Raw genomic sequence first — 99,994 nt, forward strand, 5'->3', positions numbered from 1 at the left:
CCATCTGGCAGAACCGCAGCGAAAAAACCATCGAGGGCTACCGCGATCACGTCGAACGAGTTCTTGTGGAATGGCTTGACACCACTCTCCATGAGCTCGCGACCGATCCAGCTCGGGTGCACATCATCGGGGACGGACGTGAGCAATTCGAGCGGCTGCATTAATGCGTGCACATCCTCAATCCGCTGGCCGATGACGTCATCAACCGGGGAACCGGGCACGTAGCGGGGATCGGGCCGGGCGAGGTCGTTGGGTGGTGGCACACAAGCGCCACGCGGAAGCGGCCACTCTACTTCAGGAGGGCCTCCTCACATTGGCTGTCGCAAGATTTTTCTTGATCTGCCGGTGCACACGTCGTGCACACGCCGCCTTCTAACGCATTGAAAAGCCTGACTCTCGCTCCAATCCATCATGGACAAGTTTAAGCTAGCTCCAGCAATCACTGTCCGATTGGAGCCAATCAGAGAAAGGTTCGTCCGTCACCCCTGTCCCATGATCCCACCGCATCGAAAAGCAGTGGGGCGGAGAGAGTGTCAGTCAATCCCGATTGAGACTGCGGCCATTGGAAAAAGACCTATGAAAAGAACGAGGGCCTATGGCCCTCGCAGTTTGGGAGAACCGACAAACGCAGTATCCGAGCGCCATCATGACATGGTCGGCATGACGAATTCGGCACCGGCCCGTATTCCGGTTGGCCAGCGGCTTGTCACTGTCTTCATTCGTGTATTGAAGCGAACACCTTCCGGTCCGTGCATGTGGTGGTCGCCGAAAATCGATGCTTTCCATCCTCCGAAGGAGTGAAAGGCCATCGGCACGGGAATCGGCACGTTGATGCCGACCATGCCGACCTTGATCTGGTGCGCAAATTCACGCGCAGCATCGCCATCACGTGTGAAGATCGACGTTCCGTTGCCGAATTCGTGCTCATTGATCAGCCGCGCGGCCGTCGCGTAATCCGGCGCTCGCACGACCGACAGCACTGGCCCGAAGATCTCCTCCTTGTAGATCTTCATGCTCGGCTTGACGTGATCGAACAGGGTTCCGCCCAGGAAGAAACCATTCTCATAACCCTGCATCCTGAATTTGCGTCCGTCCACGAGCAGCCTTGCGCCGTCCGCGACGCCCGCATCGATGTAGCTTCGGACCTTCTCCAGATGCTGCTTCGTGACAAGAGGACCCATCTCGGTCTCGGGATCGGTACCAGGCCCGACCTTCAGGCCTCGAACCTTGGGCTCGAGGGCGGAAATCAGCTTATCCGCAGTCTTCTCGCCGACCGGTACGGCAACAGAAATCGCCATGCAACGTTCGCCGGCGGAGCCGTAAGCGGCGCCCATCAGCGCATCGACCGCCTGATCCATGTCGGCATCGGGCATCACGATCATGTGGTTCTTGGCGCCACCAAGCGCCTGGCAACGCTTCCCGGTGTTCGCGGCGGTCGAATAGATGTACTGCGCGATGGGCGTGGACCCTACGAAGCTGATCGCCGATACGTCCGGATGATGCAGCAGCGCGTCGACGGCCTCTTTATCACCCTGCACCACATTGAAGACGCCATCCGGCAGGCCGGCTTCCTTGAGCCATTCCGCCATGACCAACGAGGCGGACGGGTCACGTTCCGACGGCTTCAGGATGAACGCGTTTCCGGAGGCGAGCGCGACCGGAAACATCCACATCGGGACCATGACCGGAAAATTGAAAGGCGTGATTCCTGCGACCACCCCGAGCGGCTGGCGCGTGGAATAGCTGTCGACGCGGGTCCCGACATTCTCAGTGAGTTCGCCCTTGAGCAGTTGCGGCGCAGCCGTCGCAAACTCGACCACTTCCATCCCGCGCTGAACTTCCCCGAGGGCGTCGGAATGAACCTTACCATGCTCCGATACGATCACGTCAGCGAGCTGCGTTGCGCGATCTTCAAGGATCCGCAGAAAGCGATTCAACACGCGAGCCCGTCGCAAGGGCGTCGTATCGGCCCAGCCCTGCGCCGCCCGGTTGGCCGTGGCCACTGCCTCAGCCACGACACTCGCATCGGCGGCGACGACGGACCCAGTCTGCTCGCCCGAGGCTGGGTTGAAGACAGGCAACCTGCGCTCCGTACCGCCTGGCACCCGCCTGCCATTGATGAAATGATTTATCTGCGTGACCACGAGCAGTCTCCTTGTAAGTTCCGATCCGATACGCGCCTTGAGTCAGGCCGCTTTCATTCCAGCCATGTATTTGCCGATCACGCGCTTGTCGGCGTCGTCGGCCGCGACCTCATGGACAATACGGCCCGCGCTCATGACGAGCACCCTGTCGACCAGGCCAAGCAGCTCGTCGAGGTCTTCCGAGATGAGCAGCACCGCGGCACCGCCATTCCGTGCCTCGACGATCCGGCGGTAGGTCTCTTCGCAAGCAACGAAATCAAGTCCGAACGTCGGATTGGACGCGATCAGCAATCGGACGTTTTGGGTGAGTTCTCGCGCCAGAACCGCCCGTTGCACGTTGCCTCCGGACAGCGCGCTCATGCTCGCCGTCAAGCCGGGGGCTTTGACACGAAATTGCTTCACGAGCTTCTCGGCCTGCTGCATGAGCGCTCCGTAGTTCATCGCAATACCGCGACAGAGTGGCGCCCGATCGAAGTTGCGCAGGGCAAGGTTCTCCGCCAGCGACATCCGATCAATACAGGCGTTCTTCAGCGGCTCCTGCGGCAACCCGTAGACGCCGAGGCGGGCAATTTCCCTTCGCGTACCGTTGAACGCGGCACCGGATACGGCGATCGTACCGCTGCGATCGCGCTGGCCCATCAAGGTCTCGACCAACTCCAATTGTCCGTTCCCGGACACGCCGGCAATTCCCACAATTTCACCTTCGCGAACCTCGAGCGAAAGGTCTTTCACGGCCGGTAAGCCATTATCCCCATTCACGCGGAGCTCCTTGATGGAGAGGACAATGTTGGGCTTCGGCGGTGATTTCGGCGCGTGCTGCACGGCCTTGCTGACGGGTTCTCCGATCATTGCTTCGGCCAGGGCATCGTCTGACAGATCCGCGACCGCTCCGGTTCGGACTGACGCGCCACGACGCAGCACCGTGACGTCGTCGGCGTATCGGCGTACTTCATGAAACTTGTGGCTGATCAGAACGGCGCTGAGATCGCCCGCCCGCGTCAGGCTGCGAACATAGCCGAGCACCTCATCTGCCTCGGCCGGCGTGAGCACCGAAGTCGGCTCGTCCAGAATGAGAAGCTTGCGCCCGAGATAGAGCTGCTTGACAATCTCGGCCTTCTGCTTCTCGCCCGCAGAGAGCTGCGAGACGCGCACGTCGAGGGGAACGTGAAAGGGCAGCTTCTTCGTGACGTCCGCCAGCCGCTTCAGCTCGCTTTGCCAGTTGACATAGGCCGGCAATCTCGCGCCGCTGATAACGAGATTCTGCGCCACCGTCATGGACGGAACCAGCGTGAAATGCTGGTACACCATACCGATGCCGAGCGCGTCGGCATCCTTCGGGGAGTTCAGCCGGTGCTCGCGCCCATCCACGTGGATGTGACCGTCGTCCGGATGGTAAAAGCCCACGAGGCATTTGACCAACGTGCTCTTCCCGGCTCCGTTCTCCCCAAGCAGCGCATGGACGGTGCCCGACCGGATCAGCAGCGACACGTTGTTCAGAGCGAGGTTCGCTCCGAAACGCTTCGTCATGTTCTTGAGTTCGACTTGCCGAGCGGTCATCAGACGATCCTCAGGGGATGTATTCCCGTCACAGCGTTTCTCATCGGTGCAGCTTGAGTTCGCCCGGCGCATCGGCGAACGGCGCCGCGCGCGACGTCGAGGCCACCATGATCGCCAGCGTCAGGATGTATGGCGCCGCATTGAACAGGTAATAGTAGCCGGTAACGCCGACACCCTGCAGCGCCGGCCCGAGAGCTCCTGCACCGCCGAACAGAAGTGATGCGCTGAGGGCGTTGACGGAACGCCAACGCGCAAAGATGACGAGCGCCACCGCCATGATGCCCTGCCCGCTGGACAGGCCCTCGCTCCAGCTCCCGGGATATGAAAGCGACAGGAAGCTGCCGCCGATGCCAGCGAGAAAGCCGCCCGCCATCGTCGCCAGGATGCGCACCCGCAATACGGGGAAACCAAGCGCGCGCGCCGCATCCTCGCTGTCTCCGACGGTGCGCAGCATCAGTCCCCAGCCGGTCCTGTTCAGGAAGACATAGACTGCAAAGGCCAATAGAATTCCGACAAAAAACAGCGCGTTCACGTCCAACGCTGCTCGCACTTGCGGCACACTGGACCAGAATCCGAGGGATATCGAAGGAAGCGCTGGCGCCTTGGGTTCGATCAAGGGTTTGCCGAAGAAGAACGCCAGGCCGGTGCCCAGCACGATGAGGCTGATGCCGATCGCCGTATCATTGACGCGCTTCACACTGCAAAGCAGCCCGTGCAGCAACCCAAACGCCGTTCCGGCAAGCCCCGCCGCAAGCACGCCGCCCCAGGGCGAGCCGGAGAGATACGAGATCCCGTATCCCGCCATCGCGCCCAGCATGAGCGTGCCCTCGAGACCTAGATTGATGCGCCCCGATTTTTCGGTGATGAGCTCACCGATGCTGACGAAGATGAAGGGGGTCGAAACACGGATCGCTCCGCCCAAGATCGCGAGTGGCAGTGCGAGCCAACCGATTGCCGTGGGATCCATGCTTACCTCCGTGCCTTTTCTCGCAATTGTTGTGCAATTGCATCCGCGACGAGGACGCAGACGAAGATCAAGCCCTGAAACACAAGCATTGTTGCATCGGGAAGCTCGAGGCGCCGTTGCAATAGGCTCGCGCTTGCCTGCATGCCGCCGATCAAAAGCGCGACTGCGACAATCGCGAGCGGTTGGTGGCGAGCCAGAAACGCGACGAGGATTCCGCTGTAACCATAGCCAACGATGAGTGAGGAGTTGGCCGTCCCCTGCACGGCTGCCACCTCGATCGCACCGGCAACTCCCGCCATTCCACCCGCCACAAACGTCGCACCGATGACCCAGCGATTCACGGCCAGGCCGACCATCCTCGCGACCCTGGCGCTACCGCCGACCACGCGCAGCGCAAAGCCCCATCGTGTGTAGCGCAGCACGACGTGGGCGATGATGGCCAGCGCCAGGCTGACCGCAAGCCCGGCATGAACGCCAACGCCCGGCAGCATGGGCAACATGTAGGACGGATCGATCGGATGGGTTGACGGCTTGTCGAGGCTCGCCGGATCCCGGAGCAGGCCTTCCGTCAGATGGTGAAAGATCGCGATCCCTATGTAGGACAGGAGCAGGCCCGAGATCGTTTCGTTGACGCCGCGGTATTGACGCAACGCTCCCGCCAGACCGAACCAGAGGCCTCCGACCAGAGCACCGGCCAGCAACATGAGCAGTTGCATCGGAAGTGCGTGCGCTCCCGCAAAGGGCAATGTCACCACGGCCCCAGCAAGTCCTCCGAGCACCAGAGCGCCCTCGCCGCCGATGATCACCAGTCCCGCCTGTGCGGGTATGGCAACGGCCAAGCCAACCAGAATCAACGGTGCGGCCCGCGACAAGGTATCCTGCCAAGCGAAGCTGCTGCCGAAGCCGCCTTGAACGATCAGGCCGAACACCGTGAAAGGGTTTTGCCCATACAAGGCGACGAAGGCCGCAAAGACCGCCGATGCAAGCAGCACCGCCAGGACGGGCAAGGCCACGCTGAGCTGGGCTGCGGTTCCCGGCGGGTTCGACGGCGCGGACTCGATTCCAGAGATCGAAGACAAGGTCGCCCCCTTAGACTTGGCCGATGATGCCTTCAACGAGGTAGTTGATACCGTCGAGCGCACGGTCGTTGCTGCTCTGCATGACGCCGGCAGGGATGACGACGTTGCCCTTATTGTCCTTAAGTGGACCGCTGTAGATCACGAGCGTGCCGCCGATAAGGTCTGCTCTTGCCTTCTCGGCCGCCGCGCGGGCCGCGGGCGTGACGAGCTTTCCAAAAGGACTGTTCTTGACGAAATGGTCGGAGATGCCGGCACGGAGATAGTGCTCGGGCTTTTTGCCACCCCGGACGCTGCCGGCATACACAAGATATGGCGTGATCCAGTTCCATTCGGCTCCCGTGAGATAGCCGTTGGGAGCGACATCCGCCTGGCTCGAATGGTAGCCGCACGACATGACGCCGCGCTTCTCGGCCGTCTCGATCACCACCTTCGGGCTGTCCACCTGGGCCGCGATGACGTCGGCGCCCTGGTCGACGAGCGTATTCGTCGCCTCTGCTTCGCGCACCGGAAGCACCCAATCGCCCGTGAAGATCACCTGCACCTGAATGGCGGGATCGACCGAACGGGCGCCGATCGCGAACGCGTTGATGCTTCGCAGAAGATTGGGCGTCGGCTTCGCAGCCACGAGGCCGAGCTTCTTGGTCTTCGTCATATGGCCCGCGATGATTCCCGAAATGTACTGCGCCTCGAAAATGTAGGCGTAGAACGTGCCGATGTTTTCAGGCAAGCCCGCCGTCCAGACGCCGCCGGTGTGAGCGAAGGTGACATCCGGATATTTGGCCGCCATCTCTAGAACGTGAGGCTTGAAGTAGCCGAAGGACGTCGCGAGGATGAGCTGAGCGCCATCCTGGCGGATCATCCCTTCCATGCTGCGCTGGGCGGCGATTGTTTCCGGAACGCGCTCCTCTTCGACCACCTTGATGCCGGGCTGCTTCTTCAGCGCGGCTGCGGCCTGCGCATGAGACTGGTTGAAGCCATAATCCTGTTTCGAACCGGAATAGAGGATCCCGACCGTGAGCGGCGTTTCTGCGTGCGCGGCCCCGATGTCGAGAACGAATGGTGCGGAGCCGGCAGCGGCCAGCACCTGAAGGAACGAGCGACGGTCGAAGGGTTTCAAGGTCATTTTTCTCTCCCTGGATGATCAGCAGGTCACGACAAGGTTCATTTGGCGGCAGAGAGCAGGCCTGGCGCCTCACATGCGACGAGGTCTGATTCCAGTTCTCTCCGTTCGGCGGTGGACAGGGGCGTGACGGGCGAGCGCACCGCGCCACCGGCAATGCCGATCAGATCGCACCAGTGCTTGACCGCCGCGTTCGGCATATGACCGCTCTTCAGCGGGTCCATGATCCACTTGTTGAAGACGACCCGTTGCGGTGCGAGTGACGCGCAAATGCGCGCCGCCTCTTCCGTTTGTCCGGACGCCAGCAGCGCCACGTAGTTCGCGATCGGCCGAAAGTCCCCGCGTTGGTACAGGTAGGGCTCAGGGTCGGCATACAGGATCGACTGACCTTCGCCCTGCATATTGACGAAGAAATTTTCTTCCAGAGGATCGGAGACGAGCACGCCATTGCGCGCGGCCTGGCGGAGAGCAGCGTTCTCGGCTGCATTGCCGGTCGTCTTCAGCAGCTTGAGATTGGGCAGCGAACAAAGCTGCGTGAAAACCGCAGGATCCAATGGGCTGCCTGCAGCGGTTCGGCCGTTGAAGATGACGATCGGCATCTCAAGACGCGTGCAGATGTGGTGCAGATACGCGAATTGCTGCGCGGGGGATCGCGGGCCGGAGGTTGGGACCATTAGCACGGCGTGACTGACGCCAAGCCGACGCGCGTGCTCGCCAAGCTCGATGGTCTCTTCAACCGAAGGACCCGAGATCACAACTGAGATCCCGAGACGGCCTCCGGCCTCATCGGCGATCACTTCGATAACGCGCTTCCTCTCCTGCAACGTGAGCGACCAGACCTCGCCGATCAGTCCATTGCAGAACACTCCCACGAGGCCAGCTGCGATGTAGTGGCGGACATTCCGGCGAACCCCGGCCTCGTCGATGGCCCCGGAGTTGTCGAAAGGCGTGTGAATAGCTGCCCAGATTTCAGGGATGTTTTGCCCGCTTACCATGCTCGTTTCCGCTTATTGACCGGTTCATTATATTTATCATGATAAACCGGATTTGCATGAATATGCCCGTTATGGGAGAAGTGTCAATCGACGAGTCGGTTCTTTTTCGCAGGCCCGCGCTGGATCCGCGGTGGGCACGTCAGGAACCCATTGATCGATCTGGAGAATTCGGATGGCGGTAGAACTGGAAAAAATGCCGAAGCAGCCCGGGCGGCTGAAAATTCAAAAGCGGGCCGATCTCGTTACCGAAGAGATCAAGCAGTTGATTACACAGAAGAACCTTCGCCCGGGCGCCAAGCTCCCGATGGAAAAGGAGCTTCAGCGGCTGTTTTCGGTCAGCAAGAGCACCATCCGCGAGGCGCTGAAGTCATTGGAGGTGCAGGGACTGATCACGGTCAGCACCGGTCCTGCCGGCGGGGCGACGATTATCGAGGTGCCGCTCGAGCGCACGTTCCAACTGCTGCAGAACTATCTGTTCTTCAAGGAGGTCAGCATGGAGGACATCTATGCGGCGCGGCGATTGCTGGAGCCGGAATTGGCCGCCGGCTCAGTTCCGTTTCTCTCCGACGAACAACTCGATGCTCTGGAACACAACATCGAAACCTGCCAGCCGACCTCTCATGAACCATCTCGTCTCGTTCGACAACGTCAGGCAGATCTTGATTTTCACGACATCCTGGCTGCCGCAAACCCCAATCCCTTTCTCCGCTTCGCGTGTGAGCTGATCAACGAAATGCTCCGCCGTCTGGTTGTCTTCAGCACGCAGACCCCTCCGGAAGAACACGCGAAATTCGGGTGCGCCAACGTCAAGTTTCACGCGGAGATCGCGAAGGCCGCGCGCGCGCGAGACAGCGAGCGCGTGCGTGCGCTCATGAAGGCGCACATGGAAGAGGCTTCCGAATACGTGAAGCGTCTGGACGGTCGACTCGATGGACGACTGATCCTCGATTCGGAGATGGCGCCGCGCCCGCGACCGCTCTCCTAACGAGTTTGCCGATCCAGCACCACCTGATGTGGTCGCGCTTTTGACACCTTGTCGAAGCTTTAGGCCCCCTGTCTTGGCCATGGCGACAAATGCGCCCCCCATACGTCGGCACTGTCGTTATCGCCGGGCGCCGGCGGATCTTTATGCTCGGCGGCGATCTCGATCTGTGCGCTGCGCTGCGCAAGCGCTTGACGAGGCGACCGCGACGTATGGTCGATAGCTATTAATCTGGTGATCGAGCGTTCAACCAGCATCGAACGGCGCTGAACATGACGGCCGATGGCTGCAACACTTAGTACGTACACGCATGCTCGGCATACGACGCGCGCAGGAGCTGTTCCTGTTCAACCGCCGCCTCACAGATAGAGCTCGGCGGGTAGAGTAAATCCGCACCTGTCTTGCTTCTGGCAGCCGCAGGCTAGACAGGTGAATGTAGCTCACCCATGCTTGCAAAGTTCTCATTTGTCGAAGAGTTCTGCGACAACGCAGACTAGCCCCAAAATCAGAGCTTAACAGCGTTTTGGGGAGGATGCGCGCTTCACGGAAGCCAAATCACGTTCATTCGGGAAGCCCAGTCTGGCTGATGCAAACCAGCCGAAAAACGCCTGTGTGCCCATTCTCACCATAGATGAATAGATTTGCCCGCGGCATCGGTGTTCGCGCCGCGGGGCGATGTCCGCACCTGCTGATCGGCCAAAAGTCACGTGGCGCTCCAAAGCCGCCTGGCGGTCTGCGGACGCCCAAGAGAGGAGGAAAAAGGAATGGGGTTCAGGACGTTTCTCAGCGCGACCGCTGTCCTAGCGCTCACTGGTGCCTCGGCGCCAGCCGCCGATAAGGATGCTGCCGACATCGCAGTCGAAGCCGCGAAGAAGTATGCGGGCACGACGATCAGCATCGTCTGGGAGGCCGGTCTCCAATCGCTCGACCCACTGAATTACTCGGGTCCCAAGTGGGAGAAGCTCACCGGTATCAAGGTGAAAGTGGTCGAGGTGCCGACCGATCAGATGTTCACCAAGATCATGCAGGATTTCAAATCGGGCGCCGGGGCCTACGACGCGTTGAACGTCATTCCGTCCTGGATGCCCGACCTTGCACGCGCCGGCGCGCTCGAGCCTCTCGACAAGTATGTCGACAAGTTCGGCTATCGCGACGAGTTGCAGGACATCGCGGCCGCGTACCGCGACAACCAGATGCAGTACGACGGGAAGATTTTCGGCTTTCCGGACGACGGCGACGTGATGCTGCTCTATTACCGCAAGGACATCTTCGAGGATCCGAAGATGAAGGAGGAGTTCAAGGCCAAGTTCGGCTACGAACTTGCACCGCCGAAGGACTGGAAGCAGTTCGACCAGATCGGCCAATTCATCACCGACAAGATGGCGCCCAAGGTTTACGGCGCCGGCTTCTTCCGCACCGCGCCCTATCCGCAATACATGTTCCAAGAGCGCTTCCGCATGGAGGGCGGCAAGTTCTTCAATGCGGACACCATGAAGGCGACGGTGAATGGCGACGTCGGCCTCAAGGTGTTCAAGGAAATGAAGGCGGAAAACAAGTTCATGCCGCCAGGCGTGGAGCAGTGGAATTTCGTCGACAACCTCGCGGCATTTCTTCAGGGCACAACCGCGATGACGATCTCGTGGCCGCCTTACGGACGTTGGGCCGCCGGCTACGGTTCGGGCGAGGAAGCGTTGAAGTGGGTTCCCAAATCCCAAGTCGCCGGCAAGGTCGGCTACGCGCTCACGCCTCTCGGCCGCCCCGAACTCGGCGTCGGCTTCGACTTGTCGGTGTCGGCCACCAGCAAGAACAAGGAGGCCGCTTATCTCTTCATCCAGTGGCTGAACAGCAAGAAGACCAGCCTCGAGCGCGTCCAGCTCCCCTATACGCTCCGCGATCCGTTCCGCCTGTCGCACTACGCGAGCGAGAAATACCGTGCGCTCTGGCCTGAGGCTCCTGCCTATCTCGATACGATCAAGACATCCGGTGAGAAGGGCCTGCTCGATCTCTCCCTGCTGCAGCAGGACAAATACGACGAGGCGATGACCAAGGCGATTTCGAGCCTCTGGGCTAGCGAAGATCCCAAGGCCATCCTCGACCGCATGGCGCAACAATTCGACGCCATCACCGAGAAGGTCGGCATCGAAAATCAAAAGGCCGTCTACAAGGTCTGGGCGGCCAAGCCCGGCGCCTATCCGCAATAGCTGCCCTGGACACCACACGGGAGGCGTCGCCCTCCCGTGCGGCGTCGTTTCCTGGACTGATGATGACGCTTTCCGCAAGTCTCAATGGTGCCGAGCAACGCCGCCCGAGCCGCCTCGGGCGCATGCTCGAGGACCGTCTCCCCTATCTCATCGTCGCACCGGCCATTCTGATCCTTCTCCTGGTCGGCTTGTTCCCCCTCATCTACTCGCTGATCGTGAGCTTCCAGCGCATCACGATGACCGAGAACGACACATCCTTTGTCGGCCTCTTGAACTATGCGGAGCTCTTCCGGGATGCTCGCCTCTGGGCTTCGCTCGGCCACACAGCCATCATCACGGCAATCGCCCTGCCGCCTGAGCTGCTGATCGGCTTCCTGATGGCGCAGCTCTTCATTGATCGTATGCCCGGTCGCCAGATCTTCGTCGCGCTGCTGGTCCTCCCCACGGTGATTTCTCCGATTGTCGCGGGAGCGACCTGGCGTCTGATGTTCGACGTCCGCTTCGGTCCGATCGGCGAGATCCTGAGCTTCATCGCCGGCGAGCCGGTCCGGATTTTGTGGACGGTCAATCCCGCCTACGTCTATCCCGCGATCATCATCTGCGAGGTCTGGCAGTGGTCGCCGTTCATGTTCCTGTTGCTGCTTGCAGCGCTGTCAAATGTCGACCAGTCGCAGCTCGAAGCTGCGGAGATCGACGGGGCGTCGTATCCGCGCGTGCTTAGCGCGATCGTTCTGCCGGCGATCGCCCCCGTTGTCGCCGTTGCCTGCCTGATCCGGGGCCTCGACCTCGTCCGCATCTTCGACATCATCTGGGCTCTTACCGAAGGCGGCCCCGGCTCGATGACCGAGACCATATCGCTCTACACCTATGTGCAGGGCTTCTCGCAATTCGAGACGAGCTATACGGCCGCAATCTCTTTCCTGGTGATTGCCCTGCTCACTGTCATCACCACTCTGGTCCTCAAGCGCATGGAGCTTGCGCGATGAGTGTCGCCAAGCTTCCGGCGAGAAAAGCCCGCATCCTGGTGCTTCGCTATCTCGGCGCCGGCGTCGTAACGCTGCTGTTCCTGTTTCCGGTCTACTGGCTGTTCATGATTTCGTTCAAGACGCCGGACGAGATCTATCATGTGCCGCCCTTGTGGATTCCCGGTCAGATTCAGTTCTCGAACTATTACGTGCTGTTCAAGGACGGTGACGTCCTTGTCATCCTGAACAGTCTGATCGTCGCCGGCGTCAGCTCCGGCTTTGCGATCGTTCTTGGGACGCTCTGCGCCTACAGCATCGCCCGGTTCGGCACCGGCGGCGAGAACCTCGCGATGTGGATCATTTCCCAGCGCATGATCCCGCCGATCGCGGTCGTCTTCCCGATCTTCCTGATCTACGTCTATTTTGGTCTCGTCGACGGCTACTTCGGGCTGATCCTGCTCTACACGGCGTTCAATCTCCCTTACGTCATCTGGATGATGCGCGGCTACATCGTCGACGTTCCACTGGAGCTCGAGGAAAGCGCGCTCGTCGACGGTCTGAATCGATGGGAAGTGATCTGGAAAGTCGTTTTCCCGATGGTGCGCCCGGGGCTCATGGCGACGTCGGTCTTCACCTTCGTATTCGCCTGGAATGACTTCCTCTTCGCGCTGGTGCTCACGCGTACCGAGGTCATCACCTTTCCCGTCATGCTGACGCACTACTTCGGCGGACAATCGAATTTTTGGGCAAAGATCGCGGCAATGTCGGTCCTTGGAACGTTGCCGATCTTCGTCGCGGTCTCGGTGATGCAGCGCTATCTCGTGCGCGGCATCTCCTTGGGCGCAGTCAAGGGTTAGGGAGAGCGGAGTGGCTGACGTCAAGCTGTCCGGGGTGCACAAATACTACGGCAATGTGCACGCGGTTCGGGGGGTGGATCTCACCATCGCCGATGGCGAATTCGCAGTGCTGGTAGGGCCGTCCGGCTGCGGCAAGAGCACGCTCTTAAGAACGATAGCCGGTCTTGAAGACCCGGACGACGGAACGATCACCATCGGTGGCGCGGTGGTCAACGATCTGCGCCCGCGCGAGCGCAACATCGCGATGGTGTTTCAAAATTACGCGCTCTACCCCTATTTGACCGTCAACGAGAACATCGCGTTCGGTCTGCGCGCCCGCAAGATTCCAGAGATGGAGATCAGGAAGCGGGTCAGCGAAGCCGCCGAAATGCTCGGCATCGGCAATCTTCTGCAGCGCTATCCTCGGCAGCTCTCCGGCGGACAGCGTCAGCGCGTCGCCATCGGTCGGGCCATCGTCCGCAAGGCGGACCTGTTCCTGTTCGACGAGCCGCTGTCGAATCTCGACGCTCAACTGCGCGACGAGATGCGGACCGAGATCAAGCGTCTGCATCACGAGATCACGACGACGATGATCTACGTCACCCACGATCAGGTCGAGGCGATGACGCTCGCCGACCGCATCGTGCTGCTCCGTGATGGAGAGATCGAGCAGCAAGGGGCCCCGCTTGAACTGTTCGAGCAGCCCCGTACGGGCTTTGTGGCCGGCTTCCTCGGGTCTCCGTCGATCAACCTCATCCCGGCGACCCTTAAGACGAGCGGCGGCAGCGCAGCAGTTCTATTTCAGCCTGGTGATTCGCTGACACTTCCGCCCGCAAAGGCCACATTACTCACCCGCGAGGATGGACGGGAGGTTCTCGTCGGCATTCGGCCTCAGCACGTCAGCCGGGCTGGCGGCGGACCTCTCCGCGACGGAGTGGTCTCTTATTCGGCCGTCGCCGATCTTATTCAGCCGACAGGGACCCGCACATTCACCACCATCAAGATCGGCGGAGTGGATGCGGTCGCGGAGCTGCAGGCTCATGACGTCGGCAGCCATGGCGAACGCATCGACCTCGCCATCGACCTCAATCGCGTGGTGCTGATCGATCCGGCCAGCGGCCTGGTCATCGCGTAACGAGAGCCAACAACATGGAAAAAGGGGAAGGAAAAATGGCGCCGAGACTGTTTGCAACCGGAATCGGAGCGCCCGAGGGCCCGGTGTGCCTGCCGGATGGATCGATGTATGTCACGGAGATGTCCGCATCGACTCTTTGCGTCACGCGGCTTGACCATCGCGGCAATCGCAGGGTGATCCGGACGACGGGCGGTCGTCCGAACGGGCTGACGACCGATGGCCACGGCCGGATCTGGATCGCGGAAGCAGGCCTCCGGGCGCTGATCTGCATCGACGAAGGCGGAAACGAGATCCGGCGCATGCAGGGCGAAGGTGCCGACCGCTTCCTGTTTCCGAACGATCTCTGCTTCGGTCCGACCGGATTGCTTTACATGACCGACTCCGGGATGGCGGCTGACGATTTCATCAACGGTCAGGCCTTCGTCGACGGCTATATGGACCTTGATTGGGACGGCCGTGTGTATGAGATCGATCCGGCGGCCATGAAGGTCGTACGCGTGCTCGATCGCAAGATCCGCTTCACCAACGGCATTGCTTTCGGTTCCGACAATCACCTCTATGCCAATGCATCCTTCACCGGCGAGATCTACCGATACGACGTGCTCGGCGAGGCCGCGCCGAAGCGCGTGGTCTTCGGCAACGTCCTGCAGCCTGATTCGAATCCCGACTTCAAAGGGCCGGACGGGATGGCTTTCGGGACGGATGGCCGCCTCTATTGCACGGTCTACAACCAGAAAAGCGTCACGGTGCTGGACCGTCGGGGTGAGGTCGCCGACCGTCTGATCCTGGACGGGGCGCAGCCGACGAATTGTGCTTTCACGCTCGAAGGCAAGAAGCTGCGCGTCACCGAAGTCGGCAAGGGGCAGGTCGAAGAGATCGATATGCCCTGCGAGGGCCTGCCGCTGCATCTGCCGAAATTCGCCTGACGAGGTGCCTCGCGGTTTGGTCCCGCGAGGCGTCCCGCCGATGCGTCAAAGGAAGCCGATCGATAGCCAGGGCACGGCCGCGACGATCAGTGTGCCGATCAAGAGCGCGATCATGTAGCCCACGATCGGCTTCATGCCATCGTCCGGGTTGATGCGGCTGATGGCGCAGGCCGCGTAGTAGCCGACGCCGAACGGCGGCGCGAACAGGCCGATGCCCATGGCGAGAACGACCACCATCGCATAGTGAACATCGTGCACCCCGACCTGCCGCGCGATCGGGAACAGGAGCGGGCCGAACAAGACGATGGCCGGGATCCCTTCCAGAACACTGCCCAGGATCACGAAGGTCGCGATCGTCACCGCCAGGAAGACAGGGACTCCGCCGGGAAGGCTGGTCATGAACTTTGCAAGAGAGGCAGAAAATCCCGACTGAGTCAGCGCCCAAGCCATGCCCGTCGCCGCGCCGATGATGAGCAGGATCGCCCCCGACAGCGAGGCCGTCTCGACCAGCATCGGATAGATGCGGCGCCAGTCGAACTTCCGATAGATGAACAGGCCCGCACAGGCCGAGTAAAGGATGCCGATGGTCGAGACTTCCGTTGCCGTCGCGACGCCTTCGACGACGGCGGTCCGGATCACGAATGGCAGCGCGATGGCCGGTATCGCGATCACGAAAGCGCGGCCAATCTGCCGCCCCGTCGCCCGTTTGACGTGAGACAAGTCCTCGCGGCGGTATCGCCACCACACCACGGCCGCGAGCATGACCGCGAGCACCACGCCCGGAAGCAACCCGCCGGTGAACAGCGCCGAGATCGACACACCGGTCACCGAGCCGATCGTGATCAGAACGAGTGACGGGGGAATCGTCTCGGTCTGCGCCCCCGTCGCGGCCAGGAGCGCAACGAGATCGCCGGGCTTGGCCCCACGCTGCCGCATCTCGGGAAACAGCACCGGAGCCACCGCAGCCATGTCCGCCGCCTTGGAGCCGGAGATGCCGGAAACCAGATACATCGCCCCGACAAGCACGTAGTGCAGTCCGCCGCGGACATGACCGAGAAGGCTCGCGAGGAAGCTGACCATGGCGCGCGCCATGCCCGTCATCTCGATCAGAAGGCCGAGAAAGACGAAGAGAGGTACGGCAAGCAGGATCAGGTGGCTCATGCCCTCGTCCATTCGTCCGATCATCACGACGTCGGGCGTGCTGGTTGTCAGGGCAAGATAGCCGACCGTGGCGAGGCCAAATGCAAACGCGATCGGCACGGCCGCAAAGACCATCGCGCCGACGACGAAGACGAAGAAGATCAGAAGGTTCAGATTGCCGAGCGGCTTCAAAACTGGAGCCAATAGAGCGAACGTCGCGATGACGCCCGCGACGATTGCCAGGGAGGCCAGCAAGCTGCGTAGGCTCGATATGCGAATGAGCCGGAGGGCGGCTGCGATCAGCATCAGCCCGATTCCGATCGGCAGCGCTGCCGCACGCCAGGTGTTGACGATCTCGAGCGCCGGGGTCGTGACGAATGCCTCGTCGGCCGCGAATTCATAGGCCGGCCAGACGACGAGCACGAGAAATGCGAGCGACGCCGCGGCCGCGACGACATCCAGGAACGCACGAACTTCCGCACTGAGAACGCCGACGATGGCGGTCATTCGCATGTGCTCGCCGCGCTGGAACGCAATCACGGACCCGAACATGGCGAGCCAGAGGAAAAGAATGCCGGCGAGCTCGTCGGACCAGACGATCGGCGAGCGGAACACGTATCGGCTCACGATGCCCGCGGACAGCACGGCGATCTCCGCCAGCACCAGCAACGCCGCCGGGACCGCGACAGCGTGGCCAAGCACCATGTTTGCTTTCACCACCCATCGGCGCGAATTCGCTTGAGATGTGCCGGCCGCGATCCCGGTATCCATATGCGACGTATGGCTTACGCTGGTCATGATAGCTGGCCCGCGGCTTTTTCGAGCTGTGACCATGCCTCCTCGCCAAACTTGCCCTTCCAGTCGGCGTAGAAGCTGGTCTTGGACAAGGCCTGGCGGAAGGCGGCACGATCGACGTCGATGAATTTGAGACCCTTGGCCGAAAGATCGGTCCGCAGGGACTGGCTGAGCTTCGCGATGTCGGCGCGCTGATCGACGGCAGAGCGATCGAGCTCGCGCATCACGATCTCCTGCACGTCCTTCGGCAGGCGCTCGAAGGCGCGCTTGTTGCCGAGGATCCAATAGCCGTCCCAGACGTGCCCGGTCAGGCTGCATGTGCTCTGCACTTCGTAGAGACGCGCAGTGGCGATGATCGGCAACGGATTTTCCTGGCCATCGACGACCTTGGTCTGCAACGCGGAATAGACCTCGTTGAAGTTGATCGGAGTCGGCCCGGCTCCAAGTGCTTTGAAAAGCGATGTCAGCAATGGTGCGGGTGGAACGCGGATCTGGAAGTTCTTCAGATCATCCGGCGTTCGCACCTCACGGCCGGACGAGGTCACCTGACGAAAGCCATTGTCCCAGGTCTTTGACACCGCCATGATCGGTGTCTTGGCGATCTGCGCCCGGATGTAGGTGCCGAGATCGCCATCCATCGCCTTCCAAACGCTGTCATAGTCGGCGAATGCGAAGCCGGTGTTCACGATGCCCGCACTTGGAACCAGGGTGGCAAGAATCGAGGACGATTGGTTGAAGAACTCGACGCCACCACTGCGAACCTGGGTCAGGAGCTCGGTGTCGGAGCCGAGTTGGTTGGCCGGAAACAGCCTGATCTCCAGGCGGCCACTTGTCGCTTCGCGAATGCGATCGATGGCCTCCTGGGCCCGGATATTTACCGGATGGGTTGGATCCTGTCCGGTCGCGAACTTGTAGACGAACTCGGCGGCAGACGCCGGGCGGGTGAGAATCCCGCTGAGAGGAACGGCCGTGGCGGCCATCAACAGCGAACGGCGACTGATGCTTCCGGGCTTCGATACTGTCATGTTTTCCTCCTGGTCCTTCATTGACGTTGCTGCCCGCTGCGTCAGCGCACGCTGGCGTGCAGCTTTCCGGGTTTTTCGCTTGCCGGCTCTCGACCACCGGCATTTGGGCGGGAGCGATCACTCGCCGCCGCAACATGCGACGGGCGTTAGCTCCTCACCTGGGCTTGGTTCGATTGGCGCTTAGCGCCGGTAGGCTAAAGCCACTGTTTGATCTGCCGTGCAACCTCTGCGGTTGAAATCCCGTAGCGGTCGTGCAGGGTAGGAAGTGCGCCGGCATCAAGAAATTCGTCGGGCAATGCGATCTGGCGGAAAGGCGGATGGACGCCGGAACGCATCAGAAGTGCGGCAACCGCCTCGCCGAGACCGCCAATCGTTGTGTGGTTCTCGGCAACGACGACAAGGCGGCCCGACTTGCCGGCTTCACGCAAGATCGTCTCGGTATCGAGCGGCTTAATGGTTGGAACATGTAGCACCGCAATATCGACGCTGTCGTCCTTCAAAGTCTGCGCGGCTTCGAGCGCGCGCATGGTCATGATGCCGGACGAGATGACCAGGGCGTCCTTCCCGTCACGGATCAGCTTGGCCTTGCCGAGCTCGAATTTGTAGTCATATTCGTCCAGCACGACCGGCACCTGGCCGCGCAGCAGGCGCATGTAGACCGGCCCGTGATGCGCCGCGATCGCAGGGACTAGTTGCTCGATCTCATGGGCATCGCAGGGATCGATGACCGTCATGTTCGGCATGGCACGAAACAGCGCGAGGTCCTCCGCGGCCTGATGACTCGGGCCGTAGCCCGAGGTCAGGCCTGGCAGCGCGCAGACGATCTTCACGTTGCGGTCTTCCTCCGCGATCGTCTGGTGTATGAAGTCGTATGCCCGCCGCGATGCGAACACGGCGTAAGTGGTCGCGAAAGGCATGAAGCCTTCGGCGGCAAGGCCGGAGGCGGCGCCGAACAGAAGCTGCTCGGCCATGCCCATCTGATAGTAGCGGTCCGGAAATTCCTTCGCAAAGATGTGCATGTCGGTGTACTTGCCGAGATCGGCCGTCATGCCGACCACATCGGGACGGCTGCGTGCGAGCTCGACGAGCGCGTGTCCAAAGGGCGCCGGTTTCGTCTTCTGTCCCTCGGCCGCGATCGAGGCGATCATGGCGGAGGTGGTCAGGCGCGGCTTGCCCGGCTGCGGTGCTGATCTGACGGTCTTCATGGCTGCCTCCCGGCTTCCAGCGCGGCAAGCGCGAGCTGCCATTCGTGCTGCTCGACGCGGATGAAATGGCTCTTCTCGCGCCGCTCCAGGAATGGAACACCCTTCCCCATCAGCGTGTCAGCGACGATCATCCGCGGCCTGGGTTCGGGATGGGACTTGGCCGCGTCGAAGGCGGCAACCACGGCATCGAGATCGTTGCCGTCGATGCGCTGCACGAACCAGCCAAAGGCCTGAAACTTGTCCACGAGCGGCTCGAAGGCCATGACCTGCGTCGAAGGACCGTCCGCCTGCTGATTGTTGACGTCGACGATTCCGATCAAATTGTCGAGCTTGTAGTGGCCGGCCGACTGGATCGCCTCCCAGACCGAGCCTTCGTCGAGCTCGCCATCAGAGAACAAGGTGTACACCCGCGCCTCTGATTTCTTGCGCTTAAGTCCTAAGCCCATGCCGACGGCAATGCTGAGCCCGAGCCCGAGCGAACCGCCCGACATTTCCATTCCGGGCGTGTAGGAGGCCATGCCCGACATGGGCAGGCGGCTCTCGTCGCTGCCATAGGTTTCGAGTTCTTCCTCGGGGACGATCCCCGCCTCGATCAAAGCAGCGTAGAGCGCGATGGCATAGTGCCCGTTCGAGAGAAGAAAGCGGTCGCGTCCTTCCCAGGACGGGTCCTCCGGACGATAGCGCATCGCGTGGAAATAGGCGACGGCGAGAACGTCGGAGATGTCGAGCGCCTGTGCGATATAGCCTTGGCCTTGGACTTCGCCCATGCGCAGGGCATTGCGGCGAATATTGTAGGCGCGGTCCGCCAGCTTGGGCGTGTTCGTAAGCGTCTTGGTCGAGGTTTCCATCGATCTGGCCCTAGTCTCGCTGGCTCAGTGGATGAGCATGCCGCCGTTGACGTCGATCACGGCGCCGGTCACGTAGGCGGAGAGATCCGAGGCCAGGAAGGTGTAGATGCCGGCGACGTCTTCCGCCGTGCCGAGACGATTGAGCGGAATGCCTTCCAAGATCTTCGCCCTCATCTCGTCGGTCAGCTTGCCCGCGGTGATATCGGTGCCGATCAGGCCGGGCGTGACGCAATTGACACGGATGCCGTCCGGGCCGAACTCACGGGCCATCGCCTTGGCGAGACCAAGCACGCCGGCCTTCGCGGCCGAATAGTGCGGGCCGCCAAAAATTCCACCGCCGCGCTGGGCCGAGACCGACGACATGCATGCGATCGATCCGGACTTCCGTGCGCGCATATGCGGGATCACCGCCTGGGAGAGAAACAGGATGCCCTTGAGATTGACGTCCTGAATGCGATCCCAATCGGCCGCCGAAATCTCCAGGAACTTCACCGGCTGGGTGATGCCCGCATTGTTGATCAAAACATCGATGCCGCCAAAGGATTCGATCGCGCGGGCGACCGCCTGCTCGCAGGACGGTTTGTTGGCGACGTCGCACCCTAGTCCGATGTGGGAGTTTCCAAGGGATGCCGCAGCATCCGCCGCGGCGCCTGCGTCGATATCGAGAATGGCGACCCGAGCGCCCTCGGCGGCGAACCGCCGGGCGGTGGCAAGCCCGATCCCGCGCGGCGAGGCCGCGCCCGAAATGATGGCCGTCTTACCGCTGAGCAGCATCAATTCCTCCCGCAAATTGTTCTTCCTTGGCGCTTAGGAATGACCCGCCGAGCACCAACGGACAAGCGCGCAGTTGTCACGGATCGATGAATCTGGTTCACTTATGAGATGCTATCAAATGTCCCCATATCGGCAATTCGTGCCTTTGAGGCCGCCGCCCGCACCGGTTCGTTTCGCGATGCGGCGAATGAGCTTCACCTGACGCCAAGTGCCGTCAGTCACGCCATCCGCAAGCTGGAAGGCACGCTTCGGACCGTTTTGTTCGAGCGCAGCGCCCGATCCGTGCGACTCACGCCGGCCGGCGAGAACCTGATGCGTCACACGGGAGCGGCATTCGATCAGCTCCGCCGTGGCCTCGAGGAAGTTGCCGCGCGCGGGCCACAATTGGTGCGCGTCCATTCCGCGCCCAGCTTTGCCGCGCAATGGCTGGCCCCTCGGCTTGCACAGTTTCTCGCTGCTTACCCGAAGCTCGAGGTTCGGCTGGCTGCAAGCACCGACTATGCGCGCTTCAGCAACGACGATTTCGATATCGACATCGTCTACGGTCCGCCCCGCGCGGAAGGTGTCGAAATTGTTCCTTTGCCGGAGGAGACGGTCACGCCACTCTGCTCGCCCTCGCTCGCAAAATCGATACGAAAGCCTGCCGATCTCCTCGATCAGACGCTCATCCGCTCCGACGTGAAGCGGGTGCAGTGGCACCAATGGTTCACCGCGAATGGGTTGGAAGCACCTGCGCTTCACGGCATGAGATTCGACCGGAGCTTTCTTGCGATTGCGACGGCTGCGGAGGGATTGGGCGTAGCGCTGGAATCAACCCTTCTGGCCGAACGCGAACTGGCGAGCGGGCGATTGGTAGCTCCATTGGCGGGACGGGCCAACGATATCCGCTACGTCGGTCACCGCCTGATCTACCCGCGCGCCAGCCGACAAAGATCGGCGGTACGAACCTTTGCAGATTGGCTCGTGGCGCAACTCGGCGGCGAAGGCGCTCGTTCCTCGGACTGAGACGCAAGTCTGGTCGTGCCTTATCGAAAGCATCTGAGCGCCCGCTATTCGCTAGGCGCTTGCGCCAATCTACGGCAGCGCTGCCCCACTTCAGAAACGCCTGCTCGCATTGGCTGTCATTAGATTTCTTGATCTCCCGGTGCACACGTCGTGCACATGAGGCCTTCTAACCAATTGAAAAAATTGAAATCTCGCTCCAATCCATCATTGGAGAAATCGCGTTCAGCGATCGCGGTACGCGCGAGCCGTCTCTGACAGCTAAACTCCCCTCACCGCAGAACGACCGTTTGAAAAATCAGATGCTCAAACGGTTCTGCCGGGTAAGTCATTAATATGGTGGGCGCACCAGGGCTCGAACCTGGGACCCGCTGATTAAGAGACAGCCACTGGATAAGAACAATCAATGACTTGCCGATCGCACACCTGGGCTTATCCGGTCGAAAATGGGCATTCGTCGCACAATCATGGTGCTTAATTGCGCTGCGCTTAGGCCCCAACCGATCGGTTAAACCCGACGTTGAAACGCTACACTGGACCTACTTCCTGATTTATTTCGAGCGCGGGGGAACCCGGTTTCCCGGCATCGCTCTCTGTTTCGTGGCAATGGCCGCGCTGCACCTTGGAAGCCAGGCGCGTTCTCGGTGAGCCCCAAAATCATATGATGGGGTTACCGCTACTGATTATCGCCGGCCACCAGCCGCCTGACACCTCGTCGAGCGAGCTGTCTTTCAGCGCATCCTTCTCTGGCGTTGACGAGACGTTGGTGTTCTGCGCGACGTCCTTGGGACTCTGGCCGGGTTCGGCCTGCGTCTTCGTATTGGTGTCCTGCCCGTTGGTCATATGCAATCTCCACTTTCATTAATGCTGATCGGGTCAATCGAGGCGCGGGAAAACGGATTCCCGAGCGGTTAGCCCCCCTGTATCCCCCCGGATGAAGGGCTGGTGGAGAGGTACGGCCAACTGCCGCCTGACACCTCGTCCAGCGAGCTGTCGCCGAGCGCATCCTTCTCTGGCGTTGACGAGACGTTGGTGTTCTGCGCGACGTCCTTGGGACTCTGGCCGGGTTCGGCCTGCGCCTTCGTATTGGTGTCCTGCCCGTTGGTCATATGCAATCTCCACCTTCATCAAGGCTGATCGGGTCAATCCGACGTTGCAGCCTTACCCTGAGGTCGTTTTTCTGATTAGAGGCGGGGAAAACGGTTTCGCTGCCTCGGCCTTTGTTTCGTCAGAAGTCTAAGGCGTCGTTGGCTCAGGTGCTTCTCGGTTAGCCCCCGGGCCGACGCCGCCGCGGGAGGCGACACTCGCTGTATTACTCATTGGCCAAAAGGCCGCCTGACACATCGTCCAGTGAGCTGTCGCTGAGCGCTTCAGAGGTCGTCGAGATCTGGGACGTTTTGTTCTCAGCGCCGTCCTTCAGGCTCTCGCCGGGTTCGGCTTGCGCCTTCGAATTCGTGTCCTGCACGTTGGTCATATTCAATCTCCACCTTCGTGAATGCTGATCGGTTAAACCCGACGTTGCAACTGTACGCTGAGGTCGTTTTCTGATCATTCCACGAGGCAGGGAAAATGGTTTCGCTGCCTCGGCCTTTGTTTCGTCGGACGTCGAAGCCGTCGTTGGCTCGGGCGTTTTCTCGGTCAGCCGGTCTTGCCATTGCTGATATAGCTGGCAGCCGCAACGTTGTTGAACGGCCAAGTGCCGCCTGACACTTTGTCCAGCGAGCGGTCGCTCAGCGCATCAGTCGCCGGCGAGATTTGGGAAGACGTGGTTTGAGCGCTGCCCTGGAGGCTCTCGCCGGGTCCGGCGTCCGCCGTGGAATTGGTATCCTGCTGATCGGTCATGCTCGATCTCCCGTTCTCATCAATGCCAAGCCCACGACCCGGGCGTCAGATCTTGTGGGTCGGAGGAATGCGGCCGCCGGACACATCGTCCAGGGAGCTGTCGCTGAGTGCATCCTTTTCAGAGGTCGAGATCTGGGATGCCTTGTTCTGAGCGGCATCCTTGCGGCTATCGAGGGATTCGCCTTCCGCCTTCGAATTGGTGTCCTGCCTATTGGTCATGCTCAATCTCCACTTAAAATGCCGATCTTCTAAACTCTGAGTTGCAGCGACGCTCAATGACGTCATTTCCCGAATATTCAAGGGCTTGGGAAAACGGCTTCTGTTCGTGCGCTTGAGGGTGAAGGTAACGCCGGATCGATTTGCGAGCGATACGGCGGATGCCGTATTTTCGCCGCCGGTCACGGGGACGTGTCGAAAGGCCCCCTTCGAAAGGCCGTGCCTTCGAAGGGATTTGCCTTCGATGTCAGGATCTGGCGCCTTTCATCGCGACCTCCTCCACAAGCTTGAGCAGGCGGTCGAATCGCTCGCCCGCGACCGACACCTGATCGAGTACGGCAGGATCGAGCTCGTCCTTCAAGCGCGTCGTCTCGTCACCGAGACCGCTGTCCTGTTCGCCGTAAGCCGGCGTTCTCCATTCGGCGCACAAACTCTTCGTCGGCCCCTACTGCGGCACTACCTTGCGTCGCCCGGATCGAACCGGAGCGGCACCTGACAGATGATTGCACCATCTTCCTGTCACCGTATTCCCAGCCTGTCACCATATTCCCCAACTATCGCGTCATCAGTCTTCCGCCATTGACCAGCACCGCGCCAGTAATCTCTTCAAGGGTCTCGTCGGTGAGTCCCCCGGACACATCCCCACCGCGAACGTCCTCGATATCCATCTCGGTGAATTCGAACCCCTTCGTTTTCGCAAGACCGATGATCTGCCTGGTGTCGCCACTGCGAATGACGGCTTCCGCGGATGCATCACCGGCGACGCTCATCAGAAATTTGGTCCATTGGTCGATTTTCATGATCCTCTCCGTGACTTTCGGTTCAATTTGACAAGGGCCCGCCTGGTTCTTGCAGGTCCTCCTCCAGCGCACCAAGATTGAATAGGTCTTCCAACGTGGCCGTGGTCGCTTCTCGCCTGACGCCGCACTCCCGATCGAGAAGGGTTCCAATGGCGCTTGCGTTGTGCCTTGCCGAAGCAATCAATTCTCCGAGCCGCGCCATTGACGGCATGTCGGACGTGTCTTCGAAACGTTGTCGCAAGCGCCGTCCGATCAGAGCGAATCCCGTATTGATCGATTCGTATCGCAGATGGTTCGGAAAGCGCAGAACGGGCAAATCGCTTGCTGTCCTCGTCATGTGACGAGACATCATATCTTCGACGATCCGCGCCACATCGCCGCCCGTCTCGAAGCTTGCCTCGTCGTAAACACGGTATCCCATCGGCCAGCGATCATCTGGCGCACACGGGCTGACCAGTCTAATGGTGCGCTCCGCCAGGTTGAACTTGAAGCCAGACTCGCAGGACGGCGTGCTGATCACGGGCCGCTCGGGCTGATACTTGCGATACTTGGCAACGTTGTCACGGGCCCGGCCCGCAAAATTCAAGGATCGAGCGTCCGTTGCTCCCTCGTTACGCAGGCCGAACAGAACGGGAAGTGTCTCCTCCGGCGAGAAGACGGCGTGAATCTTCGCGAGTGCGCCAACGCTCAGGACCGAAAAGCGCACCCGATAGGCCGGTGAGATCGCGAGCAGGCGCCGGGTGCGCTCGACATCTCGCGTTGGAATGGCCGTGCTCGTGAATGGCACGTCGCCAAAGGCAGAGACGAAATCGTCAACGAAGCGTTCGTAGTCGGGATTGTCGAAAGGATCCGTACCGCTATAGCAGATGGTCCTGCGGGCCGCGGGGCCGCTCACCCCACCGATCACTTCAAGGATTTCGCGCCAAAGCCGGGCATGCTCCGGCGTGTAACGAAATACATCGTCGAGCTTGGGCGGCGACAGTGAGCAAAACCAGCATCCGACGGAGCAACCGCGCGATAGCTCGAAGCTGGCAGGAATGTGCGGATTGGGCGTAAGTGACACGCCGATCTCCAAGTTCGCCCGGTAAATCTGGCGCTGACGCCAGCGAGCGAAGCGGGGATCGGCCGGCTGGCTCGCCGCGGTTGCGTCAAGGAGATGTTTGGTTCCTCGCCTTTGGAAGTCGCGGTAGCGAACCCAAACGGGCGGAGACTTAGATTCATCGTCGCCGGAATGCTCCGGGTCCCATATTGGGCGCACGAGTTCGGGATCGACCCGCAAATCGAATGTCGCGGCGACCCGATCCGGGTCCTGGATAAAGGCGGACCGGAACGTCGGGTCCGCATGCCACCGTTCCTCGAAACGCTTGATATCGCTGAACGGCGTGACGTCATCTGCCGCGGGAGGCTGCAGGCCGGCCAGTTCAAACAGATGCAGGGTCCGCTCGGACGTCTCGTCTGCCGCCTGAAAGTCATTTCGGATCAATGCGGTCGAAGATTTCATGAATGTCGTCCGCCGATAAGGAATTTCCGGACGGCGTTCAAATTCCCCGCCCAAAATGTAAAGGTACCGCTGGATTCATCTGCGAGCGATACGGCAGATGCCGTATTTCATCGTCGGTCGCGAGGAAGTGTCGAAAGGCCCTGCCTTCGATCTCAGGATCTGGCGCCTTTCATCGCGACCTGCTCGACAAGCTTGAGCAGACGGTCGAATCGCTCGCCCGCGACCGACACCTGGTCGAGCACGGCAGGATCAAGCTCGTCCTCCAACCGTGTCGCTTCGTCGCCGAGCCCGGTTTCCTGCTCACCATAGGCCATCCTGCGCTCGGTGGCGCGCAGGCGGTCCGACAGCAGGATGGCGAGAGCGCGATAAAAGCGGCCGGCAAAGGCGTGGTCTGCCGCGAGCTTTCGCAGCAGGACCTGCTTGTCCAGGAACAGGGCAACCGAATCGACCTTTGCCGCCACCGTGGCCGAGGGCGGCGCTGAATCGACCAGCGACATCTCACCGACGAAGTCGCCCGCCTCGAGCTGGGCAATCTCGCCGATGCCGGACACGCTCACGCCCATTCGTCCCTGCAACAGCAGGACGATCGACGGGATCGGCACGCCTTCATCGATCAGGACCTCCTGTCGCCCGATGCCGCGGCGGGAGCCTGTACGGGCCATCCAGTCGATGTCGGAGTCGTTCAGCACGCCGAATATGAAGAGGACCTTGCGCATATCGGTGACCCCTAGATCAATTGACGTTCCGCGAAATTCGCAAACAGGCCTGGCTGCGCCATCAACTCAGCAAAGCTGCCGGTCTGCACGATCTTGCCGCCGCCCATCACGACAATCCGGTCCGCCGACCGAACGGTGCTGAGCCGGTGCGCGATGACAATACGCGTCAGGTTGAGCCTTGATATCGAATCGCTGACGATGGCCTGGGACCGGTTGTCGAGCGCACTGGTGGCCTCATCCATCAGCAACAGCCGCGGCCGATGCGCCAGCGCCCGCGCGATCAGCAATCGCTGGCGCTGGCCACCAGAGAGCGTGTTGACGCCCTCTGCAACGAGGGTCTGCATACCCATGGGCATGGCCTCGAGATCACGGTCCAATCCTGCCAGCCGTGCGATCTCCCAGGCCTGGTCAATCGACAGACGGGCCGCGCCGCAGATGTTTTCATAGACGCTGCCGGAGGCGAGCCTGGAGTTCTGCAGCACGACCCCGGCGTCGCGGCGCAACAAGCCGACGTCGATCGTCTCGAGCGACTTGCCGCCGACAAAGATCACGCCGGATTCCGGCTTCTCGAAGCCGAGAAGCAATCGGAAGAGTGTCGACTTGCCGCTCCCCGACGGGCCGACAATGGCGAGATATTCTCCTGTCCTGACACTGAGGCTGACATCGTCGAGGATCAGCGGCCCGCTCTCGCCATAGCGGAACGACACGTTGGCAAACTCGATCGAGCCGCTGATCTCGCCGACCGACTTCCGCTCGTCGCTGATTTCGGCCGCCGTCGAGATGATCGGCTTGATCCGCTCGATCCTCGGAATTGCGACCAGCAGTTCTCCGATCGCCGACGCCCACTCGCCGACCGCGGCGAGCGACAGACCGAACGCCGCATAGAATGCCAGGAACGTACCGAGTTCGTGCACCGGCCTCGCGCCGGACGTGGTCTGGGCCAGGGCGAAGATGAGCAGCGTCGCCAGCGCAGGAAACGCCGCATCGAGGCTCTTCTGGAGGTTTGCCGCACGCTGCGACGCGATGAAATGGCGCTTCTGCCTGGAAAAGCGCTCGACCCAGATCGAGAGCGCCTGCATGGTCGCGTTCGCAATCCGCAGTTTTCCGACGCCGGTGAGGAGCTGCAGAACCAGCCCCTCCAGCCATCCCTGAAGATAAAGGCTCTCGCGCTCCTCCGACAGCCGGACCAGGCTGATCGCGACCACCATTGCGACGCGCAGCACGGCCAGCGCCGCGGCCAACAGGCCCAGTCTGACGTCGAGGGCGAACATCACGGCAAAACTGAAAACGCAGGACACAAGAGCCAGAAATCCGCGAATGCCGCGGCCGGTGACGATCGTGCGGACGGCTTCGACACCAAGCGTGCGGTCTGCGAGGTCGCCGACGGAGAAGTTGCGGAAGAAGGCGGTCGGCATCCGCAGCAGGCGGTCGACAATTGCCGCCTGCAACACGAAGTCCAGCCGGCTCTCAAGCCGGAGCATGGCGATGCCCTGCATCATCTGAAATCCGCCGGCCACCAGCGTCACGACAACGAGCGCGACGGCGCAGATCAGGAGTTGGTCGACTTCCGCGCGCGGGAGCACGGAATCGATCAGCAGCTTGGTCACCAGGGGCGTAGCCAGCGCGAGAAGGCCGAGGCACAGGGCCGCCAGCATGATCCGCAGGACATCGCCCCGGACCGTCGCGGCCCCGAACTTCAGGAGATCACGAACCATCAGGGCCCGCGACGGCAGCGGGCGATAGAACATCACCGCCTCGGGAGCCAGTTCGGCGGCGATTTCCCGCGTCAATTCACGGCGCGTGCCGGCGCCGGGGTCGACGATGATGTGGCGGCCACCTGCCTTGGGAAGGATCGCGACGGCCCGCCGGTCTTCGCCAAGGAACGCGACGAACGGACCGGCACTGTTGGTCTGCCAGTCCGCGCGCAGCAACAGGCGCCGTATTCGCACCCGCGACGCGTTCGCGATCCTCACGGCGCGCGTAAGATCATCATTGTCGAACGCCATATTGGCCGGCGCCTGGAGCGAAAGGCCCATGGCAGCTCCAACCTCCCGACAGGCGGCCAGCAGACGGCTGGCGCCGTCCGCGCCGGACTGCGATGCTTCCGACCCGGCCGTGATGATGCCGGCAAGGCGGCTGACAATGCTGGTCCTGCGCTGCCGGTTGAGACCGGAGCGCAGGCGCAGGCGGTCAGCCTCCGCGAGGGTATCCTCATCGATCCTGCGACACAGGCTTTCCATGACGCGTGCATGGAAGCGATCAAGCGCGGCCCATATCTCGGGAAGCGGGAACGCGGTGCTCTCCCGCACCACCAGCGTCGCGTCCTCGCGGGCGACGACCCAGGTTCCCGGCGACATCGGCGAGGGACACTCCCCAGAGCCATGGATCTCCGGCATCTCCATCACGCCGATGGTCCCATGCTCAATCCCGATCCAGCCGACCTGCCGGCCGGACAGCCGGAGAATGTCGCCGGATGCCAGTGCGTATCGCGAGCCGATCGCGGCCTGCTGCACGACCGCTCCTTGAGGAGACGCCGCGATGACTCCCGACACAAGCGCAGTCCAGGCGTCGATCGCGTCCCGATCCGCAAGACCGCTGCGATGATCGATCACGATTTCGGTCTCGAGACCGCCGACCGCAATCACGGCCATCGAATTCCCGTTGCCATCGCGGATAGCGGGCATGCCGAAAACGACCGCGCCTTGCTCGACCCGAAACAAATGATGCCGACGGCTCGGCTCGCCGCCGGCGCTCTGCCTGACTGCAAACAGGTCGACATAACCGCGCACGACGCGCAGCACGAGATCGAGATCATTGATCGGCAAAGGCTGATGGCTCTCGAGTGCGACCGGGCCTAGCGCCGCGCCTTCGCGCCAGGGCGGCGTTTCGAGGGAGGGAGGCTGGTACGCGCTGCTCATTCGCTCGACACCAGCTGGACATATTCACCGCCCTCGGCGAGCAGCTCCTGATGCGTCCCCCGCTGCACGATCCGCCCGTTGCTCATCACGAGGATCTCGTCACAGTCGCGTATCGTGCTGAGCCGGTGGGCGACGATGATGCAGGTGCAGCCCCTGCGCCGGAGATTGTCGTCGATCGCCTTTTCGACGATCGGATCCAGCGCCGAGGTGGCCTCGTCGAGGACGACCACGGAAGGATTGCTCGCCAGCGCGCGCGCAATCTCGAGCCGCTGTCGCTGGCCGCCGCTGAAATTCCTGCCATCCTCCGCCACGTGGCAATCGTAATTGCCGGCGCGGACGGCGACATCTTCATGGATCAGCGCATCCTTGAGCGCCCGCGACACGCTGGCCTCGGCCACGGTGTCGTCCCAGAGCGTGAGGTTGTTGCGGGCTGTCCCCTCGAACAGCAGGATCTCCTGATCGATATAGGCGACCGAATTGGTGAATATCTCCTGGGGAATCTCGGTCATCGACCAGCCGTCAATGCGGATGTCGCCGGACCACGGCCGGTAGAGGCCACTGACCAGCCGTCCAACGGTGGATTTGCCGCTGCCCGATGCGCCGACCAAGGCCACCCGGCAACCGGGCTCGACGACCAGCGAGAAATCCTCGATCAGCGCCGGCTCGAGCGCCGAATAGCCGAATGAAACGTCCTTCAACTCGACCCGGCCCGACAGCTTTGCGGGCATGCGGGCGGGCGCACGCTCGATCGGCACCAGGGGACGGGCGGGATAGTTGAAGACGTCTTCAATCCGGAACAGATTGCCCTTGATGGCCAGGAAGGCCGTGGTCTGCTGCACGAGCGCGTTGATCGGCTCGACCAAGCTGGTGAGCAGGGCCTGCAAGGCGACAAGGCCACCGATGGTCAATGCGCCGTCGACGATCCGCAAGCCACCCACGCCCAACACGATCGCGACGGTCAACCCGGTCAGGAAGATCGGACAGGTGTCGAGGAAGCTGGCGTAGACGCCGAGATCACGCTCGGCGTTCAGGACCTTGGCCTGAAATCCGGCCCAGCGCGCGAAGGCGTCGTCCTCCAGACCTCCGGCCTTGATCGTCTCGATCGTGCGAATGATCTCGATGGTGCTTCCATTGAGCTTGGCCCGTTCGATGGTCAGCTTGCGGTTGAGATCCTCGCGCTGGCGCGCGATCAGCCTGAGGACGAGGACATTGAGGAGAGCCATGGCGATGCTGATCGTCGCCAGGAGACCATCGTAGAACGCCATCGTGACGGCGATGAAGACGACCGAGATCAGGTTCAGGGCATTGGTAGCCACCCCGTTCGAAAGCAGTTGCGCAATCTGTTCGCTGGCAGCGATGCGGCTGGCGAGGTCACCCGAGTGCCGCTGGGTGAAGAACTCCATCGGAAGGGTCAGGACGTGCCATAGCAACTGGCTGACCATCGTCACCGTCAGCTTGGTCTGGATGCGCAGGAGCAGCGACTGTTGAAACGCCGTCATCAGCGCCCGCGCCAGGGCCGTCATCGCCATGCCGATCAGCAAGGGCGTGAACCAGCCCTCGACATGCTTGATCAGGACGTCATCGACGAAGATTTTCGCGAAGGTCGGAACCAGTATGGTGGGGACCACGAGCGCCATGCTGAGCGCGACCAGCAGCAGCACCGCCCCCAGCGAATTCGACAGTCGCCGCCTCAGCAGCGGAAAAAAATCGGGCTCGCGCCCGCCCGGCTTGAACTCGGGTCCTGGCTCCATCGCCAGGACGACGCCGGTGAAGGACGCATCGAACTCATCATGGCCGACCTTGCGACGCCCAACGGAGGGGTCGTTGACATAGGCGCAATCCGCATCCAGCCTTTCGAGCACCACGAAATGGTTGAAGTTCCAGTGGATGATCGATGGCATCGGCAGCTCATGCAGCGTTGCCGGCTCTTTCCTGAACCCCTTTGCCGTCAGTCCGAACTGCCGCGCGGCCTTCAGCACGTTGCTGGCCTTGCTGCCGTCCCGGGACACGCCGCATGCTTCGCGCAGCTTTTCCAGCGGCACCCAGAGACCGTGATAGGCCAGGACCATCGCGAGCGAGGCCGCACCGCATTCCAGCGCTTCCATCTGGAACACCGTCGGCGTGACCCAACGCCGCCGCATGCGCCTGATTCGGTTACCAAGGCGATCGAGCAAACCTCGATAGTCGCCGGTCGGGTGCGATGACGCGGTCATGCGCTGGCGGTCCTAACCGCCAATTCCGGTCAGCCGCTTCGTCAGCGGGATCACCAGATCGATCGGCCGCTGCTCGCGCGTCGTGACCTCGGCGCGGGTCAGCGTCCCGCTCGAGAGCAGGATCGGCGGCCCCTTGCCGGAGGTCCAGCGATACAGGCTGAAGGTCGACGGATCGCGCTCCAGGGCTACCTTGGCCGCATAAGGCGCGCCATCCCCGGTGAAGCGCTTGACCAGCGCGTCGTTGTGCAGGTCGGCCAGCATGCCCTGGGGCGTTACCGGGAAATCCGAAACCGCCACCACCTTGCCGACAATCGCGCCGTATTCCTCCCGCTTGATCGTGACCGGCTCGACACGAACCTCCATGCCCGGCCTGATGGTCTTGCCGCGGTCCGGCGGCATGTAGACGGTCGCCTCCAGGACCTGCCCCGCGATCTCGATTTCGATCACCGGCGTACCCATGACAAGCACCGCGCCGCTGGAGACCTTGACTTCGACGACACGACCGTCTGCGGGGCTGAGGATCCGCGATCCTCGCTCGAGCTCGGCCGCATGCTGCTCGACCGCCCGCTTCGCGTCATTGACCTTGAATTCCGACAGCAGGCGATCGCGCTCACGCTGGCTCTGCAGATCCAGCCGCTGCGCGTTGAGCTTGAGGATATCGTTCTTTGCGTCGGAGATGCGCTCACGCGCATTGTTGAGTTCGACGCGGCGGTCCTCAAGATACCTGCGGGTCACAGTTCCGTTCGCCGCCGCCGGCTCGAGCTTGGCTACCTCGTCCGTGAGATAGGTGGAGCGCTTCTCGGCAGCCGCGATCACGTTGGCCAGACCTGCCTCCTGCGCCGCATAGTTGGCAAGCTTGGCATCGATCTCCCGCGAAATCGCACCGGTGAGCTCGGCATGCTCGCGTTCGCGCTCGCGCAGGACATCCCTCGCCTGCTGAAGCCGCTGCTCGGTCTCGGTCTGGACGACGCGGGCGATCACCTGATCGCGGCGGACGGCATCGCCGATGCCGACATCGAGCGAGGCCAGCTTTCCGCTCACGGCGGATACGGCATCGACCAGGCGGCCGCCGCTGCTCAGCAAAATGCCATCACCGGATACGCGGGTCGGAATGCGGCCGAGCACGCTCCAGGCAATCAGCACGACCAGTCCCAGCGCCAGCGCCAGCGCGGCCATCCAATCGAACGGGCGCGTGACGCCGACAACATGGTCGAGCTGTTCGGGATTCGAAAGCCGCTCGATGGCCGCTTCCCGAAAGATTCGTTCCGTGCCCCGTTTCATGCACCCCCCGCCGTCTTCGGCCGGGCTTGATTTGGCCGGACTGCTCTCGCTTTTTCAAGCAGATATCGTCTGCCAGCGCGGATCGTACCTCGAAAACCGCCTGCTAGATCACAAGGCAAAGTCCCGAAAACAGCAACAAGCCCAGGACGATCCGTTTGAAGGCTGCTTCGTTGATCCGACCGAACAGGACGATCCCCACAGCCGTTCCGGCGGCCAGGGCGGGCAGGGCAATGCCAAAGTCGATCAAGACCTTCAGCGAGAGGCTGTGGTGCGAAAGCATGAGAGCGAGAGCAAAAAGCTGCATGACGCCGATGTAGGGCTGCACCAGGCCGCGCTGCTGAGTTTTCGGGAGACCATGGATGTCGCACCAGATCGCAGGAAGCGCGCCGGGCATCGCGGTCAAGCCGCCGACCAGCCCGCCGCCAAACCCTACCAGCGCGTTCCTGCTCCGGCTGTCCATCTGACGCAAATAGGCAGCCGTCGGCCGCACCAAGGCATATGCCGCGTAAAGCGATACGAGTGTTCCAAACCCCAGCCTGAAGATGCCTGTATCCACGTTCTGCAGGAGATAGATCGCGATCGGAATGCCTAATAGTCCACCAGCGATGAAAACCAGGCTGGTTTTCCATTGCATGCTCTTGCGTAGTGCAAACAGATTGGCCGCCTGTACGGTGATACTGCAAGCCATCATCAATGGCACGGCTTCCATCGGCGGAAAGACGTGGAGCAGGATAGCGCCGGCGACCGCAGAGAAAGCAAACCCGGAAAGGCCGGAAACGAACGCGCCGGCAAAAACCGCCGCACTCAGAACCAAATAAACCGCTATCTCCGACATGGCATCGCTTCCTGGAGAATGGTGATCGCAGTCAATAGCCGGACAGCATGGGGCGTCCGGACTCACGCAAGTGACACCAGCCAATCGATCTAGTCGCGGTCGATCGCGATTGCGGCCGTTTCGATGGGTCGGATGCTCGGCGCGTGATCCAGCATGAATCCTGCGACGAGGTGCAAAATGCCGAAGCCGGCCAGGACTGCGATTGTCCACGCCTTGAGAGGCGACGATGCTCGCCAAGCGCGAGATCTACCGATAAATGCCATATCCAAATGACTTTCTTGCACGCTGCCGTTCAAGCGCGTTCAGTTCGGGGCAATAGATATCGTCGGGCGCATTGGCGGGCGATACGGCAGATGCCGTATTTCGTCGTCGGCGAGGCGGCTAATGCCGAAAGGGGCAGCGCCACCGCGGGTGACCGCGCCGTGGAAGATCAGCGCCGGGACACGATCTCAACCGTGGCCGGGTGATCGCCGATGGCGGCAGCGACCCGTCCCTCTAGCAACCACTATCGACGGATTCCTTGCCGTCAACACAGGCGACAACGATCGCTTCGTGCAATTCCTCGCCGGAGATCGGCTTGTGCAGAATACGATGACCGCTGGCGGCGGCTTCCTTGATGCGCGAGGGCGAGGTATCGCCGGTCACGATCAGGGCAGGGACGGAGCGGCCGATATGGGCGCAAAGAGCCTCGATCGCCTCCAGGCCCGTCGCGCCATCTCCGAGGCGGTAGTCGGCGATGATCAGATCGACCGGTGCATCGCCGACCGCGACCGCTGCTGCATGTATCTGTTGCACCTCGGCGGCGGACCGGCCGGCATAAACGCGATGCCCCTGCAGCGTAAGCAACTGCACCATGACATCGAGAACATCGCCCTCGTCTTCCACGACCATGATGTTGACCGCGATGCCTGCCGGCGATGCCCTGTCGGCCGGCGCAAGAGTTTCCACGGCACTAGCTTGCGGAACCGTAACGGAAAACATCGAACCGCGGCCGACGACGGAGACCAGCTTCAGCGGATGTTGCAGTAGTGCGGCGGTGCGGCGAACGATGGCGAGGCCAAGGCCAAGGCCTTGCGTGCGCTCCCTCGCCGGGTTCTGCAACTGCACGAATTCCTCGAAGACCATTGCTTGCTCATCTGCGGGGATGCCGGGGCCGGTATCCCATATCTGGATTTCCACCGACGCGCCGCGCCTGCGGCAGCCAAGCAGAACGCCGCCGGATATCGTATAGCGAAAGGCGTTCGACAGCAGATTGCCCAGGACCCGTTTCAGCATCATGGGATCGCTGTCCACCTGGAGGCGGCTTTCAACAACACGCCAATCAAGGCCGCGCTCCTTCGCCACCGAAGCGAACTCGTTGCCGAGCTGGTCGAAAAGTTGGGAGAGATTCACCGTCTCCCGCGCAACAGTGACGACGCCGGCATCAAGCCGGGAGATGTCGAGCAGTCCGTTCAGAAGGGCGCTGAGATTTCCGACGATGGATATTGCCTTGCCGGCGAGATCGCGCGCATCGCCGGATTGGACGGCGCCGCGGCGACCCAGCGTCGCGAGCGTGGCGATCAGCAGACTCAAGGCATGGATCGGCTGGCGCAGGTCATGACTGGCAGCCGCGAGGAAACGCGTTTTCGCACGATCGGCGGCCTGCGCGCGGTCGCGTTCTTCCTCGAGGTGGCCGACCAGCTCGACATTTTCCAGGCGCAACCTGATGGTCTCACGCAGCATGCGGTGCGTTGTGCGGCAATAATAGAGGTTGATAGTCACAAGTCCCGTAAGCAGGGCGAGATATGCGCCGGAGGTATCACCTCCATTGATAAAGGCGCGCACCATGACCGGCAGCACCGTTGCGATGATCGAGCCGACGAGAGCCGGCGGAAAGGCCGAGAGCGACGGAACTGTGCCGCAGACCAGACCGGTCAAGGCAACAATGGTGAATAAAAAAGCAACGGGCTGTTCGGGAACGAACCCAACCCAGCCGAGCATTCCCCACAGCAGTCCCGACACGCAGGAAAACGCGGCCGCGAGCCACGCCCATCGCAACACAGACGCTGGTTCTCGATTCCGGCTGAAGAACCGGCGCGCCGCCAGGACGCGTATGGCGGTGAGCAGATACAGCGCACCGAGCCATCCGACCAACCAGCTCGCCGGTACGGTGCTCCTCAGGACGTATGCCGCCGCCAGGGAGATGAGGACGTTGGAGGCCACCACCCCATAGGAATTGCGATACAAAAGCTCGACCAGCGCTTCGCGTATCTTGTCTTCCTGCATCGAAACTTCCTGCATCGAAACCTCTCCGCGCGCCGGGAGGTGCGGCGGCTTCGTTCGCGAGTTGCCGGTGCGCCAGAGCCCCGTTCCGGTGGAATCGGAACGGGGCTCTGGATTCCTGTTTGGCGCGTTTTCTTGGCGCGAACCGTATCCGCTTCGCTCGAAAACGCGCTAGCCCGCCGGAAGGCCGAGACGAATGGCGTAGGCCGTCAATTCGGCACCACTGTGCAGATCAAGCTTCCGCATCAGATTCTCGCGATGTTTCCGGGCTGTCAGCGGGCTGATGCCGAGACGGTTGGCGATGTCGCGGCTAGTGGCGCCGTGGGGGATCATCGCCAGGATTTGCCGCTCGCGCCTTGTCAGTGTGACCGGAGATATGATCGCTGCCGAGGGCTCCGGGATTTCGCTCGGGCCGTCATGGTGGTCCACCGCAAAGCGAACCTCCTGCGCCACATAGGAGTTGCCTTTCCTGATGGCATCGATCGCAGCGATGAGTTCGGACGGATCGCCGCTCTTGGTCAAATAGCCGCTCGCGCCCGCGGAAAAAGCCGCCCGAACCGAACGCGGCTCGACATTGGCGGTCAGGACAAGAACCCGTAGCGCCGGCCAAGTGGTTCTCAGGTGAGCTATGAATTGAAAGCCGCTCACACCGGGCATGCCGAGATCGAGGACGAGAAGATCGGCGGAGTTTTCGTTCAGCAGCCGATGAACAGCCTCTGCGTCCGCCGCTTCTCCGCTGACAATAAGCCCGCCCACGGTCGACAGAAGCTGCTTCAGACCTTCCCGCATAATCGCGTGATCGTCAGCAATGATCGTCCGCACCGGTCCGCACCTGTGTTGCCCGTCAGCAACGGTATTAGGGTATCAATCAACTCCAATCAAGGATTGGGATCCACAAATCCATTTGCCGGATGTGGTCGCCTAGGCAATTTTGCGGTGGTCGTCCCGTTGCCGTGTTGCACGGCTGGCGGCAGTGGACGCTGATCCCGGTCGATTCACCGTCGGATTTGAATCTCTTTGGCCGCCGCTCGCGTTCCGGCTTTCCAAGAGCGGGCTCGTGACCACCTCCGGTTGTGCGCTCTGTGCGAGGCGTGGTCGCCGGATTACGCGACGAAGTAGCGGCGCTGCATCTTCGCAGCACAAGGGCCCGACAATGCGCCATGACGGCAATGGCTGTGACGCTGGCCTGCGCTAGGGCTGCGCGCCAGCGCAACGTGCGGGCTGAGGTCTGTGCGTCCGCTTCCATCTGGACCGCGGCGCCCTTCGCGTCATGGGGCATACTGTCCGTTTTGCTCGCCCCGATATCCTATTCTACGACGAGCAGGTAATTCGCCTGTATCATCGCGGCTGCGCGCTGTATCGAACGGGTGAAGATACAAGAACAAGGGAAAAATCGCACAACAGGCTCGCCGCGCGAGGTCCGACCGCTTAAGCGTCGCGCGAGACACGGTCTGTTCTGGTGTCTGGAATGAAAAAGCCCTGCATCAGCAGGGCCTTGGGATGGTGGGCGCACCAGGGCTCGAACCTGGGACCCGCTGATTAAGAGTCAGCTGCTCTTGAGCCGCTCGTTTCGGTTGGACTTAGGCCTTCCAAGGAATCGGCAGCCGAACAACGACAAAGCATCGCCGACACGGGGCTTCTGTTCCCTGCTCGATCTGACGACAACAAGATTGGGCGAATCCTTCGTGCCCTAGGCGAGCGAAAGAGAACCCATCGAGCCCGTCCTTTTTGCAGACACCCACCTTTCAGCAAGGATTCGATTACTATGGGATCAGGGATGCGTGCTACCGATTTGCTACGAGGCCGTTTGCGAGGTTTTGCCGCGCAGCCTAACTGCCTGATATTACGATCGAATCGTGGTAGCGGGGGAGGGACTCGAACCCCCGACCCCAGGATTATGATTCCCGGCCTGAATGGCACTCCCTGCGCGCGCCAAGCGTTACAAGACACCCCAGTTAGTCTGCACGTCGCTGGCGCACTAGCGAAGCGACGGCGCTTACCATCGCTTGCTCGACAGAGCTGCCGCCTGGCACGCACAACTGCGAAACGAGCTGCGGCTATTGGGTGCCGCTAAGGCGGCTAATTGTCAGCATAAGTGTTTGAAAATTCTTGCTGGGCGCTCCCTAGGGGAATCGAACCCCTGTTTCAGCCTTGAGAGGCTGAACAGCCAAGGGTGAGTTCGCTGCCGGCATTAGCGAGTCGTAGGACCACGCCCAAGCCGGTGGCCATTCACGCACAAGAAGAGCCACCTTGCGTGTTGCCGACCTGAATCGAGGCTTGAGGGGCTGGAAACTTTCGCAGTATTTGGTGACGCTTTCGCAGCTACTGCTAGACTGTCCAACAGCGCGCTCGGCGGCCTTGGCCACATCGGTATGAACTGGACGCTCTACGGCCACGCCGACCAGTGGGTCTTTGTCACCTGCGGCATCGCCATGCCGCGGGACGTCCCTGGGTCGATTTCATTGCTCCGTCGGTTGACGTGCTCAAGCCGATCCTGGCCAACGGGACGCTGAAGGCGCTGCCTGCTGGTGACACACGCCCACGAGGACCACATCGACGCGACATCCCGATCTGGAAGCAGATCGGTCGCCGCATCCCGCTCCACGCGACCCTGTTCGCCACCGAGGTCATCAAGCGCCGCCTGCCCGAAGCCAGTGTTCGCAGCACGTTGAAGACCTTCCGTCCCGGCGACGGATTTAATGTCGGAACTTTGAGCCCCGTCACGCGAGGCCCTGTGCTCGACCATAGCAAGCCGGTCGTCTGCGGCAGCCTTGGCGGCCGCCCGCAATTTCCTTAGCGCCAAGAAGCAAAGCGCAAATCAAAGGTCGGAGAGTTAAGCTAGGGCGTTGATTCGCCGGGTGCTTGAATTGCAAAAAGCGTGATCTTCCATGCTCGTTCGACTGTAAAAACAATGTGTCAAAGTAAAAACTCTATGTCTGAGTAAAAACTCTGTTGTCATTCGACAGCAGATGATCTGGTCGGAAGCTTAGACGGGCCGCGGCAACTGGCCAATCACAACTCGTTTGACTAGGATGCCGGCCTCCCCTCCACGTCGATGCGAGATCCTCCCGTGGCCAAAGCAAAAACCGTGTCCAAAAAATCCGGCAATATCTTCATCGGCATCGGCGGCTGGACCTTCGAGCCCTGGCGCGGCGTGTTCTATCCGGAGAAGCTGACGCAGGCGAAGGAGCTGTCCTATGCCGCCTCGAAGCTGACCTCGATCGAGATCAACGGCACCTATTACGGCTCGCAGAAGCCGGAGAGCTTTCGCAAATGGGCCAGCGAAGTGCCCGAGGGTTTTGTCTTCTCGGTGAAAGGGCCGCGCTTTGCCACCAACCGCCGCGTGCTCGCGGAAGCCGGCGATTCCATCAAGCGGTTCTATGATTCCGGCGTGCTGGAGCTCGGCGATCATCTCGGGCCGGCGCTGTGGCAGTTCGCGCCGACCAAGAAGTTCGACGGTGCCGATTTCGGCAAATTCCTCGAGCTGCTGCCGCGCAAGCTCGACGGACGCGCGCTGCGCCATGTCGTCGAGGTCCGCCACGACAGTTTCTGTACGCCGGATTTCGTTGCGCTGATCCGCGAGTTCGAGACACCGGTCGTGTTCGCCGAGCACGGCAAATATCCGGCGATCGCCGACGTCGCCGGCGATTTCGTCTATGCCAGGCTCCAGAAGGGCAATGACGAGATCAAGACCTGTTATCCGCCGAAGCAGCTCGATGCCTGGGCCAAGCGCTTTCAGGACTGGGCCGAGGGCGGCGAACCGGACGATTTGCCGAAGGTCGACAAGGCCAAGCCGAAGAAAGAACCGCGCGACGTGTTCGCCTACGTCATCCACGAAGGCAAGGTGCGCGCGCCGGCCGGCGCCATGGAATTGATTGCACGGGTGAGCTGAGCAGGCCGTGACCTATGTCGCTCGCAGTTGGGCGCAGCAAAGCCCCCACACGTCATGGCCGGGCACAGCCGTCCAAAGGACGGCGTCGCTTCCGCTCGCCTATGCCCGGGCATGACGACCTCTCATGTCGTGACCCGAGGTGTCCCATGGCAAAGGCGAAGAAGCTCTTCACCATCGGTTATGAACAGACGCCGCCCAAGGCGGTGCTGGACGAACTGGAGCAGGCCGGCGTCAAGCTCGTGGTCGACGTGCGCGCGGTGACCTCGTCGCGCCGGCCGGGCTTTTCCAAGAAGCAGCTCGCCGCAGGGCTCGATGAGCGCGGCATCGCCTATGTGCATCTCGCCGCGCTTGGCACGCCGAAGGAAGGCCGCCTTGCCGCGCGCAGCGGCCAGTACGACGTGCTGGAAAAGATCTATTCAAGGCACCTGAAGACGCCGCAGGCCAGGGAAGAGATGGATGAGCTCTCGGCACTGGTGAAGAAGGCGGGTCCTGTGTGCCTTCTCTGCTACGAGCGCGACCACACCCACTGCCACCGCCAGATGATCGCGGAGGTGATTGAAGAGCGGGATGGCGTGACGGTGAGGAATTTGGCGGGGCGGCAGATTTAGCTCTCCGTCATTCCGGGGCGCGACGAAGTCGCGAGCCCGGAATCCATTCCTCCACCATCTCTGCCGCCCGATGGATTCTCAGGTGCGCAATTGCGCACCGTAGTTCGCGCTGCGCGCGCCCCGGAATGACAAGGTGAGAGACCTCAGCCCTCCCCTGCCAGCCGGAACGTCCCTTCCATCATCTGCACGCAGCTGCCGCCAACATGGGCGGACATGATCTTGCCGTTCTGCTTGAGCACGCGCGTCAACAGGATGCTCGGACGGCCCATGTCGAACCCCTGGCCGACGGTGAGCTTCAACTCGCCATCGCGCGCGGGATCGAGATCGGCGAACAGCGCGGCGGCGGCGACCGTGGCGCTGCCGGTGGCGGGGTCCTCGATCAGGCCGCTGGCGCCGGGGAAGAACATCCGCGCCTGCCGCTCGCATGGAGCTTCCGCCGCCGGCACCTCGCGCGTGTAGAAATAGACCGAGAAGGCGCCATCGCGCGGCAACATCCGGCTGAACGCCGCAGCATCGGGCTTGGCCCGCCGCACAGCCTCGCGCGACCCCACTTCCGCCACCACGAAGGGCGTTCCAACGCCGACGACCTGCGGGGCATGGCGATCGACCTTGATATCCTCCGCGGTCAGGGAGATGCAGGCCGCGATCTCTTCGGCGGAACACGTCGCGAGGCGCGCCAGCGGCTGCGGCGCGGTGAGCTCGGTGCTGACCACCCTTCCCTGCTCCCGTACGATCTCGACCGGCACCAGCCCCGCCTTCTCCTCGAACAACAGGCGCGGCTTCGGCTCCTTCGCGAGGCTAGCCAGCACAAAGGCGGTGCCGACATTGGGATGACCGGCAAAGGGCAGCTCCCGCACCGGCGTGAAGATGCGCACCTCGGCGTCATTGGTCTTGTCGCGCGGCGGCAGCACGAAGGTCGTCTCGGAATAATTGAACTCGGTCGCGATCGCCTGCATCTGCGCCGTCGACAAGCCGCCGGCATCGAGCACCACGGCGAGCTGGTTGCCGCCGAAGGGGCGGTCGGTGAACACGTCGACGGTGATGTAGCGGCGCTGCATCTTTGCTTTCCTCACGCAAATCGCAGCCGCGACCGGCTGCATCGCCGGCAGTCTACAAGCCGGCGACATCGTCCGTCATGCCCCAAAATTCGGAGCAATCGGAGCAATCGCAGATGACGTATCAGAAGCGAAAGAGTGGTCGCGGCGATGCCAGCACTTGCGCGCGCTCACTCTGGTCAATGATCAGCGTATCGAGAAATTGCCGGTTCTTTTCGTAAGCCTGCGACGCCTCGAACTGCGTGTGCGGCCAGTCGCTGCCCCACAACAGGCGATCGAGACCGTAGGCGTTGCGCAGCAGCGGATAGGCCGCTTTCGCGAAATCTTCGCCCGACGCCCCGTTGCGATACGGCGCCGAGATCTTGACCCAGACGTTCCGCGTTGCGCCGAGCTTCAGCACCGACTGGAAGCCGGGATCGGCGACGCCAGGTTTTGGATCGGGCAGCGCGTAGTGATCGAGCACGACGGTGACACCGTGATCGAGCAACTGCGGCGCAAGCACGGCGAGATCGGCCGCGTTGCGCTGGACCTCGACCTGCCAGCCCATGGATTTCACGCCTGCGAGCAGCGTCTTCCATTCGCCGGCAGCGAGATCGGGCAAGGGCTGACCGACGAGATTGAGGCGAATGCCGACGATTCCGGCGCGATCGAGCCTGCGCAGCTCGTCCGCGGACACAGCGGGGTCGACGACGGCGATGCCGCGCAGGCGCCCGCGCGCCTCGTTCAGGCACGCGCTCAGATAAGAGTTGTCGGTGCCGAGAAAGCTCGGCTGCACCAGCACGCCATTGGTCATCCCGTTGCGGTCGAGCTGCTCCAGATAGAGCGACAGCGGCGCGTCGTAATCCGGCGCGTAGCGCCGGCCCGGCGCGAGCTTGAGGCCGCGATGAAAGACATGGGCGTGGGTATCGATCGTCGGCAAGGCCGCCTCACTGCTGGCTGTGGTCGCGGCCACCGTCACGAGCGACGCGAGGCCCGCGCCAAACTGGCGGCGCGTCAGGCCGCGCTGGGACGATGTCATGGCTGCTCCTCCCCATCCCGCGTCAGGCGCGCGTCGCGGCGGCTTGTTCAAACACCTTGCCGCGGGTTTCGGGCAGCAGCAGCACCGCGATCAGCACCAGCGAATAGGCGAAGGCCGCATCGATGCCGATCGCCGGCCCGAGCCCGATATGGTCGCTGAGAAAGCCGACCAGGAACGGGAAAGCGGCAGAGACGATGCGGCCGAAATTGTAGCAGAAGCCGACGCCGGTGCCGCGCACGCCGGCCGGATAGAGCTCGCTGAACAGCGCCGCCATGCTGGCGGGAATGCCGGCGGAGAAGAAGCCGAGCGGAAAGCCGAGCACCAGCATCTCGCCGTTGGTCAGCGGCGCGAAGATGTAGATCAGCACGGTGATGATGCAGGCGCTGGCGAACAATGCGACATTGATCCGGCGGCCGATGCGGTCGCTGATGATGCCGCTCACAACGCAGCCGCAGAAGAAGGCGACGATGATGACGGCGAGATAGCCGCTGGAGCCCAGCACGGACAGATGCCGCACTTCGCGCAAGTAAGTCGGCAGGAACGTCGTCAGCGCCGCGTAGCCGCCATGGGCGCCGATGCCGAACAGGCCGCCGATCAGCGTCGCGCGCAGCACGTCGCGATGGAAGATGCCCGAGAGCGTCGCGAAGAACGGCGTCTTCTCGCTGGCGACTGCGCGCGGCGGCTCCTTCAATCCGCGGCGGATGAAGATGATGAGGAGCGCGGGCAACAGCCCGAGCGCGAACAGCAGCCGCCAGGCGATGTCGGCGGGCGCATAGGTGAAGACCAGCGCCGACAGCAGCACGGCTGCGCCCCAGCCGACGGCCCAGGCGCTCTGCACCGAGCCGAGCGCCTTGCCGCGATGTTCGGGGCGGATGATCTCGGCCATCAGCACCGCGCCACAGGCCCATTCGGCGCCGAAACCGAGGCCCTGGATCGCCTTCAGGACCAGGAGCTGGGTGTAGGTCATCGCGAATGCGCAGGCGAAGGTCGCGAGCGCAAAGGTCAGAACCGTGATCTGGAGCGCCTTGACGCGGCCGAAGCGATCGCCGAGCGCGCCGCCAAGCCAGCCGCCGAACGCGCCGAAGAACAGCGTGATCGAGCCGAGCAGCCCCGCGTCGGCCTTGCTGATGCCGAACGCGGCGATCAGCGCGGGGATCGCGAGGCCGAACATCTGGACGTCGAGCGCATCCAGCGCCCAGCCGCCAAAGCTTGCCCAGAATGTGCGCCGCTCAAGCGGCGAGCTTTCGCTGTACCAGTTCGACATTTTTCCTACCCCTGTACTCGTTTATTGATTGGTGTCGTTGAAAAGCCGCTTCACCTGATCTCGACGTGATAGCGGAAGCGATCGGCCGGCCCGCGCGAGCGGCGCCATTCGATCGGCCGCCGTTCGAGGTCGAGCGCGAGGCGCTCGACGACGATCAGAGGCGCATGCGCCTCGAGCCGCAGCAGGCGCGCCTGCATCTCGTTGGCGGTCTCGACCGTCAAGATTTCCTCGGCGGAGACCACGACCTCGCCGCAGCGCTCCTCGTAGAGCGGGTACAGCAGGTCGCCGAATTCGGCGGTGTCGATGTCGAGGATCGGCGCAAAGCGCGATTGCTGCAGCCAGATCTCTTCGGCGAGCAGCGGGACATCGTCGATCAGGCGCAGGCGCGACAGGCTGATCACGGGCTCGCCGACGGGGATGCGGAGTGCGGATGCGACCGCCGATGTCGCCGGCACGCTCTTGCGCCTGATGATGCGGCTCTTCGGCACGCGCCGTTCGCCGCTCTCGGACTGGAAGCGGAAGAAGCGGAACAGCGAGGAGTTGAAGCGCGCGCGGCGCACGAAGGTGCCGCGGCCCTGTTGCCGTTCCAGCACGGCATCGGCGACGAGCTGGTCGATCGCCTTGCGCACGGTGCCGATCGCAACGCCGTAATGCGCGCCGAGTTCGGCCTCCGACGGGATCGGCTCGCCCGGCCGCCACTCATTGCGGTTGATCCGCGCGGCGAGGTCGTCGCGCAGGCGCTGGTAGCGTGGCAGGCGGTCGTCGAGCGGCGCTGAATTCATATAGTCATATAGATGACTAGATGAGAAGCGAGTCAAGCGCTACTAAAATACCGCCAACGACCGGGGCAGCCATGAACTGCCGCGACGCCGGGCCGGCGGACTTCACCAGCCCGGCGTCGTCTGCCGTGATCGTTAGTACATCGTCGCCGTGTTGGGCAGGCAAGGCGGCTGCTTGTAGGGCGCCGTGGCATACGCGCCCTCTGCGGGAGCCCTGACGCAGTGGTCGGCCGTCGCCTCGGTTGTCGCGCGCGGTGGGGCGACGTGGCGCGCGGATGCGGCCTGGGTTTGGGTGACGGCGGCGGCGATCAGGGCGGCCGCAACAAGGGTCAGTCGGGTCATGAGCTTTCTCCGGGTGACAAGCGGAAGCCGAGTTGTTTCGGCTTCCACTGTGCAAGACCCGAAAGCTAGCAGAGATATTTCATCACGCGCCTTCAACGGAACGCGACTCCGCTTCAACCAAACGCGACTCACATTTGAACGCGCGCTATCCCAGTCGAAACACCGCCACCTTCTGCTCGTAGCCGCGCACCTCGACTTCGCCGAGCGGCACGGCATCCTCGCCGTCATCGCCGAGCGCCTCGCGCACGGACGCCGAGATCAGGAGCTGCGAGCCGAAATCCTTGTTCAGCGCCTCCAGCCGCGAGGCGAAGTTCACGGTGTCGCCGATCACGGTGTATTCCTTGCGCCGGGGCGAGCCGATATTGCCGGCGACGACCTCGCCGAAATGGATGCCGATGCCGATCCGCAGCGGCCAGCTCGTCTGCGCGTTGATGCGGTCCATCGCGGTCAGCATCTCGCGGCCTGCGGCGACCGCGCGGTGCGCGGCGTCGGAGGCCTCCAGCGGCGCGCCGAACAGCGCGAGAAAGCCGTCGCCGAGAAACTTGTTCACGATGCCGCCCTGGCGATCGAGGATGTCGATCAGCACGGCAAAGGCGCCGTCGAGCCGGTCGACCACCTCCTGCGGGGTGCGCGACTGCGCCCCGGCGGTGAAGCCGCGGAAATCGACGAACATCACGGCGACGCGGCGGAGGTCGCCGGCGGCGCTCGTCCCCTCCGCCATCAGCCGCTCCACCACCTGCGGCGAGACGTGCTGGCCGAACAGATTGGTGACCCGGTCGCGCGCGGTGGCCGCCGCGATGCTCGCGGCAAATTGCCGCCGCAGCCGCACACCGACGGAGCCGGCAAGCACGCCGCAGATCAAAATGATCGTGCTGCGCACCGAGTGAAAGTAGATCAGGGGTTCACCGGTCTCGCTGGCCGAGTTGTAATACAGCGCGACGGCCAAGAGTTCGGCTGCAGCCACAAATCCCGTGAAGGTGGACAGCCAGAAATCGAGCCGCAGCGTCGAAAGAATAATGAAGATGAAATAGGCCAGCGGCAACACGAAACCGAGCGCCTGGCTCGCGCCCATGCTGCGAATCTGCAGGATCAGGATGATCGTCGGCAGCGACGTTTCGATGAGGGCGCCGATATAGCGCCTGATCACCGGCAGGTCGCGATCGAGCTTGAGGTTTCGTCTGATCTGGCTGTGGACCCAGACCTCAAAGAGGATGAAGCCCGCCAAGAGAATGTATTCGCGGACCAGGCCCTCCGTCCCGCGCCAGACCCGGTTCACGAGGGCCGGGTCGATCAGGTAGGTTGCGGTGAGGAACAGGACCATGACGCAGCCCGTCGTGATCAGCGCCCGCACCCGCAACAGCTCGGTGCGCAGCACCTCCCGCGTCAGCTCGCGCTCGAAATCCTCCGACAAGGCGGCGTGCTGCCGCGCCTTCCTGCTCGCAAACCTGACCATTCCACCCCCTAGTCATTCCGGGACGCACCGCAGTCGCGACCCCGGAATCTCGAGATTCCGGGGTCACGCTACGCGTGCCCCGGAATGGCATCAAAGGACAGTTTGCCTCAATCCAGCGTGCGGCGGAAGCGCGTCACGGCGATGGTCATGGCGATCAGCATCAGGGCCGCCAGCGCCAGCGTGTCGAAGTGCAGATTCTGCATGCTCGCGCCCTTCAGCATGATGGCCCGGACGATGCGCAGATAATGGGTCAGCGGCAGGCATTCGCCGACATATTGCGCCCAGGCCGGCATGCCGGCGAACGGGAACATGAAGCCGGAGAGCAGAATGCTCGGCAGGAAGAACATCATCGACATCTGCATGGCCTGGAGCTGGTTCTGCACCACCGTCGAGATCGTGTAGCCGATCGACAGGTTGGTGGTGATGAACAAGGTCGAGAGCAGCGCGAGCAGGAACAGATTGCCGAGCACGGGCACGCCGAACAGGCCGACGCCGATGCTGATGATCAGGAAGGCCTGAACGAAGCCGACCAGCACGTAAGGAATGATCTTGCCGAACATCACCTCGACCGGCTTGATCGGCATCGACAGCAGGCTCTCCATGGTGCCGCGCTCGACCTCGCGCGTGACCGAGAGCGCGGTGAAGATCAGCATGGTCATGGTGAGGATGGTGCCGACCAGCCCCGGCACGATGTTGAGGCTTGACGCTGCGGCCGGATTGTAGCGCGCATGCGCGCGGATCTCGAACGGCATCTCCGGGGGATCGCCGATATAGAGATCGTGCTTGAGCGCGGTCTGCACGACCATGCCAAGCGAGCCGATCGCCGCGCTCGCCGCAACGGGATCGGTGGCGTCGGCCGCGACCAGCAGCGCCGGCTTGTCGCCACGCCGCACCGCGCGCTCGAAGCCGCGCGGGATCTCGACGCCGAACAGCACCTTGCCCGATTTCAGCAGATTGTCGAAATCGTCGACGTCGTGCACCTCGTAGAGGAAGCGGAAATAGGCGGTGTTCTCCAGCGCCTTCAGGATCGAGCGGGCGAGATCGGAGTCCTCCTGGAGCAGCACGGCGCTCGGCAGAAGGTGCGGCGTTGTGTTGATGGCATAGCCGAACAGCATGAGCTGCATCACCGGCAGCATCACGATCATCGCGAACGAGACGCGATCGCGCTTGAGCTGGATGAACTCCTTGACCAGCATCGCGTAGGAGCGCCGCAGGAAGCCGAAGCGCTCGCGGATTTCGTGGGGTGGTGCGAGATGATCGATTGCGCTCATTGGAAATTGTCCTTGGAGCGGCTCATCAGTTCGATGAACACGTCTTCCAGCGAGGGATGCGACTTCTGCCAGTGCAGGCCGCTCCGCTCGCGCCACGGTGCGATGCTGGCTTCGAGCGCGGCAACGTCGCGCCCCGAGACGTGCAGCGAGGTGCCGAACGGTGCCACCATGTCCACGCCGGGCTTGCCGGTGAGCGCAGCCGCGAGCTCGTTGAGGTCCTCGCCGGTCACAGTGTAGGTCGAGAGCGCAGATTTCGCGATCACCTCCTCCACCGTGCCGTGCGCAAGCAGATGGCCGTAGGCGATGTAGGCGATCTCGTGACAGCGTTCGGCTTCGTCCATGTAGTGGGTCGAGACCAGCACGGTGAGGCCGTCGGCGGCGAGCGCATGGATCTCGTTCCAGAAATCGCGCCGCGCCTTGGGATCGACGCCCGCCGTCGGCTCGTCGAGCAGCAGCAGCTTCGGGCTGGGCAGCGTGCAGGCACCGAGCGCGAGCCGCTGCTTCCAGCCGCCGGAGAGCTCGCCGGCAAGCTGCTCTTCGCGACCCGAGAGTCCGAGCCGCTTGACCATGTCAGCCGCCGCGCCGCGTGCATCGGCAAGGCCATAGAGCCGCGCGACGAATTCGAGGTTCTCGCGCACCGACAGGTCCTGGTAGAGGCTGAAGCGCTGGGTCATGTAGCCGACCTGGCGCTTGATCTTTTCGGCATCGCGCCGGATGTCGTAGCCGAGGCAGGTGCCCTCGCCGCTGTCGGGCGTCAGCAGGCCGCAGAGGATGCGGATGGTGGTAGTCTTGCCCGAGCCGTTGGGACCGAGGAAGCCATAGATCGAGCCGCGCTTCACCTGCATCGACAGATCGTGCACGACCTCGCGGCCGCCGAACGACTTCGTCAGGCCCTTGACGTCGATTGCGATGCCGTTGCCGCCGTTCATCGCTTGTCCGCCATTGGAGTTTTTGGATTGAGATAGACGTCGATCGGCTGCCCGACGCGCAAGGCATCGGGGCGCGAGGGCCGCGCCTGGATCAGGTAAACGAGCTTGTTGCGCTCATCGAGGCTGTAGATCACCGGCGGGGTGTATTCGGCCGAGGTCGCGATGAAATAGATCTTGGCGGTCAGGTCGGCGGCGCAATTGTCGCAGCCGATCCGGACCGTGTCGCCGATCGCAAGCTTGGGCAGCTCGGTCTCCGGCACGAAGAAGCGCAGCTTCATGTTGCCGGGCGGCATGATCGAGAGCACCGGCCGCTGCGCCGCCACCATCTCGCCCTCGCGGAAATAGATCTGCTGGATGGTGCCGGCGACCGGCGCAAAGCCCCTGCGCCGCGCCATCCGCGTCTCCGACGTCGCCACCCGCGCTTCCGCCACGCGCAAGGCGGACACGGCGGAATCAAGATTGGCCTGCGTGCCCGAACCGGTCTTGTTCAACGAGGCCGCACGGTCATAGGTCTGCTGCGCGTTGGCGAGCGTCGCCTTGTTCTGGTTGAGATCGGCAAGCTGGAGATCGTCGTCGACGGAATAGAGGGCGTCGCCGACCTTGACCTCGTCACCCTCGCGGACGCTCAGCTTCGTTACCCGGCCCGCCTCGTCCGGGCTGACGAAGATCATGTCGGCCTCGACCCAGCCCTGGAAGCCGGGTTCGCGCTTCTCGTTGCAAGCCGCCAGCGCGGTCGCGAGCAGGACTGCCAATGCAAATCTGAAAATTGCTTGCGACGACCTCATGTCGTCCTCCGTTCGCCAAAAATCAAATCGAGATGGACGCGCAGCATGTCCCGCGCGTCGAGCGGCGCGTGACGCTCAAACAGGCTTTGCCAGATCACCGCGATCATCGCAGGCGCGATCAGGATCTGCGGATAGCGCGCAAGGTCCTTCTCGCGGATCTCGCCGCGGGCGATGCCGAGCTCGATCAGCGCGCGCATGGCGGCGACCCCGCGCGAGACCACCTCGCGATAGTAGAAGTCGGCGACGGAGGGAAAGCGCGGCCCCTCCGCCACGATCAGGCGCACGAGATCGCCGCGCCTGGTGCCGATCACCTCCTTGAGGAAGTTGCCGGCGAAGGCTTCGATGAGGTCGCGCACCGAGCCCACCGGCGGCGGCAACGTCGTCAGCCGCGCCACCACAGGCACGATCACGACGCGTACCAGCTCCTCGAACATCGATTCCTTGTCCTTGAAGTGCAGGTAGATCGTGCCCTTCGCGACTCCGGCCCGCTTCGCAATGTCGTCGAGCCGCGTCGCGGCAAAGCCGCGCGCAATGAACTCCTCCATCGCCGCCTCGACGATCGCCGCACGCCGCTCCGCCGCGCGTGTGGCACGGTTCGAGGCGGGCGCGGCTTCGGGCATGCGGCTCCCAGCCTGGGCCGCAGATGCCGCAGCGAGTTTGGCGGGCTTCTTCATGGTTCAATTATGACTGACTGGTCAGTCATAGTCAATCAATGAAGTAGAGCCCCGCGACGGAATTGAATTAGTCTTGACTAATGAATTAGCGCTCGCTAATTTATCGGCATGATCGAAGCCGCCCCAAACCCCGTCACCACTGTGATGCGCGCCCTCGCCGATCCGACCCGCCGCGCCGTGTTCGAGCGCGTCTTCGAGAGCAAGGAGATCAGCGTCGCCGAGCTGACGCGCGGCAGTGGCGTGACGCAAGGTGCGATCTCGCAGCACCTGAAGTCGCTGAAACAGGCCGGCCTCGTTGCCGAGCGCGCGGAGGGCCGCAACGTCTACTACCGCGCTGCGCCTGAAGGACTCGAGCCGCTGGTGACCTGGATGGATCATTACGGCGTCTTCTGGCGCGAGCGCTTCCAGAACCTGCGCGACCTCTTGAAGGAGATCGATCCGTGAGTGCTGCCGCGTTGAAAGCTGAAACAAAGGACATCGTCATCGACGAGGTCTTCCCTCACACGGCCGAGACGATCTGGAAGGCGCTGACCAGCGCGCAGCTGATCGCGCGCTGGCTGATGCAGCCGACCGGCTTCGAGGCCGTCGAAGGCAAGGCCTTCACGTTCCAGACCAAACCGGGTGGCGACTGGGACGGCGTGATCCATTGCCAAGTTCTCGAGGTCGTGCCGAACCGCCGCCTCGTCTACGCCTGGAAGGGCGGCGACGAGCGCAACACCGGCTATGGCGCACCGCTCGACACCGTCGTGACCTGGTCCCTCACCCCGGTCGAGGCCGGCACGCGGATCCAGCTGGTGCATGCGGGCTTCGTGCTGCCCAGGAACGAGAGTGCCTACACCATCATGAGCGGCGGCTGGAAGAAGGTCGTCCGACAGCTCGACGAGATCAGCGGCGAAGACAGGTAAGGAGTCATCACGATGGACAAGCCCTATACCGGCGGCTGCGCCTGCGGCGCGATCCGCTATTCGATTCTCGGTGAGCCCCTGTTCAGCAATCATTGCCAGTGCCGGGACTGCCAGCGGGAAAGCGGCAGCGGCCACGGCTCCTACGCGACCTTCGCGCGCGCCGGCGTCACCGTAACCGGCGAGGCGAAGCACTGGGACATGGTCGGCGACAGCGGCAACGTGAAGACGCGTGGCTTCTGCGCCGTCTGCGGCTTGCCGGTTTACCTGACCTTCGCAGCAATGCCCGACATCTTCACCATCCGCGCCGCAAGCCTCGACGAGCCCGCCCGCTACAAGCCGCAGGTGGTGACTTACGCTGCGCGCGGGCATGACTGGGATCGTCTCGATCCGGACCTGCCGAAGTTCGAGACCATGCCGCCGCCGTGAGGCGCCGGCACTAGCCAAAATCCAGCACCATGCGGCCGTCGATCTTGCCGGCCTTCATCCGGTCGAAGACGTCGTTGATCTCAGCGAGCGGCACCTTCGTCACCTCGGCCTTGACCTTGCCGTCGGCGGCGAATGCGATGGCTTCGTCGAGATCGCGACGGGTGCCGACGATGGAGCCGCGCACGGTGATGCGCTTGAGCACGACATCGAAGATCGGCGTCGGGAATTCGCCCGGCGGCAGGCCGACGAGGCTGACGGTACCCTTCCGGCGCACCATCTTCAGTGCCTGGGCAAACGCCGCGGTCGAGACCGCCGTCACCAGCACGCCGTGGGCCCCTCCTCCGGTTGCCGCCAACACCTTGTCGACGGCATCGGCCGCGAGCGCGTTGACGGCGAGGTCGGCGCCGGCCTCGCGTGCGAGCTTGAGCTTGTCCTCGGCGATATCGACGGCCACGACCTTGAGCCCCATCGCCTTGGCATACTGGATCGCGACATGGCCGAGCCCGCCGACACCGGAGATCACGACCCACTCGCCGGGCTTTGCCTCCGTCTCCTTCAAGCCCTTGTAGGTGGTGACGCCGGCGCACAGGATCGGCGCGACGCCCGCAAAATCGATCGTCGCCGGCAGCTTGGCGGCGAACGCGGCCGAGGCGATGACATATTCGGCGAATCCGCCGTTCACGCTATAGCCGGTGTTGTGCTGGTGCTCGCACAGCGTCTCCCAGCCGGTCTCGCAATATTCGCAGGACATGCAGGCGTCATGCAGCCAGGCGACGCCGACGGCATCGCCCACTTTCAGATTTTTCACGCCGGGTCCGAGTGCGGCGACGATGCCGGCAACCTCATGGCCCGGGATGAAGGGCGGAACCGGCTTCACCGGCCAGTCGCCGGAGGCGGCGTGCAGGTCGGTGTGGCAGACGCCGCAAGCCTTCACCTTGACCAGAACCTCGCCGGGACCGGGCTGCGGCACCGGCACGTCCTCGATCACCAGCGGCTTGCCGAATTGTCTGACGATTGCGGCTTTCATGGTCGGCATCGGTCTGCTCCTTTGCATTACGCGGAGCAGACTAGCGAGGCCGCAAGGCTCCCCCTTGATTGGAATCAAACCGCACAAAGTTTGCGCAAGCGCTCGCGTCATCGTGACATCACGATGACGACGCGGCGCGAAGCGCGGGGACGTGTCAGCTATGGAACTTGAGGCCGTCGACGATCTTGTCGATCACCTTGCGCTCGGCGCGAACAGCGATACCGACGAGGTTGAGATCGGCACGCACCACCGCCCTCACCACCTCGCGATTGGCGGCATCATGCGTGGTCTTGAACATGTCCTCGGTATAGACCGCCGGCACCACGTTGCGGGTGAGCGCACGATCGAGCGCGCGCGACAGCGCCGGACCGTCGGCGCCGTAGATCAGGATCGGCTGGCCGATCAGCGCGTGATATGTCGTGCCCGAGGCATCCTCATAGGGCTCACCGATGCATTCGGAAAAAGCCGCGGCGATGCCGCTGGTGAGGAAAGCCGCCACATTGAGCTTCTGCCAGGCCTGAAGATCGGAGCGGATCACGACGGCGATCTTGGTGTCGAACTGCATGCATGTCTCCAAAAAATCGTCATTCCGGGATGCGCCGTCAGGCGCAGACCCGGAATCTGGAGATTATCGCACGAGATTCCGGGTTCGTCGCTACGCGACGCCCCGGAATGACGGAGGAGAATTCAACCCTTCGCGTCGCAGGCCCAGGCGCGGATCACGCATTCCTTGCCGCCGTACTTGTAGCATTCGCGCGTGGCGGCATTGAGCGAAGCGGAGATCTTCGGCTTCACGGCATAACCATACGCGCCGCAGGGGTTCTTGAGATCGACCGACATCGCCGCGCAGGCGCGCTTCATCGTCACCGTCGTGCAATCGCCCTTGCACTGCTTCTGCGCCGCGGCGCGCGCCTCGTGCTCGGCGACGTAATCGAAAGCCTGGCCATAGGCGCCGCACTTGCCGACCGCAAATGCGCCGGCGGCATGTGCATCCGTGATGTGGCGAGCGCCCGCGACACAAACAGACAACGCAAAGAAAAACATCGCGCAACGGCGCGCGACGACATTCGAAGCCATGGAAAAACCCCTCCCCCCAAGGCAGGTGGAGCGGACTCTAAGCCGCGGTCGTTTCCAGATGGTGAACGGGTGGTTGAAATCGAAGCCTTGGGAGGTGCCGTAGGGTGGATTAGCGAAGCGTAATCCACCAACTTCGTTCCGCTATCGCTGAAGCATGGTGGGTTACGCTGCGCTAACCCACCCTACAAGGGAGTCACTATCCCCGCCGTGCCGCTTCCAGCGCCTGCGGCGTGTCGATGTCGAGGAAGGCGCTCTCGCCGTCGACGGGCACTTCGGCGACCGCTTCGGTGTGCTTGGCGATCAGGTGACGCGCGCCGACGTCGCCGTCGAGGGTCATCAATTCCCTGAAGAAGCGGCGCGACCACAGCACGGGATTGCCGCGGCGGCCTTCGCTGACGGGTACGACGATCAGATTGCCGCGGTCCGGCGCGAAGCTGTCGATGAGACGGTCGATCAGGCCGGCATCGATCAGCGGCATATCGCCGAGGCAAACCACGGCGCCGTCGCAAGCTTCAGACACGGCCGCGATGCCGGCCTTGACCGAGCTCGCGATGCCGCCGGCGAAATCCGGATTCCTGACGAACCTCACCTTCAGGCCTTGCAGCGCCTGCTCGACCAGCTCGGTCTGGTGGCCGGTGACGACGATCACCTCGGATGCCTTGGAGGCCAGCGCCTGCTCGGTCGCGATCCGCACCAGCTTCTTGCCGTCGAGCTCGGCGAGCAGCTTGTTCGGCCCGCCCATGCGGGTCGAGCGTCCCGCCGCGAGCACGATGGCGGCGACCTGGCTGTTGCCCTCGATCTCGGGCGTTGCGCGCGGCTGCGGCCGCGTCACGATCTCCATCAGGAGCCCGCCGACGCCCATGCCCATCAGCTCGGCGCGCGTCACCTTGATGCCGGCAAGCAGCCGCATCAGCACCCAGTCGAATCCGTTTTCGACCGGCGAGCGTGCGCAGCCCGGCGCGCCCAGCACCGGCACCCCGCCGGCCCGCGCGATCAGCAGCAGATTGCCGGGATCGACCGGCATACCGAAATGCTCGATCTCACCGCCAATTCCCGTGACGGCCGCCGGGATCACGTCGCGGCGGTCGGCGATCGCGGAGGCGCCGAACACGATGACCAGCTCCGCGCCGAGCGCGAGCAACTCCTTGATCGCGGCCGACAGCGCATGCTCGTCATGCTGGACGCGCCGCTCGGCGATGATGCTGGCGCCGGCCGGCGCCAGCCGCTCGGCGGTGACGCGCAGCGTCTTGTCGATCACCTTGGAGGACAGGCCCGGCAGCAGCGTCGAGACCACGCCGACGCGCTGGATGACGTAGGGGGCGATCTTCAGGACGTCCCTGCCGGCGGCCTTCACCGCGGCATCGCGCAAGGCGCCCTCGACGCCGAACGGAATGATCTTGACGGTGCCGACCATCTCGCCCTCGACCACCGGCTTGTAGGCGGACAGCGTCGCAAAGGTGATGGCCTCGTCGATATTGTTGATGCGGTCAACGGCGGCACGGTCGATCACCAGCACGCCCGGGCGCGCGGCGAACAGGTTGGCGCGGCCGGTGAAGGCGCGCTCGACATGGATGCCCTCGCCGCCGACCGCAAGCGCGATGCTGGCGGCCGCGACGTCCTCGGAGACGTCGCCCTGCTCCATCCGCACCACCACGACGTCCTTGATGCCGGCGCGCTCCAGCGCCTCGACCTCGGCAGGGCCGATCGTCGTGCCTTTCTTCAGCACCAGCGGACCCTGGCGCAGGGTGTGGACGGTCACCCCGCCGATCGCATCCCTGGGGCTCGCCGGGCCGAACTTCATGCCGCTTCTTCTTTTTCTTTGGGTGGCAGCCGGAGCACTGCTGTGATCTCGGCCATGATCGACACCGCGATCTCGGACGGCGAGACCGCGCCGATCGCAAGGCCAATGGGCGCGTGGATGCGCGCGATGTCCGAGTCCTTGGCGCCCTGCGCCCGCAGCCGATCGCCGCGCTTGGCGTGCGTCTTCCGCGAGCCCAGCGCGCCGATATAGAAGCAGCCGCGCTCGAAGGCGTGCAGCAGCGCGGGATCGTCGATCTTCGGATCATGCGTCACCGCGACGAACGCCGTGTAGGCATCGACGTTGAGCGGCGGCAGCGCGGTGTCGGGCCATTCGGCCACCAGCGGAATGTCGGGGAAGCGCTCGGCGCTTGCAAAGGCCGTGCGCGGATCGACGACAGTGACGTCGTAGCCGAGCGAGCGCGCCAGCGGCGCCAGCGCCTGACTGATATGGACCGCGCCGACGATGACGAGCTTTGCGGTCGGCGCGTAGACGTTGAGGAAGAGCTTCTTGCCGCCGACCTCGACATTGGCGCTCTTGCCCATGCGAAGCTGTTTTTCGAGCTCGCCGCGCAGCGGGTCCTTGGCAAAATCATTCGCCTTGACCAGGCGCTGCTCGCCGCTCTCGGTGTCCGTCACCAAGATCGCGGGACGGCGCGCGGCGCGCTCGGCATTGAGTTCGTGCAAAATCGCGAGCTTCACGGCTAGCCGACCTTCTCGACGAAGACACGGATGGTGCCGCCGCAGGACAGCCCGACATTCCAGGCGGTCTCGTCGGCGACGCCGAACTCCAGCATTTTGGGCTTGCCGCTCTCGATCACGTCCATGGCCTCGGTGACCACGGCGCCCTCGACGCAGCCGCCGGAGACGGAGCCTAAGAACGTGCCCTCGTCGTTGATGACGAGGCTTGAGCCCGCCGGGCGCGGCGCCGAGCCCCAGGTCTCCACCACGGTGGCGAGCGCGACGCCACGGCCGGCCTTCTGCCAGTCCTCCGCCGCCCTCAGAATGTCCTCGTCGCGATCGAGCATGGGGTAACCTCTCAAGCTGCGGAACGGATCAGGCTGCGGTGATGCGGCGGCAGCGGCCGGGAGAGCGTCGTGATCAGCTCCTGGATCGAACTCAAATTATGTACCGGGCGGAATTCGTCAACGTGCGGGAGCATCATTTTGATGCCCTGCGCCTTGGCCTCGAAGCCGCCGAAGCGCAACAGCGGGTTGAGCCAGATCAGCCGCCGGCAGGAGCGGTGCAGCCGGTCCATCTCGAAGGCGAGCCTGGAATCGGCCTCCCGCTCCAGCCCGTCGGAGATCAGGAGCACGATGGCGCCCTGGCTCAGGACGCGGCGCGCCCACAATTTGTTGAAGTTGTGCAGCGAGGCCGAGATCCGCGTGCCGCCGGCCCAGTCCTCGACCGAGGCCGAGCAGCTCGCCAGCGCCTCGTCGGGATCGCGCTGGCGCAGCGCGCGGGTGACGTTGGTGAGGCGGGTGCCGAACAGGAACACCGAGACGCGCTTGCGCGCATCGCCGATCGCATGGAGGAAATGCAGGAACAGGCGGGTGTACTCGTTCATCGAGCCCGAGATGTCGAGCAGCGCGACGATCGGCGCCGGCTTCTCGATCCGCCCGAGCCGATGGATGTCGATGATGTCGCCACCGGTGCGCAACGACGCGCGCAGCGTGCGGCGCAGGTCGAGGCGCAGGCCTCGGGAATCGGGCCGGTGCCGGCGCGTCAGCAGTTCGGCCTGCGGCAGCCGCATCCGCTCGACGGCGTGCAAGGCCTCGGTGATCTCCGCTGCGCTCATCTGCGCAAAATCCTTCTTCTGAAGGATTTCCTTGTCGGACACCGACAGGCGCAGGTCCTGCTCCTGGTGCTGCGGCGTCTCCGTCATGCGCGGCTGCGACATCGCTTCCTGCACGCGCCGCGCGCCGGCCTGCGGCTTCTTCTTGGCCTGATCCGGCAGCGGCACCGAATCCAGCATGTGCTTCCACTCCTCCGAGGCGCGGAAGAACAGGTTGAAGGCCTGCTTGAAGATCAGCGCATGCTCGTGGCGCTTGACGAAGATCGCCTCCAGCGTGGTGAACACGTCGGCCCGGTTGCCGATGTCGATCACCTCAAGCGCGTTCATGGCATCGATCACCGCGCCCGGCCCGACCGGCATGCCCGCCGCGCGCAACGCGCGGGCGAAGCCGACGATGTTGTCGGCGAACTGCTCGGTCTGCTCGGGTGCCAGGTGGTTGATGGCCATGGGTCCACACTCTCAGCCGTTCATTCCGGGGCGCGACGAAGTCGCGAGCTATGATGCGCAATTGCGCATCTGAGAATCCATTTATCCACTAACTCTGCGGCCCGATGGATTCCGGGCTCGCGCTGACGCGCGCCCCGGAATGACGAGCTAACTTTGACGCGAGCGTCAATCCTCGCTCGTCGCTTCCTTCAGCACCTTCTGCAAGGCGTCGCCCTGCATGCGGGTGATGTCGTCCTGGTACTTGAGCAGCGCGCCCAGCGTGTCGCCGACCACCTGCGGGGTCAGCGAGCGGGCGTCGAGCTCGGACAGCGCGGTGGCCCAGTCAATGGTCTCGGCGACGCCCGGAGACTTGTAGAAGTCCTGGTTGCGCAGCGCCTGGACGAAGCGCACCACCTGCTGCGACAGCTTTGCCGAGATGCCGGGCACGCGCGTCTTGACGATCGCGAGCTCGCGCTCGGCGGCGGGATAATCCACCCAGTGATAGAGGCAGCGCCGCTTCAGCGCGTCGTGGATCTCGCGGGTGCGGTTGGAGGTGATGATGACGATCGGCGGATGCGGTGCCTTCACGGTGCCGAATTCGGGGATCGTCACCTGGAAGTCGCTGAGGATTTCCAGGAGATAGGCCTCGAACGCCTCGTCGGCGCGGTCGAGCTCGTCGATCAGGAGCACCGGCGGGCCGGCAACGTCGGGCTCCAGCGCCTGGAGCAGCGGCCGCTTGATCATGTAGCGGTCGGCGAAGATGTCGCTCGACAATTGATCGCGATCGGTGTCGCCGGCGGCTTCCGCCATCCGGATCGCGATCATCTGCGCGGCGCTGTTCCACTCGTAGACCGCGGAGGAAACATCGAGGCCTTCGTAGCACTGCAGGCGGATCAGCTTCCGCCCCAGCGCCGCCGACAGCACTTTTGCGATCTCGGTCTTGCCGACGCCGGCCTCGCCTTCGAGAAACAGCGGCCGGCCCATGCGCAGCGACAGGTAGGTCACCGTCGCCAGCGATCGCTCGGCGAGATAGCCGCGCGACGTGAGGAGTTCGAGCATCGCATCGACAGATGCCGGCAGGGCCGCTGAAATCATGAAAGGGCCAGTCTCGTTTACGCCCTCACCGGGGCAAGTCGTCGGGCCAGTTGGTGAGGCCCATCATTCCTTGGCATTGGCGGCGTCGACGGCCCGCCGCGTCAGCACCCCGATGAGGTGCGCGCGGTATTCGGCACTGCCGTGGATGTCGCTGTTGAGACCCTCGGCCGGCACCTCGATGCCATCAAGCGCCTTCGCCGAGAAGCGCTTCTTCAGGGCTTCCTCGAACGCGGTGACGCGGAACACGCCTTCGGAGCCGGCGCCGGTGACGGCAACACGGACGTCCGACGGACGCCGCGCCACGAACACGCCGACCAGCGCGTAACGCGAGGCCTGGTTGCGGAATTTGATGTAGGCGGCCTTCTTCGGCAGCGGGAACATCACCTTGGTGATGATCTCGTCGGCCTCGAGCGCCGTCGTGAACAGCCCCTGGAAATACTCTTCGGCCTTGAGGCGGCGCTTGTTGGTGACGATGGTCGCCCCTAACGCTAGCACCGCGGCCGGATAGTCCGCGGTCGGATCGTTGTTGGCGAGCGAGCCGCCGATCGTGCCCTTGTGGCGCACGGCGGGATCGCCGATTCCGCCGGCAAGGCTCGCGAGCGCCGGGATCGCTTCGCCCACGATGGCGGAGGTCGCGACCTCAGCGTGCCTGGCGGTGGCGCCGATCACCAGCGAGCGGCCCTTCATCTCGATCGTGTTGAGCCCCTCGATATGGGAGAGGTCGACCAGATGCGGCGGGCTGGCGAGGCGCTGCTTCATGACGGGAATCAGCGTGTGACCGCCGGCGATCACCTTGGCGTCTTCGTTCTTCACCAGGAGGTTGGCGGCCTGCCGAACGGTCCCGGGGCGATGATATTTGAATTCGTACATCTGAATGTCCTGATCGCGGGATGCGCGCGTGTCGATTTAGGCGAGGTCGGATTTCGCCATCGCCTTGGCGCCGGCGGAGATCGAGGCGACGATGTTCTGGTAGCCGGTGCAGCGGCAGAGATTGCCTTCCAGCTCCTCGCGGATGGTGTGATCGTCGAGCTCGTGACCCTTGCGATGGACGATGTCGATCGCGGTCATGATCATGCCGGGCGTGCAGAAGCCGCACTGCAGGCCATGGTGCTCGCGGAAGGCTTCCTGCATCGGATGCAGCGGCGCGCCGTCGGCAGCCAGCCCCTCGATCGTCTTGACCTCGTGGCCGTCGGCCATCACGGCAAGCGTGGTGCAGGACTTCACGGCCTTGCCGTCGAGATGCACGACGCAGGCGCCGCACTGCGAGGTGTCGCAGCCGACATGGGTGCCGGTCAGCCGCAGATTCTCGCGCAGGAACTGCACCAGAAGCGTGCGGGGATCGACGTTGGCCGTCACAGGATTGCCGTTCACGATGAGGGAGATTTTTGCCATAAGCACTCTCTATCAGCGCCCCGACGGGTCCCGTCGAAGCGGTTCTTATAATTATTCCAACCCATCATATGGGCCATTATGGCCCGGGGCAACATCGCCCCGGACGCAAGGCGCCATGCCGAAAGCGATAGCCTTCAGCCCTGTACCGCCTTGGCGAAGTTCGCGAAAAACTCGTCGGCCAGCTTCTTGGCGGCGCCGTTGATGAGGCGCTGTCCGAGCTGCGCCAACTTGCCGCCGATCTGCGCCTCGACGTCGTAGGAGAGCAGCGTGCCGCCGTCCTTCTCCGCGAGGTTGACCACGGCGCCGCCCTTGGCGAAGCCGGCCACCCCGCCCTCGCCTTCGCCGGAGATCTTGTAGCCGTTCGGCGGATCGAGATCGGAGAGCGTCACCTTGCCCTTGAAGCGCGCCGACACCGGGCCGACCTTCATTTTCGCTGTGGCGCGGAAGCCGCCGTCGTCGGTCTTCTCCAGCTCCTCGCAGCCGGGGATGCAGGCCTTCAGCACCTCGGGATCGTTGAGCTTGGCCCACACAGCCTCGCGCGGCGCCGCAAGCTGGACTTCGCCGTTCATCGTCATGGCCATGGGGTGCCTCCCTGGATCGTGCAACTATAATGCTGCTCAAGTAACGCACGCAGGCCGCAAAGGAAAGGGCGGCCTCCGGTCACGTGCAATGCATATTCGCAACTGCAAAAAATCTTGTGCGGTCGGTTTGGGATTGGCACAGGCGAGCCATGATGGTTAGGTCCCGCGCAACATGAGCACAGCCCTCTCCCCCCTGCTCGCGCCGATGCTGTCGAGCGCCGCCATGCGCGCCGTCTGCGACGACCGCTCCACCCTCCAGAACATGCTCGATTTCGAGGCAGCCCTGGCCCGGGCCGAGGCCGCCACCGGCGTAATTCCCGCGGCCGCCGTGGGCCCGATCGAAGCCGCATGTCAGGCGGCGTCCTTCGACCCTGCTGCCCTGGCAGAGGCGGCGACACGATCGGGCAATTTGGCCATTCCTCTGGTCAAGACGCTGACCGCCAATGTCGCCAAGGCGGATGCGGAAGCTGCCCGCTACGTGCATTGGGGCGCAACCAGCCAGGACGTCATCGACACCGCGACCATGCTCACACTGCGTGCCGGCATCGATGCACTCGACGCCGACCTCAGCCGTGCCATCAAGGGCTTTGCCGCACTGGCGCGCAATCATCGCAACACCGCCATGGTGGCGCGGACCTGGCTCCAGCATGCGCTGCCGATGCCGTTCGGGCTCAAGGCCGCCGAATATGCCGCAAGCCTTGCCCGCGCCCGCTGCCGCCTCAGGCGGCTCTCCCGCGAGGGCCTCGCGCTGCAATTCGGCGGCGCGGCCGGCACGCTCGCGGCCCTCGGCGACAAGGGGCTCGTCGTTGCGGAGCGACTGGCGCAGGAGCTCAACCTGCCGCTGCCGGAAGCGCCTTGGCACACCCATCGCGACCGCATCGCGGAAGCCGCATCGGCTCTTGCGATTCTCGCCGGAAGCTGCGGCAAGATCGCGCGCGACGTCTCGCTGATGATGCAGACCGATGTCGCCGAGGCGTTCGAGCCAGCCGGCGAAGGCCGCGGCGGCTCCTCGACCATGCCGCACAAGCGCAACCCGGTCGCAGCCGCAAGCGCGCTCGGATGTGCGACCATGGCCCCGCAGCTCGCCGCGACGATTTTTGCCGCGCAGGTGCAGGACCACGAGCGCAGCGCCGGCCCCTGGCACGCGGAATGGCCGACGCTGCCGCAACTGATGCTGGTCACCTCGGGCGCGCTCGCCGCCATCGTCGACATCGCCGAGGGCCTCGACGTCGATGCCGCGCGCATGCGCAGCAATCTCGATGCGACGCACGGGCTGATCATGGCCGAGGCGGTCACCTTCGCGCTGGCCGAGACCATCGGCAAGAGCGATGCGCATCATCTCATCGAAGCCGCGAGCAAGCGCGCAGTCGCCGAGAAGAAGCATCTGCGCGAGGTGCTATCAGGCGATTCGCAGGTCACCGCGCATCTTTCGCCGGAAAAAATTGCGGCATTGTTCGAGCCGATGGCCTATCAAGGGGCTTCCCAAGCCCTGATCGACCGGCTGCTCGACAGCCTCGAGCGAGATTGATTGTTTGAGCATGATCTTTTCGGAAAAACGCTCCACACTTTTCCGGATCATGCTCCAGAACGGAGACGCCGCATGCCCATGATCGATGCCGACGGTTGCCTGATCAACGTCTCCGTCGAGGGCCGCGACGGCGGGCCGACCCTGATGCTGTCCAATTCGCTCGGCTGCACGCTTCAGATGTGGGAGCCGCAGATGAAGGCGCTGACGCAGGTGTTCCGCGTCATCCGCTATGACCGCCGCGGCCACGGCAAGTCGAACGTTCCCCCCGGCCCCTATACGATGGAGCGCTTCGGCCGCGACGTGCTGGCCATCCTCGACGATCTCAACATCGAGAAGGTGCATTGGTGCGGCCTGTCGATGGGCGGCATGGTCGGGCAATGGCTGGGCGCGAATGCGCCGGAGCGCTTCGGCAAGCTGATCCTCGCCAACACCTCCTGCTACTACGCCGAGCCGACCAAATGGCTGGAACGCATCGATGCCGTGAAGAAGGGCGGCATCGCGGCGGTGGCCGATGCCGTGATCGCGGGCTGGCTCACCCAGGATTTCCGCGAGCGCGAGCCAGACATCACCGCCCGGATGAAGGCGATGCTGCTCGCCTCCCCCGTCGAGGGCTATCTCGCCTGCTGCGAGGCGCTGTCGACGCTCGACCAGCGCGAGCTGCTGCCAAAGATCAAGAGCCCGACATTGGTGATCGCCGGCCGCAACGACATGGCGACGCCGATATCCGCGGGCGAGCTGATCCGCTCAAAAATTCCCGGCGCGAGCATGACCATCATCGACGCCGCTCATATTTCCAATGTCGAGCAGCCCCACGCGTTCACCGATGCGGTGGTGGGGTTCCTGACGCAACGCTGATCTCACAGCTCGTCATTGCGAGCGGAGCGAAGCAATCCAGACTGTCTCCGCGGAAAGATTCTGGATTGCTTCGCTGCGCTCGCAATGACGGAGAGGAGGATACGATGGACGACCAGAAGCGCCGCGATGCCGGCATGAACGTGCGCCGCAAAGTGTTGGGCAATGCCTGGGTCGACAAGTCGATCGCGGGTCGCAATGCCTTCAACACCGATTTCCAGGACCTGATCACCCGCTACGCCTGGGGCGAGATCTGGACGCGGCCGCATTTCGACGAGCGCACCCGGCGGGTGCTTGTGATCGGCACCATGGTCGCGCTCGGACAGTGGGACGAATTTCGCCTGCATGTGCGCGCGGCACTCGCCGAAGGCGGCTTCACCCCCGACGACATCAAGGAAATCTTGCTCCAGCAGGCGATCTATTGCGGCGTGCCGGCGGCGAACCACGCCGTCAAGGAAGCCTCAGCGATTGTGCAGGAGCTCGGCCTGCTCAAGACCTAGCGGCGCGGCGGCCTCGGCGGTCTTGGGTGCCGCCACAGGCCGCTCGATCACCATCACGATCGCAGCCCCCAGCAGCAGCAAGAGCTCGGTGGCGTGCAGCCGGAGCGCGGCCATCTCGCCGACCTTCGAGGCCATGACCATGCTCGCAAACGAGATCAGGCTGCCGATCGCCAGCGCAATGCCGAGCGCCTCGTCACTGCCGCCAGTCCTGCGGACGCGGGGAATGCACAGCAGCGCGAGGTAGATCGCGAAGAACGCCACCACGGTCAGCCGTCCCAGTGCCAGCAGCCAGGCCGCGCGCACCGTGTCCATCCCCGCCATCTGGAGATGGTCGCTGAGGAACAGCGCCACGGCGACGCTCGGCCGCTCGTAGAGGCCGTGCACCGGTGCCACCATGATGTTGAAGGCAACCAGCGTCCAGGCCGGGATGAAATAGGCCGCCAGCAGCGCGCCGTTGACCGAGTCGATCCGCCAATTCCTGAACATGCCGCTTCCCGCTTCGCCTGCCACGCAGCCTTCAATGGGAAGGCTTTGCCGGGAGCTAACTCGCATCAGACTGTGGCGGCAATTTAAACCCTTTGTTTACCTTAACCGCCAGGCGGCCGGCGCCCCAAACGAAAAGAGCCCCGCCTTTCGGCGGGGCCCGTGCTCACTCACTCCTGCTCACTCGCAACTGCTCACTCCCGGGCTCCCAGACTAGTTGTCCTGACCGTGCTGGCCACCCTGCTGGCCGGGCCGGTTACCCTGACGCATCGGGTCATTCTGCTGCTGCTGTCCGGGCTTCTGCCCGCCGCCCTGCTGCTGCCCTGGCTGCTGACTTGGCTGCTGACTTGGCTGCTGACTTGGGCGCTGCTGACCGGGGTTCTGAGTCTGCTGACCCGGATTCTGGTTCTGCTGCTTCGTCATCGGGGGGAACTCCCTTGTTGGACGTCAGAGGGAAAGTAACAACGAGCCCTGGATTTGGTTGCTGTGCGGAACCCGGTTCCTCGCAGCTGCGGAACCGGGGATGACGTCCGTCACCACCGGGGGACGACGTCCGTCACCAAATGAGTTCTGTACAAGCCCTTATGCTAAGGCCTGCACAGTTGCGGCCGCCAGTTCCCTCCTGTTACAAAACGAGAAGAATGCTCAAGGGCTGCCGGGGCCCGAGAAGAAACTCAATCACTCTCTCTCGAAGAGCTCCCTTTGAGCCGCCTCAGGTTTGGTAAACGGCAGCCTATGGATTATTTCGCCCAGCAGCTCATTAACGGCCTCGTGCTCGGCTCCATCTACGGCCTGATCGCGATCGGCTACACGATGGTCTACGGCATCGTCGGCATGATCAACTTCGCCCATGGCGACGTCTTCATGATCGGCGGCTTCATCGCCCTGATCACCTTCCTGATCCTGATCTCGCTCGGCCTGACCGCGATCCCGGTGATCCTGCTCGTCGTGCTGCTGGTCGCTATGGCGATCACGGCGCTTTATGGCTGGACCATCGAGCGCATCGCCTACCGGCCGCTGCGGCATTCCTTCCGCCTCGCCCCGATGCTGTCGGCGATCGGCATGTCGTTCGTGCTGACCAACTATTCGCAGGTGGCGCAAGGCGCCCGCGTCAAGCCGATCCCGCCCTTCATCACCGGCGGCTACACGCTGCATGAGAGCGCGGACGGCTTCGTCATCCAGCTCTCCAACATCCAGATCATGGTGGTCATCACCACCATCGTGCTGCTGGCGATCTTCACCTGGCTGGTGTCGCGCACGCGGCTCGGGCGCGACATGCGCGCCTGCGAGCAGGACCAGACCATGGCGGCCCTGCTGGGCGTCGACGTCGACCGCACCATCTCCATGACCTTCGTGATCGGCGCCGCGCTCGCCGCAGTCGCGGGTTTCATGTACCTGCTCTATTACGGTCTGGTCGACTTCTTCATGGGCTTCGTTGCCGGCATCAAGGCCTTCACGGCGGCCGTGCTCGGCGGCATCGGCTCGCTGCCCGGCGCCATGCTCGGCGGTCTTGCGATCGGCCTGATCGAGACGTTCTGGTCGGCCTATTTCTCGGTCGAATACAAGGACGTCGCGGCATTCTCGATCCTGATCGTCGTGCTGATCTTCATGCCGACCGGCCTGCTCGGCCGTCCCGAAGTCGAAAAAGTCTGACGGACCGCCGCGTGACACCCATCCCGCACAAGACCACGCACGCAAGCCGCACCGCCGGCATGACCTATATCCTGAAAAAATCCCTGCTCAGTGCGCTGGTCGCGCTGGTGCTGTTCTCACTGATGGTCGGCGTCCGAACCGAGGCCGGCTCCGACGGCCAGCTCACCTATTGGACGCGTTTCGGCGAGGTCGCAGCGCTTGTCGCCGCCGTGTTCGGAGGCTCCATCGTCATCGAGTTGCTCCGGCAATGGATCGGCCCGGCCGGCGCCGAGAAGCTGGTGCCGCCTGCAGTGCAGAGCGGGATGTCGTTCGTCGGCCGCTACCTCGCGCCCGCGCTTTTGATCTTCACGCTGCTGGTGCCTGTGATCTTCTATAACCAGCGCTACATCCTCGACCTCGCGATCCTCGTGCTCACCTATGTCATGCTGGGCTGGGGATTGAACGTGGTGGTCGGCCTCGCCGGCCTGCTCGATCTCGGCTACGTCGCCTTCTATGCGGTGGGCGCCTATTCCTACGCGCTGCTTGCCACCAATTTCGGCTGGTCGTTCTGGGTCTGCCTGCCGCTCGCCGGCATCCTCGCCGCGTTCTGGGGCGTGCTGCTCGGCTTCCCGGTGCTGCGCCTGCGCGGCGACTATCTCGCCATCGTGACGCTCGCCTTTGGCGAGATCATCCGCCTCGTCATCATCAACTGGCAAAGCCTGACCGGCGGCCCCAACGGCGTCCCCGGCATTCCCCGCCCCTCCTTCTTCGGCATCCCGCTCGACAACAGCGACGACGGGCTCGCCGCCAAGCTCGGCATCGAGTACTCGCCGACCCATCGCATCGTCTTCCTGTTCTATCTGATCCTGGCGCTCGCGCTGCTCACCAACTGGGTGACGATCCGCCTGCGCCGTCTGCCGATCGGCCGCGCCTGGGAGGCCTTGCGCGAGGACGAGGTCGCCTGCCGCGCGCTCGGCATCAACACCACGACCACCAAGCTGACCGCGTTCGCGACCGGCGCGATGTTCGGCGGCTTTGCCGGTGCGTTCTTCGCCACCCGCCAGGGCTTCATCAGCCCGGAATCGTTCACCTTCCAGGAATCGGCGCTGGTGCTGGCCATCGTCGTGCTCGGCGGCATGGGCTCGCAACTCGGCGTGGCCCTTGCCGCGCTGGCCATGATCGGCGGCTTCGAGCTGTTCCGCGGCCTCGAGACCTACCGCATGCTGGTGTTCGGCATGGCCATGGTGCTGATCATGATCTGGCGGCCGCGCGGCCTGATCGGCCATCGCGCGCCGACCGTGTATCTGACCAAGGCGCAGGCGATCTCCTCCGACCTCGTCAAGGAAGGGCACGGATGAGCGGCGACACGATTCTCAGCGTCGACCAGCTGACCATGCGCTTCGGCGGCATCGTGGCCGTGCAGGACCTGTCGTTCTCGGCCGAGCGCAAGAAGATCACCGCGCTGATCGGGCCGAACGGCGCCGGCAAGACCACCGTTTTCAACTGCATCACCGGCTTCTACAAGCCGAGCGGCGGTTCCATCCGCCTCGCCCACGACGACGGCAAGGTCATCGCGCTGGAGCGGCTGAACGATTTCCGCATCGCCAAGCAGGCCAAGGTGGCGCGCACCTTCCAGAATATCCGCCTGTTTCCCGGCATGACCGCGCTGGAAAACCTGATGGTGGCGCAGCACAACGCCTTGATGCGGGCCTCCGGCCTCACCTTCCTCGGCCTGATCGGTGCGCCCGGCTATCGCGATGCCGAGAAGCGCGCGATCGATCTGGCCACCGACTGGCTCAGGCGGGTCAACCTGCTCGACCGCGCCGACGATGCCGCCGGCAATTTCGCCTATGGCGACCAGCGACGGCTCGAAATCGCGCGGGCGATGTGCACCGAGCCCGCGCTTCTGTGCCTGGACGAGCCCGCAGCCGGCCTCAACGCGCGCGAGAGCGCCGCCTTGAGCGAGCTCCTGCTCTCGATCCGCAACGAGCTCGGCACCTCGATCCTCCTGATCGAGCACGACATGTCGGTGGTGATGGAGATCTCCGACCACATCGTGGTGATGGACCACGGCGTGAAGATCGCGCAAGGCACGCCGCGCGAGGTCCGTGACGATCCCAAGGTGATCGCCGCCTATCTCGGCGCCGACGAGGAAGAGGCGGTCGCCGTGATGGAGGGCGGGTCGTGACTTCGGCGCCCACTCCCCTGCTCGCGATCCGCGGCCTGCGCGCCGCCTACGGCAAGATCGAGGCGCTGAAGGGCGTCGACGTCGAGATCAATGCCGGCGAGATCGTCGCGCTGATCGGCGCCAACGGCGCCGGCAAGTCGACGCTGATGATGACGATCTTCGGCAAGCCGCGGGCCCGCGCCGGCCAGATCGTGTACGAAGGCCGCGACATCACCGACGTGCCCACCCACGAAATCGCGCATTTGCGCATCGCGCAATCGCCGGAGGGACGGCGCATCTTCCCGCGCATGAGCGTGGCGGAAAACCTCCAGATGGGGGCCGACGCCACCGGATGCACCGATTCCGAACGCGACGCGACGCTGGCACGCGTCTTCACGCTGTTTCCGCGGCTGAAGGAGCGCTACGCCCAGCGCGGCGGAACCCTGTCCGGCGGCGAGCAGCAGATGCTGGCGATCGGCCGCGCCTTGATGAGCCGTCCCCGCCTGCTCCTGCTCGACGAGCCCTCGCTCGGGCTCGCGCCGCTGATCGCGCGCCAGATTTTCGATGCCATCCGCACCCTGAACCGGCAGGACGGCCTGACCGTCCTGATCGTCGAGCAGAACGCCAACCATGCGCTCAAGCTCGCCCATCGCGGCTATGTCATGGTCAATGGCCTGATCACGCTGGCCGGGACCGGCGCCGAGTTGTTGCAGCGCCCCGAGATTCGCGCCGCCTATCTGGAAGGCGGCCGACACGGCTGAGGCGGGCCGCGTGCGGCCTAATATGGCGAGATATCTCCGCCGATGCCCGTATTTTGCCGGTGACTTCTCCTCGAATTCGTTCAAGAATGGTGCCGGTTTGGACCGGGCATGCCCGGCAACTTCCACAGGCGACCACCCGCGAGGTATCTCATGAAATCACTGAAGCTCATCGGTCTGGCATTCGGCGCGTCGATTGCGTTGTCGAGCGCGGCATTCGCGCAGGATGTCAGCATCGCAGTCGCAGGTCCAATGACCGGCGGCGAGTCCGCCTTCGGCCGCCAGATGAAGAACGGCGCCGAGATGGCCGTGGCCGATATCAACGCCGCCGGCGGCGTCAACGGCAAGAAGCTCGCGCTCTCCATCGAGGACGATGCCTGCGATCCGAAACAGGCGCGCTCGGTCGCCGAGAAGATCGCCGGCGCGAAGATGCCGTTCGTCGCCGGGCACTATTGCTCGTCGTCGTCGATCCCCGCCTCCGAAGCCTATGCCGACGGCAACGTGCTCCAGATCACCCCGGCCTCGACCAATCCTCTGTTCACCGAGCGCAAGCTCTGGAACGTGGCGCGCGTCTGCGGCCGTGACGATCAGCAGGGCCTGATCGCGGCGCAGTACATCGCCAAGAACTTCAAGGGCAAGAACATTGCGATCCTCAACGACAAGACCACCTACGGCAAGGGTCTTGCGGACGAGACCAAGAAGGCGCTCAACAAGGCCGGCGTCACCGAGAAGATGTACGAGTCCTACAACAAGGGCGACAAGGACTTCAACGCGATCGTCTCGCGCCTGAAGCGCGACAACATCGATCTCGTCTATGTCGGCGGCTACCATCAGGAGAGCGGCCTGATCCTGCGCCAGATGCGCGACCAGGGTCTCAAGACGGTGCTGATGGCCGGCGACGCACTCGCCGACAAGGAGTACGCCTCCATCACCGGCCCGGCCGGCGAAGGCACCCTGTTCACCTTCGGCCCCGATCCGCGCAACAAGCCGACCGCCAAGAAGATCGTCGATGCCTTCAAGGCCAAGAACATCGACCCCGAAGGCTATACGCTCTACACCTATGCGGCGATGCAGGTCTGGTCGCAGGCGGCCAAGAAGGCCGGCACCACCGATGCCAAGAAGGTCATGGAGGCGATGAAGGCCGGCAAGTGGGACACCGTGATCGGCCCGATCGAGTATGACGCCAAGGGCGACATCAAGCAGATCGACTACGTCGTCTACAAATGGGATGCCAAGGGCGGCTACACCGAGATCAAAGGCAGCGGCACCTAACGCGTGGCCTCAGGGCCGCCATCCAAACGTCATCACGCCCCGGCTCGCCCGGGGCGTTCTTCTTTTGGGCAAGGGTTTTTGGGCAAGGGTCAGACGGCTGCGGGCAGTTCGCCGCCCGCAGCGGCCTGGGCCTTCCGCAGCGCTTGCAGGAGATCGTTCGGCCGAAACGGTTTTTGCAGGCAGACCACGTTGGCAAGGTGAGGCGATTGTTCCATGAAATCCAGCGCCGTCATCCCGGACACCGCGATGATCGGGAGTCCCGGCGCGCGCTCGCGCAGCCTCGCGATGACTTCGACGCCGCTGGTGTCGCCAAGGAAGATATCGACGATCGCCGCGTCAAACGGACCTTCCGCGAAGGCGTTCAGCCCGGCCGCGCCGCTTTCGGCCTCCACGACCTCGAAACGATGGACCCGAAGCACGATCCCGACCATCGCGCGGACGTCCTTCTGGTCGTCGATGACGAGAACGCGGGGCATGGGGAACACCTCCCGGATATTGGGATCAAAATCGACGATTCAGACCTGGAACCCACTACGGCGGCAGGGCATTATGGCACCGTCCAGTAAAGCGCATCTTACCCGATCCCTATTCCGTGGTCCCACCAGAATTAAGTAATCTGTAACTTTCGGTTGAGTCGCGGCCGCAACAGTTCAGCATGTGCGCCCGTAACCCGCTACCATAACGCTGGCCTGCGGGGATTTGAATGACGTCGATGAAGATGGCGAAGACCGGTCTGCGAGAGGTGGACGTGCCCGCAACGATCGACCGAAGCACGTTCCTTTCGACCCTGCCGGCCACCTCGACCGACCGCACCGCTGCATTGGCGGTCGTCGGCATATCCGCGATCCTGTTCGCATTGGCAGTCCCCTTCGCGGGTACCCCGCTCCTGCCCGTCCCGGCCTTTGTCGCGAGCTATCAAGCGGCCCTCGCCGTGAGCGACGTCGTGACCGCCGTGCTGCTGCTGTCGCAGTTTTCGGTCCTGCGGACCCGCGCGCTGCTGTGGCTTGCGAGCGGCTATCTGTTCACCGCCGCGGCGGCGCTGGTTCATGCCCTCACCTTCCCCGGACTGTTCACCCCGACCGGACTTTTCGGCGCGGGCCGGCAAACCACGGTCTGGCTCTACATGATCTGGCACGGCGGCTTCCCGATATTCGTGCTGGGTTATGCCTGGCTGAAGGAGGCCGACGGCGGCGCCAGGATCCGCGGCACGACGACCAGGGCGATCTACGCCATCGTGTTCGGCGTCGTCGCCGCCATGGCCGTCTTCGCCTGGATCGTCACTGCCCAGCACGATCTGCTCCCGGTCCTGCTGCGCGACGGCCACTACACGCCGACCATGATCGGCGTCGTGTCCTTCGTGTGGTCGCTCAGCTTTGCCGCCCTCGTCTCGCTCTGGTTCCGCAGGCCGTATTCGGTGATCGACGTCTGGCTCATGGTCGTGATGTGCGCCTGGCTGTTCGACATCGCGCTTTCGGCGATCGTGAACGTCGCGCGCTTCGACCTCGGCTTCTACGCCGGCCGCCTCTACGGCCTCTGCGCGGCGACCTTCGTGCTCGCGGTGCTCCTGGTCGAGAATGTCCGCCTCCAGGCGCAGACCGCGAGCATGGTCGGCGCGCTGAAACGCCGATCGGACGCCGAGCGCGACTATCACGCCGAGCGCGAGCGGCTGTTCACCGCCGTCGTCGAATCCTCCAACGACGCCATCATCACCAAGTCGCTCGACGGCACCATCACGACCTGGAACAGCGCGGCCGAGCGCGTCTTCGGCTACTCCGCCAACGAGGCGGTCGGCCGTTCCATCGACATCATCATGCCGGACGATCAACGTGACGACGTCGCCGAGAATCTGGCTCGCACCCGCAACGGCGAGGTCATCGACCAGCAGGAGACCGTACGGCTGCACAAGAGCGGTCAACCTATCGACGTGGTACTGAGCCAGGTCCCGCTGCGATCGACCGAGGGCAAGATCATCGGCGCGTCCAAGGTGGCCCGCGACGTCACCGAGCGGAAGCGGGCGGAGGTGGCGCTCAATCGGGAGATCGAGGAGCGCCAGCGCATTTTCGAGACCTCGCAGGACCTGATCCTGGTCACCGACGGTTTCGGCAATTTCATCCAGGTCAGCCCCAGTGTGAAGGACATCCTCGGCTTCAGCCCGGACGACATGGTCGGGCACAGTGCGATCGAGTTCATCCACCCTGATGACCTCGAGAGCACGCGCAGCGAGATGCGCGCGGCGCGGCGCGGCGCGGTCAAGCGCAGCTTCGAGGCGCGCTACTATCACTACGACGGCCACGAGGTCACGCTGAACTGGATGGGCACCTGGTCCGAGCCGGTGAAACGCCATTTCTTCATCGGCCGCGACCTCACCGAGAAGCAGGCCGCCGAGGCCCAGCTGCGGCAGGTCCAGAAGATGGATTCGATCGGCCAGTTGACCGGCGGCGTCGCCCACGACTTCAACAACGTGCTGACCGTCATCACCGGCACGATCGGCATTCTGTCGGATGCGGTCGCCGACCGTCCCGAGCTCGCCGCCATCACCAAGCTGATCGACGACGCCGCCGAGCGCGGCGCGCAGCTGACCAAGCACCTGCTCGCCTTCGCCCGCAAGCAGCCGCTCCAGCCGCGCGAGATCGACGTCAATGCGCTGACGCTCGAGGCCGCCAAGCTGCTGCATCCGACGCTGGGCGAGCAGATCACCATCATGCCCCAGCTCACCGAGGATGCCTGGCCGACGCTGGTCGATCCCGGCCAGCTCTCCACGGCCATCCTCAACCTCGCGCTGAACGCGCGCGATGCCATGCCCGACGGCGGCACCCTGGTGCTCGAGACCCGCAACGTCTTCCTCGACGACGGCTATGCCAGCATGAATCCCGACGTCGTTGCCGGCAATTACGTGATGATCGCGGTCAGCGACACCGGCACCGGAATTCCGGCCGATCTGATCGAGCGGGTGTTCGATCCGTTCTTCACGACCAAGGAGGTCGGCAAGGGCACCGGCCTCGGGCTCAGCATGGTGTTCGGCTTCGTCAAGCAGTCCGGCGGCCACATCAAGATCTACAGCGAGGAAGGTCACGGCACGAGCGTGAAGATCTACCTGCCGCGCTCCACCGGCGTGCAGGAAACCGAGTTCGAGGCGCTCCAGAACGCGCCCGTCGCCGGCGGCAGCGAGAAGATCCTGATCGTCGAGGACGACGCGCTGGTACGGCAATATGTCGTGACCCAGATCAAGAGCCTCGGCTATGCCGCGCTCGAAGCCGGCAACGCGGCCGAAGCCCTCACCATCATCGACGCCGACAAGGACATCGACCTGCTCTTCACCGACGTCATCATGCCGGGCGCCATGAACGGCCGTCAGCTCGCCGATGAAGCGGCCCGCCGCCGCCCCGACCTGAAGACGCTGTTCACCTCGGGCTACACCGAGAACGCCATCGTCCATCACGGCCGGCTCGACTCCGGCGTGCTGCTGCTGGCCAAGCCCTACCGCAAGTCCGAGCTGGCCAAGATGCTCAGGACCGCGCTGGCGAGTTGAGCCTGCGGCGTCTCTGCGCTATCGCAGAAACGGACTCCTTATCAGCGCGCGAGGCCACCTTGAAAAACCTTCTCACCGACATCGCCGGCGTCCGCGTCGGCCATGCCGAGGATGCCAAAGTCGCTTCCGGCACGACCGCGATCATCTTCGATTCCCCCGCGGTCGCGGCGATCGACGTCCGCGGCGGCGGTCCCGGCACGCGCGAGGACGCACTGCTCGATCTCGCCAATACCGTCGAACGCATCGACGCGATCGCGCTGTCGGGCGGCTCCGCCTTTGGCCTCGACACCGGCGGCGGCGTGCAGGCCTGGCTCGCCGAGCAGGGCCGCGGCCACCGGGTTCGCGAAGCGCTGATCCCGATCGTGCCGGGCGCGATCCTGTTCGATCTCCTCAATGGCGGCGACAAGGCCTGGGGACGCTTTTCGCCCTATCGCGACCTCGGCTACGCCGCGGCAGCCGCCGCCGGCACGGACTTCGCGCTCGGCAGCGTCGGCGCAGGCCTCGGTGCCACCACCGCGACGTTCAAGGGCGGGCTCGGCTCAGCCTCGGACGTGACCCCTGATGGCGTCAAGGTCGCGGCGATCGTCGCCGTCAACGCGGTCGGCAGTGTCACCGTCGGCGACGGGCCGTGGTTCTGGGCGGCGCCGTTCGAGGTGGGCGGCGAATACGGTGGACGGGGGCTGCCCGACAAGTTCACCGACGACATGCTCCGCATGCGCATCAAAGGCGGTCCCGCGGCGAGCGCACGCGAAAATACCACCATCGGGGCCGTCGTCACCGACGCGGTGCTGACCAAACCCCAGGCCAAGCGGCTGGCGATGATCGCCCACACCGGCTTTGCCCGCGCCATCTATCCGGTGCATGCACCGACCGACGGCGACGTGCTGTTTGCGGCTGCGACCTGCGAGAAGCCGATCGAGCCGCTGGTCGGCCTCACCGAGCTCGGCACCGTCGCCGCCAACGTGGTCGCGCGCGCGATCGCACGCGGCGTGTATTGCGCGACGGCGCTGCCGTTCGGCGGCGCGCAGCAGGCGTGGCAGGACCGGTTTGGCTAGCGCCTCACATCAGGTGTCATCGCCCGGCGAAGACCGGGCGATCCGGTATTCCAGAGACGGTTGTGATTGAACCGAGAGGCCGCGGCGTACTGCATGCCCCGGTCGGGGCATGACAGCAAACAAGCTCACACGCTCATCGACATCGAGGAAGCGGTGGACCCGGATGCGGCCTGCGCCTGGCGCTGCATCATCTGTCCGAACCAGTCGTAGGGCGAGTTACCGCCGCCGCTCGCATTTGAGGAGCTGGACGCGCCCGGGACCGTCGTCGACATCTTGAAGCCGTCGGCATAGGTGACGGTGGTTGTGCTCGAGCCGTCGGCATTGGTCGTCGTGGTCGAGGTCGATCCGCCGCTCGACGACGAGGAGGAGGAATCCGAGCCGCTGCCGGAGGCATCGCCCGATCCGCCGGCACCCTGGGCTTGGTGGTGACCGCGATGGCCGCTCTTCAGCGCTTTCGACATCTCGTCGAGGTTGACGCTGCCGTCGGCATTCGAATCCAGCTTCGAGAACACGTCATCGGCCTGCGTCAGGTTGGTGCCGCCGGCTCCCAGCGCGTTCTCGAATTCGGACTTGGTGATCTTGCCGTCGCCGTCCGCATCGATCTGCGAGAACAGGTCCTTCAGCGCAGCGTCCCGGCTGGTCGACGTCGAGGACGACGAACTCGACGAGGTCGAGGTCGCCGCGCTGCTGCTGCCGTCCGACGACTGGCTTTGCGCGGCAATCAGCGCGCTCATCGTCTCCGGTGCGATCTGCGCACAATTGCCCGAGTTGACCGACGAGGTCGCGCCGCTGCTCGTGCTGTTGCTGCCGCTGTCGATCGCGAACGGATTGGTCGACGCGCCCTGCGATGATCCCGTCTTGTGGGTCGAGGATGACGATTTCGAATTTGTCAGCGACTGGATCGCATCGAGCGCACTCGAGACGGCGCCAAGGGCAAACAACATTGCACAACTCCAACCGATGCGGCATGCCGCGGTCAATGTTCCGGGGAGGAAGTCAGCAAGCGCCGTGCCAGCGCGAAAAGCTCAATGAATTCCGCTTGCAGCGCACCCGGCGCGGCCCGGCAATATCGGCAATTCGTGCCGGAGACGGCAGAAATTTCCGCCCACAGGAAGCGCGCCCCTGCTGCATTGCCCGCCACGGAGGCCCATGTTAGGCGAGGCCCATTCCTCTTTCGGCCGCCTCGGGAAACAGCGTCATGACCCAAGCCTTCACCCCCCGCCCCCTGGCAATCGCCCCCTCGATCCTGGCCTCGGATTTCTCCAGGCTCGGCGAAGAGGTTCGCGCGGTGGACGCCGCCGGCGCCGACTGGATCCATCTCGACGTGATGGACGGACACTTCGTTCCGAACATTTCCTATGGCCCCGACATCATCAAGGCGATGCGTCCGCACACCAGGAAGGTGTTCGATGCGCACCTGATGATCTCGCCTTGCGATCCCTATCTCGAGGCCTTCGCGAAAGCCGGCTGCGACCACATCACGGTCCATGCGGAAGCGGGTCCCCATCTGCACCGCTCGCTCCAGGCGATCCGCGCGTTCGGCAAGAAGGCCGGCGTCTCGCTCAATCCGGGCACGCCCATCAGCGCGCTCGAATACGTCCTCGACCTGGTCGATCTCGTGCTGGTGATGTCGGTCAATCCCGGCTTCGGCGGCCAGGCTTTCATCCCCTCCGCGATCGGCAAGATCCGCGACATCCGCGCGATGACGGCGGGTCGTCCGATCGACATCGAGGTCGACGGCGGGGTCGGGCCCGACGTCGCGGGCGCGCTCGCCGCGGCCGGCGCCAACGCCTTCGTCGCCGGCACCTCCGTGTTCAGGGGCGGCACGCAGGAGGCCTACAAGAACAATATTGCCGCGATCCGCACCGCGGCGGCAACGGCGCGCGGCGAGGCCATCTGACGGCCATTCGTGGTCCGAACCGGCCTTGCGGCCGCTGCGACCAATGGGAATGGATGAAATCCGCGCCACTCCGTTTTCCGCAGGCCTGCGGAGTCTGCGCATCGAGGCCCTGCAGGACGGGGAGCAGGTGGTCTGGCAGGGTCAGCCCGACGGCGTCGCCCGCATGATCATGTGGCGATTTCTCTGGTGGACCGGATTCCCCTGGCTGTTGCTGACCGTCATCGCCATCAGAAACGATTGGATCGACCAGGCGGCCCAACCCCTCGTGATGCTCGGAGTTGCAATGGTTGCAGCCCCGCTGGTGATGCTGCTGCAAGACCTGCAGACGCTCTATCTGATCACCGATCGCCGCGCGCTGATCCTGCGAACGGCCTGGGGCAGACGGACGGTCAGCCAGACACCGTTCCAGGCGATGGACGCGGACTTCGAAATCCTCGCCATCGGCGGTGGAGCCGGTCACCTCAACTTCGCGTCAGGGCGATCGACCCGTTCGCCCGATACCGACTACACCGGCCGTTACGGGTTTCGCTTTGTTCGAGACGCTCCGCGCGTCCGGGATATCCTCGAAGGCGCGCGCACAGGCAAGACGCGGCGGCTGCACACGCAAAAACCCGCGGCTTTTACGGGCGCCGCAGCGCGCGATGCCTAAAATTGTCCCTGCGACCCGTACTCATCCGGGCTTCACTGATTCGCGCAAATCACCGCTACTGGCTCCTGCCTGCTTTTGACGGGAGCACATCATGACGACGACCCTGGTTTGGACTGGCGTGGCGTTGTGGCTTGGTTTCAGTGGATTTGTTGTGTTCGGCCCATCGGTCGGACCGGCGAAGGTTGCGGCACGTTCCGCCCGCATCAATCACCTTCGTCGCCGGGGCTGACGTCCATGCAGATCGCGCTCGTAAGACGTCAGCCGAAGCGCAGGTGCCGGATTCCGCGTCGCCCGCATCCGAGCCTCGATTATTTCTTCGGCCGCCTCGAGCGCGCCGACGGCGCGATGGTCGACGATGCCGGGCTCGACAATTCGGAGCTCGACCATGCGTTTCCCTCGCAGCGCCGACACTGAGAACCTTCTTTCCGGATCGAATCCATGAAACCGCATTGCCCGAACTGCCTGAAGGAAATGACCAAGGCATCCGCGTCGCGTAACCTGTTCAATTGCGAGCCCTGCCGCGAGATCATCCAGTATTTCGGCGGCAGCGCGGATCATTGCGAGCCCGGTCCGCAATTCTCCTGGCCCATCCGCCGCCAGCGCGCCGGCCACACCGCCCACGCGGCCTGATCTCACCCTCGAAACGCCAGGCGCAACCTATCCCGCCGCCTCACCGGCGCCTGCCTCGTCCGCATCCGCAGCCATCCGCGGCGGCCGCACCACGGTGACGGTGCAGGCCGCTTCCGCGGCCACCTTGGCCGAGACGCTGCCGAGCAGCGTGCGCCTGAACGAGCCCTGCCGCGCACCGATGATGACGTGGTCGACGTGGTTGATCTCGGCGAATTCCAGGATCGCCGCGGCGGGATCGACCGCCTCCAGCACATGAGCCGACATCCGGCTCTCGTCCAGTTTCAGCGGCGTGGCCCAATGCCGGAGCGCCACCAGCCGGTCGATATGCTTGTTGGAGCCCTGCTCATCCAGCGTGCGGTCGATCGCGATGCGGTTGAGCTTCAGGACGTTGAGGCAGGCAAGCCGCGCCGAGGGCAGCGTGGCGAGAATGCGCTCGGTGGTGACGCGCAGCGCCTCGTTGAGCTCGGGCGCGCCCTCCGCCGTGTCGAGCGCGACCGCGAGGATCGGGCTCGATGCGATCTGGGCCGCGACATCCGATTTCGCACGCGGCTGCATGACGCCCTGGTTGAAGCGGCGCCGCCAGGCGACGCTGAGGGGGTCGCGCCTCATCCGTTCCGAGCGTGTCGTGAGCCTGACCTGGTCCGGATGGGTCAGATCGAAGGCGAGCTGGGAGGCGGTCGGATAGCGCCGCACCGGCTCGATCTCGAGACACCGCAGCACCACCTCCTGGAGCCAGGGCGGATAGTCGGCGCGAAGTGCGCGCGGCGGATGCGGATCGCGCCACAGCCGGCGCCGCATCGCGCGCAGCGTCTCGCCCTCGCCGAACGGCCGCTCGCCGGTCGTGAAGAAATACAGCAGCACACCGAGCGAGAACAGGTCGCTGCGCGGATCGTCGCGCACGCCCAGGAGCCGCTCCGGCGCCATGTAGGGCGCGGTGCCGTAAGGCAGGCGGAATTCCTCCTGCAAGAGATCGGGCAGATGGTTGTGGTGCGACAGGCCGTAGTCGATCAGCACCGCCTCGCCGGACTCGCGGAACATGATGCTGCTCGGCTTGATGTCGTGATGGATCACGTTCTGCCGGTGCAGATCGGCGAGCGCGGTCGCGATCTTCGCGACCAGCAGCCGCGCTTCCTCGTATGGCAGCGGCAGGTCGGCCAGCCGCTTGTAGAGCGTGGTCCCGGCGATGCGCTCGATCACGACATAGGCCTGGTGGGCGAAATCGCCGGTGCCGAAACACGAGGGCACGTGCGGGCCCGCGAGCCGCGGCAGGATCATCATCTCCATCTCGAAGGAGACGATCGCGGCGGGGTCCTCGCCCTCCGACACCCGCGGAATCTTCATCAGCAGCGGGACGTCGATGCCGGGATGGATGACCGTCCACAGCGTCGCCATGCCGCCAGCATGAACGCATTCGCCGATGGTGTAGCCGTCGATCTCCGCGCCTGATTTGACCAGGGGTTTCGGCATCGGCCTCTAGCGTCCCTGCGACAGCCGGTCGGCGAGCCAGGGCGGCAGGCCGTTCTCGCGGATCTTGTTCGCCGCGCTCGCGATGTCATAGGGCACGCGGCAATAGGTGATCTGGCACGAGACCGTGTCGAACAGCACGAAAGATGCGGACGGATCGCTATCGCGGGGCTGGCCGACCGAGCCGAGCACGGCGAGCCATTGCCGTCCGCGCAGGAGCTGCACCGCGACGTCGGTCTTCGGCACGAAGCTCGTCATCTTCGCCGTCACCGACATCGAATAGAGCGCCGGACGATGAATGTGGCCGCAGAAGGTGACATGGGCGGACGTCGATATCAGGCTCTTGGCCGCATCCGCCGTCGAGCGGACGTAGTGCCAGCGCTGCGGACTGGAGGCTTCCGAATGCACGAACAGCCGGTCGCTGTCCTCCACCAGCATCGGCAATTCGGCCAGGAACCGGCGCTGTGCGGCGTCAAGCCGGCCGCGGGTCCATTCGATCGCGATCTGCGCCTCGGCATTCATGGTCTCGGCCGAGGAATTGACAGCCTGGTCGTGATTGCCGCGCACCGCCACGGCGCCCCCGGCGACGAGCTCCATCGCGGTATCCACGACCCATTCCGGATCGGCGCCATAGCCGACGAAGTCGCCGAGCAGGATAAACCGCTCCGCGCCCTTCGCACGGGCAACCTTCAGGCAGGCTTCGAACGCCTGTCGGTTGCCGTGGATATCCGATAAGACAGCGAGAAGCACGCACCCTCCACCCTCAGGTTCTTATCGAAAGCCGATAAGGCCAAATTGAGGGACGTCAACAGGATGCGCCAGCGCGGGGCCGTTTTCCAGCGCGCCGCTGACGGATGGTGAAGGGCCTATTGCTCGTCCTTCGGCGGCATCCGGGGCGGCGGAATCGGGGTGAACACCGCGCCCTGCGCGCCGGCCGGCGGTGCCATGAATTCGCCGGTCGAGGAATCGCCGCCGGTGGTCTCCAAAATGGTCTTCGGCGTCACATATTCCCGAACCATGTCGATGAGACTACCGTCGCCGCCGCCGAAATCGGCGGCACGGCCGCCTTGCGGGTGTCCCAACGCGATCTCGTTCTCCGCCGCATGGGTCTTGTCGGCCAGCCTGTCATTGTAGGGCACACGAAAAGCGCGCGGGATGCCGCTCGGGCGATTGTCCTCATCCAGTTGCTCCACCCAGAGGTAGATCGAGCCGGGATCGCCCTCCAGCGAATGCGGCTCGACGATGCGGGCCTTGAGCAGCTTGAAGGTAGCAGGCAGCCGATCGGCACTGGCCCAGCCGAGCAGCCCGCGCATTTCCGTGAAGCTGACGACATAGAACGCGCTGGTCACGACCACCGCGACCGCCTTCAACGACCAGTGCAGCCGCGCATAGACCAGCACGACCAGCAGCAGCGCCCCGATGACGGCGTAGGCGACCGAGAGCGTCAGAATGACCGTCTGCAGGCTAGTCACGGCGCACCCTCGCAGCGTTCTTGCTCACACCGGTCCTCGCGTCGAGATCGGCGCCGTTGCGCCAAGTGCTGCGGAACGTCTCGAGCAGCGATTTCGGCCGCTGGTCGACGTTGACGACCTTGCCTTCCGCATCGAGCCGGAACCGCACCGCGGTCTTCTCGTCGCCGGTGTGATCGAGCGTGAACTTGTTGTCGAAGACCACCTGTGCGGTCGGATTGAGCTTCTGTACCTTCACATTGGCCGTGACGGGCTCGCCGGTCGTCGCCACGAAATGCGAGACGTTGACGGTGTATTCGCCGGCGACGATGCCGCGTATCGTGACGATCTCCTCGCGGATGGGCGAGGCGATCTTCTTGCCGGCGACCATGATGAAATCGTTGGCCCCGCCGCGATCGTCGCGGTCGAGCGTGAGGAAGCCGGCCTCGCGGTGGCGATACCAGGCGATGTTGCCCACGGGATCCTGCACGAACAGGTCGAGATCGTCGGGGTGGTTATCCGGCCAGTCCAGCGTGATCATGAACTCGGCCTTGGAGTCGATCTTGCCGTCCTTGGCGTCGGGAGAGACCGCGAGCAGCGCCAGGAAGAACAGGAACGCGATCACCTGGAGCGCCTTGAACAGCATCACGCCGAGCGGATCGAACGGCTCCTCGCGCGGATAGAGACCGAAATCATCCATCATGACGGGATTCCGGCGCCCTTGCGCTCCAGCACCGGCGTCACATAGGTCTCGGTCAGCACCACCGCATCCGAGAACACACGCTGGGTCGCGGCATCCAGCATGTAGTACTGGATGCGGACCAGGATCGAGCCGACGAGACCCGCCAGCGTCGTGTACATGGCCACCGCCATACCGTCGCTCATCAGCCCCATCGAGGAGCGCATCGCGACCTTGTCGGCGGCGTCCAACCCCGCGATCGGCGCCAGCATGATGATGAAGCCGATGATGGTGCCGAGCAGGCCGAGCTTCATCAGGGTGTCCGAGACGAAGGCGCCGAAACCGTTGGAGCCGCGCAGCCGGTCGGCCAGCGTCCGCAGCAGCAGCGTCTGGTTGACCGGGCGGTAGTCCTGCGCCGCGGCCTTGGTGACCAGGCTGTCGATATGATCCCGCACCAACCCGCGCGGCAGTGCGGCCGCGCTCGCATCAAGCACCTTGCTGCCGTCGGACGCCGCGAGTACCACCCGGCAGCGTCTCGCCGCCGCCCCCTCCCGCGCGATCGCCCGCGTGCGCAGGAAGCAATGGCCGCAGGTGACGACATAGAGCAGCGCGATCACGCTGGAAATGTAGGTCCGGTCCGAGGTCAGCATCAGGTGGATCAGGCCGAAGCGCCACAACAGCACGACGGCGAAGATCGAAAGCCCGGTAAAGATCATCCAGAACAGCAGTGCGCTGCGCTCGGAGGGGTCGGCGGCAGCGCCGGCGATCGGCCCAATCGTCATCGAACTCATGCTGCACCGCTCCTGGCCTGATTCCTCACCGATTAGATCAAAGCCGCCGCGCCCGGTCCAAAGAGCCATGCCCAATCCGGCTTGGGAAATTTGCCCGAGCTGCGATCCTGCCGTTCCCTGCGATTGGCAAGGCGCGGCGGCGTTGTTAGGCTGACCTTACCAAACTTTGGGGTGATCGCATGCGCCTCGTGCTTCAGCTTGTCGCCCGTCTGCTGCTCATCGTGGCGCTCTGCCTGGGCGCTGCGACCGTATGGGCCACGTTCGACGCCTATCGCAGCGTCGACCGGGCGACCGCGGCCTCGGCGCAGCGGGTCGCGCAGGCGCTTCAGGCGCTGTACTGGCGCGAGCTGTTGTTGCGCAGCAGCAGAGCGCGCGAACATCTGCTGCCGGTTCCGGAGTGGCGTACGCTGGACACGATGAAGCAGATCTCGCCCGGCGTCTGCGTCGAGTTCCAGCCGGCCGCGGCATTCGAAAAGCCGCTCTGCGGCCAGAGCGAGGGGCTAGGCAAGACACCGCCGCGCTGGTTCGCATCGATCGTGCCGACCTTCCTCGGCAGCCACGCCGAGGTGGTGCGGCCCGTCAGTCCGCGCGCCGCGGCGGCCGGCACGGTCGTCGCGACGCCCGATGCCGCGGCCGCGATCTCGCTCGCCTGGGACTACATCCTCAACGTCATCGACGTTGCGCTGCTGATGGCGGCGGCGATTGCGCTACTGGCATCGCTTGCGATCGCACATACGCTGGCGCCGGCACGCACGATCGTCACCGCACTCCAGCGCATGGCGCGCGGCCATTATCGGACAAAACTGCCGCGCTTCCGCTCGATGGAGCTTGCGATGATCGGGGGCGCCGTCGGCGAGCTCGGTACCCGGCTGGAAGAAGCCACCGAACAGCGCGCAGCGCTGACGCGTCGGCTGATCGAGATTCGCGACGACGAACGCCGTGCGCTAGCCCGCGAGCTGCACGACGAGTTCGGCCAAAACCTCGCGGCCATCCTCGCTTTCGCCAACACCATCGAGACGAGCGCGAAGCAGAAAAGCGACAACGTGGTTGCGCAGGATGCGCGGATGATCTCGCAGGCCACCCATCATTTGATGGCCTCGCTGCGCGATGCGCTGAAGCGGCTGCGCAATCCCCTGCCCGAGGAGCTTGGACTGGAGGCAAGCCTCGTCAATCTCGTCGACAGCTGGCGCTCGCAGAGCGCGGCGCGGCCGACCATCCAGCTCGACCTCAGGGGCGATCTCACCGACATCAGCGGCCCGGCCGCCACCACCGCCTATCGCGTCGCCCAGGAATGCCTGACCAACGCGCTGCGCCACAGTTCGGCACGCGAGATCTCCTTGCGCGTCGAGCGGCGCGCCGGCGAGGACGACGCCCTGCTGATCCGCGTCGAGGACGACGGCGGCGGCGATGCGGAACGCGTCGCGCAGTCGGCCGGCTTCGGCCTCACCGGCATCCGCGAGCGCGTCGCAGCCGCCGGCGGGTCGCTGTCGATCCTGCCGGCCAGAGGCGGCCTCAGCGTCGCCGCCACCATCCCGCTCGCCGCGTGAGGCCGAGATGAGCGAGGTTGCAGCAACAGGCATCTCCGTGCTGCTGGTCGACGACCACCCCATCGTCCGGCAAGGCTACCGGCGCGTGCTGGAAAGCCAGGGCGATCTGCATGTCGTGGCGGAAGCCGACAACGCGGCGGATGCCTACGGCGCCTTCAAGGCGCACGACCCTGACGTCGTCGTGCTCGATATCTCGATGCCCGGCGCCAGCGGGCTGGAGGCGATCCGCAACATCCGCGCGCGCAGCCCGCGGGCGCGCATCCTGGTCTTCACCATGCACAACGAGGCCGTGCTGGTGAAGGCCGCCTTCGGCGCCGGCGCCTCTGGCTTCGTCACCAAGAGCAGCGAGCCGTCCGCGGTCGTGAATGCGATCCGCAGCGTCGCCCGCGGCGAGCGCGCCATGAGCGACGACATCGCGCATATCCTGGCCGAGGACAGCCTGTCGCCGACCGGTTCAGCGCTGGATCAACTGGGCGAACGCGAGATCGAGATCCTGCGCCAGTTCGCCGGCGGCGCCACCACCGAGCAGATCGCCTCACACCTCAATCTCAGCGTGAAGACGGTGCAGAACTATCACTATCTGATCAAGACCAAGACCGGCGCACGCACGGATGCGCAACTCGTGCGGCTGGCTGCGACGTGCGGGCTGACGAAGATCTAGCAGTGGGGCTGCCGGATTCCTCAGGCGACGTGTTGCTGTTGAATCTGCCGAGCGGGATGGAACGGAGGCCATCCAGCTCCGGTTAGTAGTAGAGTGGAGGAATCGCCATGAGTAAGGCTCATAACAAGGCAGTCGACCATCCCCCGATCATCACCGTAGGCGAGCTCATCGACGAACTTTGCCGCTTGCCCGATACGGCCGTCGTCCACTTCCGCTGCCCGATGCTCGAACAGGACCTGACATTCTACCGCCTTCGAAAGCGGTCCAAGGATATCGTCGAAATCGCGGTCAATGCATATCCGGAGAGCCCTCCGGTCGTACCGGCAGCCAACGGCGCGTTTGACCCGCGCAGACACGCAACTGCCTCGCCCTCCGTTCGCGAGGACGCGCTTCTTCACAAGGCAAGAGGGTGAGTTAGGCGCCGCGGCCTCACGCCGCCTTCAACCCGCGCAGCAGCAACGCGAGCGTCGCATCGACGCGTGCGGGCAGATCGGCGTCCTTCCACTCGTCAGCATGGGCCGGATGGTGGAAGCGGACGGTGGCATCGAAGATCGCGCGCGCAGTCGCCTTGACGTCGTCCACAGCGAATACGCCCTGTTTCACGCCGTCGGACAGGATCGCCCCGATCTGGTCGATCATGGTGTCCTTGTGACACTTCACGGCCGCGCAGGCCTCGCGCGCCAGGGTCAGATAGGTCTCGAACATCTCGGGGTCGTCGAGCACACGCGAACGCTTGGCGGCGAACAGCGTGCGCAGCCAGCGGTCGAGCCGCACCGGCGCGGGCCCTTCCTCCTTCGCGATCTGGAGCAACGGCGCGTCGATACGGTCAAGCCAGCGTTTGGCAACGGCCTCGCGCAGCGAGGCCTTGCTCGGGAAATGGCGATAGACGCTGCCGTGGCTCACGTCGAGCGCACGGGCAACGTCGACCACGGTGGCTTTGGCAAGTCCGTAGCGCCGCAAAACGTCCTCGGTGACATCGAGGATCCGCTCCGGCGTCAAGACAACGGCTTCATTCATGCCAGCACCATGTTCCCGCTCGGGGTTCATTTATCCGGCGATGGCGCTGCTTCCGAAGCGCCCTGCCGGTCGTTCGGAAAGCTCTCGCCTCAATGAGGCAGTTTTGCAGCCTGCGCCGCGATCTGGCGCGCCACCAGTAAATTGAGCCAATGCCCAATCGTCCCGGTCAAATTGATGATTTCGGTCGTCATTGTCGTAAGTCTCCATTCGTCCACGGTCCCCTCTCTTCAATTTCATCCCTCGATCCGCATTTGTTTCGGACGTCGGGGCTTCCGGGGGTGGCCGCGGGATGCCCAATCGGAGCATCCGAGAACGGATATACACGTCCCGCTGACAGATTTCAATATCTGTCAGTCAATGATCCGTGATTGACAGTTACTTTTTGACCCGCTGGCCAGGCGGGCCGGCCCAGTGGTCATCCCCCGTTACCTTGCCTCCACCGTTTGTTTCGCCCTCCCCGCTCTGTTAAATCACGGCGTAAAAAACATTTTGGCCGGTGCCGCCCCCTGGGGCCGCCCGCCCACCTCCTTGGAGCTGTCAGATGATCCCCCGCTATACCCGCCCGGAAATGGCCTCGATCTGGGAGCCGCAGACCCGGTTCAAGATCTGGTTCGAGATCGAGGCGCATGCGGCGGACGCCCTGGCCGAGCTCGGGACGATCCCGAAACAGGCCGCCAAGACGGTCTGGGACAAAGCCCGTAACGCCACCTTCGATGTCGCCCGCATCGACGAGATCGAGCGCGAGACCAAGCACGACGTCATCGCTTTCCTCACCCACCTCGCCGAGATCGTCGGCCCCGAGGCGCGCTTCGTGCACCAGGGCATGACCTCCTCCGACGTGCTCGACACCTGCCTCAACGTCCAGCTCACCCGCGCCGCCGACCTGCTGCTCGCCGACCTCGACAAGGTGCTGGCGGCGCTGAAGAAGCGTGCCTTCGAGCACAAGATGACGCCGACCATCGGCCGTAGCCACGGCATCCATGCCGAGCCGGTGACCTTCGGCCTCAAGCTCGCCTATGCCTATGCCGAATTCTCGCGTGCCAAGGAGCGCCTGATCGCGGCGCGGAAGGAAGTCGCGACCTGCGCGATCTCCGGCGCCGTCGGCACCTTTGCGCAGATCGATCCGCGCGTCGAAGAGCACGTTGCAAAAGCCATGGGCCTCGTGCCCGAGCCGATCTCGACCCAGGTGATCCCGCGCGACCGCCACGCGATGTATTTCTCAACGCTGGGCGTGATCGCATCCTCGGTCGAGCGCATCGCGGTCGAGATCCGCCACATGCAGCGCACCGAGGTGCTGGAGGCCGAAGAGTTCTTCTCCGAGGGACAGAAGGGCTCTTCCGCCATGCCGCACAAGCGCAACCCGGTGCTGTCCGAAAACCTCACCGGCCTCTCCCGCATGGTGCGCGCCTATGTGACGCCGGCGCTGGAGAACGTCGTGCTCTGGCACGAGCGCGACATCTCGCACTCCTCCGCCGAGCGCATGATGGGGCCCGACGCGACCGTGACGCTCGACTTCGCGCTGGTGCGCCTTGCCGGCCTGATCGACAAGCTCCTGGTGTACCCCGCCAACATGCAGAAGAATCTCGACCGCCTCGGCGGCCTCGTGCATTCGCAGCGCGTGCTCCTGGCGCTGACGCAGAAGGGCGCGAGCCGCGAGGACGCCTACAAGCTCGTGCAGCGCAACGCCATGCCGGTCTGGCGCGGCGAAGGCGACTTCCTCCAGCTCCTGAAGAAGGACACTGAAGTGAAGAAGTATCTCACCGACGCCGAGATCGAGGAGCAGTTCGACCTCGGCTATCACCTCAAGCACGTCGACACGATCTTCAAGCGCGTGTTCGGCGAGAGCTGATTGTTCTCGTCATTCCGGGGCACGCGAAGCGTGAACCCGGAATCTCGCGCTACGATCTCCAGATTCCGGGTTCGATGCTACGCATCGCCCCGGAATGACGAGAGAACCCAAAAGAAACGGATCCCCCTCATGCCCATCGTCAACCGCATCGCCGCCCTCTCCGACGAAATGGCCGCCTGGCGCCATGACTTCCACGAGAACCCGGAATTGCTCTACGAAGTCCACCGCACCGCCGGCATCGTCGCCGACAAATTGCGCGAGTTCGGCTGCGACGAGGTGGTGACGGGCATCGGCCGCACCGGCGTCGTCGGCGTGATCCGTGGCCGCAAATCGGCCTCCGGCAAGACCATCGGCCTGCGTGCCGACATGGACGCGTTGCCGATCATGGAAACCTCGGGCGTGCCCTATGCCTCCAAGGTCCCCGGCAAGATGCACGCCTGCGGCCATGACGGTCACACCGCGATGCTGCTGGGCGCGGCAAAATATCTCGCCGAGACGCGCAATTTCGACGGCAGCGCGATCATGATCTTCCAGCCCGCCGAGGAAGGCGGCGGCGGCGGCAAAGCGATGGTCGACGACGGGCTGATGACGCGCTGGAACATCCAGGAGGTCTACGGCATGCACAACATGCCGGGCCTGCCCGAAGGCCACTTCGCAACCACCCCCGGCGCGATGCTCGCCTCCTCCGACAACATCCAGATCACGGTCTACGGCAAGGGCGGCCACGCCGGCGCGGGTCCGCACAAATCGGTCGACAGCGTGCTGATCGGCTCGCAGATCGTCAACGCGCTGCAATCGATCGTCGCGCGCAACGTCGATCCGCTCAAATCCGCGGTCATCTCGATCACGCAATTCCACTCCGGCACGGCCTTCAACATCATCCCTGAGGTTGCCGAGCTCGGCGGCACCGTGCGCACGCTCGACCCTGAGGTGCGCGATCTGGTCGAGCGCCGCATCGGCGAGGTCGCCGAGAGCGTCGCCCGCGCCTATGGCGGCTCGGCGGAGACGAAGTACACGCGGATGTATCCGGTGACGATGAACCATGCGCGCGAGGCCGGCATTGCCGCCGACGTCGCCCGCGACATCGTCGGCACCGAGCGCGTCAACGACAAGTTCGTTCCGATGATGGGCGCCGAGGACTTCTCCTTCATGCTGGAGGCGCGTCCCGGCGCCATGATCCTGGTCGGCATGGGCGACGGCAACGAATGCCACCACCCGTCCTATGTCTTCAACGACAACATCCTCGGCCACGGCGCCTCGTTCTGGGTGCGGCTGATCGAGACGAGGATGCCGGCGGGCTAGGGCCGGCTTCGCAGCAGCCGTAACCCGTCATCGCGCCGCAGAGCGTCGACCCGTTGCCTCATCCGCCTCCAGCGGGCGAGATGAGGTCTCGTCTAACGCAAGAGGCAGGGTGAACTGAAAGAAGGCGCCCCGAGGCTCGTTTGCACCGGCCCACATCCGCCCGCCATGCGCCTCGATGATCGAGCGGCAGATGGCGAGGCCCATCCCCATGCCTGTGGGCTTGGTGGTGTAGAAGGCTTCGAACAGGCGCTCCACGTTCTTCGGATCCAGCCCCGGACCGGAATCCCGCAAGGTGACGTGGACGCCGCCCGATGCGTCCCGACCGGTGCTGATCAACAACTCGCGTCCCCCCTCGCCGACCGCGGCCATCGCCTCGATCGCGTTGACGATCAGGTTGAGCACGACCTGCTGAAGTTGAACCCGATCTGCCTGAATCGGCGGCAAGCCCTCGGCAAATTGTGTTCGTACCGACACGCCATTCTCGAATGCTTCGCTGCGTGTCAGCGCGATGACCTCAAGCACCGCCTGGTTGATCTCCAGATTCTCCTTTTGCGGGGGAGCGTTCCTGATGAGCGCCCGGATTCGACCGATGATATCGCCGGCTCGCATGCCGTCCTTTGTGATCCAGTCGAGCGTCTGTCGAACCCGCGCCATATTGGGCGGTTGAGCCTCCAACCAATTCAACCCGGCCTCGGCGTTCGCGACTATCGCGGCGATCGGCTGGTTGACTTCATGGGCAATCGAAGCGGTTAGTTGCCCCATCGTGGTGACGCGATTGGCGTGCGCGAGCTCCATCAGCGCTTCACGGTAGCGCCGCTCGTGTTCGCGGCCTTCGGCTTCCGCCCGCTTGAGAGCCGTCAGATCAAGGACAAAGCCGACGCCATTCTCCGTACCTTCTCCAAACATGGTCCCGCCGATCAGCACCGGCACACGGCTTCCGTCCTTCCGCACATACTCCTTCTCGAAGGGCTGGGCCGTCCCGACCCGCTTCAGTTCCGCCACGGTTTGCACGTCGCGGGCGCGCCATTCCGGCGGCGTGAGATCGGTCCGATGCAGGCGCCCCGCGGTAAGATCTTCCCGGTCGTATCCCACGATCCGCAGGAATGCATCGTTGGCCTCGAGAATGCGCCCCTCCACTTCCCAGATGATGATGCCGATGATGTTGGCATCGAACAGGCGCCTGATCTTGATGTCCCGTGCTGCAAGATCACTCTGGAGCTGGATATTCTCCTCGATCGCCTTTCTCCGCCGTTTCGCTTCGAGCCGCGCGAGCGCCAGCGCCGCGCCGGCCAGCGCGATGACGAGGACAACGGCGCCGGCGATCAGCCAGGTCCAGCGTTGCTCGAATGCTTCGGCGCGCGCCTCCCGGTCGGCGAGCCGAAAGCGTTCGTGATCCACCATCTGGTCGACTTGCGAGCGGATCTCGTCCATGCTGCGGATCATTGCCAGCGCGGCCAGCCCGGACGTGCCGGCCGTCTTCAGCAGTTCGTCGATCTCGCGCAGCGTGGCTGTAACGGTCAGCGCCAGATGTCCGGCCCGAAGGCCCTGCAACGGATCGTCCGCGACCAACATCTGCAGCGCCTGAGCCTCCCGCCGTACACTTTCGTCAGAGACGCCGTAGGCCTTGAGATAGGCGGGGTCGAGGGTCATGAGATACCCGCGCCTTTCGGTCTCCAGTTCCGCGACGATCGCCCGCAACCGATCGAGCGTTTCGAGGACCTGGCGACTATGCTCGATGAAGTGATGAGTTGCCTGCCGCTCCTGCCAGTATTGCAGGCCGAGGACGCTGGTCGCGGCAAACAGGGTCACGAGCACTGCGACCGCAAGGATCAGCGGACGAGCAAACCATCGCAAAGACAGGGCCGGAGCAGGGGCTGACATTTGCCTAGGGTCATGCTCGCGTGACCGGCACGTCTTCTGGTGCCAAGGCCAGAGCATTGCTAGATTGATAGCATGGATCGGCCCGCATGGGTGAGCCGGGAACCTGACAAGGTTACATCGGCTTCGGAGCCCGCAAGTCGTCTGGCGAGGGCCACGATGTCGCAGGGTGCGCCCCCCGCTCACGTGTCATGAATAACTGCCCTGGTGAAGGAGCATTGGCATGACGCAGGGTGAAAAGTCACTGACCCCTCAAATGCCGGCCAGCCGGCGCAGTTTCGTCAAGGGATTGGGCGCGGCGGGGGCGATGTTGCCGGCCCTTGGCGTGCTGCCGCGGTGGAGTTTTGCCCAGGGTGCCGCGATCCACGCCGACGCCGCGATCGACTGGAAGCAGTTTGCGGGACAAACGATCGCGCTTTCGGGCGCGATCCATCCGTGGTCGAATGCGATCACGCCGCTGTTGCCTGAGTTCACCATACTCACCGGCATCAACGTCACTATCGATTTCCAGCTGGAAACCACCTACCTCGGCGCGCTGCCGATCAGGCTCGCTCGCGGCAGTAGCACGCCCGACGTCTTCATGTTCACGACCTATGGCCAAGGCATCTCGAACGGATGGGTGGAGCCACTGAACGGCTATTATTCCATGAGGTCGCTGACCGACCCCGCCTGGTATGACGAGAGCGACCTGCTCAAGACGGCCCGAGCCTTCCCGCTGTGGTCGGACGGCGAACGGTACGCCGTCCCGATTACCTCAGAGGCGATGACCCTGTTCATCAACAGGGATGCGCTGGCAGCCAAGGACCTGCCGATTCCCCAGACTTTCGAGGAGCTGCTTGTCACCGCCAAGGCGGTCAAGACCAACGGGATGTCGGGGATCGCGATGCGGGCCCAGGCCAGCGGCAATTCCTCGCCACCGGCCATGGGCTTCCTGTTCTCCTACGGTGGGGCCATGGTCGAGCACAACAGGGTCGCTTTCGCGAGCCCGGAGGGGATCGCGGCCGTCGAGATGTACGGACAGCTGCTCAGTCAGGCCGGGCCTGCCGGCGTCGGCAGCTATGAATGGTACCATGTGCTGGACGACTTCCTGCAGGGGCGGACGGCCATGGCAATCGACAGCAGCAACTTCGCTACCGACATCTCCAATCCAGCGAAAAGCCGCGTCGCCAAGCAGGCTGGGTTTGCAATCTTTCCGCATCTCGCCGGTCGCGAACCCGTCCCCTTCATGTCGCACTGGCAGGCGTGCATCAATTCCAAATCTCGAAACAAGCGGGCGGCCTTCCTGTTCCTGCTCTGGGCGACGAGCAAGGCGACCTCGCTGCGGACTGCTGCAGCGGGGCTGGCGACGACACGTGTGTCGGCCTGGTCGAGCGAGGGCTTCAAGAAGGCGTTCGGCCCGCAGGCAGCCGAGGCGGCGCTGACCAACTTGCAGAATGCCGACGTCGACCGCGCCAAGGCGATCCTTTTCCATCCGCAATCGAGACCGATCCTGGACGCCTTCATGATCGGCGTGAACGAAGTGGTCAACGGGGCGAGGCCGGCGAAGGAAGCGATGACTGGCGCGGCCGAAAGGGCCAATGCGGCGATCCGCGGGTAGCGGCGATGCGTTTCCAATCGGAAGAGTTGGAGCCGCGCCGTGCGCGGCCCCATTGGGCTTCTCCTTCATGCTGGAGGCACGTCCCGGCGCGATGGTGCTGGTCGGCATGGGCGACGGCAATGAATGCCACCACCCGTCCTATGTCTTGACAACATTCTCGGCCACGGCGCCTCGTTCTGGGTGCGCCTGGTCGAGACGAGGATGCCGACGGGCGAGGCAAGGCATTGTCGGTGCCGACGCCCTGCCCCCAGTGGATGAAGCCGGGCTGGTCAGTTGCAGATCTCGCCGGTAACTTTCATGACTCCGTTGCCTGGACCCGGCACCGAACCGAGGCGGCAGCCCTTAGCAACCGGTCTGCAGCCGGCACTGCTGCAGATCATCTGCCCGGTCGCTTGCGACTTTGGCGCCGCGGATTCCGCCTCTTTCCGGTCCTGATCGCGCTTCTTCGAGTCCTCGCGCGTCGCAACCGGCTTCTTCTCCTGCACCTTCTCGCATTCGTTGTCGTCCCCGACGCGATAGCCGGCGCGGCAGGTGATCTTCACGCAAGTATCGCCGTCGGCCTTGAAGCCGAAATTGCACACGAGCGGGCAGACCCGTCCCTGCTTCGTCTTCAGTGCATCGAGCGCGTCAACGCTCGCCAGCTTCACGTCAAACTTGGTGCCGGCATATTTGTTGAACAGCGTCAGCGAGCGCTGCGCGGCCGAAGTCCACTCGCCGTCCGCAGCCGAGGTCAGGCATCCGACCCGGCGCAATTCGCTCTGCACTGACTTCGCCAGATCGGCCGCCGGTACGGTCGATGTCGGCGCGGGTGCGAGCGCTGCCACTTTCTGGTTTTCGGCGTCGGGCAACATCTGCCGGTCGGCCGCCTGCTTCGTCGCCCCGGCGGCTGCCTCTTTCTCCGCCGCCTGCTTGGCGGCCAGCTCGGCCTTGGCCTTCTCCGCCGCCTGCTTCTCCGCAAGCGCTTTTGCAGCGGCGGCCTCGGCCGCCTTGCGCTGCTGCTCGGCAGCATCCGCTCTGGCCTGCTCGATCGCTTTCGCCTTCTCCGCCGCGATCCTGGCTTCTTCCGCCGCCTTGGCCGCGGCGGCCGCTTTCTCCTGCTCGGCCTTCTGGGCGCGCTCGGCGATGAGTCTTGCCTTCTCCTGCTCGGCCGCCTTCGCCTTGTGTTCGGCCGTCGCGCGTGTTTCTTCAGCGACGATCTTGTTCAATTGACCCTTGGCCAGATTGGCATAGAAGCCGTCGGGATATTGCCCCAGGAAGGCTTCCCAACCGTCGCGCGTCCCGAGTTGCAGCGCGAGCTCATAATCCCTGCGAATGGCATCCTGCGGATTCGCCTGCGGACCTGTGGCAGCGGGCTTGGCCGCAACCAGCGGGACATCGTCACCGCCGAGCGAACCGTAGACATACGGCTCCTGCTTGTAGCCGGTGGTCTTGAGCACGTCGTCGCGCACGAAGCCAAAGGCCTTGCGCAGATCGAGGCCGGGCTTTGGCAGATGATCGGCCAAGGCGGTTGCGAACGGGCTATTCCTCAAATCACCGTCTGATGCTGTCGAACCGGCTTTGGCCGCGAACGCAATCATCGTGTTCGGGCTGGTCGGCTCAATCTTGGCAAGCCCGCGGCCGATCGCGCGGGAGGCCACCGTCCGCTTCATGCTCTTGGCGAACGGGTTGTCGCGGCAGGCATCCAGGATAACGAGCCGAAGCTGCTTGGCGGTCTCGATCGTCACCAGCACGCGATCGAGCGGCAGCGCCTCGTCATAGACGTCGGTATCGGTCTCAAGCGTCGCGTCGGTCGGGATCAGATAATTCGCGCCGTCCACCTCCATGCCATGGCCGGCGTAGTAGACCACGGCAACATCCGCGTCGCGCGTCCTGCTACCAAATTCGCGTAGCGCCTTGCGCATCTCGGACGCGCTGAGGTCCTGCCTGACATCGACCGTGTCGAAGCCGGCTCTCCTCAGTACGCCGCCGATCAGGCTGGCGTCGCTCACGGGGTTTGCCAGCTTCGGCACGCTCTTGTAGGCGGAATTGCCGATCACAAGCGCAACCCGCTTCTCGGCTTGGGCCGGTCCGCAGGTGAGCCAGATCGCAATAATCAACAAACCAAATAGTCGAAGCGGACTCACTTGCAGTCCCCCAGGAAGCAATTCCATCACAATATTCGCAGCATGGCCGAATGCAAACGCCCCGAGCGTGATGTGCATCACACAAAGGTTTCGAAAGCGAAGTCTTGGATAATGCCCGACTGTGTCTCGCCCCGAGGGTGGTGCTGTTTCGCCCCTATTGGTGCACCACCTCGTGGCGCATCACGAACGGTGCAAGCAGCGCGTGTACCTCTTGCCCAACGAGAGCGCGCTGATCCTCCGGCAGGCCGGTAAGCGTCACGGTAGCGATCGAGCCGTGGCTGCCGTGGGCGCCGACCTTGACCTTGCAGTCGATGCCGCGCTCGGCGAGCGGCGCCAGCACCTTGGTGAACACGCGCTGCGCGGCGTCCCAGCGCAGCTGCGGCTTGAACACCTTGCCGACGCCCGTTACCGGCATCGGGTCGATCGGGATGACCTGCACGGGTACGGCAGCACGCTCCGGCGTGCGCTCGCGCACCCACGCCTCGAGCTCGCCCGGCTCGACGGTCGCGCCCGGCTTCAACTGCACGTAGCCGACGGGAAGTTCCCCCGCATAGGCGTCGGGCTGGCCGACCACCGCGGCGAAGCCGACGGCGGGATGCCGGAACATGATTTCCTCGATCGGCGCCGGATCGATGTTGTGGCCGCCGCGGATGACGAGATCCTTGGCGCGGCCGGTGATCCAGAGATAGCCGTCGGCGTCCAGCCGGCCGAGATCGCCGGAATTGACCCAGACCTCGTCGACGAAGGCGCCCTTGTTGTGATCGTCGTTGAGATAGCCGCCGAACACGCCGGGCCCGGCCATGATGACGACGCCGATCTCGTCCGGCGCGCAGTCGCGGATCAGACGGCCGTCGGCATCGAGCTGCACGATGCGCACGCGCGCATAAGGCATGGGCAGGCCGACCGAGCCGAGCCGGATCGGCCGCGACGGATAGGCCAGCGTGTGCACGCTCGACGTCTCGGTCATGCCATAGACCTCGACCACCGGCAGCTTCAGCTTGTCCTGGATCGCCGAGCCAACGGCGACGGGGATCGCCGAGCCGCCGCCGGCGGCATATTTCAGGCTGGAGATATCCGCGTTATCAGGCGGCACCGCCAGCGTCGCGGCCAGCACCGTCGGCACGCTCGACAGCGCCTCGGTCTTGAAGCGCTCGACGAGCCGCCAGATGTTCTTCACCGCATTCGGATTGCGCCACCCGCTCGGCGACAGCACGACCAGCGAGCCGCCGCTCGACAGCGTCAGCAGCACCTGCGTCAGCGATCCGCCGACGTGAAACAGCGGCATGCCGAACAGCAGGTTGGAGCCCGGCCTGGGCTTCAGCAGCAGATTGAGCGCCCAGGCCTGATAGACTTGGTTTGCGTGAGTATGCCGCACCAGCTTCGGCGTGCCGGTGGTGCCGCCGGTGTGGAAATAGGCGGCGATGTCGCTGCCGAGAATCCTGCGTCCGCTGATCAGCCGGTCTGACGGCTGCTGCTTGATGAGATCGTTGAAGGCAAAGATTCCCTTGGCCGGGTCGCCGCCCCCGAACACCTGCACGATCGCCTTGAGATGCTTGAGCTGCGGGCGGATCTGCTCGACCTTCTGCCAGATGTCGGTACCGGGCATCGGCCCGAGCGCCACCAGGATCTTCGTGTTCGCGGCCTCCAGGATCTCCGCGATCTGGTGCGGCTCGAGCAGCGGATTGACGGGATTGGCGATGCCGGCGGCTTCCGCGCCGAACAGCGTCACGAAGGCGTCGGGCACCAGCGGCAGCATGAAGCTGATGACGTCGCCCTTCTCCGCGCCGAGCGCGTGAAACATGTTGGCGGCCTGCGTGACGCGGCCGATGAAGTCGCGGTACGTGACCACGACCGGCGTGTCGGCCGGATCGGCGTTTTGCAGGAACTGGATCGCAGCGCCGTCGGGGTTGCGCTCAGCACCGAGCCTGATGGCGTCATAGGTGCTCTCGGCCGCGACGCGATCCGCGTAAGGGACCTGCTCGAAGGCCCGAACCTCTTCGTCGGTCGCCAGGTCCGGATAGTCGTTGCCGATCAGCCGATCGAGCGCGTGGATGCCCGCCATGGAATTCCGTCCTCCCTCAGATGCATTTCCCCGCCCCCTGTCTTTTGACATTTTGGTTCGGCGAGGCCTCGACCGATTGGCCGGTCGAGCGCGAACACAATGATGGATGATTTGGCGTTCGTCCATTGCCTAGCGGCTGCGGCGACAGGCGCCGGTTTGGACGGAATTTGAACCTCCGCGGCCGATCCGGGGACCAAGAACAGGCATCGGATTCGCCTGCCAGCGTCCTGCCGCAAGACTCGAGGTCATTATGACTATGCCCCCGCGGAATCGCATCGGAAGGCTGATCGCCCTGCTCGCCATGACTTCGGTGGTTCTGGCATCGGCAATCGCCCTGCCCCGCGCGGCGCTCGCCGAGGACAGCCAGTTCGACAAGATGCGCGCCAAGATCGCGGCCTTCGTCGCCGACAAGATGGAGAAGCTGGGCGGCTCGCGCATCGTCTACAAGGTGGACAGCGATGGCCTGCGCGAGAGCGTCGTCACGGATTTGCGCGACGACGTCTACAAGACCTTACGCGAGGGCAAGATCGCCTTTTCCGGTCTTGCGATCCGCGACGGCAGCGTCGAATTGAAGATCGTGGACGCCAAGGGCCGCGAAGAGTTGAAGCGCAAGCTCGCCTCAGCCGCGGAGGGATTGCCATCGCATGCGCTCACCGTGACCGACGGCGGCGACGGCCTGGTCAGGCTCGCGCCGACCGATGCAGCATCCGCAGCGCGGCTGCATGATCTCGTCGAAGACGCCATCGCCATGATCGAGCAGCGCCTCAAGGACACCGGCGTCAAGCTCGCCAGCGTCCAGCCTGACGGGGCCGACCGCATCCGCATCTTCCTGCCGGGCGAGATGGAGCCCGCGCGCGTGACCGCAATCTTCGCCAGGAAGGTCAGGGTCAGCTTCCGTTTGGTCGACCTCTCGATGCCGCCGGAGCAGGCGCAATCGGGCACGCCGCCCGCGGGCACGGAAGTCCTGCTCGGCTTCAAGGACAAGCAGCCCTATCTCGTTGCCAAGGAGAGTGCGCTCGACGGCGACGACATCAGCTATGCCGGTCCCGGCTTTGCGAGCGGCACGAAGGACCCGATCGCCTCGTTCCGCTTCAACGGCCGCGGCACGCGGCGCTTCGCCCACATCACCGCAGAGAACGTTGGAAGACCCTTCGCCATCGTGCTCGACGACAAGGTGATCTCCGCCCCGGTGATCCGTGAGCCCATCACCGGAGGCTCCGGCCAGATCTCCGGCAATTTCACCCTGGAGGAAGCCAACAGCGTCGCCATGTTGCTGCGCGCCGGGGCGCTGCCGGGGCGCCTCGGCCTCGTCGAGCAGCAGGTGATCCAGCCCGCCGGCAAGCCATAAGGCGAAGATCGCCCGACGCCCCGCCTCGCCGGAGCCCCAGGTCGATCAACGGCCGAAGTCCGCGCCCGGGAAGCCGAATCACGCGGCTCCACGGCCATACGCACCACCAACGGGCAATTGCCGAAATGCCCGATCAGGCTAAAATTTGCCTCTTGCGGCATGACGGCCGAAGGCTTCATTCAAGCGGTCGTCATTCGATTTCGGCTATACGAAGACCGACCAGGACTGAAGGCCTTACGCGGGGTTAGTACCATGCCGTCCGGCAGTGCAGACATTTCGTCGATCCTCGACCGCATTCTCGACGCGGCCACGGACAATCTCAGGATCGCGAAGATCCTGATCCAGATGGGCCTCGATCCCAACAACGTCACCTACGACGCGATCTTCAATCGGATGCTGGAGATCTTTGTCCAAAACATCACGCTGGCCAACCTGTTCGCCGCGGTCGGCGCCGGCTTCTTCGTCGCCACCCTCCTGATGCGGACGATGGTGCCCCTGCGCGTCGCCAACATGGTCGGCTGCGTGTTCTTCGCCGTCTTCGGCGCGCTCTCCGCCAACGTCGCGACGTTCCTGCTGTATCTGCTGCTGCTTCCGATCAACGCTCTTCGCCTGCGGCAGATGCTCAAGCTGGTCAAGAAAGCGCGCCATGCCGCCGAAGGCGACATGTCGATCGAATGGCTCAAGCCGTTCATGACCGAACGCAAATATCGCAGTGGCGATACGCTCTTCAAACTGGGCGATCCCGCCAAGGAGATGCTCCTCACGGTCACCGGCAAGTTCCTGGTCAAGGAGATCAATGTCGAGATTGGGCCCGGAGCTCTCATGGGAGAGCTCGGCTTCCTCACGCCGGACAACCGGCGCACCGGAACGATCGAATGCATCGAGGACGGACAGGTGCTGACGATCACCTATGACCGTCTGCTCGAGATCTACTTCCAGGACCCGCAGTTCGGCTACTACTTCCTGGTGCTGACCAGCCAGCGCCTCTTGCAAAACATCGATCGCTTGCAGAAGCAGCTTGCCACGGAACGGGCGGCGACCACGAACAGAATCGCGTGATCGGCACCGCCACTCAGCTCAGCAGCAGCGCCATGCCGGGATCGCCCTTCTCCATCGCGCGCCGGTAGGCCGGGCGAGCGCCGATGCGGCCGAGATATTTGATCACGTTGGGGCAGCGCTGGAGATCGTAGGGCTGGAAGTAGCGCATCGTGGTGAGCGAAAAGCCCGTCATGATGTCGGCGGTGGTGAAGGTGTTGCCCGCCAGATATTCGGCGTCATGAACCCGCGCGTCGACCAGATCGAAGGCGCGGTCGACGCGCCCCCTGGTCGCGACCAGCATCGGATTGTCCTCGGCAAGCTTGAGCCGGTTCAGGATCATCAGCCGGCCCATACCGGCCTGCAGCGTGCCGTTGGCGAAGTGAAACCAGTACAAAAACTGCGCGAAATCAGGATCGTCGGGGCGGAGCACGAGGCGCCCCTTGCCGTGTTTGGCCATGATGTAATCGACGATGGCGCCGGATTCGGCGAGCACGAGATCGCCATCGGCGATGACCGGCGCCGTCCCGATCGGGTGCAGCGCCTTGTAGTCGGCAGGCGCCAGCATGGTGACGGGATCGCGGGCGTAGCGCTTCAGCTCGTAGGGGATTTCGAGCTCCTCGCACAGCCAGACGATGCGCTCGGACTGCGACTTGCCGAGATGATGGACGGTGAGCATGGCGCCTCCTGGAGAGATGAAGCAGAACCGGGCGAATGCGCCGCGAGGACGCATAGATATGCTGCAACGTGGAATGGATCTTGGCTAGCGACGCGGCATCATACTCCGTCATTGCTGTGCATGTTCACTAATTCGCTGATTGGATCGCTCCGCTGGAGGACGATCCGATGCGCGACAATAGCTACGACCGGACGATTGAGCGCAACTATCTGCAGAAGTGGCGTTTTCTGATTCCGGAGTATGAGGCGGTGAAGGCTGGGCGATCGCCGCTGTTCAAGCGGGTCGGCGACTTCTACCGGCACCACGGGACCTGCTCGCAGACGTTCCGCAAGTACTACAATCGGTATCTGCAGAGTGGCGAGGAAGTGGATCTGCTGCCACGGCGTCGTGGCCCCAAATGGCGGGAACGGCGCGAGCCGGAAGGGATCGAGGCGGAGATCGTCGCCCACCGCAAGCGGGGGATGAACCGTTATGAGATTCATGCCGTCTTGCGCGAGAGGCGCGACACGGTACCTTCCCCGATCACGATCTACCGGGTGCTGAGGCGCTACCAGCTGAACCGCCGCACGCCGGCGATGCGCGAGGAGAAACGCCGTATTATCAAGGACAAGCTCGGGGAGCTGGGCCACGTCGATCTGCATCAATTGCCGCGCGACATGTTCCTCGCGCCACCCCCGGTCACGGCCTA

97 protein-coding genes, 1 tRNA gene and 1 pseudogene (1 of these 99 running past the window's edge) are annotated in these 99,994 nt (G+C 63.9%); 38 read left to right on the top strand and 61 right to left on the bottom strand.

The features are described 5' to 3' along the window. The 7 genes from BM118_RS36545 to BM118_RS36575 form a co-directional block, all read right to left on the bottom strand. Positions 1-31, bottom strand: partial view of an enoyl-CoA hydratase-related protein gene (locus BM118_RS36545; RefSeq protein WP_244550319.1) — the beginning only. The gene continues 488 nt to the left of window position 1, outside the view; only the first 31 of its 519 coding nucleotides appear in the window; it begins with the start codon at positions 29-31; the stop codon falls past the left edge of the window. A 613-nt stretch (positions 32-644) separates the two neighbouring features. Beyond that, a complete protein-coding gene (locus BM118_RS36550) occupies positions 645-2,144 on the bottom strand; it encodes a CoA-acylating methylmalonate-semialdehyde dehydrogenase (protein ID WP_092192395.1) in 1,500 nt (499 codons plus the stop codon). Positions 2,145-2,186: 42 nt separating this feature from the next. Beyond that, positions 2,187-3,701: an ABC transporter ATP-binding protein gene (locus BM118_RS36555; protein ID WP_092192397.1), complete on the bottom strand. Its 1,515-nt coding sequence runs from the start codon at positions 3,699-3,701 to the stop codon at positions 2,187-2,189. Between the two features lie 40 nt (positions 3,702-3,741). Beyond that, the gene (locus tag BM118_RS36560) at positions 3,742-4,668 is read right to left on the bottom strand and encodes an ABC transporter permease (protein ID WP_092192399.1); all 927 of its coding nucleotides are present in this window, start codon (positions 4,666-4,668) and stop codon (positions 3,742-3,744) included. A gap of 2 nt (positions 4,669-4,670) precedes the next feature. Beyond that, positions 4,671-5,747 (bottom strand): ABC transporter permease, encoded by a 1,077-nt coding sequence (locus BM118_RS36565; protein WP_177235017.1) that lies wholly within the window; start codon positions 5,745-5,747, stop codon positions 4,671-4,673. 10 nt (positions 5,748-5,757) lie between these two features. Beyond that, the gene (locus BM118_RS36570) at positions 5,758-6,870 is read right to left on the bottom strand and encodes a BMP family ABC transporter substrate-binding protein (protein WP_210189077.1); all 1,113 of its coding nucleotides are present in this window, start codon (positions 6,868-6,870) and stop codon (positions 5,758-5,760) included. A gap of 38 nt (positions 6,871-6,908) precedes the next feature. After that, a complete protein-coding gene (locus BM118_RS36575) occupies positions 6,909-7,862 on the bottom strand; it encodes a dihydrodipicolinate synthase family protein (RefSeq protein ID WP_092192403.1) in 954 nt (317 codons plus the stop codon). A 172-nt stretch (positions 7,863-8,034) separates the two neighbouring features. On the opposite strand from BM118_RS36575, the gene BM118_RS36580 reads away from it, so the two are divergent. The 6 genes from BM118_RS36580 to BM118_RS36605 all read left to right on the top strand — a co-directional run bounded on the left by BM118_RS36580 (position 8,035) and on the right by BM118_RS36605 (position 14,907). Continuing rightward, complete coding sequence (locus tag BM118_RS36580) at positions 8,035-8,847, top strand: FadR/GntR family transcriptional regulator (protein WP_210189078.1); 813 nt, start codon at positions 8,035-8,037, stop codon at positions 8,845-8,847. Positions 8,848-9,608: 761 nt separating this feature from the next. Continuing rightward, positions 9,609-11,045 (top strand): ABC transporter substrate-binding protein, encoded by a 1,437-nt coding sequence (locus tag BM118_RS36585; protein ID WP_092192407.1) that lies wholly within the window; start codon positions 9,609-9,611, stop codon positions 11,043-11,045. 59 nt (positions 11,046-11,104) lie between these two features. Further along, entirely contained in the window at positions 11,105-12,031 is a 927-nt protein-coding gene (locus BM118_RS36590) for a carbohydrate ABC transporter permease (RefSeq protein ID WP_092192410.1), read from the top strand. Next, positions 12,028-12,867, top strand: a complete 840-nt coding sequence (locus tag BM118_RS36595) for a carbohydrate ABC transporter permease (RefSeq protein ID WP_092192412.1) — start codon at positions 12,028-12,030, stop codon at positions 12,865-12,867. Before BM118_RS36590 ends, BM118_RS36595 begins: the two co-directional genes overlap by 4 nt. 10 nt (positions 12,868-12,877) lie before the next feature. Continuing rightward, complete coding sequence (locus tag BM118_RS36600) at positions 12,878-13,981, top strand: ABC transporter ATP-binding protein (RefSeq protein WP_092192414.1); 1,104 nt, start codon at positions 12,878-12,880, stop codon at positions 13,979-13,981. 35 nt (positions 13,982-14,016) lie between these two features. Further along, on the top strand, positions 14,017-14,907 hold the full coding sequence (locus tag BM118_RS36605) for an SMP-30/gluconolactonase/LRE family protein (RefSeq protein WP_092192416.1): 891 nt from the start codon (positions 14,017-14,019) through the stop codon (positions 14,905-14,907). Between the two features lie 45 nt (positions 14,908-14,952). Here the strand turns inward: BM118_RS36605 and BM118_RS36610 are convergent, their stop codons facing one another. From BM118_RS36610 to BM118_RS36630, 5 genes are all read right to left on the bottom strand, one after another. Next, a complete protein-coding gene (locus tag BM118_RS36610) occupies positions 14,953-16,752 on the bottom strand; it encodes a TRAP transporter large permease (protein ID WP_244550320.1) in 1,800 nt (599 codons plus the stop codon). A gap of 89 nt (positions 16,753-16,841) precedes the next feature. Further along, positions 16,842-17,867 carry a TRAP transporter substrate-binding protein gene (locus BM118_RS36615; RefSeq protein ID WP_177235018.1) on the bottom strand — a complete coding sequence of 342 codons (1,026 nt, stop codon included), beginning with the start codon at positions 17,865-17,867 and terminating at the stop codon, positions 16,842-16,844. Between the two features lie 194 nt (positions 17,868-18,061). Further along, entirely contained in the window at positions 18,062-19,072 is a 1,011-nt protein-coding gene (locus BM118_RS36620) for a transketolase family protein (RefSeq protein ID WP_177235019.1), read from the bottom strand. Continuing rightward, complete coding sequence (locus BM118_RS36625; protein ID WP_092192424.1) at positions 19,069-19,920, bottom strand: transketolase; 852 nt, start codon at positions 19,918-19,920, stop codon at positions 19,069-19,071. Before BM118_RS36625 ends, BM118_RS36620 begins: the two co-directional genes overlap by 4 nt. A gap of 24 nt (positions 19,921-19,944) precedes the next feature. Beyond that, positions 19,945-20,694, bottom strand: coding sequence for an SDR family NAD(P)-dependent oxidoreductase (locus BM118_RS36630; protein WP_092192426.1), 750 nt, complete (start codon positions 20,692-20,694; stop codon positions 19,945-19,947). A 108-nt stretch (positions 20,695-20,802) separates the two neighbouring features. On the opposite strand from BM118_RS36630, the gene BM118_RS36635 reads away from it, so the two are divergent. Beyond that, positions 20,803-21,699, top strand: a complete 897-nt coding sequence (locus BM118_RS36635; protein ID WP_092192428.1) for a LysR substrate-binding domain-containing protein — start codon at positions 20,803-20,805, stop codon at positions 21,697-21,699. Between the two features lie 654 nt (positions 21,700-22,353). Here the strand turns inward: BM118_RS36635 and BM118_RS36640 are convergent. The 15 genes from BM118_RS36640 to BM118_RS36710 form a co-directional block, all read right to left on the bottom strand. Next, the gene (locus tag BM118_RS36640) at positions 22,354-22,539 is read right to left on the bottom strand and encodes a hypothetical protein (protein WP_092192430.1); all 186 of its coding nucleotides are present in this window, start codon (positions 22,537-22,539) and stop codon (positions 22,354-22,356) included. Between the two features lie 68 nt (positions 22,540-22,607). Beyond that, positions 22,608-22,805 (bottom strand): hypothetical protein, encoded by a 198-nt coding sequence (locus BM118_RS36645; RefSeq protein ID WP_092192432.1) that lies wholly within the window; start codon positions 22,803-22,805, stop codon positions 22,608-22,610. A gap of 203 nt (positions 22,806-23,008) precedes the next feature. After that, complete coding sequence (locus tag BM118_RS41955) at positions 23,009-23,170, bottom strand: hypothetical protein (RefSeq protein ID WP_177235020.1); 162 nt, start codon at positions 23,168-23,170, stop codon at positions 23,009-23,011. Positions 23,171-23,334: 164 nt separating this feature from the next. After that, positions 23,335-23,538 (bottom strand): hypothetical protein, encoded by a 204-nt coding sequence (locus BM118_RS36650; protein WP_092192434.1) that lies wholly within the window; start codon positions 23,536-23,538, stop codon positions 23,335-23,337. A 45-nt stretch (positions 23,539-23,583) separates the two neighbouring features. Continuing rightward, positions 23,584-23,940, bottom strand: a complete 357-nt coding sequence (locus BM118_RS40950; protein ID WP_143099586.1) for a hypothetical protein — start codon at positions 23,938-23,940, stop codon at positions 23,584-23,586. Positions 23,941-24,308: 368 nt separating this feature from the next. Further along, positions 24,309-24,554, bottom strand: a complete 246-nt coding sequence (locus BM118_RS36660; RefSeq protein WP_092192436.1) for a hypothetical protein — start codon at positions 24,552-24,554, stop codon at positions 24,309-24,311. 22 nt (positions 24,555-24,576) lie between these two features. Beyond that, a complete protein-coding gene (locus tag BM118_RS36665) occupies positions 24,577-26,055 on the bottom strand; it encodes a radical SAM family RiPP maturation amino acid epimerase (protein WP_092192438.1) in 1,479 nt (492 codons plus the stop codon). 152 nt (positions 26,056-26,207) lie between these two features. Next, positions 26,208-26,771: a cyclic nucleotide-binding domain-containing protein gene (locus BM118_RS36670; RefSeq protein WP_092192440.1), complete on the bottom strand. Its 564-nt coding sequence runs from the start codon at positions 26,769-26,771 to the stop codon at positions 26,208-26,210. A gap of 11 nt (positions 26,772-26,782) precedes the next feature. Further along, a complete protein-coding gene (locus tag BM118_RS36675; RefSeq protein WP_092192442.1) occupies positions 26,783-29,689 on the bottom strand; it encodes an NHLP bacteriocin export ABC transporter permease/ATPase subunit in 2,907 nt (968 codons plus the stop codon). Beyond that, positions 29,686-31,902, bottom strand: a complete 2,217-nt coding sequence (locus BM118_RS36680; protein ID WP_244550321.1) for an NHLP family bacteriocin export ABC transporter peptidase/permease/ATPase subunit — start codon at positions 31,900-31,902, stop codon at positions 29,686-29,688. Before BM118_RS36680 ends, BM118_RS36675 begins: the two co-directional genes overlap by 4 nt. Before the next feature lie 12 nt (positions 31,903-31,914). Next, a complete protein-coding gene (locus BM118_RS36685) occupies positions 31,915-33,183 on the bottom strand; it encodes an NHLP bacteriocin system secretion protein (RefSeq protein ID WP_092192446.1) in 1,269 nt (422 codons plus the stop codon). Between the two features lie 103 nt (positions 33,184-33,286). Next, positions 33,287-34,018, bottom strand: coding sequence for a sulfite exporter TauE/SafE family protein (locus BM118_RS36690; protein WP_092192448.1), 732 nt, complete (start codon positions 34,016-34,018; stop codon positions 33,287-33,289). 495 nt (positions 34,019-34,513) lie between these two features. Beyond that, on the bottom strand, positions 34,514-36,298 hold the full coding sequence (locus BM118_RS36695) for a hybrid sensor histidine kinase/response regulator (protein WP_244550322.1): 1,785 nt from the start codon (positions 36,296-36,298) through the stop codon (positions 34,514-34,516). Between the two features lie 153 nt (positions 36,299-36,451). Then, positions 36,452-37,102, bottom strand: coding sequence for a response regulator (locus BM118_RS36700; RefSeq protein ID WP_244550323.1), 651 nt, complete (start codon positions 37,100-37,102; stop codon positions 36,452-36,454). Positions 37,103-38,137: 1,035 nt separating this feature from the next. Then, a tRNA-Met gene (locus tag BM118_RS36710) sits at positions 38,138-38,208 on the bottom strand. A gap of 551 nt (positions 38,209-38,759) precedes the next feature. On the opposite strand from BM118_RS36710, the gene BM118_RS40955 reads away from it, so the two are divergent. From BM118_RS40955 to BM118_RS36725, 3 genes are all read left to right on the top strand, one after another. After that, positions 38,760-39,077 carry a hypothetical protein gene (locus BM118_RS40955; protein WP_143099587.1) on the top strand — a complete coding sequence of 106 codons (318 nt, stop codon included), beginning with the start codon at positions 38,760-38,762 and terminating at the stop codon, positions 39,075-39,077. 258 nt (positions 39,078-39,335) lie between these two features. Next, positions 39,336-40,172 carry a DUF72 domain-containing protein gene (locus tag BM118_RS36720; protein ID WP_092192454.1) on the top strand — a complete coding sequence of 279 codons (837 nt, stop codon included), beginning with the start codon at positions 39,336-39,338 and terminating at the stop codon, positions 40,170-40,172. 146 nt (positions 40,173-40,318) lie between these two features. Next, on the top strand, positions 40,319-40,780 hold the full coding sequence (locus BM118_RS36725; RefSeq protein ID WP_092192456.1) for a DUF488 domain-containing protein: 462 nt from the start codon (positions 40,319-40,321) through the stop codon (positions 40,778-40,780). A 143-nt stretch (positions 40,781-40,923) separates the two neighbouring features. On the opposite strand, the gene BM118_RS36730 is transcribed toward BM118_RS36725, so the two are convergent. From BM118_RS36730 to BM118_RS36775, 10 genes are all read right to left on the bottom strand, one after another. Continuing rightward, positions 40,924-41,838 (bottom strand): PhzF family phenazine biosynthesis protein, encoded by a 915-nt coding sequence (locus BM118_RS36730; protein ID WP_177235021.1) that lies wholly within the window; start codon positions 41,836-41,838, stop codon positions 40,924-40,926. 121 nt (positions 41,839-41,959) lie between these two features. Further along, positions 41,960-42,853 carry an amidohydrolase family protein gene (locus BM118_RS36735; protein ID WP_092192458.1) on the bottom strand — a complete coding sequence of 298 codons (894 nt, stop codon included), beginning with the start codon at positions 42,851-42,853 and terminating at the stop codon, positions 41,960-41,962. Between the two features lie 22 nt (positions 42,854-42,875). After that, on the bottom strand, positions 42,876-44,117 hold the full coding sequence (locus BM118_RS36740; RefSeq protein ID WP_092192460.1) for an MFS transporter: 1,242 nt from the start codon (positions 44,115-44,117) through the stop codon (positions 42,876-42,878). 50 nt (positions 44,118-44,167) lie between these two features. Beyond that, positions 44,168-44,899 carry a GntR family transcriptional regulator gene (locus tag BM118_RS36745; RefSeq protein WP_092192462.1) on the bottom strand — a complete coding sequence of 244 codons (732 nt, stop codon included), beginning with the start codon at positions 44,897-44,899 and terminating at the stop codon, positions 44,168-44,170. 132 nt (positions 44,900-45,031) lie between these two features. Further along, entirely contained in the window at positions 45,032-45,238 is a 207-nt protein-coding gene (locus tag BM118_RS36750; protein WP_092192464.1) for a hypothetical protein, read from the bottom strand. 145 nt (positions 45,239-45,383) lie between these two features. Next, positions 45,384-46,691 (bottom strand): adenylate/guanylate cyclase domain-containing protein, encoded by a 1,308-nt coding sequence (locus BM118_RS36755; RefSeq protein WP_092192466.1) that lies wholly within the window; start codon positions 46,689-46,691, stop codon positions 45,384-45,386. 107 nt (positions 46,692-46,798) lie between these two features. Beyond that, a complete protein-coding gene (locus BM118_RS36760) occupies positions 46,799-47,962 on the bottom strand; it encodes an ABC transporter permease (RefSeq protein ID WP_092192468.1) in 1,164 nt (387 codons plus the stop codon). Beyond that, positions 47,959-48,891: an ABC transporter ATP-binding protein gene (locus BM118_RS36765; RefSeq protein ID WP_092192470.1), complete on the bottom strand. Its 933-nt coding sequence runs from the start codon at positions 48,889-48,891 to the stop codon at positions 47,959-47,961. Before BM118_RS36765 ends, BM118_RS36760 begins: the two co-directional genes overlap by 4 nt. Further along, entirely contained in the window at positions 48,888-49,676 is a 789-nt protein-coding gene (locus BM118_RS36770; RefSeq protein ID WP_092192472.1) for an HlyD family secretion protein, read from the bottom strand. Before BM118_RS36770 ends, BM118_RS36765 begins: the two co-directional genes overlap by 4 nt. Continuing rightward, positions 49,673-50,350 carry a TetR/AcrR family transcriptional regulator gene (locus tag BM118_RS36775; RefSeq protein WP_092192474.1) on the bottom strand — a complete coding sequence of 226 codons (678 nt, stop codon included), beginning with the start codon at positions 50,348-50,350 and terminating at the stop codon, positions 49,673-49,675. The genes BM118_RS36770 and BM118_RS36775 overlap by 4 nt, the downstream gene beginning before the upstream one ends. Before the next feature lie 108 nt (positions 50,351-50,458). Between BM118_RS36775 and BM118_RS36780 the strand changes: the two genes are divergently transcribed. Genes BM118_RS36780 through BM118_RS36790 form a run of 3 tightly spaced genes read left to right on the top strand, consistent with a single transcriptional unit; the run spans position 50,459 to position 51,681 of the window. After that, complete coding sequence (locus BM118_RS36780; RefSeq protein ID WP_092192476.1) at positions 50,459-50,794, top strand: ArsR/SmtB family transcription factor; 336 nt, start codon at positions 50,459-50,461, stop codon at positions 50,792-50,794. Then, the gene (locus tag BM118_RS36785) at positions 50,791-51,255 is read left to right on the top strand and encodes an SRPBCC family protein (protein ID WP_092192478.1); all 465 of its coding nucleotides are present in this window, start codon (positions 50,791-50,793) and stop codon (positions 51,253-51,255) included. Before BM118_RS36780 ends, BM118_RS36785 begins: the two co-directional genes overlap by 4 nt. A 12-nt stretch (positions 51,256-51,267) precedes the next feature. Continuing rightward, positions 51,268-51,681 (top strand): GFA family protein, encoded by a 414-nt coding sequence (locus BM118_RS36790; RefSeq protein ID WP_092192480.1) that lies wholly within the window; start codon positions 51,268-51,270, stop codon positions 51,679-51,681. 10 nt (positions 51,682-51,691) lie between these two features. On the opposite strand, the gene adhP is transcribed toward BM118_RS36790, so the two are convergent. The 11 genes from adhP to BM118_RS36845 all read right to left on the bottom strand — a co-directional run bounded on the left by adhP (position 51,692) and on the right by BM118_RS36845 (position 60,871). Continuing rightward, positions 51,692-52,717, bottom strand: a complete 1,026-nt coding sequence (gene adhP / locus BM118_RS36795; protein WP_092192482.1) for an alcohol dehydrogenase AdhP — start codon at positions 52,715-52,717, stop codon at positions 51,692-51,694. Positions 52,718-52,862: 145 nt separating this feature from the next. Continuing rightward, positions 52,863-53,273 carry a DUF2000 family protein gene (locus tag BM118_RS36800; protein WP_177235022.1) on the bottom strand — a complete coding sequence of 137 codons (411 nt, stop codon included), beginning with the start codon at positions 53,271-53,273 and terminating at the stop codon, positions 52,863-52,865. A 122-nt stretch (positions 53,274-53,395) separates the two neighbouring features. Continuing rightward, positions 53,396-53,785, bottom strand: coding sequence for a DUF4189 domain-containing protein (locus tag BM118_RS36805; RefSeq protein ID WP_092192486.1), 390 nt, complete (start codon positions 53,783-53,785; stop codon positions 53,396-53,398). Positions 53,786-53,981: 196 nt separating this feature from the next. Further along, complete coding sequence (locus BM118_RS36810) at positions 53,982-55,586, bottom strand: NTP transferase domain-containing protein (protein ID WP_092192488.1); 1,605 nt, start codon at positions 55,584-55,586, stop codon at positions 53,982-53,984. Continuing rightward, positions 55,583-56,284 (bottom strand): XdhC family protein, encoded by a 702-nt coding sequence (locus BM118_RS36815; protein ID WP_092192490.1) that lies wholly within the window; start codon positions 56,282-56,284, stop codon positions 55,583-55,585. The genes BM118_RS36810 and BM118_RS36815 overlap by 4 nt, the downstream gene beginning before the upstream one ends. A gap of 2 nt (positions 56,285-56,286) precedes the next feature. Continuing rightward, positions 56,287-56,610, bottom strand: a complete 324-nt coding sequence (locus tag BM118_RS36820) for an XdhC family protein (RefSeq protein WP_011088407.1) — start codon at positions 56,608-56,610, stop codon at positions 56,287-56,289. Between the two features lie 11 nt (positions 56,611-56,621). Then, complete coding sequence (locus BM118_RS36825; RefSeq protein WP_092192492.1) at positions 56,622-57,824, bottom strand: vWA domain-containing protein; 1,203 nt, start codon at positions 57,822-57,824, stop codon at positions 56,622-56,624. Between the two features lie 165 nt (positions 57,825-57,989). Beyond that, positions 57,990-58,898 carry an AAA family ATPase gene (locus tag BM118_RS36830; protein WP_092192494.1) on the bottom strand — a complete coding sequence of 303 codons (909 nt, stop codon included), beginning with the start codon at positions 58,896-58,898 and terminating at the stop codon, positions 57,990-57,992. Positions 58,899-58,961: 63 nt separating this feature from the next. After that, entirely contained in the window at positions 58,962-59,768 is an 807-nt protein-coding gene (locus BM118_RS36835) for an FAD binding domain-containing protein (protein ID WP_092192496.1), read from the bottom strand. 36 nt (positions 59,769-59,804) lie between these two features. Beyond that, entirely contained in the window at positions 59,805-60,290 is a 486-nt protein-coding gene (locus BM118_RS36840; protein ID WP_014494194.1) for a (2Fe-2S)-binding protein, read from the bottom strand. A 134-nt stretch (positions 60,291-60,424) separates the two neighbouring features. Beyond that, positions 60,425-60,871 carry an SRPBCC family protein gene (locus tag BM118_RS36845; RefSeq protein ID WP_027548696.1) on the bottom strand — a complete coding sequence of 149 codons (447 nt, stop codon included), beginning with the start codon at positions 60,869-60,871 and terminating at the stop codon, positions 60,425-60,427. Between the two features lie 172 nt (positions 60,872-61,043). On the opposite strand from BM118_RS36845, the gene BM118_RS36850 reads away from it, so the two are divergent. The 3 genes from BM118_RS36850 (at position 61,044) to BM118_RS36860 (ending at position 63,751) form a co-directional block, all read left to right on the top strand. Continuing rightward, complete coding sequence (locus tag BM118_RS36850) at positions 61,044-62,399, top strand: 3-carboxy-cis,cis-muconate cycloisomerase (protein WP_092192498.1); 1,356 nt, start codon at positions 61,044-61,046, stop codon at positions 62,397-62,399. Between the two features lie 72 nt (positions 62,400-62,471). Beyond that, on the top strand, positions 62,472-63,254 hold the full coding sequence (gene pcaD / locus BM118_RS36855; RefSeq protein WP_092192500.1) for a 3-oxoadipate enol-lactonase: 783 nt from the start codon (positions 62,472-62,474) through the stop codon (positions 63,252-63,254). 104 nt (positions 63,255-63,358) lie between these two features. Beyond that, entirely contained in the window at positions 63,359-63,751 is a 393-nt protein-coding gene (locus BM118_RS36860; RefSeq protein WP_027548693.1) for a carboxymuconolactone decarboxylase family protein, read from the top strand. On the opposite strand, the gene BM118_RS36865 is transcribed toward BM118_RS36860, so the two are convergent. Then, positions 63,713-64,237: a hypothetical protein gene (locus BM118_RS36865; protein ID WP_092192502.1), complete on the bottom strand. Its 525-nt coding sequence runs from the start codon at positions 64,235-64,237 to the stop codon at positions 63,713-63,715. The two genes, BM118_RS36860 and BM118_RS36865, sit on opposite strands and share 39 nt — an antisense overlap. A gap of 225 nt (positions 64,238-64,462) precedes the next feature. On the opposite strand from BM118_RS36865, the gene BM118_RS36870 reads away from it, so the two are divergent. The 6 genes from BM118_RS36870 to BM118_RS36895 all read left to right on the top strand — a co-directional run bounded on the left by BM118_RS36870 (position 64,463) and on the right by BM118_RS36895 (position 70,063). Continuing rightward, positions 64,463-64,696 carry a hypothetical protein gene (locus BM118_RS36870; RefSeq protein WP_177235023.1) on the top strand — a complete coding sequence of 78 codons (234 nt, stop codon included), beginning with the start codon at positions 64,463-64,465 and terminating at the stop codon, positions 64,694-64,696. Positions 64,697-64,969: 273 nt separating this feature from the next. Beyond that, the gene (locus BM118_RS36875) at positions 64,970-65,887 is read left to right on the top strand and encodes an ABC transporter permease subunit (RefSeq protein ID WP_027548690.1); all 918 of its coding nucleotides are present in this window, start codon (positions 64,970-64,972) and stop codon (positions 65,885-65,887) included. A 59-nt stretch (positions 65,888-65,946) separates the two neighbouring features. After that, complete coding sequence (gene livM / locus BM118_RS36880) at positions 65,947-67,224, top strand: high-affinity branched-chain amino acid ABC transporter permease LivM (protein WP_177235031.1); 1,278 nt, start codon at positions 65,947-65,949, stop codon at positions 67,222-67,224. After that, the gene (locus BM118_RS36885) at positions 67,221-68,054 is read left to right on the top strand and encodes an ABC transporter ATP-binding protein (RefSeq protein ID WP_092192506.1); all 834 of its coding nucleotides are present in this window, start codon (positions 67,221-67,223) and stop codon (positions 68,052-68,054) included. The genes livM and BM118_RS36885 overlap by 4 nt, the downstream gene beginning before the upstream one ends. Beyond that, complete coding sequence (locus BM118_RS36890; protein ID WP_092192508.1) at positions 68,051-68,794, top strand: ABC transporter ATP-binding protein; 744 nt, start codon at positions 68,051-68,053, stop codon at positions 68,792-68,794. The genes BM118_RS36885 and BM118_RS36890 overlap by 4 nt, the downstream gene beginning before the upstream one ends. 150 nt (positions 68,795-68,944) lie before the next feature. After that, complete coding sequence (locus BM118_RS36895; RefSeq protein ID WP_092192510.1) at positions 68,945-70,063, top strand: branched-chain amino acid ABC transporter substrate-binding protein; 1,119 nt, start codon at positions 68,945-68,947, stop codon at positions 70,061-70,063. Positions 70,064-70,152: 89 nt separating this feature from the next. Here BM118_RS36895 and BM118_RS36900 read toward each other — a convergent pair whose 3' ends face one another. After that, positions 70,153-70,539 carry a response regulator gene (locus tag BM118_RS36900; RefSeq protein WP_092192512.1) on the bottom strand — a complete coding sequence of 129 codons (387 nt, stop codon included), beginning with the start codon at positions 70,537-70,539 and terminating at the stop codon, positions 70,153-70,155. Positions 70,540-70,766: 227 nt separating this feature from the next. On the opposite strand from BM118_RS36900, the gene BM118_RS36905 reads away from it, so the two are divergent. Together BM118_RS36905 and BM118_RS36910 are read left to right on the top strand one after the other, a co-directional pair. Beyond that, positions 70,767-73,592 (top strand): PAS domain S-box protein, encoded by a 2,826-nt coding sequence (locus BM118_RS36905; RefSeq protein ID WP_092192514.1) that lies wholly within the window; start codon positions 70,767-70,769, stop codon positions 73,590-73,592. 59 nt (positions 73,593-73,651) lie between these two features. Further along, positions 73,652-74,647 (top strand): P1 family peptidase, encoded by a 996-nt coding sequence (locus BM118_RS36910; RefSeq protein WP_092192516.1) that lies wholly within the window; start codon positions 73,652-73,654, stop codon positions 74,645-74,647. A gap of 125 nt (positions 74,648-74,772) precedes the next feature. On the opposite strand, the gene BM118_RS36915 is transcribed toward BM118_RS36910, so the two are convergent. Further along, complete coding sequence (locus BM118_RS36915; RefSeq protein ID WP_092192517.1) at positions 74,773-75,591, bottom strand: EF-hand domain-containing protein; 819 nt, start codon at positions 75,589-75,591, stop codon at positions 74,773-74,775. Positions 75,592-75,845: 254 nt separating this feature from the next. Between BM118_RS36915 and rpe the strand changes: the two genes are divergently transcribed. From rpe to BM118_RS41965, 4 genes are all read left to right on the top strand, one after another. Next, a complete protein-coding gene (rpe, locus tag BM118_RS36920) occupies positions 75,846-76,547 on the top strand; it encodes a ribulose-phosphate 3-epimerase (RefSeq protein ID WP_092192519.1) in 702 nt (233 codons plus the stop codon). Positions 76,548-76,596: 49 nt separating this feature from the next. After that, positions 76,597-77,196, top strand: a complete 600-nt coding sequence (locus tag BM118_RS36925; RefSeq protein WP_092192521.1) for a hypothetical protein — start codon at positions 76,597-76,599, stop codon at positions 77,194-77,196. A gap of 234 nt (positions 77,197-77,430) precedes the next feature. Further along, positions 77,431-77,610 (top strand): hypothetical protein, encoded by a 180-nt coding sequence (locus tag BM118_RS41960; RefSeq protein WP_177235024.1) that lies wholly within the window; start codon positions 77,431-77,433, stop codon positions 77,608-77,610. A 24-nt stretch (positions 77,611-77,634) separates the two neighbouring features. Next, a complete protein-coding gene (locus BM118_RS41965) occupies positions 77,635-77,826 on the top strand; it encodes a hypothetical protein (RefSeq protein WP_177235025.1) in 192 nt (63 codons plus the stop codon). 27 nt (positions 77,827-77,853) lie between these two features. Here the strand turns inward: BM118_RS41965 and BM118_RS36935 are convergent, their stop codons facing one another. From BM118_RS36935 to BM118_RS36955, 5 genes are all read right to left on the bottom strand, one after another. Next, entirely contained in the window at positions 77,854-79,293 is a 1,440-nt protein-coding gene (locus tag BM118_RS36935; protein ID WP_092192525.1) for a bifunctional serine/threonine-protein kinase/universal stress protein, read from the bottom strand. A 6-nt stretch (positions 79,294-79,299) separates the two neighbouring features. Further along, positions 79,300-80,040 (bottom strand): metallophosphoesterase family protein, encoded by a 741-nt coding sequence (locus BM118_RS36940; protein ID WP_092192527.1) that lies wholly within the window; start codon positions 80,038-80,040, stop codon positions 79,300-79,302. 116 nt (positions 80,041-80,156) lie between these two features. Continuing rightward, entirely contained in the window at positions 80,157-80,762 is a 606-nt protein-coding gene (locus BM118_RS36945) for a hypothetical protein (protein ID WP_092192529.1), read from the bottom strand. Then, a complete protein-coding gene (locus tag BM118_RS36950) occupies positions 80,755-81,441 on the bottom strand; it encodes a hypothetical protein (protein WP_092192531.1) in 687 nt (228 codons plus the stop codon). Before BM118_RS36950 ends, BM118_RS36945 begins: the two co-directional genes overlap by 8 nt. Then, entirely contained in the window at positions 81,438-82,208 is a 771-nt protein-coding gene (locus BM118_RS36955; RefSeq protein WP_092192533.1) for a MotA/TolQ/ExbB proton channel family protein, read from the bottom strand. The genes BM118_RS36950 and BM118_RS36955 overlap by 4 nt, the downstream gene beginning before the upstream one ends. 179 nt (positions 82,209-82,387) lie before the next feature. Here BM118_RS36955 and BM118_RS36960 point away from each other — a divergent pair, with 179 nt between their 5' ends. The 3 genes from BM118_RS36960 (at position 82,388) to BM118_RS36970 (ending at position 84,829) form a co-directional block, all read left to right on the top strand. Then, on the top strand, positions 82,388-83,755 hold the full coding sequence (locus BM118_RS36960) for a sensor histidine kinase (RefSeq protein ID WP_092192535.1): 1,368 nt from the start codon (positions 82,388-82,390) through the stop codon (positions 83,753-83,755). A gap of 7 nt (positions 83,756-83,762) precedes the next feature. Beyond that, on the top strand, positions 83,763-84,416 hold the full coding sequence (locus tag BM118_RS36965; protein WP_092192537.1) for a response regulator: 654 nt from the start codon (positions 83,763-83,765) through the stop codon (positions 84,414-84,416). Between the two features lie 107 nt (positions 84,417-84,523). Then, a complete protein-coding gene (locus BM118_RS36970) occupies positions 84,524-84,829 on the top strand; it encodes a hypothetical protein (RefSeq protein ID WP_092192539.1) in 306 nt (101 codons plus the stop codon). Between the two features lie 16 nt (positions 84,830-84,845). Here BM118_RS36970 and BM118_RS36975 read toward each other — a convergent pair whose 3' ends face one another. Beyond that, the gene (locus tag BM118_RS36975; RefSeq protein ID WP_177235026.1) at positions 84,846-85,433 is read right to left on the bottom strand and encodes a TetR/AcrR family transcriptional regulator; all 588 of its coding nucleotides are present in this window, start codon (positions 85,431-85,433) and stop codon (positions 84,846-84,848) included. Between the two features lie 541 nt (positions 85,434-85,974). Here BM118_RS36975 and purB point away from each other — a divergent pair. Beyond that, positions 85,975-87,282, top strand: coding sequence for an adenylosuccinate lyase (gene purB, locus BM118_RS36980; protein ID WP_027548669.1), 1,308 nt, complete (start codon positions 85,975-85,977; stop codon positions 87,280-87,282). A gap of 129 nt (positions 87,283-87,411) precedes the next feature. Continuing rightward, entirely contained in the window at positions 87,412-88,584 is a 1,173-nt protein-coding gene (locus BM118_RS36985; protein WP_092192543.1) for a M20 aminoacylase family protein, read from the top strand. Positions 88,585-88,611: 27 nt separating this feature from the next. Here BM118_RS36985 and BM118_RS36990 read toward each other — a convergent pair whose 3' ends face one another. Further along, the gene (locus tag BM118_RS36990) at positions 88,612-90,465 is read right to left on the bottom strand and encodes an ATP-binding protein (protein WP_092192545.1); all 1,854 of its coding nucleotides are present in this window, start codon (positions 90,463-90,465) and stop codon (positions 88,612-88,614) included. A gap of 220 nt (positions 90,466-90,685) precedes the next feature. Between BM118_RS36990 and BM118_RS36995 the strand changes: the two genes are divergently transcribed. Continuing rightward, positions 90,686-92,059: an ABC transporter substrate-binding protein gene (locus BM118_RS36995; RefSeq protein WP_092192547.1), complete on the top strand. Its 1,374-nt coding sequence runs from the start codon at positions 90,686-90,688 to the stop codon at positions 92,057-92,059. A gap of 58 nt (positions 92,060-92,117) precedes the next feature. Beyond that, positions 92,118-92,317, top strand: a pseudogene (locus tag BM118_RS42510) (hypothetical protein); the annotation flags it as partial. An 11-nt stretch (positions 92,318-92,328) separates the two neighbouring features. Here BM118_RS42510 and BM118_RS37000 read toward each other — a convergent pair. Next, positions 92,329-94,209, bottom strand: coding sequence for a caspase family protein (locus BM118_RS37000; RefSeq protein WP_177235027.1), 1,881 nt, complete (start codon positions 94,207-94,209; stop codon positions 92,329-92,331). Between the two features lie 127 nt (positions 94,210-94,336). Further along, positions 94,337-96,244, bottom strand: a complete 1,908-nt coding sequence (locus tag BM118_RS37005; protein WP_092192551.1) for an acyl-CoA synthetase — start codon at positions 96,242-96,244, stop codon at positions 94,337-94,339. A 250-nt stretch (positions 96,245-96,494) separates the two neighbouring features. Between BM118_RS37005 and BM118_RS37010 the strand changes: the two genes are divergently transcribed. Then, a complete protein-coding gene (locus BM118_RS37010; RefSeq protein WP_092192553.1) occupies positions 96,495-97,592 on the top strand; it encodes a SecDF P1 head subdomain-containing protein in 1,098 nt (365 codons plus the stop codon). Positions 97,593-97,844: 252 nt separating this feature from the next. Then, positions 97,845-98,651 (top strand): Crp/Fnr family transcriptional regulator, encoded by an 807-nt coding sequence (locus tag BM118_RS37015; protein WP_177235028.1) that lies wholly within the window; start codon positions 97,845-97,847, stop codon positions 98,649-98,651. Between the two features lie 13 nt (positions 98,652-98,664). Here the strand turns inward: BM118_RS37015 and BM118_RS37020 are convergent, their stop codons facing one another. Next, on the bottom strand, positions 98,665-99,306 hold the full coding sequence (locus BM118_RS37020) for a glutathione S-transferase family protein (RefSeq protein WP_092192557.1): 642 nt from the start codon (positions 99,304-99,306) through the stop codon (positions 98,665-98,667). A gap of 167 nt (positions 99,307-99,473) precedes the next feature. Between BM118_RS37020 and BM118_RS37025 the strand changes: the two genes are divergently transcribed. Next, on the top strand, positions 99,474-99,994 hold a 521-nt coding region (locus BM118_RS37025; protein WP_143099588.1), incomplete at its 3' end, for a helix-turn-helix domain-containing protein.

The organism is Bradyrhizobium sp. cf659 (genome assembly GCF_900113725.1).
Classification (GTDB): Bacteria; Pseudomonadota; Alphaproteobacteria; order Rhizobiales; family Xanthobacteraceae; genus Bradyrhizobium.

Bases quoted from the DNA above. Each gene is read 5' to 3' on its own strand.
- BM118_RS36555 (WP_092192397.1), bottom strand. From the start codon at position 3,701: ATGACCGCTCGGCAAGTCGAACTCAAGAACATGACGAAGCGTTTCGGA.
- BM118_RS36560 (WP_092192399.1), bottom strand. From the start codon at position 4,668: ATGGATCCCACGGCAATCGGTTGGCTCGCACTGCCACTCGCGATCTTG.
- BM118_RS36570 (WP_210189077.1), bottom strand. From the start codon at position 6,870: ATGACCTTGAAACCCTTCGACCGTCGCTCGTTCCTTCAGGTGCTGGCC.
- BM118_RS36575 (WP_092192403.1), bottom strand. From the start codon at position 7,862: ATGGTAAGCGGGCAAAACATCCCTGAAATCTGGGCAGCTATTCACACG.
- BM118_RS36580 (WP_210189078.1), top strand. From the start codon at position 8,035: ATGGCGGTAGAACTGGAAAAAATGCCGAAGCAGCCCGGGCGGCTGAAA.
- BM118_RS36585 (WP_092192407.1), top strand. From the start codon at position 9,609: ATGGGGTTCAGGACGTTTCTCAGCGCGACCGCTGTCCTAGCGCTCACT.
- BM118_RS36590 (WP_092192410.1), top strand. From the start codon at position 11,105: ATGATGACGCTTTCCGCAAGTCTCAATGGTGCCGAGCAACGCCGCCCG.
- BM118_RS36595 (WP_092192412.1), top strand. From the start codon at position 12,028: ATGAGTGTCGCCAAGCTTCCGGCGAGAAAAGCCCGCATCCTGGTGCTT.
- BM118_RS36605 (WP_092192416.1), top strand. From the start codon at position 14,017: ATGGCGCCGAGACTGTTTGCAACCGGAATCGGAGCGCCCGAGGGCCCG.
- BM118_RS36610 (WP_244550320.1), bottom strand. From the start codon at position 16,752: ATGGTGCTTGGCCACGCTGTCGCGGTCCCGGCGGCGTTGCTGGTGCTG.
- BM118_RS36615 (WP_177235018.1), bottom strand. From the start codon at position 17,867: ATGACAGTATCGAAGCCCGGAAGCATCAGTCGCCGTTCGCTGTTGATG.
- BM118_RS36620 (WP_177235019.1), bottom strand. From the start codon at position 19,072: ATGAAGACCGTCAGATCAGCACCGCAGCCGGGCAAGCCGCGCCTGACC.
- BM118_RS36625 (WP_092192424.1), bottom strand. From the start codon at position 19,920: ATGGAAACCTCGACCAAGACGCTTACGAACACGCCCAAGCTGGCGGAC.
- BM118_RS36630 (WP_092192426.1), bottom strand. From the start codon at position 20,694: ATGCTGCTCAGCGGTAAGACGGCCATCATTTCGGGCGCGGCCTCGCCG.
- BM118_RS36635 (WP_092192428.1), top strand. From the start codon at position 20,803: ATGCTATCAAATGTCCCCATATCGGCAATTCGTGCCTTTGAGGCCGCC.
- BM118_RS36640 (WP_092192430.1), bottom strand. From the start codon at position 22,539: ATGACCAACGGGCAGGACACCAATACGAAGACGCAGGCCGAACCCGGC.
- BM118_RS36645 (WP_092192432.1), bottom strand. From the start codon at position 22,805: ATGACCAACGGGCAGGACACCAATACGAAGGCGCAGGCCGAACCCGGC.
- BM118_RS41955 (WP_177235020.1), bottom strand. From the start codon at position 23,170: ATGACCAACGTGCAGGACACGAATTCGAAGGCGCAAGCCGAACCCGGC.
- BM118_RS36650 (WP_092192434.1), bottom strand. From the start codon at position 23,538: ATGACCGATCAGCAGGATACCAATTCCACGGCGGACGCCGGACCCGGC.
- BM118_RS36660 (WP_092192436.1), bottom strand. From the start codon at position 24,554: ATGAAAATCGACCAATGGACCAAATTTCTGATGAGCGTCGCCGGTGAT.
- BM118_RS36665 (WP_092192438.1), bottom strand. From the start codon at position 26,055: ATGAAATCTTCGACCGCATTGATCCGAAATGACTTTCAGGCGGCAGAC.
- BM118_RS36670 (WP_092192440.1), bottom strand. From the start codon at position 26,771: ATGCGCAAGGTCCTCTTCATATTCGGCGTGCTGAACGACTCCGACATC.
- BM118_RS36675 (WP_092192442.1), bottom strand. From the start codon at position 29,689: ATGAGCAGCGCGTACCAGCCTCCCTCCCTCGAAACGCCGCCCTGGCGC.
- BM118_RS36680 (WP_244550321.1), bottom strand. From the start codon at position 31,902: ATGACCGCGTCATCGCACCCGACCGGCGACTATCGAGGTTTGCTCGAT.
- BM118_RS36685 (WP_092192446.1), bottom strand. From the start codon at position 33,183: ATGAAACGGGGCACGGAACGAATCTTTCGGGAAGCGGCCATCGAGCGG.
- BM118_RS36690 (WP_092192448.1), bottom strand. From the start codon at position 34,018: ATGTCGGAGATAGCGGTTTATTTGGTTCTGAGTGCGGCGGTTTTTGCC.
- BM118_RS36695 (WP_244550322.1), bottom strand. From the start codon at position 36,298: ATGCAGGAAGTTTCGATGCAGGAAGACAAGATACGCGAAGCGCTGGTC.
- BM118_RS36720 (WP_092192454.1), top strand. From the start codon at position 39,336: ATGCGAGATCCTCCCGTGGCCAAAGCAAAAACCGTGTCCAAAAAATCC.
- BM118_RS36725 (WP_092192456.1), top strand. From the start codon at position 40,319: ATGGCAAAGGCGAAGAAGCTCTTCACCATCGGTTATGAACAGACGCCG.
- BM118_RS36730 (WP_177235021.1), bottom strand. From the start codon at position 41,838: ATGCAGCGCCGCTACATCACCGTCGACGTGTTCACCGACCGCCCCTTC.
- BM118_RS36735 (WP_092192458.1), bottom strand. From the start codon at position 42,853: ATGACATCGTCCCAGCGCGGCCTGACGCGCCGCCAGTTTGGCGCGGGC.
- BM118_RS36740 (WP_092192460.1), bottom strand. From the start codon at position 44,117: ATGTCGAACTGGTACAGCGAAAGCTCGCCGCTTGAGCGGCGCACATTC.
- BM118_RS36745 (WP_092192462.1), bottom strand. From the start codon at position 44,899: ATGAATTCAGCGCCGCTCGACGACCGCCTGCCACGCTACCAGCGCCTG.
- BM118_RS36750 (WP_092192464.1), bottom strand. From the start codon at position 45,238: ATGACCCGACTGACCCTTGTTGCGGCCGCCCTGATCGCCGCCGCCGTC.
- BM118_RS36755 (WP_092192466.1), bottom strand. From the start codon at position 46,691: ATGGTCAGGTTTGCGAGCAGGAAGGCGCGGCAGCACGCCGCCTTGTCG.
- BM118_RS36760 (WP_092192468.1), bottom strand. From the start codon at position 47,962: ATGAGCGCAATCGATCATCTCGCACCACCCCACGAAATCCGCGAGCGC.
- BM118_RS36765 (WP_092192470.1), bottom strand. From the start codon at position 48,891: ATGAACGGCGGCAACGGCATCGCAATCGACGTCAAGGGCCTGACGAAG.
- BM118_RS36770 (WP_092192472.1), bottom strand. From the start codon at position 49,676: ATGAGGTCGTCGCAAGCAATTTTCAGATTTGCATTGGCAGTCCTGCTC.
- BM118_RS36775 (WP_092192474.1), bottom strand. From the start codon at position 50,350: ATGAAGAAGCCCGCCAAACTCGCTGCGGCATCTGCGGCCCAGGCTGGG.
- BM118_RS36780 (WP_092192476.1), top strand. From the start codon at position 50,459: ATGATCGAAGCCGCCCCAAACCCCGTCACCACTGTGATGCGCGCCCTC.
- BM118_RS36790 (WP_092192480.1), top strand. From the start codon at position 51,268: ATGGACAAGCCCTATACCGGCGGCTGCGCCTGCGGCGCGATCCGCTAT.
- adhP (WP_092192482.1), bottom strand. From the start codon at position 52,717: ATGCCGACCATGAAAGCCGCAATCGTCAGACAATTCGGCAAGCCGCTG.
- BM118_RS36800 (WP_177235022.1), bottom strand. From the start codon at position 53,273: ATGCAGTTCGACACCAAGATCGCCGTCGTGATCCGCTCCGATCTTCAG.
- BM118_RS36805 (WP_092192486.1), bottom strand. From the start codon at position 53,785: ATGGCTTCGAATGTCGTCGCGCGCCGTTGCGCGATGTTTTTCTTTGCG.
- BM118_RS36810 (WP_092192488.1), bottom strand. From the start codon at position 55,586: ATGAAGTTCGGCCCGGCGAGCCCCAGGGATGCGATCGGCGGGGTGACC.
- BM118_RS36820 (WP_011088407.1), bottom strand. From the start codon at position 56,610: ATGCTCGATCGCGACGAGGACATTCTGAGGGCGGCGGAGGACTGGCAG.
- BM118_RS36825 (WP_092192492.1), bottom strand. From the start codon at position 57,824: ATGGCCATCAACCACCTGGCACCCGAGCAGACCGAGCAGTTCGCCGAC.
- BM118_RS36830 (WP_092192494.1), bottom strand. From the start codon at position 58,898: ATGATTTCAGCGGCCCTGCCGGCATCTGTCGATGCGATGCTCGAACTC.
- BM118_RS36835 (WP_092192496.1), bottom strand. From the start codon at position 59,768: ATGTACGAATTCAAATATCATCGCCCCGGGACCGTTCGGCAGGCCGCC.
- BM118_RS36840 (WP_014494194.1), bottom strand. From the start codon at position 60,290: ATGGCAAAAATCTCCCTCATCGTGAACGGCAATCCTGTGACGGCCAAC.
- BM118_RS36845 (WP_027548696.1), bottom strand. From the start codon at position 60,871: ATGGCCATGACGATGAACGGCGAAGTCCAGCTTGCGGCGCCGCGCGAG.
- BM118_RS36850 (WP_092192498.1), top strand. From the start codon at position 61,044: ATGAGCACAGCCCTCTCCCCCCTGCTCGCGCCGATGCTGTCGAGCGCC.
- pcaD (WP_092192500.1), top strand. From the start codon at position 62,472: ATGCCCATGATCGATGCCGACGGTTGCCTGATCAACGTCTCCGTCGAG.
- BM118_RS36860 (WP_027548693.1), top strand. From the start codon at position 63,359: ATGGACGACCAGAAGCGCCGCGATGCCGGCATGAACGTGCGCCGCAAA.
- BM118_RS36865 (WP_092192502.1), bottom strand. From the start codon at position 64,237: ATGTTCAGGAATTGGCGGATCGACTCGGTCAACGGCGCGCTGCTGGCG.
- BM118_RS36875 (WP_027548690.1), top strand. From the start codon at position 64,970: ATGGATTATTTCGCCCAGCAGCTCATTAACGGCCTCGTGCTCGGCTCC.
- livM (WP_177235031.1), top strand. From the start codon at position 65,947: ATGACCTATATCCTGAAAAAATCCCTGCTCAGTGCGCTGGTCGCGCTG.
- BM118_RS36885 (WP_092192506.1), top strand. From the start codon at position 67,221: ATGAGCGGCGACACGATTCTCAGCGTCGACCAGCTGACCATGCGCTTC.
- BM118_RS36895 (WP_092192510.1), top strand. From the start codon at position 68,945: ATGAAATCACTGAAGCTCATCGGTCTGGCATTCGGCGCGTCGATTGCG.
- BM118_RS36900 (WP_092192512.1), bottom strand. From the start codon at position 70,539: ATGCCCCGCGTTCTCGTCATCGACGACCAGAAGGACGTCCGCGCGATG.
- BM118_RS36905 (WP_092192514.1), top strand. From the start codon at position 70,767: ATGACGTCGATGAAGATGGCGAAGACCGGTCTGCGAGAGGTGGACGTG.
- BM118_RS36915 (WP_092192517.1), bottom strand. From the start codon at position 75,591: ATGTTGTTTGCCCTTGGCGCCGTCTCGAGTGCGCTCGATGCGATCCAG.
- rpe (WP_092192519.1), top strand. From the start codon at position 75,846: ATGACCCAAGCCTTCACCCCCCGCCCCCTGGCAATCGCCCCCTCGATC.
- BM118_RS36925 (WP_092192521.1), top strand. From the start codon at position 76,597: ATGGATGAAATCCGCGCCACTCCGTTTTCCGCAGGCCTGCGGAGTCTG.
- BM118_RS41960 (WP_177235024.1), top strand. From the start codon at position 77,431: ATGCAGATCGCGCTCGTAAGACGTCAGCCGAAGCGCAGGTGCCGGATT.
- BM118_RS41965 (WP_177235025.1), top strand. From the start codon at position 77,635: ATGAAACCGCATTGCCCGAACTGCCTGAAGGAAATGACCAAGGCATCC.
- BM118_RS36935 (WP_092192525.1), bottom strand. From the start codon at position 79,293: ATGCCGAAACCCCTGGTCAAATCAGGCGCGGAGATCGACGGCTACACC.
- BM118_RS36950 (WP_092192531.1), bottom strand. From the start codon at position 81,441: ATGATGGATGATTTCGGTCTCTATCCGCGCGAGGAGCCGTTCGATCCG.
- BM118_RS36955 (WP_092192533.1), bottom strand. From the start codon at position 82,208: ATGAGTTCGATGACGATTGGGCCGATCGCCGGCGCTGCCGCCGACCCC.
- BM118_RS36960 (WP_092192535.1), top strand. From the start codon at position 82,388: ATGCGCCTCGTGCTTCAGCTTGTCGCCCGTCTGCTGCTCATCGTGGCG.
- BM118_RS36965 (WP_092192537.1), top strand. From the start codon at position 83,763: ATGAGCGAGGTTGCAGCAACAGGCATCTCCGTGCTGCTGGTCGACGAC.
- BM118_RS36970 (WP_092192539.1), top strand. From the start codon at position 84,524: ATGAGTAAGGCTCATAACAAGGCAGTCGACCATCCCCCGATCATCACC.
- BM118_RS36975 (WP_177235026.1), bottom strand. From the start codon at position 85,433: ATGAATGAAGCCGTTGTCTTGACGCCGGAGCGGATCCTCGATGTCACC.
- purB (WP_027548669.1), top strand. From the start codon at position 85,975: ATGATCCCCCGCTATACCCGCCCGGAAATGGCCTCGATCTGGGAGCCG.
- BM118_RS36985 (WP_092192543.1), top strand. From the start codon at position 87,412: ATGCCCATCGTCAACCGCATCGCCGCCCTCTCCGACGAAATGGCCGCC.
- BM118_RS36990 (WP_092192545.1), bottom strand. From the start codon at position 90,465: ATGTCAGCCCCTGCTCCGGCCCTGTCTTTGCGATGGTTTGCTCGTCCG.
- BM118_RS36995 (WP_092192547.1), top strand. From the start codon at position 90,686: ATGACGCAGGGTGAAAAGTCACTGACCCCTCAAATGCCGGCCAGCCGG.
- BM118_RS37000 (WP_177235027.1), bottom strand. From the start codon at position 94,209: ATGGAATTGCTTCCTGGGGGACTGCAAGTGAGTCCGCTTCGACTATTT.
- BM118_RS37005 (WP_092192551.1), bottom strand. From the start codon at position 96,244: ATGGCGGGCATCCACGCGCTCGATCGGCTGATCGGCAACGACTATCCG.
- BM118_RS37010 (WP_092192553.1), top strand. From the start codon at position 96,495: ATGACTATGCCCCCGCGGAATCGCATCGGAAGGCTGATCGCCCTGCTC.
- BM118_RS37015 (WP_177235028.1), top strand. From the start codon at position 97,845: ATGCCGTCCGGCAGTGCAGACATTTCGTCGATCCTCGACCGCATTCTC.
- BM118_RS37020 (WP_092192557.1), bottom strand. From the start codon at position 99,306: ATGCTCACCGTCCATCATCTCGGCAAGTCGCAGTCCGAGCGCATCGTC.